We start from the raw sequence: 115,065 nt of genomic DNA on the forward strand, positions 1-115,065 counted from the left end.
CAGCGCGATCTGTCGTGGAACCCCGGGCGTTCACGTTCACGCCCGGGAGGAAACGGCAGCGCGGGAGGCCCGCCAAGGGCCGAGCGGTGCGGTGACAGCAACTTTGGGGGAGCAGCCCAGCCTGGGCGTTTCTGGTTCTCGAGGTATTGCTTGATGACGGACGGCGGTGCTTCGCCGCAGGAGGATGTCGTCCGTGAACGGTCCGCGCCGGTACTGGGGTGTGCAGACCACGTGCATGTGAAGGGCGGGATGACCGCAGGGCCCCGCGAATGTCAGGGTTCGCGGCGTGGTGACGGAGGGTAAACGCTACGATCTTCTCTGTGAAGGTCGTCGTGCGGGTGAAGCTGATGCCGCAGGCCGATCAGGCCGCCGCGCTGTCGGCGACGCTGGGGGCGGTCAACGACGCCGCGAACTGGGTGTCGGCCGTGGCGTTCGAGCACGGTGTGCCGCGTGAGTATGCGCTGCGCACGTTCACCTATGCCGAGTTGAAGCGGCGGGGGTTGGGGGCGCAGGCCGCTCAGCACACCATCAAGAAGGTCCGTGACGCCTACACCACGTTGCGGGCGAACCTGCGTGCCGGCAACCTCGGCAAGAAGGGCTCCAAGCGCCGGACCACAGCCGAGTCCAAGCCGATCAGCTTCCGCCCCGAGGCGGCGCACCCGTTCGACGACCGGTGTCTGAGCTGGCAGTACGACGCTCAGACGGTCAGTATCTGGACCACCGCCGGGCGTATCAAGAACGTCCGCTTCGCCTGTTCCGCCGACGCGCTCAAGACACTGCGCCAGCACCGCAGGGGCGAGTCCGATCTGGTCGAACGCGACGGCGTGTTCTACTTGATCGCCGTGTGCGAGGTGCCCGAAGCGCCGCTCAACGAACTGCCCGGCGGCTGGCTCGGCGTGGACCTGGGCATCGTCAACATCGCCACCGTGGACGGCATGACCCGGTTCACCGGACGCGGCCTGAACCGGCACCGCAAGCGGCAACTCGAGCTTCGCCGCAAACTCCAGGCCAAAGCCACCAAGTCCGCCAGACGACGGCTCAAGCACCGCCGACGCACAGAGTCGCGGCACGCAACGTCAACCACATCATCGCGAAGAAGATCGTGACCGAGGCCGCACGCACCTGTTCCGGTATCGCCCTGGAAGACCTGGGCGCGATCCGGGACAGGGTACGGCTCCGCAAGCCCCAACGGGTCACGTTCCATTCCTGGGCTTTCCACCAGCTCGGGACCTTCCTCGCCTACAAGGCGCGGCGGGCGGGCGTCCCGCTGGTGTATGTCGATCCGGCCTACACCAGCCAGGAATGCGCCGACTGCCATCACATCGACAAGAACAACCGGGTCGACCAGGCCCTGTTCATCTGCCGGAACTGCGGGGTCGTTGCCCACGCCGACCGGAATGCCTCCCGCAACATCGCCGCACGCGGCGAGGCTGCGTGGATCGCGGGGCGTGAGTCACGCGTCCCAGCCACCCCCTAGGTGGTCTGGACGGAGGAGGCCACACCACAGCCAGTGGTGCCCTACCTCCAAACCCGGTCCTTCAGGGCCGGGTCAAGTTGACAGCCTGGCGGTGATGATCGGCGCCAGGCGATCGGCGATGACCGTATGGCCGCTGTCGTTCGGGTGGACATTGTCGGACATGTTCGCGCTCGTCAACCAGCCTTCGGTGGGGACGTAATAGACATTCGCGTCGCCCGCGGAATTGCGAGCGGTGACCGCGGTTCGCGTCTGCGCGGCGTACCGCCTGGTGAAGGTCTCCAGCGCGAAGATCACCGCGGCGGGGTACGCCGCCCTCACCTCCTGCAGCAGGTGGGTGTAGGACGCCTGGAAGGTGGTGGTGCTCACGCCGTGCCCCACGTCGTTGGTGCCCAGGTTGATCACGACCGCGTTGGCCTGGTAGCGGGAGAAGTCCCAGTTGGGGGTGCCGGCGTTGGGATTGAGCTTGGGGAAGCTCGCCTCCAGGCCGACGCAGCCGTCCGCGGTCGCCACCAGGCAGGCGCCGCCTTGGGCGATCTGGGTGTGCCTGACCCCGAGCCGCTCGCCGATGAGCCAGCCATAGGCGGTCAAGGCGTTCTTGGAGGTGGTCGTGCCGACGGTGATGGAATCCCCGACGAACTCGATCAGCTTGGGCGGCGCCGCGGTCGCGTACGTCGTGGCGCCCGGGTCGAGTACGAGGCCCTGGAAGACGGCGTCACCGTGATAGGACCCGGCGACGACCCGATAGGAGACGCGTAAGGTGTGGTTCCCCGTGGCCAGCGGCGTCGGGGTGAGGTTGACCGTGCCACGGACGTTCTGGATGTAGACCCACGCGCCGCCGTCGATGCTGTAGTACAGGTCGATGGTGTTGCGCTGGCTCAGTTTGACCGTCCTGCCGGTGAAGCCGGTGGTCAGATAGGTGCCCGCCCAGAACGGCACGTACGCGGTGGAGACGGAGGTGTCCCATCGCCCGGTGAAGGAGATGTTGGCGTCGGTGGGGGAGCCGTCGCCCCTCGCCGCTTCGGCGCGCGGCGTGATCGCCATGACCAGGGCGACGATGAGCGTGCTCAGCAGCAGCCGGGTCCTCATGAGAGTCCGATCTTGGGTGCGACGATGGGGGCGAGCCGGTTGGCGACCTTGACGTGCCCGGCGTCGTTGGGGTGGCCGTTGCCGTCGGCGTAGTCGACGTTGTCGGTCAGCCAGCCCTCGGTGGAGATGTAGTGGACGTTGGCGTCGCCGGAGCCGTTGAGCGCCGCGACCGCCGCCTTGGTCTCGGCCACGTAGCGCTTCTTGAACGTCTCCATGGCGAACAGCGCGGCGTTCGGATACTTCGCGCGGATGCCGCGCAGGAAGTTGGTGTACGCCGTCTGGAACGTCGCTCCGGTGACGCCGTGCCCGATGTCGTTGGTCCCCAGGTTGATCACTACGGCGCTCGCCTGGTAGCGCGTGAAGTCCCACGGCGTCGTGCCGGTGCTGCCGAGGTCGAAGAACTGGCCGCTCTGGCCGACGCAGCCCGACTGGGCGACCAGGCAGTATCCCGCGCGGGCGATCTGCGTGTGCCGTACGCCGAGACGCTCACCGAGCACCCACCCGTATGCCGTCACGGCGAGCTTCGAGGACAGGGAGCCCGCGGTGATCGAGTCGCCGACGAACTCGACGAGCCTGGTGGACGTCCCGGCGTCCACCGTGCGCGCGCCGGGGTCGAGGAGCAGGCCCTGGAAGACGCAGTCGCCCGACCGGTAGTTCACGCGCAGCGTGTGGGTGCCGGCGGCCAGCGGGGTGGGCGTCAGGTCGACCGTGCCGGAGACGCCGAGGTAGAAGACGTCCGGGCGGCCGTCGATGCTGACGTACATGTTCACCGCGTTACGCTGTTTGAGCTTGACCGTGGTCCCGGTGAACTTGGTGACCAGGTAACCGCCGGTCCACTGGGGGACGTGCGCGCCGTCCCAGCGGCCCACGTAGGTGATGTTGGGGTCCGCGGGGCTTCCATCGCCTGGGGCGGCCGCCGTCGCCGGGTGCGCGGTCGCGGTGAGCGTGACGGCGGCGAGTATCACTGCCACGATCTTCTTCATGCCTTGCCTCCTGGGGGAAGGGCCTGGCAGGGGCGCGGTCTCATGCGCACGACGTAGCTTGTCGTCGCAGAGGAAGAGGGCCTTGGGCGCTTCCGTCAGTGGAGTCGAAGCCAGGAACGATCGTCAATGAGACCGCCTGCGGGGCGCCCCGATGGGACGCCTCCGGGCAGGTCGGCGGCGCGTTCCCGGTGAAAGTTTCAGGCTGCGGCGCCGCGTCAGGAGAAGGGCTGAACGTCCCCGCGGCAGTGCGTGATCTTCGGCGCCGGGGCCATCGGACGGATCAGGTAGGCGTACACCGCGTTGTCGACGCACTTGGACGTCAGCAGAGCCGTGTGGCCCCAGCTGTCGCTGGAGATCAGGCGGCTGCCCGGTAGCAGCCGCGCCACCGTCACGGCGCTGTCGTGGCTGGTGACCGGGTCCCACTTGTTGCCGATCACCAGGACGGGCGCGGCGGTGCGGTGGTCGAACGGGCCCCGGTAGACGTCCTCGTCCTGCGCGGTCCAGGTGTTCCGCGCGCAGCGGGCCGTGATCCAGGCCCCGGCCGCGCCGAAGTACTTGGTGCGGCGGTCGGCGGCGGCCGCGTACGCGGGCCACGCGGCGGCGTCCGCGGCGTGCAGGCCGTCCGTGCACAGCACCGCGGACGCGGCTTCGAGGGGGTTGTCGGCGCCCGGTCCGGGCTGTACCGCGGAGTGACGGCTCAGAAGGTGCCGCACCACGGCGGCGCGGCCCGAGCCTGCCCCGCCGGGCGCGGTGAGCCGCGCCAGGTCCGTCAGCTCGGCGAACAGGCCCCGGTATCCGTCGGGGCGGCGCAGCCACTGACCGGTGTCGGCGATCAGGTTCGCGTACGTGTAGGTGATCGCCCTGACGCCGGGGGCGGCCAGGCGCAGCGGGCGGGCCCGGAGCCGTTCGGCCAGCCGGTCGAAGCGGGCCGGGGTGTTCGCGTCGGCGAAGGAGCAACGGGACCGGCCGGCCCGCTGGCAGCGCTCGAGCAGTTCGCGCAGCGCGCGGTAGCTCGCGGTGGCGGCGCCGATCCGGTCGAAGAGCGGCTCGGCCGCGGTGGCGGGCGTACCGGCCAAGGCCCGCGGGTCGATGACGCCGTCGATCGCTATCGCCCGGACCCGGTCGGGGAACAGGTTCGCGTAGACCAGCCCGAGGTAGGAGCCGTAGGAATCGCCGAGGTATGTCAGCTCGCGGTCGCCCAGGGCGCGCCGCAGGACGTCCATGTCGCGGGCGACCTCCGTGGTGGACATCGCCGACGCGATCCGCCGGCCTGTGGTGGAGCAGGCCCGGCCGAGTGCCTGGGCGGCGCCGATCCACGAGCGCTGTCCGGCCGGCGTGCCGGGGAAGGGGGTGGCGGTGAGCGGCGCCACCGTACGGGTCCGCGCCGTCTTCGTGGCGAAGCAGCGGACCTGAGTGCTGCCGGCGACTCCGCGTGGATCGACTCCGACGATGTCGAACCGGTCGAGAACGGTCTTGCTCACGACCTGCGGCACCTGCTCGGCCAGGTCCCTGGCCGAGTCGCCAGGTCCCCCGGGGTTGACGAAGAGGCTGCCCAGGCGGTGACGGGGGTCTTTCGCCGTGACCCGTAACAGCGCCAGCTTGATCGTCGCGCCGTGCGGATCGTCGTAGTCCAGCGGGAGTTCCGCGGTGGCGCATTGGGCGGTCTTCCGGCACCTCGTCCAGTGCAGGACGGGCGCGGGCACCTGGTCCACCCGGCGGGCCTCGGCGGGACTCGTACGGTCGGCACCGGTCGCGGCGGTGGCCGCGTCTCCTGATCGGCCGGGTGCGCAGGCGAGGCCGGCCGCCGCCACGGACAGGAGGATCGGCGTAACGATGAGGCGGCGGAGGCGGGTCGCGCCGGTGAGGGGTGATGCTGTCGTCATGCCGACCATCGTTCGGCAGCGGCGCCGCCCGGTCACCGGAGTGTGCCAGAGAGTTGGGAGTGGGGCCTGCCCTACCTCCTACCGGTGGTCAGGCGGGTGGTTCGTCGAGGAGCCGGAGGTCCGATGGGGTGATCGTGGCGGTGGTCAGCAGCGCTGTGATCAGGTTGTGGTTGAGCGTGTTGCCCAGCGGTGCCGGGATCTCCTCCTCCAGGAGCCCGGGCACCTCGGAGCTGAGCCGCTTGCGGGTCTGGGAGACGACGTGGGCGGCTCGTTTGCCGGTCCATCCCTCTCCGGGCCTGAGGCGGCTGAGCTCGTCGGCGATCTGGGCCCAGGTCAGGGGCTGCGGCCAGGGTTCAGGCCGCAGGTACCGCTGGCCCAGGCAGACCAGGACCAGGCGTTCGACGGGGCTCAGACGCCACTTGGGCGGGTTGCGGGTGTCGGTCTCATGACGCGTGACCGGGCTCGGTGGCGACATGACGATCCGTACTTCGAGCAGGTGTTCCTGTTCGGGGGCGACGATGAACAGTGGCGTGTGCCCCACCGGCAACGTGGCCCGGTGCCCGGTGAGTACCAACTGTGCTCCTGGCAGGCGGATGGGCAGGTTGCCGAGGTTGTACAGGATCCATCGCTCGTGCTGGTAGGCGATGTATCCGTGCCGGCGGCTGACGTACGGGTCGTTCGGGCCGACGCAGACATGGACATCCGGCTCGCAACGCCCGAACACCACATCGAGTCCGGCGTCCGGCGCCACGCGTATCCCGCCGTTGGTTCCCTGGACATACAGGGTGCCGGGCACCGCTGGAGGAAGCCCGAGGGTGTCGGACCCCTTCGGCAAGATGTCCACCTTGCGCATCGCCGATCCTCTCCACGCGCCTCCGGAGCCACGGTAGTCGCCGACTCTCGGGAGGGGTCCCGGTGGCCTTGACAGAATGATGTTCCGGCGCTTGGCAAGCTTGTGGTAGATCCATTCTGTAGCGTCACAATTACCGCATGCCAAACTTCACGCCGCTCATGCCCGGGGATCCCCAGAAGCTGGCCGGCCTGGAGCTCCTCGGCAAGCTGGGCGAAGGCGGGCAGGGCGTCGTCTACCTCGCCGGGACCCCCATGGGCGCGCGCGTGGCGATCAAGTGGCTGCGCCATGACCAGTCCGACGACGAGGACAGCGTCGAGCGGTTCCTGCGCGAGGCTGAGGTCGCCCGGCGGGTGGCGCCGTTCTGCACCGCCACCATGCTCAGCACGGGCGTCGAGCAGGGCCGGCCGTACATCATGAGCGAATACGTCGAGGGCCGCTCCCTGGAGCGGATCGTCAGGGACGACGGCCCGCTCACCGGCGGCGACCTGGAGCGGCTCGCCATCGGCACCGCCACCGCGCTCGCCGCGATCCACGAGGCCGACGTGGTGCACCGGGATTTCAAGCCCGGCAACGTTATCATGGGCGCCGGCGGGCCGCGCGTGATCGACTTCGGGATCGCGCGCACGCTGAGTCCGACCACGATGACGAGCAGCACGCAGATCGGGACGCCTGCCTACATGTCGCCCGAGCAGATCATGGGGCAGGGGCTCGGACCCGCGACCGACCTGTTCTCCTGGGCGGCCACGATGGTCTTCGCGTCGTGCGGGCGGGCGCCGTTCGGCAACGACGGGACGCACGCCGTGATGAGCAGGGTGCTCAGGAACCCGCCCGATCTGGGCTCGCTCGATGGACGGCTCCGTGACCTGGTAGGGGAGTGCCTCGCCAAGGACCCGGCGCGGCGGCCGACGGCCAAGCAGGTGATCCTGCGCCTGCTGCGGAACGCGGGGCCCGACTCCGACCCCCTCGTGGAGGGGGCCAAGCAGGCCGCTCCGCACGCGGACCGTACCAGGCCGTCGCGCAAGCCGATCCTCATCGGCGCGGGGGCGCTGATCGCGGCGGTCGCCGTGGTGGCCGGAGTGGCCGTCGTGCCCGGGTGGCTGCGGAAGCCCACGGCCCCGCCGCAGCTCGTGGCCACATCGTCGAAGAAGGCGACTCCGGCCCCGGCCGCTCCCGTCAAGACCGCGCTGCCCGGCGGCGCGATCACGCTCTTCGAGCAGCCGTCCGACCCGGTCACGCTGACGGCGTACGAGGTCGATGACCAGAAGAATGATGACGACGTCGACTATGCCCGGCAATCGCTGCGCGGCACGTTCGACAAGTATCCGGGCAACGTGGAGTCGCTGGTCTCCCCTAACGGCCGCTATCTCGCGGGACGACCGTACGGATACACCTCGGACGGCTACGACTCGATCCTGCTCACCGACAGGCCGGCGGGCTCCAGTTTCCGGATCAAGACCGTACGCAAGCCGCTGGACGCCGCGCTCCGTTCCTGGTCGAAGGACGGCTCGAAGATCCTGCTCAACGTCAACAAGAAGATCAAGAACGACTGGGTCACCGTGGGTTTCGCGATCATCGACGTGCCCGAGGGCAAGGTCAAGGTGATCGATGTCGCCGACGACTCGATCCGGGGGAGCGACTTCGGCTGGGACGGCGATGAAGAAGGCGTGGTCATCGTCTACGGCAAGGACGAGGGGTTGCGCTTCTTCGACGCCTCCGGCAGGCCCACGCGGGACCTGCCGGGTGTCGGGCCGCTGGCGTCCGGGACCCGCGACATCTTCTCGCCCTCAGGTAAGACGTTCGTGACCGACTGCCCGGGTGGCGGCAACGGCGACCACTGCCTCTGGGACGCCGCCACCGGCAGGCAGGTCCGCAGGTTCTCCTCCGACTGCGACAAGGTGCTCGGCTGGTACGACGAGTCGCGGCTCTACTGCTGGGAGCAGGACAATGCGGTCAATGACGAGGTCCGCGTCATGGGGTTCGACGGCAAGCTGACGCGCAGGCTGTTGGAGGTGCCGGACAAGCTGGATGTCTCCCCTTATTTCACGGCCACTCCCGCCAGTTCGTGAATCACCGACCTCCGCGCAGGACTCGCATGGTCGCGACGACGTCCGGCTCTTCGTTGAAGTAGTGGAAACCGAAGCGGATCCGGTCGCTCAGGGCGGTGGCTCGCACGCCGTGCTCGCGCAGCCGCAGGGCGACGTGGTCGGCCTTGTCGGTATGGAGTACGACGATGTGGGATCCCGGGCCGTCCGTCACCCTCCGCAGGCCGATCGCCCGCGCTTGGCCGGTCAGCTGCCCCGCGAGTTCGAGGCAGTGCCGTTCGACCTGATCAGCGTCGAGCGAGGTGAGCAGTTCGAGTGCGGCCTTGGCGCCGATCCAGGAGAACCAGGCCGGTGACGCATCGCCTCTCCTGGCATCCTGCGCGAGGTTCGCGGGACCCCCGAAATACTGGTACGGCGGGTTTGTCGACTTCCATCCCGGCACGAGGGGCTTCAGCTCGCTGAGGCGGTCGGGCCTGGTGACGAGCCAGGCGGCGCCTCGCGGGCACAGCAGCCATTTGTATCCGTGCACGGCGAAGTAGTCGGGACGGATCCTGGCCGCGTCGAAACGCAGCACACCCAGTGACTGGGTCAGGTGCGCCGGGGGTGTCGAGCCAGACCGTCGAACGGAGTGCGGGGAAGAGCTCCCGGAACCGGGCCGAGGTGATCGGGCGGGAGATCACCGGCGCGGCACCGCGGCGATGCCTTCGATCTCGACTGTCAGCTCAGGAGCGGCCAGCGCGGCCACCACCGCGAGCGAGTGGGCGGGCCAGTCACCCCCCGGGTACCAACTGGCGAACACGTCCTCTCTGGCGGCACGGTATCCCTCGAGGTGCTCGGTGCCCGAGACCAGTGTCAGCAGCTTCACCAGCTGCTCAGGCCCCGCGTCCATGGACTCCAGCAGCCGCTCGATGTTGGTCAGGGCCTGCCGCGTCTGAGATTCCGCGTCAGGGCCGGACAGAGCGCCGTCTTCCAGCACACCGACCTGGCCGGAGATGAACACCAGCTCGTGGTCAGCCGGTACGGCGGCCAGATGGCTGTACTGGCCGATCGGCGGTGCGAGATCGACCGGGTTCCAGCGGCGGATCATCGGTTACTCCTTCGTACGGATCGCAGGCACACGTTAGGAGACGGCGGCCGATGTCTTCAGCCGTCCGTCGGCGGGATTTCAGATAATCGAAAAATCACTTCATTCTTGTGCGCAAGGCCGAGCTCAAGCCGCACAGTAGCGGTCGCCGGAAGCCGGAAGAAGGTGACTGATGCCCGATACGAACACGCAGACCGTACTGCACACGTTGGAGCGCGGTTTGACGCTGCTCGAAGCCGTGGCCACGGCCGACGGCACGGCGACGGCGAAGGTACTGAGCCGCAAGCTCGACATCAAGATCGGCACGTGCTACCACCTGCTCCGCACACTGCTGGCCACCGGACATGTGGTCCGGCTGCCCGGCGGACGCTATGACGTGGGCCCGCGTGCGGCCTCGTTGAGCCGGCATCTCCAGCAGCGGTCAGGGCCGTCGCCCGAGCTGGCCGCGATCCTCACCAGACTGCACAACAAGACCCAGGAGACGTCCTACCTGTCCGGCTGGTATCACGGCACGCTCACTCTGCAGCACTACCTGTCCGGCCTGCATGCGGTGAGCGTGGGCAATCTCGACGTCGGCTACACCGGCCACATGCACGCGCGCGCCTCCTGCAAAGCCGTGCTCGCCTTCCTGCCCCACGAGCAGGTGGCCGCGATGTTCGAAGGGGTGGAACTCGCGCCGGTCACCTCGCACACGATCACCGAGTACGACAGGTTCGTCGCCGAGCTGGCGCGCGTACGCAAGCAGGGATACGCGCTGGACCTGGAGGAATTCTGTGACGGTGTGTCCTGCGTGGCCGCACCGTTCTTCGACGCTTCCGGCTCACCGTTCGGCGCGTTCACCGTGTCCGTGCCCGCGGACCGGTTCCGTGATCGGCGGCTGTGGTTGACCACGGAAGTACGCGAAGCCGCTTCGATAGCGACCGGTTTGCTGCGCACAGGCCGGTTGACGGTGCCGCAGGCCGCGCGCGCCTGACTTTCGCCGATGCGATGACCCGCTCGGCCCATGAAGGAGGTTGTTATGGCTGACACGTCAGTAGTCGTCCATGTGGTATCCCGCCCCCTGGGCATGCCGACGGGCGACGAGTTCGTGTTCGTGGAGGAACCCGTTCCGCAGCCGTCCCCCGGTACGGCCCTCGTGGAGAACGTCTACCTGTCCGTCGATCCCTACATGCGCGAGCTGATGGACGAGGGCTGGGAGCTCCACAGCCCGCTGGAAGGACGCGCCATCGGGCGGGTCATCGCGTCGCGGGACTCCCGGCTGCTGGTCGGGGACCTGGTCTTTCACCGGAAGGCCTGGCGCACGCATGCCGTGGTCAGTCCCGAGGAGGCACGTGTCCTGCCGGTCACGGAAGGCGTTCCCATCAGCGCCTACCTCGGCATTCTCGGTGGCACCGGACTGAGCGCCTATGTCGCGCTCAGCCAGATCGCGCGGCTGCGGGCGGGGGAGTCGGTGTTCATTTCCGGCGCTGCGGGCGGTGTCGGGACCGCGGCCGGGCAGATCGCCCGCATCCTGGGCGCCAAGCGGATCGTCGGCAGCACCGGCTCGGCGGCCAAGGCGAAGCACCTCACCGAGGAACTCGGATTCGACGCGGCCTTCGACTATCACCAGCGGCCGGTCGCCGAACTGCTCGCCCAGGTGGCTCCCGACGGAGTCGACGTCTGCGTCGAGAACGTCGGCGGCGAACACCTCGAGGCGGCGATCGGCGCCGTGCGCGATCACGGTCGCATCGTCTGGGTCGGCGCGATCTCCCAGTACAACTCCGCCCAGCAGCCACCGGCCGCCCCGCGCAATCTCTACGAGGTGGTGGGCAAGAGCATCCGCCTCGAGGGCTTCCTGGTACGCGAGTACGGTCACCTGCAGGGAGAGCTGGAGGCGCTGCTCGTGCCGCACATCCAGTCAGGGCACCTCGTCGCGGACCAGACGGTGGTCACCGGTTTCGACCAGGTAGTAGAGGCCTTTCTCGGCCTGCTGCACGGACGGAACACCGGCAAGATGATCGTCCAAGTCGCGGATCAGTACTCCACCCACAGGTAGTAAAGGCCGGGGGCGTTCCAGTTGGTCGGGATGACGGTCTCGCAGTAGTAGAAGCGCCAGGTGCCGTTGGTCTGGCCGTAGTAGCCGACCCCGGTGCACTGGTCGGGCCAGCCGTAGGCGCCCTGCTTCACATAGCCGGGTATTTCGGCTTGTGCGGGCGAGCTGAGACTGATGGTGGCGACGAGGGTGGCCGCGGTCATCGTGAGCGCGGCAAGGATGCGCGACTTCATATAGGAAAGTTAACTAAGGATTTGGCGATAGGCAACGGCGTTCGCCATGGCTTTCAGCCGGTGGGCGGGTTGCTGAGAAAGGTCTGCGCCAGGTCGCAGGGGCGGTCGGGTGGAGTGTTCTTGGGGCAGAAGTTGGCGACGATCGACTTGGCCCAGGTCCCGTCCTTGATCATGTCCCTGATCGCGTTGTTGATCTCCGTGGCGTCCGTGGGTGACTTGGCGATCATGCCGATGCCGTACTGCTCGGGCCTGTCCCAGACCTTGGTGTTCACCAGGTACAAGCCGGAATTGGCGGCCTGGTGGCCGTAGAGGATCGCGTTGTCGGTGACGACGGCGTCGGTGTCGCCGGCGAGCAGCCTGTCGACGCACAGGGCGATGCTGGCCTGCGGGTCGAGGGTCATCTTGGGGCTGAACTTCCTGTTGAGCGCGTCGAGATGCTGGTACGGCGTGCTGGCCGGAGACGTGGTGCAGACGTCGCGGGCACGCAGATCCTCGACGGATTTGATCTTGTTCTTGTCGTTCTCCCGGATCAGGATGTCCTGGAAACTGAGCAGGTACGGGATCGAGAAGGTGATCCCCTTGTTGATCCGGCCGTCGGTGATGGAGTAGCTGGCGATGATCAGATTGTCGATGCCCTTGAGCAGGTGGTCGTCCCGGTCCGCCGTCTGCACGGGGTGGAGGTGATTGTTGTCTCGGGTGAACGTGATGCCCAGCTTGCCCATCACGTAGTAGGCGACATCGACGTCGAGGCCCGACCAGGCGTTGGTCTTGAAGTCGTAGAGGCCGATGCCGGGCTGGTCGCCGTGTGAGCCGATGCGCAGGCCGGCGTCCTGGTAGAAGCGGCTGTGCGCGGGCGGCTTGGAGCCGGCGGGGGGCGCCTGCCCGCAGGAGATCAGGACAAGCGCTAACGTGCCGGAGCTGACGATCCACCACCATGGGCGCACGATGGGTCTCCTTGCTGGGCTCAGCGCACCCGGTGCGCTGTGGTGTCCGATGGGTCGAGAGTGAACTTGCAGCTCTTGCCGAACTCTCCTGCCACCACCACGACGACGTGGAGTTGCAGGTCGGATATCGCGCCGAGGTTGCCGACGGGGATGGGCGGGGTGGCGATCTTCGACTGCCCGGCGGACAGCGGGCCGTGGGCGATCTGGTTGCCGTCGCCGATCAGCGTGTACGTGAGCCGGGAGTCGTGGACGCAGGCGTCCGCCAGGGACTCCGAGGCCAGGCCGAGGTGCAGGGCGATCGTCCATTCGCCCTCGTCCGCGGTGTCCGGGGAGCTCGGGGGAGAGACCAGGTCGAGGGGGATCCGCACGCCTTCGCGGCCGGGGGTGAGCTCGTACGGATCCTTGAACCGCAGGACCACGTCCGGGGTGTGCGTGCCGCCGGCGGGGGCCGCTTGGACGACGATGGCTGTGGCCAGGCAGGTGATCACCGCTGTGGCGATGATGGCGAGCGGCAGGGTGATCGACTTGAACCGCGCGGTGGCGGTCCGGTGGCGTTCGACTTCCCGCTCCAGCTCCCCTTCGGCCGGGTCCGCGGCGCCGTTCGCGGGCCTGGTGGCGAGGTCCCGTTCGGCCAGCGTCCGGGCCAGATCGGACTTGGTCTGGGCGAGTTCGGCCCTGGTCCTGGCGAGTTCGTCTCCGTAGTCCGGCGCGAGCCCGAGCCGCACGTCGGCGTTCGCGAGCGGCTCGGCGGCCCCGCCCCCGGCGACGGACACGGGCAGGGGATGGGGCGCGGTCGTCTCCTGGTCCGCAGGTGCGGGGTCCGTCTGGGCGAGGGCCGAGGCCGTCAGCTGCTGCCGGGCCATGTCCACGTAGCCGCTCACGGTCCTCGCCCGCCGGCCGAGGTTCGGCATGTTGCCCTGGTCGGCGTCGCGCCACAGCTCCAGCCACATTTCCAGGGTGCCGTAGCGACCCGCGGCGTAGCCGGTGGGATCCTTCGCCTCCAAGACCTCCAGGAAAATGTCCACGCATACCTCGACACGCGGCTTGGGAGGCATCGCGCCTCGCGGGGACTTCCCGGCGAGCAATTCGCCGATGCGCTGCCCTCCCGCTTTGTCCCGGCGGGCGTCCAGGCGGGCCAGCCGGCTCTCCTCCACGGCCTTCTTGCGTGCCACCTCCTGCCGCAGGCGCTCGGCCACCCCGGCGGGCGGCTGCTCGTTGAGTGCTCTCTCGGCGTCGCGACCTGTGGTGATGCGCAGGCAGAGCAGTCGCTCGACCTGCGCGTGGGAGACCCCGTGGGACTCGACCGCCATCCCGAGTGCCCGGAGCAGGACGATGAACTCCACGGTGGAAGGTCGTGGCTCCCGGTGCGCCCTCGCCACTGCCTGCTGCACCTCCCACCGTCTCCCGGGCTCCCGGGATCGGGGAGACATCGGGAAGAGCTCTCTATAAGAAGGAGGATAACTGGAATTAGTCGGGTAGCACGGGCGAAGCGTGGAGTCGCGGGGAAGCCCGAGAATATCGCCACGGAGCAAGATGCTCCGAACTTCGCGGGCAGGCTCCGAGAATGGGCGAAACTTCCGGAATGTCGATGAAAGCTCCGTACGGACGTCCCGCAATAGGTGGATGAAGGCGTCCAGAAACGGAGGAATCCGTGAGTATCCAGCCGCCGTGCAGGGGTGACGCAGGGGGAACCTCGCACCATACTCGAAAATGCAAGGTCACATAGCGTCGATGATGATGTTGGCGGCCAGGAGCGAAATCAACCCCATGAGCTCGTGACCAGCTGCCCCGAACCCCCACAGAAAGGAAATTTCATGCTACACCCCTGAGCGGGGAGCGCCCAATGGCTGCTGTTGTGCCGCCTGTGTCCCCAGGCTGCCAGCCGAATCGGGCACCCCTCCGCTCAGTGGCCAACCTCCGTCAGATCAAAGCTTCTGGAGGTCGATTCCAATGAAGCACAATGTCAGCGGACAGACCACGGACAATCCACATCCCGCTCATTCGCTCAAATTCCGAAAGATCCTCTGGAGGGCGTACGCCCTTCTCGCGTCCGCCCGGCGTGTGGTGGTGTTCCTCCTGCCGGGTACGCTCACGGCCCTCCTGACGGCCGTGCCCGTCGTCGCCCTGATGGCCGTCGGCTATCAGATCGGCGGGGTACCGGTCATGTGGGGCACGCTCATCGGCACCGTCTTCCCCCTTCTTCGCGGGATCGGGGACTGGCGCCGGGATCGGCGGGCCCGGGATCGGCGGGACGAATCAGCGTGATGAGATCAGCGTGATGAGATCAGCGTGACGAAGTCCGGCCGGCCGTTCCCGAGCGGGGAGCGAGCCGGCCGAACTGTTCGTCGACGAAGGCCAGGACGGCGGGGTCCATCTCACCGTCGGGCACCGGGTCAGGGGAGAACATCCCCCATTCGCGCCCCCGAACCAGCAGCCCATGAGTACGACGGGCATGATGACGTACCTTCGCCGGATTCAGATAGGTGATGGAGTAGCCCATCCGCCGCCCGGCCGAGTGATTGGCCGCCGACCCGTGCACGATCGCCATGTGGTGCAGGGAGAACCGGCCGGCGGCCAGCGTCAGCTCGACCGCCTCGGCCTCGTTCACCTCCCCGGAGATCTCCTCGTACGAGAAGAGCATGTTGGCGCTGCCCGACGGCGAGGCGGCGTGCCGGCGAGGGGGCAGCAGGTGGCTGCCGGGGATCACCCGCATGGCGCCGTTGAGTGACGTGCTCGGGATCAGCGCCACCCAGGCGGTGCAGACGGCGTCGCCCTCGATGTCCCAGTAGTACGAATCCTGGTGCCAGGCCACCTGCTCGGGCCCGCCCGGCTCCTTGATGAACAGCGACGACCCCCAGCACAGGACGTCCGGCCCGAGCACCGCCTCGACGGCGTCCACGATGCGCGGATCCGCGACGACCGGCGCCAACGCCGGCAGCTTCAGATGCGCCTTGTTGCGCAGCACCAACTGCTCCTGGACGCCGTGCCGCCGGCCGAACGCCGCGATCCGCGCGCCCAGCTCCTCGCATTCCCCTACGGTGAGGCCGGGCAGGTCGGTGAGGTAGCCGAGGCTCCGGTACCGGGCGATGTCGGACGGGGAAAGGGCCATGTCAGCGCTCCTCGGCGAAGACCTCGGCGTCGAGGTCGAGCAGGTTCATGAACGCCGGGAAGGAGTCGGCGGTGTCGGCGGCGTCGCCGATCCGGCACGGCCGCCGGCCGGCCAGGCCGAGCAGGACCGTCGCCATCAGGATGCGGTGGTCGCCGTGGTCGGAGAAGTCGGCGTCGCCCTCGTGGGACACCCGGCCGCGGATGTCAAGCCCGTCGACCGCTCCGTCCCGGTCCGTCACCAGCGCCACGGGTATGCCGACCTTGCTGAGTTCGGTGGCCATCGCAGCGATGCGGGGGGATTTGTGGTGCTGGGTGAGCCTGCCTCCCGTGATCCGGATCCGGCCCGGCACGGTCGCCGCGACGGCCGCCACCGTGGGCAGGATGTTGGGGCAGTCGCGCAGGTCGAAGGCCGCGTCGGCGGCCCCGGTCAGATCGCCGCAGTCGATCGTGACGCTCCCGTCCCCGTCGAGCCGGTGGATGCGGGCGCCGAGTTCGGTGAGGATGTCGACGATCGTGCGTTCGCCCTGCGCGCTGTGCGGGTCCAGGTTGGTGACGGTGACGCGGCCCCGCGTCACGGCGGCGGCGCCCATGAGATAGGAGGCCGAGGTGTAGTCGCCGGTCAGCCTCAAGGTCCGCGCCTGGTATCGCTTCCCGCCGGGGACGGTGAGTTCGCGCATGCCGGATGCCTCCTGGACCGGCACGCCGAAGCGGCTCATCATGTCGACCGTCTGCCTGATGTAGGACATCGAGTACAGCGGGCCGCGCAGCCGCAGCCGTAGCGGGTCCGCGGCCAGCGGGGCCGCGATCAGCAGCGCGGTGGCGAACTGCGAGGAGACGGTGGTGGCCAGGTCGTACCGGCCGCCGGGCAGGCGGTCCGACAGCGTCGCGAACGGCGGCCGGCCAGGTGGCCCGGGGAACAGAAAGCCGACGTCCTTGCCGGCCAGGACCTCGAAGAGCGGCCCGAACGGGCGCTCACGCAGCGAGCAGGTGCCGTCGACGATCAGCCGGCCGGGCAGGGCCGATCCGATCACGGCGCAGACCCGCGCGATGAGCGCCGAGCCGCCCGCCCAGACGTAGCCGGGGCCGTGGGCCGTGCGCCACGGGTCCGCGCCCACGATGTCGATCCGGTCACCGCTACGGGTGATCTCGGCGCCGAGGGCCCGGCACGCGTCGGCCATGAGCGCGGTCTCCCGGGAGACGAGCGGGGAATGGATGGAGGTCCGGCCGCCGGCCAGCGTGCCCATGAGGAGGGCGCGCTGAGTTTCGGGTTTGGAGCCGGGCGCACGGAATACTCCCTGTAGCGGCGGTCGCTTGGCAATCGATCGCGGCATTCAAGACCCTCCGGCCATCACAAAGATGATGGATTTCCGAATTGATCGGGGATGGGGGAGCTTGCGACCCTCAGTGTGCGTTCTGTGGTGGTCTCTGTCCATACGCGGGGTTATGTGAAGTCCCGATGTGGACACCGCGTGCCTGAGCTTCGCTATGTGATCTTCATGTTGGGCCGCGCCATGGCCGGAATGCAGGCTCCCGGTTTTTCCCGAAGCGCGGTCGGCCCCCCGAAGATACCGGCATTTTCCCAAACGAGAAAGACTTCGCCGATTAGCGGGGACGCTGACGTATGGTTTCCGGATGATCGGCTTTTAGCGCGCATCGACGTGCCCGCCGAACCGATTTCGACCTCATCTCACCTTCCCTTCCCGCTGGAACTCAGGGAGACGTCATGCGCGCAAGTCCCACCTGTCTCGTGCTCACCATCGCCCTGCTCGCGGCCTCCCTCACCGCCTGTGGCGACAATGACGACTCCATCGTCGGCAAAAAGTCACTCGTTATCGGGATAAAGACGGATTTGCCGGGCTTGGGGTTGCAAACGGCGAACGGATTCACCGGGCTGGACGTCGACATCGCCAGATACGTCGCCCGCCACCTCGGCGTCGCCGACCAGGACGTCACCTTGAAGAAGACCACCTCCGACGTACGCGAGCAGTTCATCGAGCAGGGCCAGGTCGATCTGGTGGTGGCGACCTACTCCATCAGCGACGACCGCAAGCGGAAGGTGTCCTTCGCCGGCCCCTACCTGGTCACCGGCCAGGACATTCTGGTGCTGGCCGGCAACACCGGCATCACCGGCGTGGACAGCCTGCGGGACAAGGTGGTCTGCGGCGCGTCCGGCTCCAACTCGCCCAAGCGGCTCGCCGAGCGGTTCGGCGGCGTCGCGGACGTCGCCAACGCCTGGGGACGCGGTCACCTGAAGATCCTCAACGGCTACGGCGCCTGCCTGCCGTTGCTGCAGAACTCCACGGTCGACGCGATCTCCACCGACGCGACCGTGCTCGCGGGCTTCGCCGCCCAGACGCCTGGCAGGTTCCGGCTGGTGGGCAAGCCGTTCTCGACCGAGAAGTACGGCATCGGCCTGCGGCGGGACGACAAGCGGGGGCGCGACGCCGTCAACGACGCGCTCGCCCAGATGTTCAAGGACGGCAGTTGGAAGCGGTTCATCGACGCCGATCTCGGCGAGTTCGGCACGTACTTCACCGCCCCGCCGGCCCTTGAGCGCTACTGATCTCGCATGCGAGTGCTGCTGGACGAACACGACAGGATCATCGCCGCGTTCCTGCTCACGCTGAAGCTGACGGGGGCGTCCGCGGTCGTCGCGCTCCTGCTCGGCATCGTGCTGGCCGCCGCGCGGATCAGCCCGCTGCCGGTGCTGCGCCGGGCCGGGGCGGTGTACGTCGGGGCGGTGCGCAACGTGCCGCTGACGCTCGTCGTGCTGTTCTGCGGACTCGGCCTCGGCAGCGTACTGGACCTGCGGTTCTCGGCCGACGAGTCGGTGCAGAGCTACTGGCTCACCGTGATCGGGCTGGGCGGCTACACCGCGGCCTTCGTGTGTGAGGTGCTGCGCGCCGGGATGGCCACGGTGCCGGTCGGGCAGGCCGAGGCGGCGCGCGCGCTCGGGCTGACCTTCCCGCAGACCGTGCGCCTGGTGGTGCTGCCGCAGGCGTTCCGCAACGTCGTGGGGCCGCTCGGCGGCCTGCTGATCGCGCTCACCAAGAACACCACCGTGGCCGCCGCGATCGGCGTGCTGGAATCGGCCACGATCATGAAGGAGCTGTTCAACGACCACGGCGACGCGGTGATCCCGATCTTCCTCGCCTTCGCCGCCGCGTTCCTCGCCGTGACCCTGCCGACCGGCCTGCTGTTCAGCCGGCTGGCCGGACGGCTGACCGTGCGGCAACTCGGCGCGGCCGGCGCGCCGATCGCCATGTACGACATGCCCGGGCCGCGTGCGCGGCTGCGCGGCAACGTGCTGAGCGTGGCCTTCACCGTCGTCCTGCTCGGCGCCGGCTGGCTGCTGTGGCGGAGGCTGGCGGACACGGGTCAGTTCGACGCCCGGCTGTGGGAGCCGTTCGGGACGGGCCGGGTGTGGGTCAATCTCATCCTGCCCGGATTGGGCAACACGCTGGTGGCCACGGTGACGGCCGTCGCGCTCGCGTTGCCGTTCGGGGTGCTGTTCGGTGCGGCGCGGCTGTCGGCGTACCGGCTGGTCCGGGTGCCCGCGGCGGCGGTCGTCGAGTTCTTCCGCGCGGTGCCGCTGCTGATACTGATCTTCTTCAGCCAGTTCGCCGGCTACCAGCTCGGCTTCACGGTGTCCGCGTTCGCCGCGCTGACCACCGGGCTCGTCCTCTACAACGGCTCCGTGCTCGCCGAGATCTTCCGCGCCGGCGTCAGGGCGGTGCCGGTCGGCCAGGCCGAGGCCGGGTACGCTCTCGGGCTGTCCACATCCGGGGTGATGCGGCTGATCCTGCTGCCGCAGGCCGTCACGGCGATGATGCCCGCCATCGTCGGCCAGCTGGTGGTGCTGCTCAAGGACACCGCGCTCGGCTTCATCATTTCCTACAACGACCTGCTTTATCAGGGCTTGGACGTGGTGGCGGCGAACTTTCAGAACTTCATCCCCGCGGCCATCGTCGTGGCGCTGATCTACATCGCCGTCAACCTGACCCTCGGCCAGGTGGTGACCTGGCTGGAACGCCGTGGCCGCACCCGTCGCGCCGGCCCGGTCCGCGACGTGGTGACGATCGGTGTCGAGCAACCGCGTTGGGACGCGTCCAGCGCGTGAGCCGGGTATTCCGCCCAGGCGTTCTCGGGTAACGTCGTCGGCGTTCTGGCGCGATTCCCGGCTACCGGTAGGAGCGAACGGTGTCTGACCCCTATTCTCGGACGCCCGATGTCCCGCCGCGGCGGTCCACCCGGTCAGTGCGATGGGCGGCTCTGGCGATGGCCGCCTCATGGATCATCGGTGTCCTGTGGATCGTCATGTACTACCTGGACCCCGCCCTCCCGGTTCTCGGCGACCTCGGGAACTGGAACCTCTTGGCGGGGTTCGGCCTGCTTTTGCTGGGCGCGGTGTTCGGGGTGATCCTGCTGGTGGTATTGGTCGTGTCGGCACCCCGCCGCCCCTGAGGCCGCTCAGCTGTACGGGTCGTGGTCGCGGCGCTCGTAGCCGCGCTGCTCGTATCCGCGCTGCTCGTACTCACGCGGGCGTTCGTACCTGCGCTGCTCGTAGCCGCGCTGCTCATACTCGCGGGGCTGCTCGTATCCGCGGGGCTGCTCGTACGGATACGGCTCAGGATCCGGCATCTCCTCGATGGCCGTGCGACCGATCGAGGTCAGCAACGAGGCGATGGCGATGCCGATGACGAGGTTGATGATGGCGGTGGCGACCTGCTTGATGATGTCGGCGGAGTACATGAACGGCAGGAACGTGATGATGACCGCGAAGAGCCCGGCGATCCAGGCGAAGAACTTGGTCGGCTCCGGCGTCGACAGCATGAGGATGTACAGCAGCAGTGTGGCGACAAGCGCGGCAGCGGCGGCCGTGATCGCGTATCCCGTGGTCCCCGCACTGCCGTACGCGGAGGTCCCGGCGGGGGTGAGCACGTGGATGCCCAGGAGTCGGCCGCTGATCATGACTCCGACCACCACGATCAGCGCCGCCACCACGGCGGCGGCCACGCCACCTCCCCACACTCGCGCCGGATTGACCCTGTAACGGGCCGACCCGGAGTGGCGATCATGGCGGTCATGGGAGGGATATGACATGCGAATCACCTTTGTCGCGAATCGTGATCAAGCGCTTACGGAACCCTACACGCGATGTCAAGAGAGGGATGGCTGATGCGCCTGCTCTGGTTACCGATCCTGCTCGTCCTAGCTGGATGCTCGATCGTGGTGCCCTGGTCGCTGCCCACCGGTTCCCCGGCACCCACGGGTGAGCCCGCGGTCCTGCCCAAGGCCGGTAGCGAGGGGCGGAGCGTGGTGCGCCTCTCGGGACAAGCGCCGACGTGCGGCAGAAAGGTCGAGGAGACGGGCTTCGTCTACGCCCCCCAGCGGGTGGTGACGACGGCGCAGGCGCTGGCCGGCGCCACCCCGTCGTCTCTCGCCGTGACCACCGATGACGGCGAGGTATATCCGGCCCGTGTCGTCGCCTTTGATCCGGATGTCAACGCCGCGGTCCTGTACGTGCCAGATCTGCCCGCGCCTCCGCTCCCCATCGCCGAAGAGCCGACTGGGCCCGCCCAGCTGATCGGCTATCCGAAAGACGCGGAGCATGCGGTCGCACAGCCGATCAAGATCAAACGGACTGTCGAGGCGCACAGTCAGGACCTTTACTACACACATCAGGTCACCCGGACGGTCCTCATGTTGTCCGCCGACAGTAGCGTGGCGGCGATCGGTGGGCCGCTGGTCGTTCCGGGAGGCACGGTCGTCGGGATGGTTTTCGCCAGGGCGACTCAGCAGCCGGCCGACGGGTTCGCACTGGTCGCCGAGGAGCTCCTGCCCATCACCAAGGACGCGCGTGCTGCCACGAAGCGGGTCTCGACCCGGCAGTGCGAGCCGGACCGCCGGAAGCCCGCTTCCGCCTGACGCGCCGGATCCTAGTCACTTGTCCGATACCGGCGGCGACCTGGCGTCCCTAGCGTTCTGCTCGTGAAACTCATGGAAGCCCTGGACTCCGCGGTCGAGCTGACGGCGGTCACGAAGCACTACGCGCACGGTGTCACCGCGCTCGACGACGTGACCGTCGGGTTCGGCAGGGGCACGTTCACCGCCGTGATGGGACCGTCCGGATCGGGCAAGTCCACGTTGTTGCAGTGTGCGGCCGGTCTGGACAAGCCCACGTCGGGCCGGATCACGGTGGACGGCAGGGACCTGACCCAGCTGACGGAGCGGAAGCTGACCTTGCTGCGCCGCGACCGCATCGGATTCGTGTTCCAGTCGTTCAACCTGCTGCCCTCCCTGACCGCGGCGCAGAACGTGGCGCTGCCACTGAAGCTGGCGGGCCGCAGGGTGGACCCGGAGCTGGTACGGCAGAGCCTGGACGCGGTCGGCCTGGCGGAGCGGGCCGGCCACCGTCCCGCCGAACTCTCCGGCGGCCAGCAGCAGCGCGTGGCCATCGCCAGGGCGCTGGCCGCCAGGCCCGCCGTGCTCTTCGCCGACGAGCCGACGGGCGCGCTGGACACCAACACCAGCCGGGACGTGCTGCGGCTGCTGCGTTCGCTGGTGGACCGGCACGCGCAGACGATCGTGATGGTGACCCACGACCCGGCCGCGGCGGCGTACGCCGACCGGGTGCTGTTCCTGGCGGACGGCCGGATCTGCGGTCAGCTGCTCGACCCGACGGCCGAGGCCGTCTCGGGCCGCATGCTGATGCTGGAGGAGTCGTGCTGAGCATCGCGTGGAGCACCCTGCGCACCCGCCTGGTCTCCTTCCTCGGCACCTTCCTCGCGCTCGCGCTCGGCACCGCGCTGATGGCCGCGATGGGCCAGGTGCTGGCCACCACCGTGAACTCTCCCGACCGCGCCCCGCAGCGTTATGCCGCCGCGCCGTACGTGGTCGTGCCCGACGAGCGACTGCACGTGGACACCTGGCAGGGCGGGCAGAGCCAGCCGCTGGCGGAGCGGCACGGCCTGACCGCCGAGGTGGCCAGCCGCTTTCCCGGCGCGGTCGTCGACCGGATCTTCCCCGCCCAGGTCGCGGGCGGCCAGGACGCGGTGGGTCGGCCCTGGTCGGCGTCCCGTACGGCACCGCAGCGGCTGATCGAGGGCCGGGCGCCGAAAACCTCGCGGGAGGTCGCGGTGAGCGCGGAGGCCCGGGTGGGTGACAAGGTGAGCGTGATCACGCGAGAAGGGGCGAAGCCGTACACCGTGGTGGGTGTGACGGACGGGCCGCCCACGGTGTTCTTCACCGACGAGCAGGCCGCCCGGCTGTCTCCGCGCATCGACGCGCTCGCCCTGTGGACGAAACCGAGCGGCGTACCGGTGCTCACCGGGCAGGATCGGGCGCTGGTCGACCCCAACCGCGAGGGCGACGAGCGGGCCCGCAACAACGCCAACACGATCGTCGGCATCGCCGCCGGATTCGCCGTGTTCATCGCCGTCTTCGTGGTGTCGTCGACGTTCGCGTTCGCCGTGGCGCAGCGGCGACGCGAGTTCGCGCTGCTGCGGACCGTCGGCGCGACCCGCCGCCAGGTGCGGCGCATGGTGTACGGCGAGGCGGGGTTCGTCGCCCTGGCCGCCTCGGCGCTGGGCGCGCTGGCCGGGCCCCACGCCGCGGGGCCGATTCTGGATTGGCTGGTCGGCCTCGGGATGGCACCTGCCTGGCTGGTGCCGAGCACGCAGTCCTGGCCGGCGGTCACGGCCTTCGTCACGAGCGTGGTGGTCGCGCTGGCCGGCGTGAGCGTCGCGGCCAGGCGGGCCGGCCGGGTGCACCCGGCGGAGGCCATGCGCGAGGCCGCGTTCGAGCCTCGGGTGATGACCTGGGGCCGGCTGCTCGTCGGTGTGGGGCTGTTCGGCGCCGCGCTGGTCAGCATGGCGGTGAACGCCGTGACCGATCCGGGGGGCGCCGCCAACAACAAGTCGTTCATGCCGGTCCTGATGCTGCTCGTGGCGGGTGTCGGCCTGCTCGCCCCGGCAGTGGTGCGACCGGTCGCCAGGCTGTTCGCCGTACCGCTGAGCCGTCTTCGCGGTGCGGGCGCCACCTTGGTGCCCGCCGCCGCGGCCGCCTCCGTCAGGCAGACCGCGGCGACGGCGGCACCGGTCCTGGTGGCGGTGGGACTGGCCGCCGCGCTGCTCGGCGCGGCCGCGATGACCGACGCGGCGAAGACCGCGACGCAGGCGGCGCCGGTACGGGCCGACTACCTGGTGCTTCCCGAAGGATCGGGGGGACTGGATCGGCAACTCGTCGAGCGCCTGCGGGCCATCTACGGCGTGGAGGTCGCGACCACGGCCCCGACCAGCGTGTACACCCTTGAAGGCAAGACCGCGCTGATCAAGCGGCCCACCGAGGCCGTGGACCCGGCCCGGCTCCGGAGCGCGCTCGATGTCCAGGTGATCAAGGGCTCCCTGGACCGGCTGAACGACGGCACCATCGCGGTCTCGCAGACGTGGGAACTCGAACTCGGCCAGACCGCGAAGCTGTGGCGGGCCGACGGCAGCGAGGTCTCGCTCAAGGTGGTCGCGCTGCTAGCCCCGGACGCGCCGGCCGACTCCTACGTCACCACGGCACACGCCTTCTCCGCGCCGGTGACCACGGCCTACGTGAAGCTGCGGCCGGGCACCTCGGCGCCGGAGGTGGAGTCCGCGCTGCGGCAGGCCACGCGAGGGCACAACGCGCGGGCGCTCACCAAGGAGGCCTGGGTGCGCGAGGCGGGCGACCGGCGCGGCTCGGCCAGCCGGCTCGGGCTCCTGGTGGTGCTCGGCATCATCCTCGCCTACACCGCGATCGCCCTGGTCAACATCCTGCTGATGGCGGCCTCGGATCGGACGGCGGAGCGGGCGGCGCTGCGGCTGCTCGGCGCGACCCGCGGCCAGGTGGTGAGGTACGTCGCGGGCGAGGCGCTCCTGGTCGTGGCCATAGGCGTGGTGCTGGCCGCCGCCGTCGCGGCGATCAGCCTGGCCGGGCTCTGGACCTCGCTGGTGCAGATCGCCGGGCCGATCGCGATCAGCGTGCCCTGGCCGGCGATCGGCGCGGTGACGGCCGGGTGCGTGGTGCTCGCGCTCGTCGCCGCCGTGGCGCCCGCGCTACGCCGCGCCTAGATCCAGCCGGGCCAGCTCCACTACGCCGCGCCTAGGTCCAGCCGGGCCAGCTCCACCCGGGAGGAGACGCCGAGCTTGGGAAAGGCCCGGTAGAGGTGGTAGCTGACGGTCTTGGGGCTGACGAAGAGCCGGGCGCCGATCTCCCGGTTCGTCAGGCCCGTCACGGCCAGCCGGACGATCTGCAGTTCCTGCGGCGACAGGTCGGTCAAGGCGCCGGAGACGGCGGGAGCGGCGACGATCTCTCCGGCGGCGCGGAGCTCGGCTGTGGCCCGCTCGGCCCACGGGGCGGCGCCGAGCCGCTGGAACGTCTCCAGCGCGGCCCGCAGCCGGGTGCGCGCCTCGCGTTTGCGCCGCTCGCGGCGGAGCCACTCGCCGTACACCAGCTCGGTCCTGGCGCGCTCCATCGGCCGGCCGTGCGGCCGCGACGCGGCGGCGAAGAGCTCGTCGCCCGGGTCGACGAGCGCGCGGCAGCGGGCCAGCATCGCGTCGGCCCAGTCGAGCCGCGCGGCTCCCGCCCATTCCGCCAACCGGTCGAGCGGCTCCTTCGCCCGGTCCGGCAGGCCCGCTCGTACGGCCGCCTCGACCTGGTCGGCAGCGAAGTAGACGGCCTGGATCTGGTGGCGCACCGGCCCCGCAAGAGCGGACTCCAGCCGGTCCAGCGCCTGTGTGTGGCGGCCGCGGCTCAGATCGAGCATCGCCTGGGCCCACTCCGACCAGGCCACACCGTTGGCGATGCCGGTCACGGCGAAATGCTCGGCACAGCGCCCGGCCAGCTCCGCGCACCGGGCGTCGTCGCCCTCGACGGCGGCGATCCAGGCCAGCATGCCCTCCAGGTAGCCGGTCCGGTGCGGCTGGCCGAAATCCCTGGCGATCCGCAGCCCTTCGGTGGCATCGGCCTTGGCGTCGGCGAACCGGCCGAGACAGATCGCGGACGCGGCCAGCGTCACGTGCGCGATCGGCAGCCAGCCGGTCATGCCGAGCGCGCCGCACTCCTCGACCAGCGCCGCCGAGATCTCCCGCTGCCACTCGAACTCGCCCACCAGTCCGGCCACGAACGCGCCGTTGACCCGCAGGCCGTAGGAGCCGCGCTCGATACCGCGCGCGTCGAGCGCCAGCGGGCGCATGCCGGGCAGCGCTCTGGCCGGGCCGTGGTTGAGCGATTCGGCGGCCGCCGCGACCGCGTCGACGGCGGTGTTCAGGCCGTCCTCCTCGCGCAGCGGCAGGCGGCGCAGCCGTACGGCGGCCTCCTCGACCCGCTGCGGGTCGCTGAGCTGCCAGGCGTTGCGTCCCGCGTCGACGAGCATGAGACCGGCGGCGACCGGGTCCAGCTCGGCGACCCGGGCCGCCCCGGAGAGCAGGATGTCGTGGGCGGTGTGGACGGAGCCGCGTTCGAAGGCGACTCTGGCGCGGAGCCCGGCGAGCCTGGCGATGGAGCGCGAATCTTCGACGAGGCGGGCGGCCCGTTCCGCGAGCGCCTGGGCTCGCTCGGGCAGCCCCGCGTCCGCGGCGGCCACGGCCGCCTCCGCCAGCCGCCTGGCCAGCGCCTCTCGGTCGGTGGTGAGTTCGGCGGCGCGTTCGAGCGCGGCTGCCGCCGCCGCGTGGCCGTGCCGTGTCCTGGCCCGGTCCGCGGCCCGTTCCAGCGCGACGGCGACCTGCTCGTCGGGTCCCAGCGCGACCGCGGCCAGGTGCCAGGCCCGTCTGTCGTCCCGGTCGTCCAGCACGTCGGCCAGCGCCCGGTGCGCGACCAGCCGCTGGTCGAAGGCGGCCGAGTGGACGGCGGCGGCCCGCATGAGCGGGTGGACGAAGGTGACGCCGCCACCGCTGGGCGCGAGGAAGCCGGCCCGCTCGGCCGTGCCGAGTGACTCGGCGCCGAGCCCGAGCCGCTGGGCCGCGCGCAGCACCGTGCCCAGGTCGCCGGTGTCCTCGACGGCGGCGAGCAGGATCATCAGCTGGGCCCCGGCCGGCAGCTCCGCGATGCGGGTCGCGTACGCCTCCTGGATCCGGCGCGGCAGCGGCATCAGAGTGTACGGGTCGGCGGTGCGCGGCAGCTCGATCAGCGCGAGCGGGTTGCCGCGGCTCTCGGCCAGGATCCGGCTTCTGACGCCCTCCGCCAGATGCGGGTCACGTTCGGTCAGCAGCTCGGCCGCCGACTCGGCGTCGAGCGGGCCCAGCCGACGCTCCGGCAGTCCCGGCGCGCTGAACCCGTCACGTGCGGCGAGGAGCAGTGCGACGCCCTCGGCGTCGAGCCGCCTGGCCGCGAACAGCAGCGCGTCCGCGGAGGCCCGGTCCAGCCAGTGCGCGTCGTCCACCAGGCAGAGCAGCGGGCCGTCCTCGGCGATCTCGGACAGCAGGGACAGCGTCGCGAGCCCGATGAGGAAACGGTCCTCGCCGGCGGCCCTGCCGAGGCCGAGCGCGCCTTTCAGCGCGAGCGCCTGCGGCTCGGGCAGTGCCTCCGCGCGGGCCAGCTCCGGCCGCAGCAACTGGTGCAGCGCCGCGAACGGGAGCTCGGCCTCGGTCTCCACCCCGACGCTGCGGAGCACCCGCAGATCGGTGGCCCGCTCGGCGGTGCTGCGCAGGAGAGCGCTCTTTCCGATGCCCGGGTCGCCGTAGAGCACAAGAGCGCCGCTGCGCCCCGCTCGCGCGCTCGCCAACAGGCCGTCGATGACCTCCTGGTCTCCGCGTCTGCCCTTTATCACCCGAAAAGAGTACGGGTTCCGATCAGCCGGTGAGGTACTTCGTGATTCCCGTGGCCAGAGAGGTGGCGATGCGTTCGCGGAAGGCGGGGTCCGACATCTTGGCGGCGTCGCCGCGGTTGCGCATGTTGCCGCACTCGATGAACACCGCCGGGCGGGTCGACAGGTTCAGTCCGCCCAGGTCGGTGCGGGTCTCCAGCGCGTTCCTGCCCCGGTAGGTGGAGTAGGGGAGGCCGGTGCCGCTCCGGTAGGCGTTCCTGATGATGACCCCGAGCCGCCGGGACGGCTGGATGATCGCGTCGTTGTGCCCCTTCACCAGGCCGGGCAGGATCACGTGGAACCCGTGCCCGCCCGCGGTCGCGCCGTCGCCGTGGATGGACAGGACCGCGTCCGCCTTCGCGTGGTTGCCGATGGCGGCCCGCTCAGTGATGCACGGCCCGACTCCGGTGTCGTTGGGCCGGGTCAGCACCACCTTCGCCCCCATCTTCTCCAGCAGTGGCCTGAGCTTGCGGGCCACGTCCCAGGTGAACGCGTGCTCGGAGTAGCCGGCGTCGGTCTCGGTCCCCGTCGTGTTGCACGGCTTCCGCTGCGTGATGATGTCGACCTGGCGGTTGATCACTTCTGGGTGCGCCGCGTTGCCCCCGTTGTGGCCGGGATCGATCACCACCGTCTTTCCGGCCAGCGCGGGCGTCGGGGTGACCCGTTCGGTGGCCGGGACGGCGAGCCTCGGGGTGGTGGGGTGCGGTGCGGACGGAGTCGCGCCGCCGCACGCGGTGGACAGCGTCACCAGTGCGGCGAGGATCACCGATGCCGCTTCATCGGCGCGCATGATTCGTACCGTACCGGCTGCCCTCGCGGCAGCCGGTCGGGAATCGGCCTGGTGACGTCCTTGATTGTGGAGATCAACGCGGTCAGTTGACGTCCAGTTGCCGGCGGAGCAGGCAGAACTCGTTGCCCTCGGGGTCGGCCAGCACGTGCCAGGACTCCTCACCCGTCTGCCCGACGTCGGCGAACCTGGCGCCGATGGCCAGCAGCCGGTCGAGCTCGGCGGCCTGATCTCGATCAGTGGGGTTCACGTCGATGTGCAGTGGGAGCGGGCCCGTCCTCGGGTTGTCGCTCGGACTGAGGACGATGGTCGGCTGCAGCCCGCCGAACCCCTCCTTCGGACCGATCTCCACGCTGCCCTCTTCACGGTCGAGCACCACGTAGCCGAGCACCTCGCACCAGAACGCGGCGAGGCGCTCCGGGTCGCGGCAGTTGAGGATGAGTTCACTGATGCGGCATGCCATGAGGTCCCTTATACCCAGCGAAGATCACAAGTATTGGTATACTTTGTGATGGTTTGTCACCATGGTTCCTCGGAGTCGCTTTAGCGATGAACGGCCGCGCCAAGCTGCTGGCGATCAACGTGGGCCTGCCACAGGACGTCTCCTGGCATGGCAGGACCGTACACACCGGTGTGTGGAAGCGGCCTGTCACCGGGCCCCGGATGGTACGCCGGCTCAACATCGACGGCGACGGCCAGGGAGACCTCGACGGGCACGGCGGTGAGCAGCGCGCGGTGCTCGTCTACCAGATCGACTCCTACCGCTACTGGCAGGAACAGTTCGGGCGCGACGACTTCACCTTCGGGCAGTTCGGGGAGAACTTCACCGTTGACGGCCTGCCCGACGACGAGGTGTGCGTCGGCGACCGTTACCGGATCGGCGAGGCGGTGTTCGAGGTCACCCAGCCGCGCGTCACCTGCTATCGGGTGGGCCTGCGGATGGGTGAGCCGCGACTGCCCGCCCTCCTCGTCTCCCACCGGCGTCCCGGCTTCTACCTCCGGGTCATCACCGAGGGCCGGGTCGAGGCGGGGCAGGAGATCGTCAAGATCGCCTCCGGGCCGGAAAGCATGACCGTCGCCGAGATCGACGCCCTGCTGTACCTGCCCGGCCACTCCCGCGAGCGAGTGGCCCGTGCGCTGCGCATCCCCGCGCTCAGCCCCGGCTGGCAGGCCTCCTTCCGGGCACTGCTCGACCAGCCCGACGGCGAACCGGCCGGCAACGCGGGGCTGACGCCTGCCTCCGCCGGCGGGCCGCCGCCTGCCTGGGAGGGGTTCCGGCCGCTGCGGGTCGCCCGTATCGACGCGGAGAGCAGGAGCGTGTTCTCCCTGACGCTGGCCGACGTCGACGGCTCGCCGTTGCCGCCGGCGCTGCCCGGCCAGTTCCTCACCGTACGGCTGCGCCCGGACGGCGGCGGCCCGCCGCTCATCCGCAGCTATTCGCTGTCCGGCCCCCCGGACACCGCCGCGTACCGCATCAGCGTCAAGCAGGATCCGCACGGGGTCGCCAGCGGCTATCTCCGCACTCACGTGCGCGTGGGCGACGTCTTCGAATTCGCCGCGCCGCGTGGCGCCTTCACCCTGGACGCCGGCGACGCACCGGTCCTGCTGGTCTCCGCCGGCATCGGCGTCACCCCCGTCCTGGCCATGCTGTACGCGCTGGTCGCCACGCGTTCCCCACGTGAGGTCTGGTGGCTGTACGGAACGCGCGACGGCACCGAGCACCCCTTCGCCCAGGAGACCCGCGACCTGCTGGCCCGGCTCCCCAACGCGCACCGGCACATCTGCTACAGCCGCCCGGGGCCCGGCGACCGCCAGGGCGTCGACTACCAGACCGCGGGCCGGCTCTCCCTCGACCTGCTCAGCGCCGTCGGTGCTCCGCGAGCCGCCCAGGTCTACCTGTGCGGCCCCGCCGCGTTCATGAACGAACTCCCCGCCGCCCTGGCCGCGTCCGGCCTCGCCCCCGCCGGCGTACACACCGAGATCTTCGGTACGGGACCGGCCCTGAACCCCGGCCTGACCAGCGTCCCCGCCCGGCCCGTGCACCCGCCGGCGGGTCCGCCCGGCACGGGCCCGCGGATCTCGTTCGCGCGCAGCGGCCTGACCGTGGACTGGGACCCCGCCTACGCGAGCCTGCTCGAACTCGCGGAGGCCTGCGACGTGCCCACCCGCTGGTCCTGCCGTACGGGCGTCTGCCACAGCTGCGAGAGCGGCCTGCTGTCCGGAAGCGTCGACTACTCACCCGAACCGGTCGACGCGCCGGCCCAGGACAACGTCCTGATCTGCTGCGCCCAGCCCCGGGACGAGCTGGTCCTGGACCTGTGATCAACCGTGCTGGTCGATCGCCAGCTTGGCCCCGCCGAACATGACGTGGCGCGGCATCGGCCGGGCCAGGAACTCGTGGGGGAAGCCGAGCTCGACGGCGCTTGCCTGGTCGAGGGCGGTCAGTTCGTCCTCGGTGAAGCGCACGTCCAGGGCGCCCAGGTTGTCCTCCAACTGCGCCAGGGTTCTCGCCCCGATGATCGGCGCGGTGACCGCCGAGTCGATCAGCGTCCAGGCGAGCGCGACCTGCGCGGGTGTCGTCCCCTTCTGCGAGGCGATGTCCTTCACCACGTCGGCGATGGCGAGAGCGCGCTCGGTCATGGCGCCGTTGGCCACCGCGACGTTCTTACGCGTCCCCTCGGGCGCGGCCGAGGCGCCCGCGTGGTCCAGGTCCGCGGCGGTGTACTTGCCGGTCAGTACGCCGCTGGCCAGCGGCGACCAGGGGATCACGCCGAGCCCCATCTCACTCGCCATCGGGATGAGATCGCGCTCCACGGTCCGCTCGACCAGGCTGTACTCGATCTGCAGCGCGATCAGCGGGGCCCAGCCGCGTAGCTCGGCGATCGCCTGCATCCGCGAGATCTGCCACGCCGGGGTGTCGGAGATGCCGGCGTAGAGCACCTTGCCCGCGCGGACGAGGTCGTCCAGGGCGCGCAGCACCTCCTCGACCGGCGTGGTGCCATCCCAGGCGTGCAGGTAGAGCAGGTCTATGTAGTCGGTGTTCAACCGGCGCAGACTCGTCTCCACCGACTGGACCATGCTCTTGCGGTGGTTGCCGCCGGAGTTCGGGTCGCCGGGGCGGGTGGCCAGGGTGTACTTGGTGGCGAGCACCAGGCGCTCGCGGCGCCCGTGCGCGAACTCGCCGAGCAGCTGTTCGGCCGTGCCGTTGGTGTACTGGTTGGCCGTGTCGAGGAAGTTGCCGCCTCGATCGACGTACGTGTCGAAGATCCGGCGTGCTTCGTCCTTGTCGGCGCCCCAGCCCCAGTCCGACCCGAACGTCATGGTCCCCAACGCCAGCGGGGAGACCCGCAGGCCGGAGCGGCCCAATAGTCGGTAGACGTCGAGAGCGACAGATCCAGCCACGATGGCCTCCAGACAGGTGGCGGCGAGGTATGTCATCGGCGGGCTCGGCCGCCGCCGCGTCCCGAGCCGCTCACCACAGGTTGTCGCGGCCCCGAGCGCCGAACCAGTGAAGGCCCATCCTGGGACTGCCGTTCCCAGGCAGCCCGCCGGTAAGGTCGAGGTGGTGAGCAGCGAAGTGGACGTGACCCATGAGCTGGCGGCGTTCCTGCGGACGCGGCGCGAGCGGCTGACTCCGGAGGAGCTGGCACTCCCGGCGAGCGGACGTACCCGCCGCACCCCGGGCCTTCGCCGGGAAGAGGTCGCGGAGCTGGCCGGAGTCAGCGTCGACTACGTGGTCCGGCTGGAGCAGGGGCGCGGCCTGCACCCCTCACCAGAGGTGCTCGAGGCGCTCGCCCGGGCCCTGCGGCTGACCGACGACGAACGGGCCTATCTGTTCGACCTGGCCCAGCAACGGCCCGTGACCCGGCCCCGCCCGGTCGACCAGGAGCCCGGTCTGCTGGCCCGGCTGGTGCACGACCTGTCGCCGCTGCCGTGCATGCTGCTCAACCACCGCTTCGACATCCTCGCCTGGAACGACGAGATGGCCGGGCTGCTGCTGGACTTCGACGCTCTGCCGGACGAGCAGCGCAACTCGCTCTGGCTCTGCTTCCTGCACCCGGACTTTCGCGACCTCTTCCGCGACCGCGAGGAAGTGCTGCGTGAGGGCATCGCCGACCTGCGCGCGGCCTGGGCCGCGCACTCCAGCGACGCCGCCCTCGACGGCCTGGTCACCGAGCTGACGGCCCGGAGCGAGGACTTCGTTCGTATGTGGGGGATGCGCGACGTCAAAGTTAACGGGCGGGGCCGCAAACGTCTGCGGCACCCCCGGGTGGGGTCGCTCACCATCGAGTTCGAAGTGCTCAATCCCCTGCAGGACCCGGATCATCGGCTCGTCATCTACCGCGCCGCCGACGCCGCCTCGCAGGCCGCCCTGGACGCGATCGCCCGCGAGAGCGCGAACGGGATGCGCACGCTGCGCGCATTGTGACGGGGCCGTCCCGAAACCGGGCCGATGAGCTGTGGGGGGTCGTCACCCACCAGGCCCCGGCTTCAGAGATGGCTTGCTAGCAGCTCCTGGGGAGCGTCACCTTGTTGGGCATGCCGTAGCCGATCTTCTTCTTGCCCTTGGTCTTGGGGTTGACCGTGATGCACTTGTCGAAGATCTTGCCGTTCTCCTGGACGAACTGGAGATTGATGGCGCGCTTCTGGTTGCAGTGATTGTTGAAGTACACCGTGGTGGAGACGTTGCCGTCACCCCAGGAGATATTGATCTTCGATCCATGAGGCGACGAGCACTTGGCGGACTTCTTGTGCACGGCCGTGACCTCCGCGGTGGCGGCGGACGGGGTGCTCAGCAGGGCGGCCGCGGCGGTGGCGGTCACCAGGGCGGGTACGAGCTTCTTGACGTTCAAGCCGATCCCTTTCGTGTCTGACGTGACCGGAGTGAACACTCAGGCCAGCGTGACGAGAGGTACTGACTCTTGTCACGCTAGCTTGTCATTCGTCCTGCTGTGCGTCGTTTGCCCGTCTGCTGCGGGGTTGCGGCGGCTTGGAGGCCTGTGCGACCTGCGCGGATGGATGATGATTTTTTCTGCCACCCAGCCGCCAGGCGGCGGCGCCGAGCAGGAGGGCGAAGCAGGCCGGGCCGATGGTCTGGGGGAGCCGGCCCTGTGTCGCGCCGATCGCGGCGTCGATGAGCTGGACGGCGGCGTTCAGCCCGAGGAGCAGCGCGAGTGGTCGCCAGGCCCGCAGCGCCGTGAAAAGGATCAGGCCACCGAGCAGAACGGCACTGCGGGCCGCCAGGTAGGCGGCGAACACTCGGACCGCCGGCGCGTCTCCGCCGGGCACGAGACCGCCGGGGTCGATGAGTCCGCCGACGGCGAAGTATCCGGACGAGACGACGGTCAGCGCGACCAGGGCGGATGTCAGAACGCGGCTAAGTCTGTCGGGGGCCATATCGTTCGGTAGCCGAATCATATGGGGAAGGTAGCATCGGGGTCATGCCGTCGCAAGAGTCCGTGACCGACAGCCTCACCTTCCTGCTCGGCAAGGTGGGGCAGGTGGCCGCCGGGCGGTTCGCCGAGCAACTTGCTCCCCTGGGGCTGCGGCCGCGCCACTGTGCCGTCCTGGAGTTGCTGGCCGCAGAGCCGCATGGCCAGCTGGCGCTCGCTCGGACGATCGGCGTCACCCCGAGCGTGGTGGTCGACATGCTGGACGAGCTCGAGGCGCTCGGCGCGGTGCGGCGGGTGCGGGACACCGTCGACCGGCGCCGCCAGGTGATCGAGATCACCGACGATGGGCGGGCGCTCAGCCGTTCCGCGGCCCGGATCGCCGGTCAGGTCGACGTCGACGTGCTCGGCGCGCTGGATCCGGCGCGCTTGGGCGAGCTGCGCAAGGCCCTCGCGCGGGTCGCCGCGGCGCACAGGATCCTGCCGGGCGGGTGACGCCGCCGAGGCGGCGGCGATCGGCGAGATCGGCTGCGGGCCGCGTCAGCCGTGCCACCTCTCGCCTTGCCGCAGGCGGTCCAGGCCGAGCCAGAGGGCGTTCATCGCGGCGGTGACGACCTGGTGGCGGGGGACGTCGCGGTGGTCGTACCACCACAGGGCCAGACCTTGGATGGCGGCGCGCCAGGCTTCCCAGGCGAGCTCCAGCTCGACGCCGTCCGCGTCGTACTCGCGGGCGAACATCGGCAGGATCAGCGCCCGGCTCTCCGCCTCCACCTGGCGGCGGAGGGCTTCGATCTCGTCCTGGCCGGTGGTGTCGCGAAAGAGCATCCGCCAGGCGTACGGGTGCTGCTCGATGTAGCCGAGCCAGTCGTCGATGGTGCGTGAGATGCGCTGGTCGGCCGGGCCCGCGCCGGGCAGGTGGCGGTGCCAGATCGCCCGTAGGTCGGCGAAATGCCGCTGCAGCAGATGCCGGTGCAGCTCCAGTTTGCCGGCGAAGTGGTCGTACAGGACCGGCACCGAGATGCCCGAGCGCTTGGCGATCTCCTCGACCGAGGCGCCGTGATAGCCGCGCTCGGCGAACACCTCTGTGGCGGCGCGCTCGATCACCTCGCGCCGGGCCTGGGGTGTCAGCCTCTTCCTGGTCAAGGAGCCTCCCGTTGACAACCTAGTACAGACTAGGTAACCCTTTACCTAGTTTCCACTAGGTAAAGGAATGGGGCTGGTCATGGATCTTCGGCTTCGTGGCAGGAGCGCGCTCGTCACCGGCGGCTCGAAGGGGATCGGCGCGGCGGCCGCCGAGGTGCTGGCCGAGGAGGGCTGTCACCTGCACCTGGCCGCACGGGACAAGGCCGCTCTGGACGAGGTGGCCGAGCGGTTACGGGCGGCGCACGGTGTCGAGGTCACCGTGCATCCGGTCGACCTGCGGCGGCCCGAGGGCGTCACCTCCCTGGCCGAGGCCGTCCCGGACATCGACATCCTGATCAACAACGCGGGGGACATCCCGGCCGGTTCGCTGGACGAGGTGGACGAACGGACCTGGCGGGACGGGTGGGAGCTCAAGGTGTTCGGCTACATCAACCTCACCCGGCTCGTCTACGCCCGGATGAAGGCCCGCGGGCACGGTGTGATCATCAATGACATCGGCGCGGCGGGGGAGCGGGTCGACTCCGCGTACATCGCCGGAAGTGCCGGCAACGCCGCGCTCATGGCGTTCACCCGGGCGCTCGGCGGGCGCAGCCTGCGCGACAACATCCGCGTGGTGGGGATCAACCCGGGGCCGGTCGAGACCGAGCGGATCGCCAAGCTCATCGCCACCAGCGACCGCTTCCGGGAGGCGGCGGCGCGGTTCCCGCTCGGTAGGCCGGCCATGCCGCGGGAGATCGCCGACATGATGGCGTTCCTCGCCTCCGACCGCTCCGCCTACACCAGCGGCGTCATCGTCACCATCGATGGTGGGCTGTGCGCGGGCGGGGCATGATCGGGTGAGCAGTCCCGGCTGTGCGGTGTGGCGCCGCCCTGCGACCGATAGGAGCTCGTCATGAGATTCGCCCAACGCCTGCGCGAACGAGAGCGGCTGGCCGGATTCTGGCAGGTGACCGCCAACCCCATCGCGACCGAGCGCCTCGCCGGGCTCGGCTACGACTACCTGTGCCTGGACCTGCAGCACGGGCTGATCGACTACGCCGGCTACCTGGCCTGCGCCGTCGCCGCCGACGCGGGCGGGAGTGTGATGGTGGCCAGGGTCGCGACGAACGACCTCACCCACATCGGGCGCGCGCTCGACGCGGGGGCGCAGGGGGTGATCGTCCCGCTGGTCGACTCCGCGGAGGAGGCCGCCGCGGCCGTACACGCCTGCCGTTACGCGCCGATCGGCGGGCGTAGCTTCGGGCCGTTCAGGTCGGGTCTGCGCATCGGGCCCGATCCCAGGGAGGCCGACGAGGCGATCGCCTGCATCGTCATGATCGAGACCCTCGGCGGCCTGGAGGCGATCGAGGAGATCTGCCGTACCCCCGGCCTCGACGGCGTCTACGTCGGGCCGGCCGATCTCGCGCTGGCTCTCGGCGCACCACGGCCGGGAGCCGAGGTCGAGGGCTTCACCGAGGCGCTGGACCGGATCACCGCGGCGGCGAAGGCCGCGGGGCTGGCCTGCGGCATCCAGTGCCATTCCGGGTCGGAGGCGGCCACGCGCCTGGCGAGCGGGTTCACCTTCGCCTCCGTCGCCAGTGACCTCACCCTCCTGGAGGAGGCGGCCCGCGCCGCTCTGCGCGCCTGCGGAGCGGAGAGCTAGCAGTTCTTGTCACGCAGCGGCAGGCGCCCGGTGGTCAGGAAGTCGGTGACGGACCGGTCGCCGCAGGCGTTGCCGTTGGCCAGGTAGACGCCGTGGCCGCCGGAGTCGACGCTGACCATGCGGGCCCGCTGCCCGAACGCCTGGCGCATCTTCAGCGCGCCGCTGTACGGCGTCGACGGGTCACGCAGGTTCTGGATGAGCAGCACGTTGGCGGGGCCGTTCGAGCCGACCCGTACGGGCCGCTCGGCGGGCTTGACCGGCCAGTACGCGCACGGCCCCATGTTGACCGGCATGCCCGCGGTCAGCGGGTGGGCGACCCGGTCACGCGCCACCTGCCGCTGGTGCGCGGCGACCGAGTCCGGCCATTCGACGTCGTTGCACATGGTGGCGCCGGCGCTGGCGGCGGTGTTCTGCATGACGGCCGCCGGCGGCGTGTTCGACGGAGGCAGTTCGCCCTTGGTCAGGGCGGCTCGCATGAGCCCGGCCAGCACGGGGAAGTTCGCGTCGGAGTAGAGCGCGTTGAGCATGGTCTCCCGCAGGAGGTTGCCGTTCAGCTCCGCCGGATTGGCTCCCGGCCACGGCAGGGGGTCGCGGTCCAGGTCGGCGGCGAGCTTGAGGAAGCTCTGGCGGACCGCCGCCGCGTCGGTGCCGAGGCCGTACTCGCCGTCACGAGCCGCGGCCCAGGCGGCGAAGTCGGGGAAGCGATCCTCCACGCCGACGGTGTAGTTGGCCAGCCACTGCCGCGCCACCCGGTTCGGATCGGGATCGTCGTTGCTGTCCAGGACGACCCGGTCGGTGCGCTCGGGGAACATGGTGGCGTAGACGGCGCCCGCGTAGGTGCCGTAGGAGACGCCCCAGTAGGAGATCTTCCGCTCGCCCAGCGCCCGGCGGATGCCGTCGATGTCCCGGGCCTCGTTGCGGGTGGTGATGTGCCGGATGAGCGGCCCGCCGTTGCGGGCGCAGGCCTCGGCGATCCTGCGCGACCAGGCGGCGTTCTCCGCGATGCCGCCGTCGGCGTCGGGGTACGGCTTGAGCCTGGTGAGCGAGAGATCACGGGTCTCGAGCCCGCACGAGACCGGCGAGCTCTGGCCCACGCCGCGCGGGTCGAACCCGATGATGTCGTAGCGGTCGAGCACGTCCTGCGGCAGCTTCTTGACCAGGGCGCTGGGCCGGTTCAGGCCGGGGCTGCCCGGCCCGCCGGGGATGAGCAGCAGCACGCCACGGCGTGCGGCGGGCTTGGCGGTCCTGATCCGCGACACGGCCAGCGAGATCGTCGGCCCGCCGGCCGCCTGGTAGTCCAGGGGAACCTGAAGGGTGGCGCATTCCTGCCGCGCGTCGACACCGGGTGCGGCGGGGCAGGCACTCCAGGAGGTGGCCGCCGCCTGTGCGGGGGCGACGAGGCTCGCGGCAAGGACGGCGGTGGCTGCTCCGGTGGCGGACAGTCTGGCAAGGTTTCGCATTGGGGTGGGTCCTGTTCAGTGATCGTTCGGCTTGTGTGATCGACTCTGTCGGGCCGCGGAACTTCGAACCAGAGACCGCGTCACCGACGATCCATGACCTCCTCACAAAACGGACAACCCGGCCATAGGCTTGCTCCTGGTCTGACACGGGGGAGTGAGTTGTCGCAGGTTCCGGTGCCGCGCCTGGCGCGGGGGATCGTCATCGTGGTGCTCGCCGGGTTCACGTCCGTCTATCTGCTGGCGGGCTCGCCGCTCGCGCTCGTGGCGTTCGGGCTGCAGCTCGTCTACGTGCTGCGCCCCCTGCGGCGGTTCAGGGGGCCGTGGCTGCTGGTCGTACAGGCGCTGGTCGGTTACGCGGCCACGCTCGGCTTCGGCACCTCGGTCGGGCTGCTCGGCTTCCTGGGCGGGTCGCTGCTGCTGACCCCGGCCTGGCCGCTGGCCCCGCTGGTGGCGGTCAGCGCCGCCGTCGCCGGTCCGGCGGACCCCGCGATCAGCATGGTGCTGATCGCCCTGGTGATCTACGGTCTCACCCGGCTCACCGATCGGGTGGACGAGATGCACGCCGCCCGGCTGGCGCTGGCGCTGGCGGCGGCGGCCGAGGAGCGGCTGCGCATCGCCACCGGGTTGAGCGAGGGCCTCGGCAGAGGGCTCGCCGCGATCGCGGCCGGCGTCCGGTCGGTCATGGGTCAGCCGGAGCGCGCCGCGGAGGTGCTCGGCGAGGTCGTCGGCACCGCCCGCGGCTCCCTGGCCGCCGCCAGGAACGCCGCCGCGGACTACCGCGCCACGTCACTGGCGCCCGAGATGACGACCGCCCGCGCGATGCTGACGGCAGCGCGGATCAAGACCGAGACGCGGGTCGGTCACTCCGAGCCGCTCGGCCCTGCGGGCGCGCTGCTCGCGGCGGTGCTGCGGGAGGTGGTGACCGAGGCCGTACGGCAGAACACCGCCAGAACGTGCGTGATCGAGACCACCGCGGCCGACGGCACGGTCCGGCTGCGCGTCACCCATGACGGCGCCCGCACCGCCGAGGACGAGAGCCTGGCCGACCTGGCCCCGCAGCTCAGCCAGGCGGGTGGCAGCCTGACCACGGGCCTGTCCGCCGAGGGCTGGTTGACCGTCGACGCCGTGCTGCCCGAGGGGCCGGTGCGGGCCGAGGAGGACCCGGGCGCCTACCGGCTGTCCGTCGCGCTGCTGGCCGCCGTGCTGGTCGGATTCTCGATCAAGGCACTGCTGCTCGTCCCCGCGAGCCTGCTGGTGCCCGCGGCGGCCTGTCTCGCCGTGATCGTCGGCATGCAGCTCCGGTACGTCAACGGGCGGCACATGGCCGCGCTCACGGTGATGGCGCTGCTGTTCTACCTGCCGATTCCGGTGTTCGGCAGGGCCTGGCTGGGCGTGGCCGGGTTCCTGGCCGGCCCGATCCTGCTCGCGTTCCGGTGGCGGGTGGCCTGGCCCCTGGTCGGGTGCGTGACGGCGAGCGTGGCGGCGAGCGCGGTGCTGCTCGGGCTGCCGGTCCCGGTCACGGTCAACTTCGCCGCGAGCACGGTCGTGACCGGGCTGGTCGTGTACGGGCTGCTCAAACTGGCCCAGCTCGTACGGGAGTTGCAGGAGGCCAGGCAGGCGCTGGCCCGCTCCGCCGTGGTCGAGGAGCGCCTGCGCGCCGCCCGTGACCTGCACGATCTGCTGGGGCACAGCCTGGCCGCGATCCTGCTCAAGTGCGAGCTGGCCAGACGCCTGGACCCCGAGCGGGCCCGGGACGAGCTGGCGGACGTGCTGGCCATGGCCGAGAAGGCGGAGGCGGACCTGCGGGTGATCTCCGGCGAACAGCCGGCGATGTCGCTGGCCGCCGAGGCCGCGTCGGCACGGTCGGTGCTGGCCGCCGCGGGCATCCAGGTGGAGCTCGACCTCGCGCACGGGGAGCTGCCCACGGAGGTGGAGAACGTCCTGGGCACGGTGCTCAGGGAAGCGGTGACCAACGTGCTCAGGCACAGCTCGGCCCGGCACTGCGCGATCACGACGGTGGTGGCGGACGGAGTGGTACGGCTCCGCGTACGCAACGACGGCGTGCGTTCGGCGGAGGGGCGGCCTGGTTCGGCCGGGATCGGCAACCTGACCACCCGCCTGGCGGCGCTGGACGGACGGCTCGGCACGGCTCGCGAGGACGGCTGGTTCGAGCTGACGGCCCAGGCGCCCAGCTCCCTTCCTGTAGCTGGGCCGGTCGGTTAGATCCAGCCCGCCTCGGTGGCGATGCGCACGGCGTCCGTACGGTTGCGGGCGTTGAGCTTGGCGACGATGGCGGTCAGGTAGTTGCGCACCGTCCCCGCGCCCAGAAAGAGCTGGGCCGCGATCTCGGCCGCGTCCGCGCCGCCCGCCGCCATGCGCAGCACGTCGGCCTCCCGGGGGGTCAGCGGGTTGTCGGCCAGATCCCAGGCGGTGACCGCCAGCGAGGGATCGAGCACCCGCTTGCCGGCCGCGACCTCGCGGATCGCCGAGACCAGGTCCTCGGGCGGCGCGGTCTTCAGCAGGAACCCGTCCACCTGCGCCCCGAGCGCGCGGCGCAGGTGCCCCGGCTTGCCGTGCCCGGTCAGCATGAGCGTGCGGCACGACGGCAGCTTCACGCGGAGTTCGGCCGCGGCGGCCAGGCCGTCGAGCGTGCCGGGCATGTCGATGTCGAGCACCGCGACATCCGGCCGGTGAACCAGGGCCGAGGGGATGGCGGCGTCGCCCGACTCGACCGCGGCCACGATCTCCAGGTCCGGTTCGAGGCCGAGCAGTGCGACCAAGGCGCCCCTGATGACGTGCTGGTCCTCGGCGAGAAGCACACGAATCACAGTGGTATGTCTATCAGTGTCCGGATCATGATGACGTCATGGTGGATGCGTGATCGGCTCTCTGTTCCGCGCCGACCCTGGTCAGCAGGGTAGAAGCCATGACAGACGTGCTGCGCTTGGACGCGGTGAGCAAGGTGTACGGGAAGGGGCAGGGCGCGGTCGCGGCCCTGCGCGAAGTGTCGGTGGGCATTCCCCGCGGGAGCTTCACCGCGGTCATGGGCCCTTCGGGGTCGGGCAAGAGCACGTTCCTGCACTGCGCGGCGGGGCTGGACGTGCCGTCCTCGGGTTCGGTACGGCTGGGCGGCACCGAACTGGCCGGGATGGACGAGACCGCGCTGACCGTGCTGCGCAGGCAGCGGATCGGCTTCGTGTTCCAGGCGTTCAACCTGGTCTCGGCGCTCACCGTGATCGAGAACATCACGCTGCCGCTGCGGTTGGCGGGGGTGCGGACGGACCGCGCCTGGCTCGACGAGGTTGTGTCCAAGGTGGGTCTGGAGGGGCGGACGGGCCACCGGCCCGCGCAGCTGTCCGGCGGCCAGCAGCAGCGGGTGGCCATCGCCAGGGCGCTGGTCACCCGGCCCGAGGTCGTGTTCGGTGACGAACCGACCGGTGCGCTGGACACGATGACCGCGCGTGACGTGCTGACGTTGCTGCGGGAGATCGTGGACGGGACGGGACAGACGGTGGTGATGGTCACCCACGACCCGGTGGCCGCCTCCTACGCCGACGCGGTGCTGTTCCTGGCCGACGGCAGGATCGTCGACTCCCTGGCGGTCCCCACCGCCGAGCGGGTCGCCGAGCGGATGACCAGGCTGGGAGCGTGGGTGCGTTGATCTCCATGGAGATGATCTCGGTGGCGTTGCGGACGCTTCGGCACCGCAAGGCCGCCTTCGCGGGGGCGTTCGTCGCGCTGTTCTGCGCCGCCGCCCTGGTCTGCGCCTGCGGCATGCTGCTGGACACGGGACTGCGCGGATCCGTCGCCCCCGAGCGCTACGCGGGCGCCCCGGTGATCGTCACCGGGGACCAGTTCGTCCATCAGACGGTCCGCAAGTCGGAGGAGAAGACCAAGACCAAGGCCAAGCAGCTGTCCGAGCAGGCCTGGGTGCCGGCGTCGCTGGCCGACCGGCTGCGCCGGGTCCCCGGCGTCGCGCGGGTGGTGACCGAGGTGAGCTTCCCCGCCTACGTGGCTGGGCGCCGGTTCCAGGGGCATGGCTGGGAGTCGGCGGCGCTCACTCCGTACACGTTGCGTACGGGACGTGCGCCGAAGGCGGAGGGTGAGGTGGTCGTGGAGGCCGCGTCGGGGCTCTCCGTGGGCGCCCGCGTGCCCGTGTGGACGGCGGCCGGCAGCAGGACCTATCAGGTGACCGGTGTCACTGCCCAGGATCTGCCCAGCCAGGACACGCTGTTCTTCGCCACGGCCGAGGCCCGGCGCATGGCGGGCCGGGCGGGGCAGGTCGGCGCGATCGGCGTCTTCCCCGGGGTGGACGTGTCCGGGGTGCTGAAGGGCGCGCTCGCGTACACCGGGGACGAACGCGGTGCCGCGGAGTTCTTGGGCGCCGAGAAGGCGCGGGTGAAGCTGATCAGCCTGGGCGGCGCGCTCGGCGGGACCGCGCTGCTGGTGGCGATCCTCGTGGTGGTCGGCACGTTCGCGCTCTCCATCCAGCAGCGCCAGCGGGAGATCGCCCTGCTCAGGGCCGTCGCGGCCACTCCCCGCCAGGTGCGCGGGATGCTCGGCGGCGAGGCGCTGCTGGTCGGCGTGGTGGCCGGGACCCTCGGCTCGGCGGCCGGCGTCGGCCTGGGATTCTGGTTGCGCTCCAGGTTCGTCGCGCTGGGCGCGATGCCGGAGAACCTGCGGCTGGTGGTCAGCCCGTTCCCCATGCTCGCCGCGCTGGGCGCGGCCGTGCTGGCGGCCTGGGCGGCGGCTCACCTCTCGGCTCGCCGCGCCGTGCGCATCCGCCCGGTGGAGGCACTCGGCGAGGCCGAGCTGCCGGCGGCGCGCGTTCCCGTGGGCCGGCTGGTCGCCGGTCTGCTGTGCGCCGCGGGCGGTGTCGTGCTGACGCTGGTGCTGTCGGCCCTGACCACCGAGGCGGCCTCCAGCCCGCTCACCCTGCTCACCGCGCTGGTCTGGACGGTCGCCGTGTCGCTGCTCGGCCCGGTGATCGCGCGTACGGCGACGGCCCTGCTCGGGGTGCCGCTCCGGGCGGCCAGGACGGCCGGATACCTGGCCGGCGCTGGCCTGCGGGCCACGTCCAAGCGGCTGGCCTCGGTCGTCACGCCGCTCAGCCTGATGGTGGCGATGACCTGCACGATCCTGTTCGTCCAGACCACGATGGGGCACGCGGCCCAGGAACAGGCGACGGCGGGCACCAGGGCGGAGCACGTCCTCGGCCCGCACGTCCCGTCCGGCACGGCGGCGGCCGTGCGCGGGCTCCCGGGGGTGGAGGCGGTCACCGAAGTGCTGCGTACCTCCGTGCGGGTCGGCCTGGACAAGTACGGCGCGCAGGCCGTGACCGCCGACGGGCTCGGCAGGACCATGGACCTGGACGTGGTCGCCGGCTCGCTCGACCGTCTCGATGACGGCTCCGTCGCGGTCAGCCGGACGGCGGCCGAGCGGCTCGGTGTCTCGGCGGGCGCGAAGCTCCGCCTGACGCTGGGTGACGGCACCCCCGCCGAGCTGCGCGTCGTCGCGATCTACTCGCGCGGGCTGGGCTTCGGCGACCTCACGCTCTCCCACACGCTGGTGGCCGGGCACGTGGACGACCCGCTCGGCACCGTGCTGGTCGCGGCTCCCTCCGTGACCCGGGCGGATCTGGAACGGGCCGCGCCGGGGGTCGGCGTGCTGGACCGGGCCCAGGCGGTCGAGGCGGGCGCGGCCAACGCCGAGGTGAACTACGTGGCGATGGGCCTGATCATCGCGTTCACCGCGATCGCCGTGGTCAACACCATCGCCATGTCCACCTCGTCGAGATCGCGGGAGCTCGCCCTGCTGCGCCTGGTCGGCACCACCCGCCGGCAGGTGCTGCGGATGCTGAGCCTGGAGACCCTGGTCGCGGTCGGCATCGCGGTGGCGCTCGGGACGGGGATCGCGCTGGTCACCCTGGCGGCGTTCAGCACGGGCATGACCGGTTCGGTCGTGCCGCACATCCCGCCGCTCACCTACCTCGCGGTGATCGCCGCCGCCGCGGCCCTCGCCCTCCTCGCCACGGCGCTGCCCGCGCGGCTCGTTCTCAGCCGGCGTCCGGTCGAGCTGATCGGCGCACGTGACTAGCGGTGGTCGTACTGTTCTGAGCATGAGCTTCGTCGGCACCCCCCGGCCGCGCCCGCGCTGGTTCCACGCCCGGACGGAGCTGGACGACTTCGCGATCGTCAGCTACCGGGTGGACGCCGACGCGCTGGCCCGGCACCTGCCCCCGGGTTTCGCCCCGATGGAGATGACCTTCGATGATGGTCCCGGAGCCCTGGTGTCCGCGGTCGCGTTCCGGGACCGGGACTTCCACTTCCGGTTCTTCCCGCCGGTGGGGATCGACTGCGGGCAGGTCAACTACCGGGCCTACGTCACCGCGTACGGCAAGCCGGGCGTCTGGTTCTTCGGCACCCGCCTGGACCACCCGGTCGTCGCGATCCCGCAGCATCTGTGGGGGATGCCGTGGAGCCGCGAGCGCATCGCGATCGAGGCGGACTGGGACGCCGAGCCGGCCCGCTGGCGGCTGGCGGCCGGGGACGCCCGCTGCGAAGCGGCCGAGCTCATCCCGGAACCACTCACCCGGCTGGCCGGGTTCAGGGACGAGTCGGACTGGCTGGAACGGCTCACCCATCCCACCCAGGGCTGGTACCGGCGGCGAGACGGGCAGGTGGGGGTGTACAGCATCTGGCACCCGCCGATGCGGCCCCGGTATCTCGTCGCCGCCACCGCGAGTTTTCCGCTCTTCGAACGGCTCGGCCTGATCACGCCGGACATGTCGCCGCACTCGGTGCTGGCCCAGCCGCGGCTGAGCTTCGACATCCACACGCCGCCGCGCCGCTTCCGTCCGGATAAATAGGGATGGCCCCGTCCGCGTGCGGACGGGGCCATCGTCAGGTGCTACCGGACCGGGGCGTAACCGGCGGCCCGGGTGGTGAAGGTGCCCCGGCCCTGGGTCCGGCTACGCAGCCGGGTCGCGTACCCGAACACCTCGGCCAGCGGCACGATCGCGGTGATCACCACCGTGCCGGCCCGCGCGGTCGAGCCCGAGATCCGGCCACGCTGGGCCGCCAGGTCGCCGAGCACCCCACCGGCGGCGTCGTCGGGCACGGTGGCCGTGACCTCGACCACCGGTTCCAGCAACACCATGAGGCTGGCCCGCAGTGCCTCGCGCAGCGCGAGCCGACCGGCCGTACGGAACGCCAGCTCCGAGGAGTCCTTGGGATGGGTGGCTCCGTCGGTCAGGGTGATCCGCAGGCCGGTCACCGGGTGCCCCCCGAGGGGACCGTCGGCCAGGGCGTCACGGCAACCGGCCTCCACCGCCCGGACGTACTCCCGTGGCACCCGGCCGCCGACGACGGTCGAGTGGAACACCGCGCCGTCGGCGGCGTCCAGCGGATCCACGTCGAGGACGACATGGGCGAACTGGCCCGCCCCTCCGTCCTGCTTGACGTGCCGGTACAGCAACCCGGAGACCCCGCGAGCGACCGTCTCCCGATGGGCCACCTGCGGCCGGCCGATGGCGACATCCAGCCCGTGGGCGCGGCGAATCTTCTCCGCCGCGACCTCCAGATGCAGCTCACCCAGGCCCGACAGCACCGTCTGACCGGTCTCGGCGTCGGCGCGGACCACGAGCGAAGGGTCCTCCTCCACCAGCCGGGCCAGCGCCGCCGCCAACCGGTCGACCTCGGTGCTCTTGCGCGCCTCGACCGCCACGGAGACCACCGGATCGGCCACCGTCGGCGGTTCGAGGAGCAGCGGCGCCTCGGGTGCGCACAGGGTGGCGCCGGTGCGGGCCGCCTTCAGCCCGACCACCGCGACGATGTCCCCGGCCGCCGCCCGGTCCACCTCGGTGTGCCGGTCGGCCTGCACCCGCAGGATCCGGCCGATCCGCTCGGTACGCCGCGCGCCGGTGTCCAGCACCGCGTCTCCCTTCCGCATCGTTCCCGAATACACCCGCAGGTACGTCAGCCGCCCGGTGGCGGTCGACTGCACCTTGAACACCAGCGCGGCGACCGGCCCCGCCGGGTCGGCGGCGCGCTCCCGCACCTCGCCGTCGTGGGTGCCGCGTACCGCCGGCACGTCCAGCGGCGAGGGCAGGTAGGACACGGCGGCGTCCAGGAGCGGCTCGATCCCGCGGTTGCGGTACGCCGATCCGCACAGCACCACGACGCCCTCACCGGTACGGGTCAGGTCGCGTAGCGCGGCGGTGAGGGTCCGCGCGGAGATCGCCGACTCCGCGCAGAACTCCTCCAGCGCGATCGGGTGCAGCTCGGCCACCGCCTCCTCAAGCAGCCGGCGGCGCCGCCGCGCCTCTTCCCGCAGGGCGTCCGGCACCGGGCCCTCCTCGACCGTGTCGCCGGACCAGACCCATGAGCGCAGGCGCAGCAGATCCACCACCCCGGTGAACCCGTCCTCCTGCCCGATCGGCAGCTGGACCACCAGCGGGACCACGCGCAGTCGCTCGCGGATCGACTCGACCGCCGCGTCGAGGTCGGCGCCGGCGCGGTCCAGCTTGTTGACGAAGGCGATGCGCGGCACGCCGTACCGGTCGGCCTGCCGCCAGACCGACTCGCTCTGCGGTTCGACCCCCGCGACGCCGTCGAACACCGCGATCGCGCCGTCGAGCACCCGCAGCGAACGTTCCACCTCATCGGAGAAGTCGACGTGGCCCGGGGTGTCGATCAGGTTGATCCGGTGGCCGTCCCAGGAGCAGCTCACGGCCGCGGCGAAGATGGTGATCCCGCGGTCGCGCTCCTGTGAATCGAAGTCGGTGGTGGTCGTCCCGTCGTGTACCTCGCCACGTTTGTACGTGGCGCCGGTGATGTAGAGCATCCGCTCGGTGATGGTGGTCTTGCCGGCATCGACGTGGGCGAGGATGCCCAGGTTACGGACGCTGGTCAGGGAGTCGTGCAGGTTGGTACGCATGGCCTATGGCCCTTCGGGACGCTCCGAACAGGACAGCGCGATTCCCGGACGAACTTGGTTTCGGGCAGGGATCAGGTGTTCGTCAGGGACGTCCAGTGCCGGCCGCGCAGCCGACCCCGGGCCGACGAAGACACCAGGATCACCTCGTACCGTGACGGGGGGATGACCGAAGCGGTGCTGTGTCGCACGGCCGGCTCCCCTCACTCGTCAATGCGCCCGCAGCGGGCGCTGTCCGTGGCGAGTGTACTGAAACCGGCGTACGTGAGGAATCGGTTTTTCTTCCCGAGCTCCTCGGCGTGCCTCGAAAAGGCGTGTCGCTCCCTGGAACCGGCGGACGGGACAGCATCATGGATATCGCTGTTATTACCGCCGAAGAAGGAAAGCGTAGATGCGAAATATCGGCAAAGTCGTCGTCGCGTTGATGGGCGCGGCCGCCCTCACGATGTCCGCCTCGGTGCCTGCCGCGAGCTCCGTCGCGGATTCCTTCTCCACCGGTATGGCCGCCCAGCACAAGGCCTACCGCGCTCATTACGGCGCCGAGCCCCTGGGTCTCGACCCGGAGTTGACGCGGTACGCCACTCGCCGGGCGCAGAGAATGGCCGCCGCCGACGGCTCGCTGAGCCGCTCACATGGCCCTTATGGGGAGAATCTCTTCATGTCATGGCCGAACCAGCCGACGCCTGCCGAGGTGGTCAAGGCATGGATGGATGGGGCCGCCGAATATGACTACGACAATCCCGGATTCAGCAATGCCACGGGCAATTTCACGCAGGTGGTCTGGAAAGGCAGCAGGAAACTCGGCGTCGGCCTGGCCCGCAGCGTCTCCGATCGCTGGTATGTCGTAGCCGTTTACGACCCGCCGGGAAACTACACCGGCCAGTTCGCCCAGAACGTCGGGCGGTACCAGTAGGCCTGTCGCGGATAGCGGGAAATATCGGAAATCTCCGGCGCTGCTGTGCGGCCGGACGCTAGCCTTGGCGCGGCCTTTGGGGATCAGCTGATCGTAGCGGGGTGGACGGTGACGGTTCCTCGGGTGCTGGAGTTCCGGGAACCGGAACGCATCGGTGACTACCGGATCTCGGCCGTGCTCGGAGAGGGCGGCCAGGGCAGGGTGTACCTCGGGGAGGCGCCCGGGCGGGCGCCGGTGGCGATCAAGGTGCTGCACGCCCGGCTGGCGGCCGATCCCGAGATCCGGCGGCGGTTCCTGCGCGAGGCGGAGGTCGCGGCCAGCGTCGCCGCCTTCTGCACGGCCAGGGTCCTCGGCACCGGGATGGCAGGCGAGCGGCCGTACATCGTCAGCGAGTACGTCCCAGGCCCCTCACTCGACGCGCTGGTCAAGACCGACGGGCCGCGTACCGGCAGCGGGCTGGAACGGCTGGCGGTCGCCACGCTGACCGCGCTCGCCTCGATCCACCGGGCCGGGATCGTGCACCGTGACTTCAAACCGGGCAACGTGATCCTCGGGCCGGAAGGGCCGGTGGTGATCGACTTCGGCATCGCCCGTGCCCTCGATCACATGACGAGCAACACCGAGCTGGCCGGCACTCCCGCCTACATGTCGCCGGAGCAGCTCACCGACCAGCCGCTCGCCGCGGCCTCCGACATGTTCTCCTGGGCCGGCACGATGGTCTTCGCCGCGACCGGGCGAATCGCCTTTCCCGGGCAGGCCGTTCCGGCGGTCCTGCACGGCATCCTGTCCGGGCACCCGGACCTCTCCGGCGTACCCGCTCCCCTCCTGCCGATGGTGACCGCCTGCCTGGCCAAGGATCCGGCGGCCCGCCCAGCCGCCGCCAGACTGCTGAGCGATCTCACCGGTGAGGACGTCGGCCCTCCATCCCGGGGGCGGCACTCGGCCACGCTGTCCAACGGCCAGACGATCATCGACCCGGCCGCGCAGGCCGGTCCGCTGGACGGAGCGAGGTTCGGGCCGGGTGGCGGGGAGCCGGACGGGCCGAGGTTCCGGCCGGTCGGTGGGGAGCCGGATCGCCGGCCGACCTCGCCGTCCGGCAGGCCCGTACGACGCAGGTCGTCCCGGGGAGCGCTGGTGGCCGTGCTGGCCGTGGTCGCGGCAGTGGCCGTGACGTCCGCGGTGCTGCTCGTGCCTTCCTGGCTCGACGGCCGGGAACGCGCGAGCGGCCCGGACGCGCCCTTCAACCTCGCGACGTTCCCGCACGTCGATGTCGCCGACCAGTTCGGCAAGGACACCTCCCGGCAGTACGCCACGTTCCAGCCGCACAGTGCCGAGGCCATGCCGGCGATCAGAGCCGGCGGCGGCCAGTTCACCGGGACCGGATCGACACCGTTCTTCGGCCTGGTGGCGGGGGAGAGCGGTCTGCCGGAGTCCGGGGCGGCCGTGAGCGTGCTGACGGCGGGCACGTTCGCGGGCACCGGGCAGCCGGAGGACAGCGTCTTCGTGGGCTGGGTGAAGAACGGCAACAGCTACGTGACCGCCTGGTACAACAACACCCGCAAGGAGTCGGGGCTCGAGGTCCAGATGGACGGCGCCTTCGTCAGCACCCCGGGCGCGGCGCCGCTGACCCTCAAGCGGGGCGACCGCTTCGCCCTGTCGCTGTCCGGCGACCGGATCACCTCCTATGCCGAGAGCGGCGGCACCTGGCGCCGGCTGGGCACCGCGGCCATCGGCGACATGCTCACGACGGCGCGGGCACGGCAGCAGTACCGGTACGGCTTCGGCCTGCGCGGCTCGACCGGCACGATCGGCATCACCAGAACAGAAGGCCGCAGCGCCCAGGACTAGGCGAAAGACACCTAACGGCAAGTGACCGTTGCTCCGCGTGTTCACTTGTGGGGCTGCTGATCGTCGCCGTGGTCATCCCTACGCTCGCCGGTACGTGACAGCCGGGCGGACAGTACGGCGGCGACGATCGGTGCGACGGCGGCGACCAGGGCGATCAAGGCTGTCACGAGCTGGAGATCCATCGGGTGATGCTCCTCTGCGGCGTTCGGATGTACTCCCTTCACAGTTCCGAAATCGCTTCGTGATGAGTCGTAGTACAAACGCCGAAATCCGGGAAAGAGCGCCGATAATCGTCGAGGTTCCCGGCCCAGGAGGATCGGTTGCGTAGCATCCCAGGCAACGGAATGCGAGCCGCCCGATGAATGATCTCCCCCGTTCGGACTCCTTCCCGGAGCAGCTCGGCGCGTTGCGGGAGCTCGTCACGCCGGGGTTGTACCGCGCGGACCTGGAGCACTCCCCGTTGCTCCGGCATCCGGCCGTTCTGTCCCGTGCCGGAAAGGGCGCCTCCCAGCAGGCCCGCGTACGTGTCCTCATCGCGGTGCTCGAAGAAGTGACCGAGCGGCAGTTGCGGGCAAGTGACCAGGTCGCCGCCAGGATGCTCTTCGCCCTGGGGGAGTGGGCGGGGCGGGCGGTGACCGAACGGCATCGCGCGGTCGCCAAGCTCCGCAATCCGCACTGGTCCTGGGAGCGGAACTATCGCAAGGAGCCGCTGACCAGGGATCTCACCATGATCCTCCGAGCCTTGGGCCGCCTCGCCCCCGACGAGGACCAGCCGGCGCCGGTGGCAACGGCCCAACCCGTCACCGAGCTCTCGGACGACCTGGTCCGTACCCTGGGCCGTCGCAGGACCGCGTACCCCCTCGACATGAGCCTTCACGAACTTCGCCGAGCCGCGTTGCTGGTCGAGACCCGGATCGTCCGCTACCACGACCAGCAGGGGCCAGTGCTGACCCTGGACATTGTTGCGGAGGCGCTCGCCCAGGGCCGGTCGGTGCTCCTGCTCGGCGAGCCGGGCGCGGGCAAGAGCGTTGCGCTCTTCGAGCTGGTCCAGCGCGGCCTGACGCTGGGGCTCCACCCTTTCCCGGTGCGGGCACGTGACCACCGCGAGCTGCTGTCCCGAGCGGAGTGGCCGGAGCTGAGCAACCTGCCGGGCGCCGTCTTGTTCCTGGACGGACTGGACGAGGCGGCCGCTGAGCGGGAGCACCTGGCGCGCGGGCTTCGGGAATTGCTCCGGCTCCGTCCCGCTCTGGTGACGTCCAGGCGGCGCGAGTACGAGCACGAGCTGTCGCCGCTCATTCTGGAGACGGAGTTCGACGAGATCTACGTGCTGGCGCCTTGGCGGGTGGAGGTGGAGTTCGACGACTACCTTCGGCGGTTGACCGGTGCCGGGCTGTTGGCGGAATCGTCACTGATGTACGGGACCGTGACAGCCAACGATGATCTGTCGCACCTGGTGACACGTCCGCTCTACGCGCGGATGCTGACCTTCATCGGCGAGCACGCGGCCCGCGACGTAGCCGGCCCGGCAGCGCTGTACGGGGAATACCTCACGAAGCTGGCCCGCGTGGCCGAATCCTCAGCCGGGATCGCCGACAGCGCGCTACAGGTCTGGCGCGCGGCCGCGTGGGCCGTGCACTCCGCCGGCGCGGCCGCCCAGAACGCCATCGCCCTCGGTGACTTTTTGGAGGTGCTGCCCGGTGATCTGGGCGGCCGAACGACGCGTCGCCTGCTCGACCTGATCCTGGAGATCCGTACGGTCCAGGGCATCGAGGTGGGCGAATTCCGGCACTACTCGTTCTTCGAATACCTCGTGGCCCGTCATGTCCGCGACGTACTGGTCGGCCGGCCGGACGCTGAGAGCGTCAACGAGGTCCTGCGTCACGATCTCACCCGGGAGATCCGGCATCATCTGGTCGTCCAGCTCAGGGCGGTGTCTTGTCGTACGCTGCGGGACACCCTCGTCGGCGCCTACCGGGTAGCACGCTCGGGCGCCGTGACCCCCCAGGCCCAGGCCGTGTGCAATCTGTTGATCTATCTCCTCTCGCGGACCATTCCGCAGAGCGTGCCGGTCCTGGAGGAACTGCTGGACGGGGAGGACAACCTGTTCCTGTCGGCCGCGATCCAGTGGGCGCTGTGCCATCGTGGCGCGTCCGGCATGGACGGCAGGTTCTTCGAGCAGCTGGAACGAGATCCCGTCATGCGAGCTCAATGCCGGGGTTACGTGCTTTATTACTACGGCGACATGGACGCAACAATGGGGCCGCCATATACCGATGAATCACCATACCGTCCGTGTGTTGCTACTCTGCGACAGATAATGGGGGTGTTCGAGCGTTCGACGACGATCGAGAAGGTTCCCGGGCCCCGGCGAGCCATAGACCTCTTCACGTTTATGGACATCCTTCTCGTTCGCCGGCTCACTCTGCCACGAGAGGGCTTCGAGGAACTGCGGAGAATTCATGACTCGCTTCGTGATGACGAGGTCGATGCTAAGCTGTGGGCTCGCCTGGCGCAGATGTTGGAAATGCTGCGACCACTATGACGGGATGCGGGCCCGGGGTAGGTGTGATCACCATGAAGAAGCTCTTTGTCTGGGATCTCCACGGCACGCTTGAGCAGGGTAATCATCTGGCCGTGGTAAGCATCTCCAACGAGGTTCTCCGGTGTTTCGGTCACGCTGAACGTTTCACCGACGAAGACGGCATGGCGCTCTACGGAAAGAAGTGGTACGAGTACTTCACGTGGCTGCTGGGTGAAGACGCCTATGAGCAGGCGATGCGACTGCAGGAAGCGTGCTTCGAGCTGTCGGAGATCAATCCGGAAATGCAGTGCGACGGGATCGAGCCGACCCCACACGCGATCGAAGTGCTGTCGGCCATCGATGGCAAGCACCACCAGATCCTCATCTCCAACACCCGCCCGGCCACACTGGAGACCTTCCTCAAGGTGCTGAGTCTGGATGAGTTCTTTCCCAGCGGCCGCGCTTTCGCCGTGGACCAGCACAGCCGAGACGCCCGGCGGACCAAGGCCCAGGTGCTGGCCGAATTCCTGGGCGACGCTCACGACTACGACGACATCGTCATCGTCGGCGACTCGCCCAGCGACATGCGGCTGAAAGAGGTCAGCGGGGGGAGTTGCTACCTGTTCGCCCATCCCGAGTTCGAGTTCCGCGAATGCGAGTCCGACTACCGGATCAGGGATCTGCGCCGACTGCTGCCTGCGGTGTGAGGCCCGTCGATCGCAGTTCCACCGCCCGGAGTCGCTCGGCGAGCTCCGGACGCCACATCGGAGCGTTCCACGCGTAGCTGTAGGCCCATGGCGCGATGCCGTGCAATTCCACCTCGGGCGGTGGGTTCAGTGCCAAAGGTGAGCCTCGCACGATTTCCAACAGGTTGAGGGAACCGTCGACCATTCCGGCGGGTGCCCGATCGCGTTGCCGGAGGAACCAGTCGAGCTGCCGTTCCGCCTGGTCGAGCGACTCTTTCGGCAATCCGAAGATGAGGTTGAGTACGACCGCGATGCCGCTGTCCGCGCAGGCTCGCACCACGTCCTCGATCATGCCGAGATCGGCGACCTTGTCGAAGAGCCGCTGGCTGCGCGGGTGGATGGTCTCCACCCCGAGTTCCAGCGTGGTCAGCCCTGCTCCGGCGAGCCGGGGCGCGTGCGTGACCAGGCTCCGCGTCGCCTTCGTCGTCGCGCTCCACCGGACGTGGGTACCCGCGCGCGCCAGCTCGTCGGCGAGGCTGAGCATCATCGGGACCGTGAACAGCGAGTCCTTGATCGAGAACCGGGTCAAACCGTACTCGCTGACCAGCGCGTTGATCGCCTGGACCGCTCGTGCCGCGTGCAACGGGGTGAGGGCGGGCTCCACGACGGGATAGGTGCAGAACGTGCAGCGCCTGTAGGAGCAACCGCGGGTGAACTGCAGTGGCATGGTGAGCGTGGCCGGATCGTAGACGCGGAGTTGGTCCGCCGCGGCCAGCGGAAGGTAGTCGAACGACCGGCCGGGAACGGGTGCCGGCACGATCGCAGTCGCAGGCCCTCGCCCCAGGCGTAAATCCCTCACCAGGGCGGCGAACTCCTCCTCTGAATGCCCTGGCAGAGCGAAATCGACGAACGCCAGATAGCGCGGATCGGCCGCCATTTCGGCCGAGAGAAGGGTGACGTGACTGCCGCCCAGAACCGTTACGGAACGTGGCCAGTGCCGTTTGACGAGCCGGGCTACGACCAGCGCCAGAAACACCTGGGACGGTCCCATCATCGAGATTCCGACGACCGACGGCGGTGTCGTCGTCGCTCCGAAGATCAGCTCGTCCAGCCATTCGGACCAGGGCATCGCATCGGTTGTGGCGCGGGCGGTCGCGTGGTGCAGGGTGTCGAATGCGAAATGCATTCCGGCCCTGGCGTCGGCGGTGTCGGGAAGGTGCAGAGCCTCCGTGGTGGGCAGCCCGGTGCCCCGAAAGAATCGCTCGGCCGCGGTGGCTAGAAACACCCGGTTCTTTCCGTGATCGCCGAGCACACCCGTCTCAACGGTTTCTGCGGCGCCCTGGAATGACAGCAGATATTCGATGTTCAGGTCGAGGATTTTCACTTTCAGTCCGTGACGGTCGGCCGCGCGCGCCAAGATCATGGGACCGAGAGGCGGATTGGTCTCCGATGGGGAGATGGGAGGAACGATGAGCAGTGCGTCGATAACGGCGTCCGAAACCATCGTCATAATACCTCGGCTATGAGAGAGGCTGCCCTCTCGCCCGCCGGTCAGCGTAACCCGGGTTTTCATTGGCGACTATGGCAAATTGTCCATTCTTTCTCATCATGCTGCCGCGTTGATGCCTTTCTCATGGTCGCGGGCCCGGACTGGAAATTCCCCGACGGCCCTCGCCGCCGCGGTCCGGTACGCGGACGGCGCCCGGGAGGGGCCACAATCGGGGTTGTGCGGTTTCGGGTACTTGGTCCTTTGGAGGCGTGCCGTACCGACGGGAGCCCGATGGCGACCGGCGGGCCACGGCTGCGGGCGCTGCTCGCCCTGCTGCTCCTGGACGCGGGCCGGATCGTCAGCGGCGAACGCCTGCTCGACGGCCTGTACGGCGAGCAGCCCGGCGCCGTGAACGCCCTGCAGTCCCAGGTCTCCCGGTTACGCAGGGGGCTCGGGTCGGACGCGCCCGTGGAGTTCCATCCGGCGGGCTATCGGCTGGCCGTCGATCCGGCCGAGGTCGACGCGCTGGTCTTCGAACGGCTGGCCGCCGAAGGCCGCGCCGCGGGGTCCGCCGAGGAGCGGGCCGCCGTGCTCGGCCGGGCGCTCGGGCTGTGGCGTGGGCCGGCGCTGGCGGACGTACGCGACGCGCCGTTCGCTTCGGCCCAGGTCACGCGGCTGGAGGAGCTCAGGCTCGACGTCACGGAGGAGCGGATCGAGGCGGAACTGGCGCTGGGGCGGCACCGCGAGCTCGTACCCGAGCTGCAGAGCCTGGTCGCGGCCCATCCGGTGCGGGAGCGGCTGCGTGGGCAGCTCATGCGGGCCCTGTACGGGAGCGGGCGCCAGAGTGAGGCGCTGGCCGCGTTCGAGGCGGCCCGGAGCGTGCTGGCCGAGGAGCTCGGGGTGGATCCGTCGCCGGAGCTGGCCGCCGTCCATCTGGCCGTGCTGCGGGGTGAGCTGCCCGTTTCACCGGTGAATTCCGCTTCTCGGGGGGCGCCGTCCCAGTTGACCAGCTTTGTGGGCAGGCAGGAGGATCTCGGGGCGATCGCGGGCCTGCTCGCCGCCGCCCGGCTGGTCACGTTGATCGGTCCCGGTGGCGCGGGTAAGACCCGGCTGGCGATCGAGGCGTCCGTACGGCATCCCGGTGAGGTCGCCTTCGTCGAGCTGGGCGAGCTGGCCGAGGGCGGTGACGTGGCGCGGGCCGTACTGGCCGCGCTCGGCCTGCGCGACGGCCTGCTCTCCGCCCAGGAACAGCGCTCTCCCGGCGAGCGGCTCGTCGTGGCCCTCGCGGACCGTCCGATGCTGATCGTGCTCGACAACTGCGAACACCTCGTCGAGGCCGCCGCTGCCCTCGCCCATCGGCTGCTCAGCGCCTGTCCCGGCCTGCGGGTCCTCGCCACGAGCCGGGAGGCGCTCGGCGTCACGGGCGAGACGCTGTTCCCGGTTACCCCGCTGGCGCTGCCCGCCGAGGGCGCCCCGCCGCTGTCCGCGCCCGCCGTCCGCCTGTTCGCCGACCGTGCCGCCGCCGTGCGGCCCGGCTTCGCCGTCGATGGGGGTAACGCGGGTGACGTGCTGCGGATCTGCCGGGCGCTCGACGGGCTGCCGCTGGCCATCGAGCTGGCCGCCGCCCGGCTCCGCTCGCTGCCGGTGGCCGAGGTCGCCGCGCGGCTGGACGACGCGTTCGGCCTGCTGTCCAGGGGGAGTCGTACGGCCCAGCCGCGGCACCGGACGCTGCGCGCGCTGGTCGAGTGGAGCTGGGAGCTCCTGGACGCACCGGAGCAGCGGCTGGCCAGGAGGCTGAGCGTGTTCGCGGGTGGCGCCACGCTGGAGTCGATCGAGGCCGTGTGCGGGGACGCCGATGCCGTGGGGGTGGTGGCGGGGCTCGTCGACAAGTCGCTGGTCGAGGTGGTCGGCGATCGATATCGGATGCTGCGTACCATTCACGCCTTCTGCGCTGAGCGGCTCGCCGAGGCGGGAGAGACCGAGCGGCTGCGGCAGGCGCACGCCGAGCACTTCCAGGCCCTGATGAGCACGGCCGCGCCGCACCTGCTCCGTGCCGAACAACTCGACTGGCTCGCCCGCCTCGACGCCGAACACGACAACCTGCTCGCCGCCGTCCGCTGGGCCGTAGCGGCCGATCCCGGGCTGGGGTTGCGGCTGGTCGCGGACCTGGTCACGTACTGGTGGCTGCGTGGCCGCCGGGCGGAGGGCGCGGGTCCCGCCCGCTCACTGCTGGCCGTCGTCGGCACCGAGCCGCCCGCCGAGCTGGCGGGCGAGTACGTCCTCTGCGTCCTCGGCGCCATCCCCGGCGGCGGCACCGAGCCACGGCGGCACCTGGCGACGGCCAAACGGCTCATGGCCTCGATGAACCTGGTCGAGCACCGCCCTCAGCTCATCTTCTTCTGGGCCACGTTCGCCGGTCCGTCGGACGCGGACTACCGCGACGCCATGGCCGAACGCCTCCAGACCGGTGCCGACCCCTGGACGGACGGTCTCAGCCACCTCGGCCGCGGCGTGCTCGCGCAGTTGCTGGCGGGTGACGTGGCGACGGGGGAGCGCGAGTTCGAGCTGGCCCTGGCGAGCTTCCGGTCGCTCGGGGAGCGCTGGGGCATGCTGACCACGCTCTCGGAGCTCGCGGAGCTGGTGTGCTGGCGGGGGGACGGCGAACGGTTCGCGGCGCTGGTGGCGGAGGCGTTGCGGCTGGCGGACGAGCTCGGCGCCGTCGAGGACCGGGCCGACCTGCTCTGCCGGCGCGGAGAGGGCACCATCCTGCTGGGCGACCTGGACGCGGCCCGCGCCTCCTATGAGGAGGCTCTGGAGCTGGCCCGCCGGACCGGTGCCCTGGAGGCCACGGGGAGGGCCCGGCACGGGCTCGCGAAGGTCGCCCGGCTGAGCGGGGACGTGGCGGGGGCGCGGCGGGCGTACGAAGAACTGCTGACCGAGCACCGGACCGGCACCGGACGTCCGGGCGAGCGCTGGACCGATACCGGACGTCTGGACGAGCCGTCCGGGGGGTCGTTCGGGGCCGATCTTGGTCATGTGGGGGTGTTGATCGCGCTGGGCTGGATCGCCGTGCAGGAGGGCGAGGCGGTGCGGGCGGCGGAGCTGCAGCGGGAGGCGGTGGACCGGGCGCTCGGCCTGCACAGCCGGCCCCTCGTGGCGCGGGCGGTCGAGGGGCTCGCGGGCGTGGCGGGGCTGACGGGGGATCATGAGCGGGCCGCCGTGCTGCTGGGCGCCGCCCGTACCTGGCGGGGTACGGCGCTCGCGGGTGATCGTGACGTCGCCCGCGTGTCGGCCCTGGCCCGTGAGCGGCTAGGTGACGTGGCCTATGAGAAGGCGTACGGCCGTGGGGACGCGTTCGACCGCGACGGCCTGCTGGCGATCATCAGCCCGGATGGCCCACCCCCGGACTCGCGGGCCGACGCTGGCTAGGGTGGCTGCGATGAGTGGTGAGCGGGTCATAGGCGGGTACGCGCTGCGGCGGGTGCTCGGGCGGGGTGGCATGGGTGAGGTGCACCTCGCCACCACGCCTACCGGTGGCCTGGCCGCGGTCAAGGTGATCCATCCTGAGCTGGCTCGCGATCCCGCGTTCCGGCGGCGGTTCGAACGCGAGGTGGCCGCGGCTCGCCGGGTGGCCAGGTTCTGCACGGCTCCGGTGCTGGACGCCGGGCTCGACGGAGATGTCGCCTATCTCGTCACCGAATACGTTAAAGGGCCAGATCTGGCGCAGGCCGTCCGGGAGCAGGGGCCGCTGTCCGGCTCCGACCTGGAGGCGCTGGCGGTGGGCATCGCGACCGCCCTCGGCGCCATCCATGGGGCGGGGGTCGTCCACCGGGACCTCAAGCCGTCGAACGTGCTGCTGTCGCCGCTCGGTCCGCGCGTCATCGACTTCGGCATAGCGCAGCTCGTCGATGCCGACAGCCTGGCCAGCCAGGCGATCCTGGGGACACCCGCGTTCATGGCGCCTGAGCAGGTACGCGGGGAGCCGCTCGGGCCGGCGGCCGACGTGTACGCGTGGGGTGGGGTGATCGCTTTCGCGGGGACCGGGCGGTTGCCGTTCGGGGGCGGGGCTCCGGCTGAGGTGCTGTATCGGATCGTCAACGAGGGGCCGCGGCTGGACGGTCTTGATGAGGGTCTGCGGGATGTGGTGGAGCGGGCGCTGGCCAGGGAGCCGCGGCTTCGTCCTACGGCTCAGCAACTGCTGGCGTCCCTGATGGGAGGCACGCATCTCACCCCGGCCACCGCCACTCAGGTGGTGGAACGCACCTGGACCGGGCCGCGTGGCTTGGCGGGACCGGTTGATGGCGCGTCTGTGCGGAGTGCTCATGGTGTCAGCGCTTCCGTTCAGGGGGCGCCATCTGTGAGCGGAACCGCACGGATCGCTCCTGGTGCGAGCGTGTCCGGTTATGTCCGGGATGTGGCTGTACCGAGCGCACCTGGCCGGAATGCGGTGTCAGACGGAGGGCCCCCGCATGGCAAGCGGGCCCGTGGTGGGGTGGCGCGGCGCCGGTGGCCGTGGGTGGCAGGGGTTGTCGCCGTTCTGGCCGCTGTGGTGGTGGGGGTCGTGGTGGTGCCTCGGGTGTGGGAGGGGCGGCCGTACACGGCGGGGTTCGGCGACTCCTGGGCTACCGGGGCGTCCGACGGCGGGGACGCGCGGGTTGCCGGGAGCGTCTACGTGCTGACCGCCAAGTCGGGGTGGCGCCTGTGGAAGTCGGCGCCCGCTCGGGAGCCGGACGGCGGCGTGGTGGTGAGCGCGCAGGCGCGGCGCGAACAGGGGTCCGGCGAGTACGGCGTGTGGTGCCACGGCTCGGCGAGCTCGGGGGACCGCTACGAGTTCGGGGTGAGCGGCTCGGGGCAGGTTGCGATCGTCAAGCGCCGTACCGGGCAGAAGGGCACGCCGCTGTACGGTCCGGCGGCGGCCAAGGTGGCGACCGGGAGCAACCGGATCGTCGCCGAGTGCGCCGCCGGCGGTGGCGGCGGCAAGGTGGCGTTGCGGATGTGGGTGAACGAGAGGCTCGTCGCCGAGGTGTCCGATGCGAGCGATCCGTTGGGGTCCGGTGAGGCCGGGGTTTTTGCGGCGCCGGACGCCAAGGAGGCGCTGCGCGTACGCTTCGAGTCGTTCGCCATCGACCGCACGAAGGACTAAGCCCCTCAAATGCCGAAATTCCCGGCGCCGCCCGACAAGGAGGGACACGGTCCTATCCGGTTCCGGGTCCTGGGGCCGCTCCGGGTCGAGAACGGCCCTCAGCCTGGGGCACCGTCTGGGCCGCAGCCGCAGCCGCAGCTGCAGCCGGGGCCGGCGAAGCATCGGGCGGTGTTGGCCGCGTTGCTGGTCTCCGCCGGGAGGGTGGTGCCGATTGAGCGGCTGATGGCCGTGGTGTGGGACGACCGGCCGCCGGCCTCCGCGGAGTCGGTGCTCAGGGTGTACATCAGCGCCCTGCGCAAGATCGTCGACGGCATCACCACCATGCCCGGCGGTTACCTGATCGAGGTCGAGACGGATGAGGTCGACTGCCACCGGTTCGAGCGGCTCGTCGGCGAGGCGCGGCGGGCCAGGGAGGCGGGCCGGGCGGAGGCGGCCGTCGAGGGGTTCCGGGCGGCGCTGGCGCTGTGGCGAGGGGACGCCCTGGCCGATATCGAGTCCTCTTACCTACGCAGGACGCGGGCCGTACCCCTGGAAGAGCTCCGCCTGACCGCGCTCGAAGAACGTGTGGAGCTGGACCTGCTACTGGGCAGAGGCGGCGAGGTGGTCGGCGAGCTGCGGGCGCTCGTCGGGGCGTACCCGCTGCGGGAACGCGCGTGGGCGCTGCTGCTCGACGCGCTGCGCCAGGCCGGACGGCGAGCGGAGGCACTGACGGCGTACCAGGAGGCCCGCCGTGTGCTGGTGGATGAGCTCGGCTTGGAACCGGGCGCCGAACTGACCGAGGCGCACCGGCGAGTGCTGTCGAGCGAGGAACCGCAGAACGCAGCCGCAGGTACAGGGCCGCAGAACGCAGGTGCAGGGACCGGGCCGCGGAGCTCAACCGCAGGTACGGGGCCGCAGAGGGCGCCCGCCGGCGACGGTCCGCGGAACGCGAGCGCGGGCGAGGGGCCGTGGAGTACGGCCCATGAGCCCCAGAGCGCTGTCGTCGGCGAGGGGCCGCTGAACACGCCGACCGGCGAAGGACCGCACCATAGGTCGACAGTCGAGGGGCTACAGAGTGGGACCATAAATGAGGCGCCGCCGGATATTTCGGATTTCACGGGGCGGGTGGCCGTCCTCGACTGGATCGCCGCCGGAGTGCCCGAGCAGGGGACCGCCCCCGTACACCTGGTCGTGCACGGCCCCCCGGGATGCGGCAAGTCCGCCGTCGCCGTGCGCGCCGCCACCACGATCGACCTCCCCGGCGGCCGCCTCTACGCGTCGCTGCGCGACCGGCAGCCCGGCGCCGTGCTGGAAGACCTGCTCCGATCTCTGGGCTGCCCCGACGGAGCTGTGCCCGCCGCCTTGGACGAGCGTGTACGCCTTTATCGCGGCATGACGGCCCGAAGCAGCCTCCTCGTAGTGCTCGACGACGCCACGGACGAGGCCCAGGTACGCCCACTGCTCCCCACCGGTCCGGGCAGCCTGACGCTGGTGACCAGCCGTTCCCCGCTCGCGGGGTTGGAGGCGGCCAGGGCGTACGAGCTGGGTGTCTTCGAACCCGGCGAGGCCGTGGCCATGCTCGCCGAGGTGGTGGGCCGTGAACGGGTCGCCGCCGAGCCGGCGGCCGCCGAGCGCATCGTACGGCTCTGTGGCGGTCTGCCCCTGGCCCTGCGCATCGCCGGATCCCGTCTGGCGCGGAAACCGGGCTGGACCCTCGAACACCTGGCCGGACGGCTGGGTGACGAGCGGCGACGACTGGACGAGTTGAGCGCGGGCGACCTGGCCGTTCGTGGCAGCCTGGCGCTCGGTTACCAGGGGCTGACCGACTCCGAGCGGCGGCTGCTGCGCAGGCTGGGCGCCCTGTCCGCGCCCGACTTCGCGTCCTGGGCGCTCGGCGCTGATCTGGAGCCGCTGGCCGAGGCGGGCCTGCTCCAGTCGCGCGGCCTGGACGAGGCGGGCGGCGAGCGGTACGGCTGGCACGACCTGACCCGCCTGTACGCCGCCGAACGCCTGGCCACCGAGGACGGAGGCCCGGCAGCGGTGCTGGCCGAGATCGCGGCCGAGATCCTCGACCGGACCAGGCAGGCGAGGACGGCCCTGCTTCCCGCCGAACCCGGCTCAGGCCGCACCCTGGCCCGCACAGCGGAATCCGGTTCGGTGTGGGCGGGTGAACAGAGCCTCGGATGGGCGGGAGGGCCGAGTCTGGGGTGGACGGGTGGGTGGGCGCTGGAGACGGGGCGGTTGCGGGCGGACGCTCGGTGGTTGAGTGCCGAGCGACGGTTCCTCGTGGCGACCGTAGGGGACTTCCATCGGGCCGGGCTGCACGAGGCGGCCTGGCGGTTGGCCTTCTATCTGACTCCGCTGTTCGAGCTGGGCGCGCATCACGACGACTGGCACGTCACCGCCGCCACCGGCCTCGACTCGGCGCGGGCGGCGGGGCATCGGGAGGGTGAGGCGCTGCTGTTGCGCGGACTGGCCGATCTCCATCGGGCGGAAGGCCGTCCCGAGTCCGCCGCGGCCGCGCTGAGGGCCGCTCAGCCGCTGGTCGAGGGGCTGGAGCTGGCCCGGATCATGCTGCGGCTCGGTCTGGTCGAGCGGCGGCCGGCCGAGGCGGAACGCGCGCTGGCCAGGTGCCTCCAGGTGTTCGAGGAGGCCGGTGATCGGCGTGGCACGGCCGACGCGCTCCGGGCGCTGGGCGTCGTACGCGGCGATGTGGGGCCCGTCGAACGGAGCCTGGACGCGTACGGCGACCTGGGCGACCCGCGCGGAGAGGCGGAAGCCCTGCTCGACCTGGCCAGGTTGCACCTCGGCGCCCACCGCTACGCCCGGGCGCGCGACTGCGCCGAGCGGCGGATAAGGATCAACCGGCGCCTCGGTGACCGGCTGCCGGAGGCGGCGGGTCTGCTCGTGCTGGCCGACATCGCAGCCGCCGAGGGCGATCCTGAGGGGGCGGCCAGGCTGGCCGGGGAGGCCGAGGCGACGTTCACGGCTCACGGCGACCGGAGAAACGCGGCAAAAGCCCTGATTATCCGGATAAAAGCGCACCTCGACCTTGATGAGATTGATGCTGCTGTTGATGGGCTTGCGCGTGTTATGGGAGAGTCTGACAGCTTCGGTGAGCCCCGGAGCGCCGAGGTCGAGCTTCTGTCGCAAGAGCTGCGCAGACGCCGCGGCCTGCGGATTCAGTCGCGACCTGCGGGTCCGTGATCTGCGGATTCAGCCACGACCTGCGGAATTTAGTCGCGGTCCGCAGGACTATGCGGATACTGAAGGTCGCCCGGCTACCGTCGGCCCACAAGTTCCACCCCTACCGGCAAAGGTGATCAGAACATGCGGAAGACGATCGCGCTGGCCGTCGCGGCCGTCGCGTTGACCGGCTGCGGGATGCTCCCTGGCCAGCAGGGCGGCAGCGGCGAGGAACAGACGGGCCAGACCAGCGAGGCCGCGCCGACGACCGTACGGCCCACCGAGCCCAAAGCATCCCCCGAACAGCAAGAGACCAAGGCGATCGCCAGCCGGGAGGCCAAGGTCGGGTCGGGCGGTCAGTACGGCAAGGCCCGCGTCGACATCACCGCGCTCAAGCGGCAGGGCAGGACGATCAGCCTCAACTGGACCGTCACCGCCACCGACGGCAAGGTCAACCTGCACAACGGCATGGGCAGCGGCACGCTCGACTTCACGGTGTCGGCCGTCTCCCTGATCGACCCGGTCAACGCCAAGCGCTACCGCGTCGCCCGCAACGGCACCGGCGAGGACGCCAAGTGCGTCTGCTCGGGCACCCAGGGGCAGTTCCTGGAGCCCGGCGACGCCTCCACGCTCTACGCGGTCTTCGCCGCCCCGCCGCCGGACGTCACGAAGATCAATGTTGAGATGCCGATGATGGGCGTGTTCACCGATGTTCCGATCTCTTAGCGTCGCGCTGGCCCTCGTCCTGTCCCCGAGCGTCCTGTCCCCGAGCGTCCTGTCCCCGACCCCGGCTCCGCCCGCCGACGCCACCGGCCCGGTGGAAGACCTGGTGCTCCCCGTCGAGGACATCATCGGCGAGGTCGAGTCGCTCGACGGCACCGAGAGCGAGACCAAGCTCGGCAAGCAGGTCACGGTGGCGCTCACCAGTGATGTGCTGTTCGCGGTGGACAAGTGGGTGCTCACCGCCGAGGCGAGAAAGCGGCTCCAGGAGGTGGCGCGCAAGATCGACGCGGAGGGCGCCGGGGGTGTCGTGAAGGTCGAGGGGCACACCGACGACCAGGGCACCGACGCCTACAACGTCACGCTGTCCCAGCGCCGGGCGCAGGCCGTACAGCGGGCCATGCGCGGCCTGCTGACCGGCGGCGACGCGGACCTCCAGGCGAAGGGGTACGGCGAGAGCCGCCCGAAGGTGCCCAACATCGTCGACGGCAAGCCCGTCGCCGCTAACCGGGCGAAGAACCGCCGGGTGGAGCTGGTCTTCACCGTCAAGCAATGATTTCCGGGTCAAGGTCAAGCAGTGAGCTCGGCCAGCCCGTCGCCCATCGGGGTTCGGCTGTAGAGCACCGACCGGCCGCTGCGCGTACGCGAGACCAGGCCCGCCCTACGCAGCACGGCCAGATGGCCGCCCACGCCCCCGAGCGTCATCGAGAGCTGGGCGACGAGCTGGCTGGTGCTGGCCGGGCTGTCGAGCGCGGCCAGCACGGCCGCCCGGCCCCGCCCGAGCAGCGCGACCAGGCCGTCGGCGGTGGGCGAGTCCCGCTCCCAGAGCGCGGCGACCCCGTGCGCGGGATAGGTCAGGCCGTACGCGCGCGGCGGATCGAGGTAGACGTACGTGGCGCCGAACGCGTTCGGCATCAGCGCCACGCCCACGCCACCGAGCCGGTGTGAGGCCCCGCCGACCTTGCCGAGCAGGATGCGCTCCTCCTTCAACGCCATGTCGATGCCGAGGTGACTGAACACCTCTGTCCAGCCGTACACCGCGAGCCGGCCCGCCCGCCGTACGATGTCGCGCTCCAGCAGGGCGCGCAGCCGGGGCCAGTCAGGGGCGAGCAACTCGTTCCAGAACGCTTCGAGCGCGCCGGCGACCCGCACAGGAGCGTCGGGAACGTCCAGCGCCGGATCGACCGGCCGGCCCCGATAGCTGAGCCGCAGGTCAGCGGCGACCCGGCCGGCCGGCGTACCCCGGACCGCGGCCAGCTCCCGCTCGAAGGTGACGTCCACGCTCTCGGGTGGCACACAGTAGAAGTCGGGCGCGTAGTCGGTCACCCGATGCAGCCGGATCAGGGCCCGCAGCACCGGGCTGCCCGCCAGCAGCCGCTCGTATCGGTCGCGCACGCGGGCCGTCCAGATGGGCAGGCCGGGCGGTACGCTCTGGCCGCTCAGCACGTTGAGCGCGCCGACGACCTGGCTCATCGGCGACAGGCCGAACCTGACCTTCGCCAGATCCTCGGGCGTGCAATCGAGATGAGCCATCCGTTTCGCCTCCCGAGGAAAGAGACAAAAGAATAGCGAAGGTCAATCGCCCTGCAGCGTGCCCAGAGTGACGGTGACCGTCTTGGTCGAGTCGTCCTCCTTGACGATCTTCACCTTGGCCTGCTGCCCCGGTATGAGCGCGGACAGCGCCTCGGCGAGTATGGGCAGCGTCGCCGTGTCCTTGCCGTTGATGGCGATGATCACGTCCCCGGTCTGGATCCCGGCCTTCTCGGCCGCGCCGCCCTTGTCGACCTTGGCCACGGCGACCCCGGCCGGCTGGCCGTTGTCGGTGATGATCGTGCTGCCCCTGATGCCGAGCGCGGCCCGGTGGCTGTTGATGACCTTGCCGTGGCGGACGATCTGCGCGGCGATGTCCGTCGCGGTGTTGCTCGAGATCGCGAACCCGATGCCCGGCGCGGCCCCGCCGCCGAGGTCCGGGTCCGTCGCCGCGAGCGTCGGGATGCCGATGACCTGCCCGGACATGTCGACCAGGCCGCCACCGCTGTTGCCGGGGTTGATCGCCGCCGACGTCTGGATCGCGCCGCTGATCGTCGCGCCCGGCGAGTCGGGTTCCTGCGGCTCGCTCACGGTACGGCCCAGCGCCGAGATGATGCCGTCGGTGACGCTGCCCGACAGCCCCAGCGGGTTGCCCATGGCGAGGACGAACTGCCCGACCCGCAGCTTCGACGAGTCGCCGAAGCTGGCCGGTGTCAGCCCCTTCGTGTCGTCCACCTTGATGATCGCCAGGTCACCGCCGCTGAAGCTCTTGACGAGCCGGGCCTTGCGCGAGGCGCTGCCGGTGGCCAGTCGCACGTCCATCCGGGTGGCGTCCCCCACGACGTGCGCGTTGGTGAGGATGTGGCCCGCCGAGTCGTACACGACGCCCGAGCCGAGCCCCGTCTTGGTGGTGATCTGCACGATCGACGGCAGCACCCGCTGGATGACGCCCTCGTAGGACTGCTCCAGCGGCGGCCCGGACACCTGGACGGTGGGCGAGGGGGTGGGCGTCGCCGACGGGGTCGTGACAGTGGCGGTGGGCACCGGAGCCGAGCACGCGACCAGCAGCATGGCGGCGGTGATTCCCACGGCGACCTTGCTCATGCAGAGCTAGTGCCCCGCTCGGCGAGGCTCATGCAGAGGCGTTGCCCCGCTCAGCCGGAAAGCCGGGAAAGATATGCCTCGCGGACGTTTCGCCTGCTCAGCTTGCCCGTGGGCGTACGCGGCAGCGTGTCGCGGAACTCGATGACCCGCGGGTGCTTGAGCTTGGCGAGCCGCGGCGCGCAGTGCCGCATGAGCTCGGCGGTGAGCCCGCCGGTCTCGGCTCCCGCGGTGGGCTGGACGAGTGCGACGACCCGCTGGCCCCACTCGGGGTCGGGCACGCCGATCACCGCGACGTCGGCCACGGAGGGGTGTTCGAGCAGTACCGCCTCGATCTCGGCGGGATAGATGTTGACGCCGCCCGAGATGATCAGGTCGGTCCTGCGGTCGAGGAGGAACAGGTAGCCCTCGTCGTCCAGGTAGCCGATGTCACCGGGCGTGTAGGCGGGCCCGCGCATGGCGGCCGCCGTCTTGCCGGGGTCGCCGTGGTACTCGAAGCGGTTGACGCCGCCGATGTAGACCAGCCCCGGTTCGCCGGGCGCGACCTCCTCGCCGCCGTCGCCGACGATCGTGAACGTCATGCCGTCGAGCGCCCTGCCGACCGTGCCCGGCCGGGCCAGCCACTCCGCCGACGACACCATGGTGGCCACGGCCGCCTCGGTGGAGCCGTAGTACTCCCACAGCACGGGCCCGAGCCAGTCGATCATGGCCTGCTTGGTCGCGGGCGGGCACGGCGCCGCGCCATGGTAGAGGTGCGTGAGCGACGACAGGTCGTACGTCTCCCGGTCCGGCACCGCCAGCAGCCGGTGGAACATCGTGGGCACCATGAACGCGTTCGTCACCCGATGCCGCTCGACCAGCCGCAGGGTCTCGGCCGCGTCGAACCGCTCCGGCGCCACGATCGAGTGGCCGAGCTGCAACGCCATCATCGCCTGCCCGTACGGCGCCGAGTGGTAGAGCTGCGAGCACACCAGGTGCACACCCCCGGCCGGCAGCCGGAAGTGCGTCCAGCTCTTGCGCATGAGGATCGGATACAGCCCCTCGGGCGTCAGATCGAGCAGCCGCCTGCGCACGCCCTTCGGCCGCCCCGTGGTGCCGGAGGTGTAGAGCATCATCGACCCGGCCCGCCGGTGCTCCGGCGCGCTGTCCGGCTGATCGGCCACCAGTTCGCCGACGGTGAGCGCGCTGGGGGAGAGCACCGCCTTCGCGCCGCAGTCGGCCACGATGTAGGCGATCTCCTCGTCGGTGAAGTGCCAGTTGACCGGTACGTGGTAGGCGCCGATCTGGTACGTCGCGAGCATCATGGTCAGGGCGTCGAGCCCGTTCCTGAGCACGGTCACCACCGAGTCGCCCCGCGCCACCCCGCGCGCGGCCAGGCCGTGGGATGCCTGGTTGGCGAGGGAGAGCAGCTCGCCGTAGGTCGCGCCGTCCGGGCCCAGCAGGGCGGGACGTCCGGCGTCGGCGGCGGCGATCTCGTAGAAACCCCTCATGCCCGTGACCATACAGAACTAGATTCTGCACGGGGAATAGCGGAATTATCCCGCTGCTTCGTGACGTAACCTGAAAGCCATGGCGGACGTCGGTGACCAGATACCATCCTCGGACTCTCCCACCACCCCGTTCAGGAAGATCGTCCTGCCCACGGACGAGACGGTCACGGTTCCCCGCCCGCCGGACCCGTTAGCGCCGCTCCCGCCTCTGCCTCCGCCGCCCCCGCCGCTCAAGGGTGGGCTGCTCGCCCGGATCGGCGACGTCCCGATCAAGGTCGTCTACCTGATCGGCGCCATCATCGTGACCGTGCTGGCCGTCATGCTGGTGTTCGTGATCTTCTCCGGCGACGTGCCGAAGGACGCGCAGCGGACCCCGCGACAGGTCGCCCCGATCTCGCCGGCGCCGGGGGCCTCCGGCTCGCCCAAACCGTCGGCGACCGCGGTTCCGGCGGTGCCGAAGAACCTCGCCTACCCCCAGCAGGCCGGGACGGCGACCGTCACGATCGGCACGATCTCCGACCTGGCGACCGGGATCAGCTACCCGCGCCTGGGGCTGCCGTGGACGGCCAAGTCGTTCGCGCCGTTCGCCATCGCCCAGCGCGTCGGCAAGGTGGCCGTCCCGCACACGGTCATCGCCTCGGCGATGCTCCCCGGCGCCACCCCGAAGACCAAGCCGGCCAAGACCGCCGACTACCGCGACCTCGCCGTCAGGGCCGTCAACTGGTCGCTGCGCACGCAGTATCCGGCCGGTGCCACGCTCGCCTGGACCGGATCGCAGAAGGTGCCGGTGGGCAAGGGCTGGATGCTTGGCTACAAGGTCACCTACACGGTCTCCGGCAAGCAGAAGACGTCGCAGGCCATCGTGTCGATCCACGAGGTGGCGAAGACCAAGCCGGCGATGCTGTTCGCATCGATCCCCCAGAGCGGCAAGTCGCACTACCGTGACCTGAACACGATCGTGCAGGGCGTACGGACCCTCTAGTTCAGAAGCATGCTCTAGAATATGGTTCTGGCATGTATCGGGCCTGGCTGGAGGATGTGCGATGGCGATCGGGTTGAGCGAGGAACACGAGGCGCTCCACGAGTCGGTGAGCGGCTGGGCGGACCGTAACATCCCCGCCGAGCTGCTGCGATCCGGCTCGGACGGGCGTCCCGCCTTCTGGCAGGGACTCGCCGAGCAGGGGCTGCTCGGCCTGCACCTGCCCGAGTGGGCCGGCGGCTCAGGTTACGGGCTGCTGGAGACCGCGGTCGCCGTCGAGGCGCTGGCCGAGCGGATGACACCGGGGCCGTACGTGCCGACCGTGCTGGCCAGTGCGGTGATCAACGCCTCCAAGCGGCCCGAGCACCTGGAGTCGTTCGCCGACGGCTCGCTCACCGCCGCGGTCGCGCTGACCGGCACGCTGACCGGGACCCTCACCGAGGACGGCGGGCTGATCGTCTCCGGTACGGCCGAGCCCGTGCTCGGCGCCTCGCTGGCCGACGCGCTGGTGCTGCCGGTCGCCACGGCCGAGGGTGAGGAATGGGTCATCATCGACGCCTCGTCCGCCACCGTCACGGAGATCAAGTCCCTCGACCTGACCAGACCGGTGGCCAAGGTGGAGCTGTCGGAGGTGCTGGTGCCCGACTTGGGCATCCTGGGCGGCGTCCAGAGCACCGACGTGCGCAACCTCGCCGCGATCCTGCTCGGCGCCGAGGCCGCGGGCCTGGCCTCCTGGTGCGTGACGGCCGCCGCCGACTACGCGAAGGTCCGCGTCCAGTTCGGCCGCCCGATCGGCCAGTTCCAGGGCATCAAGCACAAGCTGTCCCGCATGCTCGTGGCGCTGGAGCAGGCGCGCGCCACCGTCTGGGACGCCACCCGCGCCGATGGCAAGGAGCTGGACTACGCCGCCGCGATCGCCGCGGTGATGGCGCCCGATGCGGCCGTACAGTGTGCCAAGGACGCGATCCAGACCTTCGGCGGCATCGGCTACACCTATGAGCACGACGTGCACCTCTACTACCGCCGCGCGCTCACGCTCCGCGCGGTGCTCGGCTCGTCGGCCGAGTGGGCGGCCACCGTCACCGCGCTCGCCCTGCAGGGCGTTACCCGCGAGATGGAGATCGACCTCCCCGAGGACGCCGAGGAGCTGCGCGAGTCGATCCGCGCGGAGGTCGCGGCGCTGAAGGAGCTGGAGGGCAAGGAGCAGAAGCGGGCGCTGGCCGCGGGCGGCCTGGTCATGCCGCACCTGCCGAAGCCGTGGGGCCGCGGCGCCAAGCCGCTGGAGCAGGTGCTGATCGCGCAGGAGCTCAAGGCCGCGCGGGTGAAGCTGCCCGCGATGATCATCGGTGCCTGGGTGGTGCCGTCCATCGTCTCGTACGGTACGCCCGAGCAGCAGGAACGCTTCCTGCTCAAGACGCTCAGCGGCGGGATGATCTGGTGCCAGCTCTTCTCCGAGCCTGGGGCCGGGTCCGACCTGGCCTCGCTGCAGATGAAGGCGGAGCAGGTCGAGGGGGGCTGGAAGCTCAACGGCCAGAAGGTCTGGACCTCGGTCGCGCACGTCGCCGAGTGGGGCATCTGCATCGCCCGCAACTCCTCCGAGGGCTCCAAGCACGAGGGCATCACCTACTTCCTCGTCGACATGAAGGCGCCGGGGGTCACGGTCCGGCCGCTGACCGAGATGACCGGCGAGAACCTGTTCAACGAGGTCTTCCTTGACGACGTGTTCGTGCCCGACGACCTGGTCGTGGGCGAGGTCGGACAGGGCTGGAAGGTCGCCCGCAACACGCTGTCGAACGAGCGGGTCTCGCTCTCGTCCGGCTCGGGCGGCACCGGGGCGTCCGTGCCGGACCTGCTCGGGCTGGTGGGGCGGCTCGGGCGGGAGCTGTCGCCGGTCGAGGCGTACCAGGTCGCGCAGGTGATCTGCGAGGGACACTCCATCAACGCGCTGTCGCTGCGGGTGACGCTCAAGCAGCTGGCGGGGGGCGAGCCCGGCGCGGACGCCTCGGTACGCAAGCTGCTGTCCACCGCGCACGCCCAGCACGTCTCGGAGTCCGCGGTGGACCTGCTGGGGTCCGCGGCCGTGGTGGCCGCCGACATGACGCTCGGCGACGCCGGCTACTGGAACCGCGCGGTGCTCGCCACCCGGGCGATGACCATCTACGGCGGCACCACCGAGGTGCAGCTGAACATCATCGGAGAGCGCATGCTCGGCCTGCCCAGGGACCCTGAGCCGGGTAAATGACGGCGGGGGCCGGGCTCGTGGAGGAGCCCGGCCCTCCACGGGGATCGGGTCTCAGGACGGGTTGACCGGCTGGAGCGGGCTCGGTGTGCCGTCGCTCCACGGTCTCGGGATGCCGATCTTGATCTCACCCAGGCAGGCGGCCGGGCCGTTCAGCGTACGGATGACGAGCTCGCTCCCGCCGCCCTTGACCGCGGCGAACGTCCAGCCGAAGCCCTTCTCCGCCGGGGTGTCGGCCTCTGCGGTGCCGAGCCGTACCGACAACCGGGTGGCGGCCTGGTTGAGGTAGCCGACCTGGACCGTCCACTCACCCTCGGGCAGCCGCGCCGACAGCGGGAAGCGGACCTCGCGCGCGCCGACCGGCGTGCAGCCGGTGGCCCGCGCCGGGATCGTCAGGCCGTCGATGCTCACCGGGCGCAGCCGGCCCTCCTGGTCGAAGATCAGCGGGTTGCGTATCGGGCCGCTGAGCCGCCTGGTCCAGGTCACCGGGTGTGACGCGATCGGGCCGAGCACCTTCGAGGCCAGCGCGTAGTCGTAGAAGAAGATCGGATAGACGACCTTGGCGGGCACGTGCGTGTCGAGCACGACCGCGTTGTCCGGGACACGCTTGAGCGCCAGCCTGCCGGTCTCGACGTAGCTCTTGACGTGCGCGCCGAGCGGCAGGCGGGTGTACGCGGTGACCGACCAGACCGAGCCGAGCGCGAACGCGGCGGTCAGCGGCAGCCAGGCGAACCTCAGGCGCGGCCAGGCACGCAGCCAGGGGCGTTCCTCACCGGCGAGCGGGATGAACGCCAGCCCGATGGCGATCGCCACGACCGTGGCCGTGGAGGAGACGTAGCGGAGCTCGGCGCCGCTCAGGTCCGGGCCGAGCTGCTGGATCCGGCCGATCATGACGGGCACCACGTCGGCGAGCGTGAAGTAGGCCAGCAGCACCAGCCACGCCAGCCAGGCCCGCCGCCTGAAGAACACGGAGACCGCCAGCACGACCACCGCGACGCCGAGCCCGGCCCAGACCGCCGTGGGCGGCGTCGCCGCGGTCGCGTAGTCCTCGCCGATCGGCAGCCACCGCCAGGGTCCGCCCAGCGACGTCGGCACCAGCGAGCTGGACAGCAGCGTCCAGGCGAACCGCGCCGCCAGCCCCGCGTCGGGCAGGCTCGGCTGGATCGTGTCGTTGGTGAGCTGCACGGAGGTCAGGAGCTGACGGAAGAACACGCCCGCGTAGACGGCGAGCACGCCCGCGTAGAGCAGCCAGGCCCGCCACTGCCCCCGCCAGCCGAGCCAGCCCACGCTCAGCGCGAGGGCCAGCACCAGGATGAACGGCGCCTTGACGAAGAACGCCATCGCGAACACCGTCCAGCCCGCCGCGGCCAGCGCGTGCCTGAACCGGCCCGTCCTGGTGTAGAGGACGTGCGAGCTGAGCGCCATCGGCAGCGCGATCTGGAACGGCAGCGTCTCGATCACCACCGCCCACCACGACAGCGACGAGATCGTCATCGGGGTCAGCAGGTAGAACGCCAGCGGCACCAGGATGGCCGGGCGCGCCCCGAACAGCAGCCGCAGCAGCCGGAGCAGGGCCAGGCTCGCCGCGCCCAGCAGGCTGATCGTCACGACGTGCGCGAGGACGTCGTTGTAGACGCCCAACCGGCCCATCGCCCACTGGATCGCGAACGGGCCGGGCACCAGGTGGCCGTAGTCGACCCGCATGAGGTAGTCCCACGTCAGGTCGTGCTCCAGGCCGCGGGCGATGAAGGTGAAGTCGTCCTGGCGGAAGTACGTACGCCTGACCAGGCCGAACTTCCACACGAGCTGCACGACGATCATCACCAGCGCGGCGGCCATCACGGTATCGCCGCCGCGTAGCCAATGACGGCCGCCCACGGTCGTCTCCCTCGTCGCCACCCCGCCCCCCACAGCCGGAAGCGTAACCATTGGTGGGATTTATGCGGAATGGTCGTTGTGTGGTTGTGATGTCATAGCGGGATGCCGCACACGACCCGAGCAGGACCGCTGTCGGCCGTGCTCGGTCTCGCCCTCGGCTGCCTCGCCCTCGGACCCGCTCTGGGCTGGGGTTTCGTCCTCGTGCAGGACATGGTCTTCGTGCCGGACCCGGCCTTCTCGCGGTTCACGTTCGGGCTGGCCGGCGGGGCGCCGCGGGTGGTGCCCAGTGACGCCGTGGTCACCGCGCTGGCCTCCGTGTTCCCGGCCGAGCTGGTGCAGAAGGCGATCCTGCTGGGGATCTTCGTGCTGGGCTGCTCGGGGGCCGCGCTGCTCGTGCCCGCGGGCTTCCTCGGGGCCCGGTTGGTGGCCGGGGCGTACTACGTGTGGAACCCGTACGTGGCCGAGCGGCTGCTGATGGGGCAGTGGGCGCTGCTGCTGGGGTACGCGGGCCTGCCGTGGGTGGTGCGCGCGGTCCGCGCGGGGCGCGGGCTGCTGCCCGCCGTGCTGCCCGCCGCCGTCGGGGGCTTCGCGGCCATGACCGTCACCGCCCTCACGGCGCTGCCTGTTGCGGGCCGGCGCGGTGTCCGGGTGGGAGTGGTGCTGCTGGCCGTCAGCCTGCCGTGGCTGCTGCTCGCGCTCCTGCGGCCGGGTGGGCTGAGCGGGGATCCGGTGGGCGTGGACGCGTTCGCGGCCAGGGCGGACGGGCCGTTCGGGGCGGTGGGCAGCCTGCTGTCGCTGGGCGGGATCTGGAACGCCCATGCCGTTCCGGCCGGGTACGAGACGGCGGCGGGCTCGGTGGCGCGGCTGGCGCTGGCCGTGGCGGGGATCGTGGGATTCGTCCTGATGAAGGACCGGCCGAGGGGGCTGGGGGTGGCGGCGGCCATCGGGTTCGGGATCGCCTGCCTGGGAGTGACCGAGCCGGGGCGCGTGGCGTTCAGGTGGCTGGTGGAGGTGTGGGGCGGGTTCGCGGTGTTCAGGGACGCGCAGCAGTTCGTCGCGCCACTCGCCCTGCTGGCCGCGCTCGGGCTGGGCGCCCTGACGGAGAAGGCGCTGACGGAGAAGGCGCCGACGGAGAAGGTGCTGACGGAGAAGGCTGGGCGGTGGGCCGGGCTGATGGCGCTGGTGCCCCTGGCCGTGCTGCCGACCATGGCCTGGGGCGGAGCGGGGGCGCTGCGGGCGGTGAGCTACCCGGAGAGCTGGAGCCAGGCCCGCGAGGTGATCCGGCGGGATCCGCGGCCGGGGGACGTGCTGGTGCTGCCGTTCGAGTCCTACCGGAGGTTCCCGTGGAACGGGGACCGGGCGGTGCTCGACCCGGCGCAGCGCTACTTCGCCGTGCCGGGGCGGAACGTGGTCGCAGGCGACTCCGTACGCGTCGGGAACATGGTCGTCGGAGCCGAGGACACGAGGGCCCGCGAGGTAGAACGCGTACTAGAAGCACCCTCGCCAGACCTGGCCGCAGCGGGCTTCCGGTACGTTGTGATCGACGCGGGCACCCCGGCCGAGCGGCAGCGGTTCGAGGGCTGGCTCAGCGGAGCGAGCCTGCTTGTGGCCATAGATGACTTGAGACTGTACCGACTCGACGGATAATTTGTACGGTTTTGATAAGACCAAGTCCGTTGATCAGCGGATTTATTAAGATTTCGTAGAGCTACTTCCGAGTAGCAAGAATTGGTTCTAGGTTTGTGAGGCCCGTTCATTTGCCGCTCGAGGAGGAACCCCCCGTGATCAAGATCCTCTTAGCAGCGATCATCGGTGTCGCCGTCGCCGCGCTGGTCGCGACGGTTACCACCGTCTCCTTCACCGGGGCCACCGCGACGCCCGTCAACAAGCCGCTCTACAACTACGGCGACCGGTAGTCCGAGCCGTTATGCCGCCCTCCCCCCTTGGGGACGAGAGGACGAGCCGACCACCACTGCTCGAGATCGTCGTTCCCGCCTTCAACGAGGAGCGGCGACTTCCTGGGGGGCTCCTGCAGCTGTGCGCGAAGCTTGCCCGCATGCCGTTCCCGACCGCCGTCATCGTGGTCGACAACAACAGCACGGACAGCACCGGCGAGATCGTCAGGACCTGGCCGCGGGGGCCGGTTCCGGTCCGGCTCGTCGAGTGCGCGACTCCCGGTAAGGGTGCCGCCGTCCGTGCGGGGTTGCTCGACACCCGTGCCCCCTTCGTGGGCTTCTGCGATGCCGACATGGCCACCGACCTGAACGCCATCGACGTCGCGTTCGGGCTGCTGCTCTCCGGTGAGCGCGTGGTCGTGGGCTCGCGGGCGCACGCCTTCTCCGACGTCGAGAACCGGCACAGCCGGGTCCGCGAGCTGGGCGCCGTCGGCTTCCGCGCGCTGGCCAGGGTGCTGGTACGCGGGGTGAGCGACACCCAGTGCGGCTTCAAGTTCTTCGACGGCGCGCTCGTCCGCGAGGCCGTCGCCGGGCTGCGTACCTTCGGCTTCGCCTTCGACGTCGAGCTGCTGGCCCGCTGTGTCGCGCTCGGCTCGACCGTGCTGGAGATCCCCGTCAACTGGCGGGACATGCCCGGCTCGCGCTTCTCCCCGGCCAGGCACAGCGCCGGCATCCTGCTGGAGCTGGGCCGGATCTGGCTCAGGCTGCGCGCCGCCCCGAGCCCCGGCGTCAGCCCGAGGTGGGAGCAGCCGCTCGACCCCGTCGGATCTCCGTGAACGTCGCCGTCGTCAACTGGCGTGATCCGTGGCACCCGGCCGCCGGTGGCGCGGAGACGTATGCCTGGGAGATGGCCCGCCGCTTCGCACGCGCCGGCGACCAGGTGTGCTTCGTCACGGCGCGGGCGCCGGGTCAGCGCCGGAAGGAGACCATCGAGGGGGTACGGCTGGCTCGCATGGGCGGGCCGTTCACCGTCTATCCCCTCGTGCTGGTCTGGCTGGTGCTCCGCCGCGGTCTGTTCGACGCGGTGCTCGACTGCCAGAACGGCATCCCGTTCTTCACCCCGCTGGTGCTGTCTCGCCGTACCAAGATCATGTGCGTGGTGCACCATGTGCACGACCGGCAGTTCGACGTGCATCTGCCCCGGTGGCTGGCGGTGTTCGGGCGGTTCCTGGAGGGGCCGGTGTCGCGGTGGACGTACCAGGGGCACGAGAGCGTGGCCGTGTCGCCCTCGACCGTGAGCGCCATGCGCGAGCGGCTCGGCTGGACCGGGCCCATCCACATCGTGCCCAACGGGGTGAACGTCTCCACCAGCGGCGACTTCCCCCGCAGCCGGACGCCGCGGCTGGTCTGCGTCGGCAGGCTGGTCGCGCACAAGCGCGTCGACCTGCTGCTCGACGCGGTGAGCCAGCTCAGGAAGCAGTGGCCGGAGCTCACCGTGGACGTGATCGGCCGGGGCCCGGAGGAGGCGCGGCTGCGCGCCCGGCTCCCGGAGGGCGTCACCATGCACGGCTACCTGCCCGAGGCGGAGAAGGAGCGGCTGATCGCCGCCGCCTGGCTCCAGGTCAACGCCTCGCAGGGCGAGGGCTGGGGGCTGTGCGTGCTGGAGGCCGCCGCGCTCGGCGTGCCGACCGTCGCGTTCGACGTGGACGGGCTCAGAGACGCGGTACGGCACGGCGAGACGGGCTGGCTGGTCCCCGAGGGCCTCGGCAGCACTGGCCTGGCCAAGGGCATCGCCGTGGCCCTCGACGAACTAAACGACACCTATAGCGCGAAATGTCGGGAATGGGCGGGGAAGTTTTGCTGGGACCGGAGCGCGGAACGGCTGGCCGCGCTGGTGCGTGGCCGGGCGGCGGGACCTGGCTGGGAGGAGCCGTGATCGACCGGGTCCGGCACAGGCTCTGGCTGGCGCTGTGCTGCCTGGGCTTCGCCGTGCTGACGTTCACCACCAAGCCGGGCAACGTCATCTCCGACACCAAGCTCGACCTGGCGCTCAACCCGATCGGCTGGCTGGAGCGCGCCGCCCACCTCTGGGACCTCCAGCACTTCGGCCAGCTGCAGAACCAGGTGGCCGGCTACCTGTTCCCGATGGGCCCGTTCTTCGCGCTCGGCGACCTGGCCCACCTGGCGCCCTGGGTGACCCAGCGGCTCTGGCTGACGGTGCTGCTGTGCGTGGCGTTCCTCGGCGTGGAGCGGCTGGGCAGGCAGCTCGGCATCGGCACGCCGGGCACCCGGATCGCCGGCGCGCTGGCGTACGCGCTGGCGCCGCGCACCCTGTCGATCATCGGCGAGATCTCGATCGAGTGGCTGCCCGCCGCGATGCTGCCGTGGATCCTTATCCCGCTGCTCACCGCCACGGAGACGGGCCAGCGGGCCAGGGCGGCGGTCAGATCCGGGCTCGCCGTAGCGCTCTGCGGCGGCGTGAACGCGGTCGCGGTGCTGGCCGTCCTCATCGCCCCGGTGCTCTACATCCTGACCCGGCCGAACCCGGTGCCCCGCTGGCGGATGCTCGGCTGGTGGAGCGGCGCGGTCGCCGTGGCCACCCTGTTCTGGTGGCTGCCGCTGCTGCTCGTGGGCCGCTACGCGTTCTCCTTCCTGCCCTACACCGAGACGGCCTCGACGACCACGCAGGTCACGTCGCTGACGAACGTGCTGCGGGGCGCCTCCGACTGGGTGCGCTACCTGACCGTCGGCGGCGTCGTCGACCAGCCCGCCGGCTACGCGATCGCCACCTCGGCCGTGCTGGTCGTGATCACCGGCCTGCTGGCCGCGCTCGGCCTGGCCGGCCTGGCCCGGCGCGACCTGCCCGCGAAGGGCTTCCTGCTCGTGCTGTTCGTCGTGGGCGTGGCCGCGCTGGTCGCCGGGCACATGAGCGCGCTGGAGCCGGTCGTCGCCGAGCCCGTACGGTGGCTGCTGGACGGGCCGCTCGCGCCGCTGCGCAACCTGCGGAAGTTCGACCCGCTGGTCCGGCTGCCGCTGGCGTTCGGGCTGGCGCACCTGCTGGCCGGGGCCCGGTTGCGGGTGCGCTCGGTGGCCCTGGTGGCCCTGGCCGGGCTCGTGCTGCCCGTCTTCAACCAGGGACTGGGCGCCCCCGGCGACTTCAAGGAGGTGCCGCTCTACTGGCGGCAGGCGGCGGCCTGGGTGAACGAGAACGCCGGGGACGACGGCGTGCTGGTCGTGCCCGGCGCCAAGTTCGGCGAATACCTCTGGGGCCGGCCGATGGACGACCCCATGCAGCCGCTGTTCACCGCCCGCTGGACCACCCGGCAGGTCGCGGCCGCCGGCTCCGTGGGCCTGACCAGGCTGCTCGACGCCATCGACCAGCGGCTCACGGCCGGGTACGGCTCGCCGGGGCTGACCGACGTGCTGCGCAGGATGGGCGTGCGCTACCTGGTCGTCAGGAACGACCTGATGCGGGCGAATCTCCAGGGCGCCTGGCCGTCCCGGATCTACCAGGCGCTGCGCGAGTCGCCGGGCATCACGAAGGTGCGCTCGTTCGGCGGGGAGGTCGGCGACACCGTCACCGACGACGTGATCGAGTCGGTGGACTGGCCGTTCCCCGCGCTGGAGATCTACGAGGTGTCGGGCAGTTCCGACCTGCTCAGCGTGCAGTCGGCGGGCGATGCCGTACAGGTGCGCGGTGGGCCGGACTCCCTGCTCACGATGGGCGACCTCGGGCTGCTCGGCGACAGTCCCGTGCTGGTGAACGACGACGCGGGCAAGCGCGAGACGCCGGCCGTGGTGAGCGACGCGCTGCGGCTGCGTGAGCGGCAGTTCGGTGAGATCCGGTCGAACTGGACGCCCACGCTCACGGCCGACCGGCGCGACGACTTCTCCGGGGTCAAGACGCTCGACCTGCTCGAAGACGGCTGGCTGCGCGACACCGCCACCGCCGAGTACGACGGCATCTCCAGCATCACCGCCTCCTCCTCGGTGGCCGACGCCGACGCGGTGCCCGGCCTCAGCGCCACCGGGCGCAGCCCGTGGGCCGCCATGGACGGCGACTACGAGACCGGCTGGGAGAGCGGCGGCTGGCACCGGCCCCAGGGCGAGTGGCTGCGTGTGGACCTGCCCAGGCGGCGGGTGATCCCCTCGTTCCAGGCGACGTTCACCAACAACGTGCTGCTCGGGCAGTCGGTCAAGCGCGTGGCCGTGGAGACCGAGGGCGGCCGGATCGAGCAGGACGTCCAGCGGACCAACAGCCCGCAGAAGCTGCGCGTCCCGCCCGGCGCGACGAGCTGGCTGCGCGTCCGGATCCTGGCCACGTACAACGCCAACTGGAGCTTCGTGCAGCGGGTGGGCATCACCGAGCTCACCATCCCCGGCGTCCTGCCCGGGCGGACGATCCGGCTGCCCGGCGAGGGCGGCGACGCCTTCGTGATGGACCGGGGGCTCGACTCCCGCCCCTGGTGCATGCGGAACCAGAGCCGCTGGATCTGCAACCCGCTGCTGGCCAGGCCGGGCGAGGAAGGCGCCGGATTCGACCGGACTTTTACCGTTAAGCAGGGACAGAAGGCCGCAGTACGCGGCTCCGCCGTCCTGCGGGACGCGAAGCTCGTCGACCGCTTCACCCGGTTCGGCGATGGACTGACCACGGTGACCGGCTCGTCGCAGGCGAGCAAGGACGCGGTCTCCGCGCCGAGGTCGGCGTTCGACGCCGACGCGGCCACCACCTGGCTCCCGGCCGCCGGCGACCCCGAGCCCACGCTCACGCTCGGCTGGAAGGCCAGGCGCGTGCTCTCCCGGATCCAGATCGCCCGCCCCGGCGGCGACAAGCAGCCGCTCGACGTGGTCCTGACCGGCGACAAGGGCGTCGTGCGCAGCGGCCGGGTGGACGCCAACGGCTACCTGAGCTTCAAGGCGCTCGCCACGACCCGGCTCAAGCTGCGCTTCTATGCCGCCTCCAGGCGGCTGCAGGTCACCGAGCTGGTGATCCCCGGCGTCCAGCCGGCCGGCAGGCCGGAGGGCGTGCCGTTCCGGCTGGCCTGCGGACAGGGACCGAATCTGCAGGTCAACGGTGTGACCGTGGCGACCAAGGTGACCGGCACCTTCGCCGACCTGCTCGAACAGCGGCCGGTGAGGTTCACCGGCTGCTCGAAGGCCGCCCTCACGACCGGCGACAACCGGGTCAGGGCCGCCGGCTGGGACCCGTTCGCGGTGGAGAACCTGGTGATCGGCGCGCTCCCCGCCGAGCCGCCGGCCGTGGAGGGCGCGGCGGTCGCGGGCTCGTGGACGTCGTCGGCGCGCGAGGCGAAGGTGACCGCGCCGAAGGACGCCTTCCTCGTCGTCAACGAGAACTACAACGCGGGCTGGCGCGCCGAGCTCGACGGCAAGGAGCTGCGGCCGGTCCGGATCGACGGCTGGAAGCAGGCGTGGGAGCTGCCCGCCGGCACGTCGGGGACCGTCCGCATGGAGTACGTGCCCGACCGGCCCTACTGGCTAGCGCTCGCCGTGGGGCTGGCCGGGATCGCCCTGCTCACCCTGCTCGCCCTGGTGCTGCGCGGGCCGCGTCCCGAACACGTCAGGGCGACCGCCTTCGCCGGTGAGTCGCGGCTGTCCCGCTGGCGGGTCCCGTACGTGATCGTGCTGGGGCTGGCCTTCGGCGGCTGGGTGGCGGACTGGCCGGGCATGCTCGCGGTCCTGGCCGCAGTCGTGGCGGTGCTGCAGCTGCGGGCCCGGCGGCCGGCGGTCGTGCACTGGGGAGCGGGCTGGCTGTTCGGCGCGGCTACGGTGGCGCTGGCGGCGGCCATGGCGCTGCGGGACCGCGGAGTGGACGTCGGGCCGTTGATGGATCAGGTGCCGCAGCTCGTGGCCTGCGCGGCCATGGGCGTGCTCTTCGGGCAGCTCGTCACTGAGCAGGAGCCACCGGCTCCCGAGCCGGAGCCGACGAAGGCGGAGCAGCCGCTGGCCGACGCCCGGCTAGCCTGAGCGCGTTCTCCTCGACGAGGTGATAGCTGGCGGCGCTGATCAGGAGTGAGGCGATGAACGTCAGGATCGCGACCTTCACGAAGTCGCCGGTGAACGGCTGGTCGCCGGTGATCTTGTAGTAGAGGGTGATCACCGGCGCGTGCCACAGGAAGAAGCTGTACGAGATACGGCCCAGGTAGGCCGTGACCGGGTTGCCCAGCACGCGGTGCCGCAGCGAGTCGTGCCTTGCGGCGAGCGCGAACGGCGCGATCACCAGGACGGCCACCGACGTCTCCAGGATCATCCGCCAGAGCGACTGCGACAGCGTGGGCAGCGTGAGCGTACGCGGGCCGGCCAGTTCGGTGCTCAGCACCGCGTACAGCAGCAGCGCCAGCACCAGGAGCTGCGGCGCCAGCGCGTCGACCACCTTGCTCTCCTTGATCCACACCGACAGCACGGCCATGGCCATGCCGGCGGCGAAGTAGATCAGGTGATGCGGCAGCCAGAGCGCCAGCTGCGGCTGGTCGTAGCCGTGCGAGACGACCACGCTGGTCAGCGAGACCACCGGCAGCACGGCGATGCCCGCGAGCAGCCTGACCGGCCGGTTGCCGCCGCGCGCCCAGCCGTGCAGGGCCCAGGCGAGCACCGGCAGCAGCAGGTAGAACGCCATCTCGATCGGCATCGTCCACATCTGGTAGAGGCCGTCGGGGGCGCGGTTCTGCTCGGTGTAGTTCTGCAGCAGCAACAGCCACTTGGCCCAGCCGGTCCAGTCGAGCGAACTCCACGCCCACAGGGCCAGCGCCGTGACCAGCCAGTAGGCGGGCAGGACGCGGACCACCCGGCGCCAGAGGTAGCGCCCCGGCCTCGGACGTGGCGTGTCCTCGATGACCGCGCGGGCCCACGGGCGGTAGAGCAGCAGGCCCGACAGCAGGAAGAAGATGGGCACGGCGATGCCCAGCCGGGTGGTCATCCAGGCGAACATGCCCTCGCGGTAGATGATCCCGGTGTTGCCACCGACGTGCAGCACCCAGACGCCGAGCGCGGCCAGCGCGCGGATGCCGTCCAGCGCGGCGTCCCTGCCCGTCAGCGGGTCCTTCGCAGGAGTTCGTACGGCACTCATGGGCGTTTCCTGAGCACGAGGACCAGGTTCCACGTCGCGAACTCCCTGACGATCGGCACCTTCAGCATCGGCCGCCACCACCAGGGCAGGTAGCGGGGCAGCACGTCGACCAGGTCGGCGTCGGTACGGGTCCGCGCCCAGCGCAGCCCGTCGGCCACCGACACCGGATAGAGGCTCTCGCCAAAACGGTTCTTGGGCGGCTTGCCGTGCTTGTCCTCATATTTCCGGGCGGCCCGGTCACCTCCCAGGTAGTGCCAGGGCGAGGTCTCGTGACCGCCCCACGGGGAGAGCCAGTTCGTGTACGCGAGGAAGATCAGGCCGCCGGGCCGCGTGACGCGCGTCATCTCGGCCGCCATGCGCCACGGGTCTGGAACGTGTTCCAGCACGTTGGACGAGAAGCACACGTCGAAGGAGTCGTCGGCGAGCGGCAGGTCCAGCGCGCTGCCGAGCACACCGCCGCCGGGCGTGCCCTGCCCGGCCAGCTCACCGGCGTCGACGTCCACGCACAGGCAGCGGGCGCCGTCACGCCTGAAGGCGTCGGCGAAGTAGCCCGGCCCGCCCCCCACGTCGAGCACGGTCTTGTCGGCCAGCGGGACGTAGTGCCGGAGTTGCGCGGTGGTGTCGGCGGCCAGTGTGGCGTAGTAGGCGCTCGGCGTGGTCTGCTCGGACCGGAACGCGCGGAAGAGCCGGATGGATCTGGCCAGATCGGCGCGCATGCTCGCGGCTCCCGGGGGGTCGACGGGCTACCACAATAGAACGAAGCTCTGTCCGAGGCGAGACCGATGAGGGGGCGGCGCGGTAACATCCCGCTCTGACCGGCTTCATCGTAGAACCTGTTCCGATTCGTTATGCGAAGGTAGCTGCAGCGATCTGTCATCGAATGCTACTTTCCAGTAGCGATCATGTTGCGGGTATGTCACACCCGCGGCTGATGTCCGGGGGGACAAGTAACCGGTTCTCGTATCCCTCGACCGCCAGGAGGATCCAGAATGCGACGCACACCTGTACTCGTTCTCGTTGCCGTCGGGGCATTTCTGGTGGTACTCGCGGGCATGGTCCGCTTCTGGGCGGCGGACAAGATCATCGCCGCTCCCGCGGCCCAGTACAGCGTCACCAAGCTGCAGGCTCCGGGCGCCCAGTACTTCTCCATCGCCGACGGCAAGGTGCTGACCGCGGACCTCAGCATGCTCGTCACGACCCGTGGCGACGTCAAGGAGGCCACGGACAACCGGGTGGTCTGGGACCAGTTCACCGTGGTGGACGACGTCACCAACAGCAAGCCGCAGATCAGCCTGTCGGAGCGGCGCAGCGCCTTCGACCGGCGCACCGGGGTGGGCGTCAACTGCTGCGGGGTCAGCGTCGACAAGGAGCCGGTGAAGCTGGAGGGGCAGATCTACCTGTTCCCGTTCGGCACCGAGAAGAAGACGTACCAGGTCTTCAACCAGACGGCCAAGAAGGCGTTCGACACCACCTTCGTCGGTGAGGACACCGTCAACGGGCTGCCGGTCTACAAGTTCCAGCAGGTCGTCCCGCCCACGAAGGTCGCCACGCTGACCGCCCCCGGCTCGATGTTCGGCGTGACCCAGTCGGGCGACATCCAGCTCGACCGCTGGTACGAGGGCACCGACACCTACTGGGTCGAGCCCAACAGCGGCGCCCCGGTCAAGCAGGAAGTGCGGCGCAACGAGACGCTCAAGACCCAGGACGGCGTCGAGCGCGCCAAGGCCCTGGTCGCCACCGCCTCGTTCACCCCGCAGACCATCACCGAGATGGTGCGTACCGCGACCGACGCCAAGAACCAGATCACGCTGCTGAAGACCACGATCCCGATCATCCTGGTGGTGCTCGGGGTGGTCGCGCTGGCCCTCGCGGTCATCCTCGGCCGCCGGCGCCGCGAGAGCGAGTAGCCCACTTACTCCTGACAGAGGGCGCCCCTGATCAACGGGGGCGCCCTCGTTCGTTTGTACGACCGACGAAAAGTTCTAGTACTAGAACACGTTGCAGTTTCTTCGCCACCGGTCGTATTGTCGGGCCCATGCGGACACGTGTGACGGACATGTTCGGAATCGAGCTCCCGATCTTCGCCTTCAGCCACTGCCGGGACGTGGTCGCCGCGGTCAGCAAGGCCGGCGGCATGGGCGTACTGGGAGCCCTCTACTTCACCCCCGAAGAGCTCGAGATGGAGCTCAAATGGATCGATGACCACGTCGACGGCCACCCGTACGGCGTCGACGTGGTCATGCCCGCCTCCTACGAGGGCGCCGACTTCGCGCCCGAGGAGCTGGTGGGCCGCCTGCAGACGATGATTCCCGAAGGTCACCGGAAGTTCGTCGAGGATCTCCTGGCCGGACACGGCGTTCCCGCCCTGTCGTCGGACGCCGACGCGGGCAAGGTCCTGCTCGGCTGGACGGACGCCACCGCCCGTCCGCAGGTGGAGGTGGCGCTGCGGCACCCGATCGCCCTGCTGGCCAACGCGCTGGGCCCGCCGCCCGCGGACGTGGTGGAGCTGGCCCACTCGCACGGCGTCAAGGTCGCCGCCCTCGCCTCCACCCCGCGCCACGCGCTCAAGCAGGTCGAGGTCGGCGTGGACGTCGTGGTGGCGCAGGGTACGGAGGCCGGCGGGCACACCGGCGAGATCTCCACCATGGTGCTGATCCCTCAGGTGGTGGACGCGGTGGACGTGCCCGTCCTGGCGGCGGGCGGCATCGGCAACGGCCGCCAGATGGCCGCCGGCATGGCCCTGGGCGCCGAGGGCGTCTGGACCGGCTCGCTCTGGCTCACGGTGGAGGAGGCCGACACCCCCGAGATGGCCAAGCAGCGCATCCTGGCGGCCACCTCACGCGACACCGTCCGCTCCCGCAGCTGGACGGGCAAGCCGGCCAGGCTGCTCAAGAACGAGTGGACGGACGCCTGGGAGTCGCAGGAGTCGCCGGGGACGCTGCCGATGCCGCTGCAGTTCATGCTGGTGTCGGACGCGCTGCGACGCATCGGCCGCTCGGACGCCGCCGAACTGGCCACCTTCCCGGCCGGCCAGATCATCGGCATCACCAACCAGGTCCGGTCCACACGCGACGTCATGTACGCGCTGATGGAGGAGTACGCGGAGGCCATGGAACGCCTCGGCCGCATCACCGGCGACTGATGATCGTGCGCGAGGTAGCGGGCGCGGTCCCGCTACCTCGCACGCCCTCTTGCTCAGTGCCCCTTGTAGACGGCGGGTCGCTTCTCCTTGAAGGCGCGGGCGCCCTCGCGGGCGTCCTGGGAGCCGATCACCGGCCAGCCGATCTCGTCCGACACCTTGAGCGCCTCCGGCTCCGACAGATCGAGGGTCTCCCGGTACGTACGCAGGATCGCCTGTACGGCGAGCGGGCCCGAGGCGGCGATGTCGTCCGCGATCTCCCGTGCCACCGTCAACGCCTGACCATCCGGTACGACCCGATTGACCAGCCCCATGGACAGCGCCTCCGCCGCGGTGATGGCGCGGCCGGTGAGCAGCAGGTCCATGGCGTGGCAGTAGGCGATCTGCCGGGGCAGGCGGATCGCGCTGCCGCCCATGGGGAACAACGCCCGCTTCGCCTCGAACAGCCCGAGCGTCGACGACTCCGCCACCACCCGCAGATCGGTGCCGACCAGCAGCTCGGTGCCGCCCGCCACCGCGTAGCCCTCGACCGCCGACACGATCGGCTTGGTCGGCAGGTCCTCGCGCAGCAGGCCCTTCCAGTGGAAGTTGGGAATCTGGGCGGCGCGGGCCTGCACCTCGGCGTCCGTCGAGGGCTGTCCCATGGCCTTGAGGTCGGCGCCGGCGCAGAAGGTGCCCGCCGCGCCCGTGAGGATGGCGGCCCTGACCTCCGGCTCGGCCGACACGTACGCCCAGGCCGAGGCCAGGCCGATCAGCATGTCGGAGGAGAGTGCGTTGCGGGCCTCCGGCCGGTTCATGGTGACGATCACGACGTGGCCGTCGCGTTCGACCTGGCAGTGGGGGGTGCTGATCGGCAGGAGCTCCACGGACGCCTCCAGGTAACGAATCAAGCGCTTGTTAGGCAGCGATCCTACCGCGTGGAGAGCGGGCGGACGAAGATGACGGCAGGACCTCGATCAAGCGCTTGCTACAGCTTGGACGCCGGGATACGCTGCCCAGGCAAAACGAGAACAAGTTCTTGTTTATCGGGGCCTCGGACCACCTGAAGAGGAGTTTCGATGGGCACGCTCGGTTTCTGGCGGCTGGCGCAGGCGGATCCGGACTGGATCGCGTCCGTCGATCCCGACGGTACGGAACACCGTGCCGGCGACCTGCTGGCCCGGTCGAACCGGCTGGTGCACGGCCTGCGCGAGCTCGGGCTGAAGCCGGGAGACGGCATCTGCGGCCTCGTGCCGAACGGTGTGGACGGGCTCGTCCTCTACCTGGCCGCGTTACAGGCCGGCTGGTACTACACACCGATCAACTGGCACCTGACCGGACCCGAGATCGCCTACATCGTGGCCGACAGCGAGGCCCAGGCGTTCTTCGTGGACGCCAGGTACGCGGTCGAGGGAGTCAGGGCCGCCGAGGCCATCGCGGCCGAGCGGCGCTTCGCCGTACAGGATGCCGATATCCCGGGGTTCCGGCCGATCAGTGAGCTGACCGCCGGGCAGCCGGACACCGCGCCTCCCGACCGTACGGCCGGGCTGACCATGCACTACACCTCGGGTACGACCGGCAAGCCCAAGGGCGTCCGGCGGCCGCTGAACGGGCTCGACCCGGACGACGCCGCCGAGATGCTGTCGTTCCTGCCGGGCCTGTTCGGCATCACCCGGGGCCGGCCGAACGCGCACCTGATCACCTCGCCGAACTACCACACCGCCGTCACGCAGTTCGGCGGTACGGCCCTGCACATGGGCCACACGCTCGTCTACATGGACAAGTGGGACGCCGAGGAGATGCTCCGCCTCTGCGAGAAGTACCAGGTCACCAACTCGCACATGGTGCCCACGCACTTCAAGCGCCTCCTCGCACTGCCCGAGGAGACCCGCCACAAGTACGACCTGTCCTCGCTCAAGTGGATGATCCACGCGGCCGCCCCCTGTCCGGTGCCGGTGAAATGGGCGATGTTCGAGTGGTGGGGCGACTGCGTCTACGAGTACTACGCGGCCACCGAGGGCGGCGGCACCCTGGCCACGCCGGAGGGCTGGAAGGCGCACCCGGGCACGGTCGGCTCGGCCTGGCCGATCAGCGAGCTGCTCATCGTGGACGACGCGGGCGAACCCGTGCCGACCCGAACCCCCGGGACGATCTACATGAAGATGCTCGGCACCGGGTTCGAGTACAAGGGCGACCCCGAAAAGACCGCCGCGAACCGGCTCAAGGAGTACTTCACGGTCGGCGACATCGGCTACCTGGACGAGGACGGTTTCCTCTACCTGTGCGACCGCAAGGCCGACATGATCATCTCGGGCGGCGCGAACATCTACCCCGCCGAGATCGAGAACGAGATCATGATCCACCCCAAGGTCGCGGACGTGGCGGTGTTCGGCATCCCGGACGACGACTGGGGCGAGCAGATCAAGGCCATCGTCGAGCCCGCGCCGGGTTCGGCGCCCGGCCCCGAGCTCGCGGCCGAGATCCTCGCCTCGCTGGAAGGCCGCCTGGCCCGGATGAAGTGGCCCAGGTCGATCGACTTCATCGAGGAGATGCCCCGCGAGCCCAACGGCAAGCTGCTCAAACGCAAACTCCGCGCACCCTACTGGGAGGGACACGACCGTGCCATCTGAACCGCTGGTGGCGGAGCACATACTGGAGTTCCCCGGCGGATACATGCGCACGACCGGGCCGGTGATCGGGCGGTTCCTGACCGAGCTGCGCGCCGGCCGGATCGTCGGCGTGCGGACCCCCGAGGGCAAGGTGCTGGTGCCGCCGCTGGAGTACGACCCCGCGAGCGGCGAGGCGGTCACGGACGAGTTCGTCGAGGTCGGGCCCGCCGGGACGGTGACCGCGTGGGCATGGGTGGACGAGCCGCGCGACAGCCACCCGCTCGACCGGCCGTTCGCCTGGGCGATGATCAAGCTCGACGGCGCGGACACCGCGCTGGTGCACGCGGTCGACGCGGGCAACGCCAAGGCGGTGCAGATCGGCACCCGCGTGTGGCCCGTCTGGCGGACCGAGCGCACCGGTCACATCAGCGACATCTCCTACTTCGCGCCGGAAGTCACGAAGATCGTGTCCAATGTGCGGGCCGACTACCGGCTGCAGGTCGGCGGCGGGCTGCTGACCTTCCTGGAAGGCGTCGAGCGCGGCGTGTTCCTCGGCGGCCGGTGTCCGACCTGCGACAAGGTGTACGTCCCGTACCGCGTCTTCTGTCCCCAATGCGGCGGCCCGATCGGCGACCAGCTCGAACTACCCGACACCGGCACGATCACCACGTACGCCATCAACAACCTGCCCGACCCGCGCGCCCCCGAAGTGCCCTTCGTGTCGGCGTACATCCTGCTCGACGGGGCGGACATCCCTATGATCGCGCTCGTCGGCGGCGTCCCGGCGCACGAGGTGCGGCAGGGCATGCGGGTCAAGGCCGAATGGGTGCCCGAGGACGAACGGACGAAGTCGATGGCCAACGTCCGATGGTTCGCCCCCACCGGCGAGCCGGATGTGGAGCTCTGATGCGTGAAGTAGCCGTTGTCGCGTTCGCCCAGACCCGCCATACCGACCATGACGGCGGCCTGAGCGAACCCGAGCTCATCCTGCCCGTCATCAACGAGGTCAAGGAGCTGACCGGGCTGAAGAGGTTCGGCTTCACCTGCTCCGGTAGCTGCGACTACCTCGCGGGCGCGCCGTTCTCGTTCGTCTCCGCGCTCGACGCGCTCGGCGCCTGGCCGCCGATCTCCGAGAGCCACGTGGAGATGGACGCCGCCTGGGCGCTGTACGAGGCATGGGTACGCCTCCAGCACGGCGACGTCGACTCCGCCCTGGTGTACGGCTTCGGCAAGTCGTCACTCGGCGACCTGCGCACGATCATGACGCTCCAGCTGGATCCCTACTACCTGGCACCGCTCGGCCTCGACCAGCTCTCCTTCGCCGCCCTGCAGGCCAGCGCCGCCGGCGCCGACCGGAAAGAGCTCGACGAGATCGTCCGGCGCAGCCGGGCCGACGGCCGGGCCAACCCGTACGCGTTCGACCTGCCCGAGGACGTCACCGACGAGTACGCGGTCGAGCCGATCAGGAAGTCGGACGTCGCCCCCATCACGGACGGCGCGGCGGCGATCGTCCTGGCGGCCGGGGACCTGGCCAGGGAGCTGTGCGCCAAACCCGCCTACATCAGGGGCATCGCGCACCGTATAGAGCCGCATTACCTGGGTATGCGGGACCTGGCCCGGTCGGCCTCCGCGGCCGATGCCGCTCGTGCCGCGGGGGTCGGCAAGGGTCCCGTCGAGGTGGCCGAGCTGCACACCCAGTTCGCCCACGAGGAGCCGATCCTGCGCCGGGCGCTGGAGCTCCCCGACGGCACGGTGATCAACCCGTCCGGCGGCCCGCTGGCCGCCAACCCGGTCATGGCCACCGGCCTCATCCGCATCGGCGAGGCGGCCCGGCGCATCCACGACGGCACGGCCGCCCGCACGGTCGGCCACGCCGCCGGCGGCCCCTGCCTGCAGCACAACCTCGTGACCGTCCTGGAGGCATGAGAAATGGGCAACAGGTGTGCCGTGATAGGCGTCGGCCAGACGTACTACACGACCAAGCGCAGGGACGTGTCGATCGCCGGACTGGTCCGCGAGGCGGCCGTCAGGGCGCTGGACGACGCCGGACTGACGTTCAAGGACATCGACGCGGTCGTCATCGGCAAGGCGCCCGACCTGTTCGAGGGCGTGATGATGCCCGAGGCGTACCTGGCCGACGCGCTCGGCGCGGCCGGGAAGCCGATGATGCGCGTGCACACCGCGGGCAGCGTCGGCGGCTCCACGGCCCTGGTCGGCGCGAGCCTCGTCCAGGGCGGCGTGCACGACCGGGTGCTGGTCGTGGCGTTCGAGAAGCAGTCGGAGTCCAACGCCACCTGGGCGCTCTCCACCCACCTGCCGTTCAGCGCGTCGCTGGTGGTCGGGGCCGGCGGCTACTTCGCGCCGCACATCAGGGAGTACATCCGCAGAACCGGCGCGCCCGAGCACATCGGCACGCTGGTCGCGGTCAAGGACCGGCTGAACGCCCTCAAGAACCCCTACGCCCACCTGAAGATCCCCGGCATCGACCGGCGGATGGTCGAGTCGACGCCGATGCTGTGGGAGCCGATCCGCTACCTGGACACCTGCCCGTCCAGCGACGGCGCCTGCGCCATGGTCCTGTCGTCGGAGTCGGCGGTCACCGGCACCCCCGCCTGGCTGCACGGTACGGCCATGAGGTCCGAGCCGATCTTCCGCGCCGGGCGCGACACGGTCAGCCCGCAAGCGGGCAAGGACTGCGCCGCCGACGTCTACCGGCAGGCGGGCATCACCGACCCGCGCCGCCAGATCGACGTGGCCGAGGTGTACGTGCCGTTCTCCTGGTACGAGCCGATGTGGCTGGAGAACCTCGGCTTCGCGGCCGAAGGCGAGGGCTGGAAGCTCACCGAATCGGGAGCCACCGCCCTCGACGGCGACATCCCGTGGAACGCCTCCGGCGGGGTGCTGTCCAGCAACCCCATCGGGGCGTCGGGACTGATCAGGTTCGCCGAGGCCGCGCTCCAGGTACGCGGCATGGCGGGGGAGCACCAGGTGGACAGCGCCAGGCTGGCGCTCGGCCACGCGTATGGCGGGGGAGCCCAGTTCTTCGCGATGTGGATCGTCGGACGGGAGAAGCCCTGATGGAGTTCAACCACGCTGACCTGTTCGAGGGCATCGCGGACGCGATCGGCGACCGGGTGGCCGTCGTCTGCGACACCGAGCGCCGCACCTACGCCGAACTGGACGCCGAGGCCAACCGCATCGCCCACTACCTGCTGGAGCTCGGCATCCAGCCTGGCCAGCACGTCGGGCTGCACCTGTACAACAGCATCGAGTACATCGCCGGGATGCTCGCCGCGCTGAAGATCCGCGCGGTGCCGATCAACGTCAACTACCGCTACGTCGAGTCCGAGCTGCTCTACCTCTACCGGGACTCCGACATCCGGGCGCTGATCTACGACGTGGAGTTCGACGCGCGGGTCGCGGCGGTCGCGGGCGAGGCGCCCCTGCTGAAGCACCTGATCTCGGTCGGCGGTCAGTCGTCCGTCGCGAGCGCCGTGCCGTACACCGAGGCCATGAAGCGCGGCGCGCCCTCGCGCGGCTTCGAGCCGCGCTCCGGGCAGGACGTCTACATCATCTACACCGGCGGTACGACCGGCATGCCCAAGGGCGCGATGTGGCACGTCGAGGACCTGTTCATGGCCTTCGGCGGCGGCAACCCGTACGGCGAGCCGCTCGCGACGCCGCAGGCGGTGGTCGACCAGGCGGCCGAGAAGGAGCCCATGGTCATGATGGCGGCCGCGCCGCTGATGCACGGGGCCGCGCAGATGGGCACGTTCATCAGCTGGTGGATGGGCTCGACCGTGGTCTACGTGCGCCGGTTCGACGCCGACACGGTGTGGCGGTCGGTCGGGCGCGAACGCGTGGCCACGATCAGCATCACCGGCGACGCCATGGCCAGGCCCATGGCGGAGGCGATGGAGAGCGGCGACTACGACGTGTCCTCGCTCATCGTGATCAGCTCGACCGGCGCCATCCTCACCGGATCCGTGCGCGACCGGCTCCAGCGGGCCCTGCCGAACATCATGATCCTGGACAACTTCGGCTCCACGGAGTCCGGCTTCACCGCCTCGGGCGTGGCGGGCTCCTCGCCCGAGAAGGGGCTGCGCTACCAGCCGAACGCCACAGCCGGACTCGCCGTGCTCGACGAGAAGCTGCGGCCCGTCGAGCCGGGCTCGGGCGAGCTGGGCACGGTGGCCAAGTCGGGGCGGGTCGCCTTCGGCTACTACAACGACCCGGAGAAGACCGCCCGTACGGTCGTCACCGACGCCGAGGGCACCCGGTGGCTGCTGACCGGCGACCTGGCCAGCGTCGACGCCGACGGCACCGTGAACGTGTTCGGGCGCGGGTCGCAGTGCATCAACACCGGTGGCGAGAAGGTGTTCCCCGAAGAGGTGGAGGCGGTGCTCAAGGGGCACGAGGCGGTCTTCGACGCGGTGGTGACCGGGGTCCCGGACGAGCGGTGGGGCAACCGGGTGGCGGCCGTGATCGAGGCGCGCGAGGGGGCCGGGGTGACGGCGGACGAACTGGACGCGCACTGCCGGCAGCACTTGTCGGGGTACAAGGTGCCTCGTACGTACGTGTTCGTCGACGAGATGGTCCGCTCACCGGCGGGCAAAGCCGACTACCGGTGGGCCCGCACACAGGCGGAATCCGCCGGCGCGTGACCTTTGAGCTCAGCGGCTCGTGTCGCGGGCGTGGAGTGCTGGGTCAGCGGCTCGTGTAGTGGCGTAGGTCGGCTTCGACCTGGGCCGCTTCGTCGGCGTGGCCTGCCCGCTTCAGCAGCTCCAGCCGGCCGCGCAGTACGTCGCCCAGCATGGCGCCCAGATCCCCGTCGTGCAGGGCCCCGTCGCCGGTGCTGTCGCGGGTCAGCAGCAGCCCGCGTAACAATTGGTCGGCCGTGCGCAGCGCGTCCTCCGCCGCCTCGTGGTGGCCCAGCTCCGTTCGGCAGAAGCCGAGCCGGGCGTGGGCCACGGCGCTGAGCAGATCGTCCTCGATCACCTGGGTACCCCGATGCAGCACGACGCTGGCCTCCAGCCCCCGCCCCGCCGCGATCAGCGCGTCCCCGAGCATGAGCATCCCCTTGCCCAGCCGACCCATCAGAACCGGGTCGCCGGCCGCGGAACGCTCCAGCGCCGCCACCGCCTCACCCAACGGCCGCACCGAGTCGGCGTGCCTGTCCTGCAGGGCGAGGGCGGCACCCAGCGACAGCCCGGCCAAGGCCCGCCCGGTATGCACCCCGGCCGCATCGCCCCCCTCGGCCAGCAGTTCGTCGTAGACGGCGACGGCCTCCCTGGCCCTGGCCTCCGCCTCGGGCCCGTCGTCCAGCTTGAGCAGGGGCAGCAGCTCGGCGCTCCGCGTGAGCGAGTCGGCGAGCACGGTCCGATAGGTCAGGTCGTCCCGCCCTGCCTGGCGATGGCGATGAGCTCCTCGACCAGCGGGTGGGCCTGTTCGAGCTGGCCGAGCAGCAGATGGCACCGGACGAGCCGCTGCCGGGCGAGGGCTTGGTCGACGGCGTGCGCCGGGCCGGCCGCGTAGCCTTCGACGGCGATCCTGGCGTAGCCGATGGCCTCGTCCGTCCTGCCGTCCGCCAGCAGACCGTCCACCAGCGCCGTCGCCGCCTCGGCCGCCGGCAGCAGCACCATCCCCCGCAGCCGAGCGGCCCTCGCCTGGACCGGCGGCAACGCGACCCGCGTCCCGGCTGGACCGGTCAAGGCCCGCTCCTGCACGGTCATGGCTCGGTCCTGCTCGGCCTGTGACCAGGCGATGGCCTCCAGCGCGTCGCGCGGCCGATCGAGCGCCGCCAAGGTCGCGCCCAGCACCGCGTACGTCATGGCCGCGACGACCGGCTCGTCCAGCTCGTCACAGAGATCGGCGGCCCGCTCGACCTGAGCCAGAGCCTCAACGGCCCGATCCCGCCCGAGCAACGCACCGGCGTGGACACACAGGGACCGCACCAGCATGCCGCGTCCTTCGTCCTCGACGGCGTCGCCCAGCAGGTCGATGGCCTGCTCGACGGCAGCCGTCCCGGGCCGCCCCAACTCGTACTCCAGATCTCCCAGCACCCCCAGCGCGAGCCCGAGCCGACCCCGATACCGATCGGGATGGACCGCGGCCAACCCCTGGAACACCCGAACACCCAACTCCGCCCCCGCGACGGCCACCTCGCTGTCACCCTCCGCCATCGCTCCACGGACGAGGCACTCACCCAGAGCCTCGTACGCCACACCTGGCGCCCACTCCAGCTCACCGGCGGCCATCTCAAGCGCCTCGACAGCGGAGACCAGATACGGCACAGCCTCCTGTTCGTACGGAGTAGCGGCGGCGAAGATCTCGGCCGCCTCCGCCGCAGCCGCTTGGGCCTCGCTCACCCTGCCCGCCGCCACCAGCCACACCGCCGCCTCGGCCAGCGCACCGGCCAGGGCGATCCGGTCGTCACCGGCACGCAGGTGCTCGACCCGGAGCTCGGCCAGCGTCGCCTCCAAACCGCAAGCCCCCGCAGACCGCTCCAGGCGGCGGGACCCCTCCCGCCGCAACCCCAGCGCGGCCACGGCAGCCGCTGTCTCCGGGTCCCCGTGCAGCGACCGGAGCACGGCATCAAGCCGGTCACCGAGAAGAGACTGGACACCGAGCCGCGAGGACGGCTCCGCCAGTAGCTCGCCGAGCCGGCCGGTGACCAGCGACCGCAGCGCCGACCGTACGGCAGGCCGCTCGCTCGACAGCCGTAAGACGTCGAGCATCCGCACCAGGTGCCCGGCCGTCCTGGCGGGATGGTCGTACACGGCCAGCACCAGCGCGGCGAGGCCCTCGGTCTCGTCCAGGAACTGCTCAGCCACGACCTCCGGCCCCAAAGGCGCCAGCCCAGCCTCGGAGGTGCCTGGGAAAAGCCTGGTCAACCAGTCGCCCAGGGCCAGTCGGCGGTCGTGTGCCTCAGGGACCGCGGACAGCAGTTCGCGCAGCTCCTCGCGGTCAGGCGTGGTGAGCGTGACCAGGGCCACCGCCTGCCGGGCCGTCGCGGCGTCCACCGGCTCGTGCCCGTCCGGCCATACCGTCATCCACTGTTCCAGCTCGTACATCAGAAACCGGCTGAGCAACTCCCCATCCGCCGCGACGTCGTCCCCACGCAGCCGCATCAAGGCGGCCAGCTGTAAGCGCAGCGGATCGTCATACCCCGGATCGCCGACATCGGGCAGAACGGCCCGGGGCGGTGCGAACGCCCGCATGGCCGCCGCCGCGTGCGCGACCCGCTCGGCGGCCGTCAGTGGACGGCGGCCGAGTTGAACGGTGATGGTGTTCAGCCCCTCCGGCAAGGGGCCTCGCCACCACTCGCCGTCGGTGGATTCGCGGGTGAGCAGCAGGATCCTGACCCGGGGACGGTCCTGCCGGCCGGACAGGTGCCGGACGAGCTCGCCGATGGCCGCCGCCGACGGCTCCGGGTGGTCGAGAGCGAGGAGCGTGGGGCGGAGTACGTCGAGGCCGGTGGCGCGGTGCGGGTCGGGCAGGAAACCGGCGTCCCATCCGGCTTCGGTGAGCTCGGTGCAGAGTTCGCCGGCCAGCCGGGTCTTGCCCGTGCCGCCCGCGCCCGTCAGCACCGCGATCGACAGAGGGCTCGGGTCGTCGGCCCAGGTTCGCAGGGCCGCCCGTTCCTCGTCGCGGCCCAGGAAGGGGACGACCGCGTGGTTCGGCGTCAGCAGCGGCCAGTCGGGGCAGTCGGGCGGCAGCGGTTCGCGGGCGGGCAGCAGCAGGCTCGACAGGGGGAGCAGGCCGTCGTGACCTGCGTGAACCTCGACGACGCGCTCGGCCCCGAGGCAGTGCGGTGGCCTGTCCATGGGGTCCGCCTAGTCGCTACGTCCCGATGTGTCGTCCTCGACGAGGGTGCCACCACTATCGCATCAGGGATCGCCCCCGGGCAGGAGATTGCCCCGCTTGCTAGGCCTTCTCGCCCGTGAGCAGGGCCGCCAGGCCGAGGTAGACGAGGCCGCTGCCGATGTCGAGGCGGCGCCGCGCCCGCGTGGAGCGGCGGACCCGGCCGGCCAGGGCCGAGGAGAGCAGGGCGTACGTGCCGTCGGTGGTCATGCCGAGCGCCATCCACAGCAGTCCGAGCACCAGGATCTGCGGCGCGATCGGACCCGCCGCCGGGTCCGTGAACTGCGGCAGGAACGCCAGGAAGAAGATGGCCGTCTTGGGGTTGAGCACGTTGACCACGAACCCCTCCCAGAACATCCGCCGCCTGGAGTGCACCTCCACCTCGGCGACCTCCTCGGCGGGAGCCCGGGTCATCAGCTTGCGCACCCCGAGCCAGACCAGGTAGGCGACGCCTCCGTACTTGATCACGGTGAACGCCGTGGCCGAGGCGGCCACCAGCGCGCTGATGCCCAGCGCCGCGGCGACCACGTGCACCACCGAGCCCGTGTGGACGCCGAGCACCGAGACCAGGCCGGCCGACCTGCCTTGCGCGACGCTCCTGGTGACGATGAACAGAACCGCGGGACCCGGCACCAGAAGGAGGGCGAGAGTGGCCGCGCAGAAGAGAGCGAGCGTCGCGAAATCCGGCATGTCGCTCATAGTAGGCGTACGACCCTCAGCGCGGTCAAAAGGTTTCCTAGACGCTCTCCAGCAGAGCGGACAGCAGCGCCTCGGTGGCCGGCGGGTGGGGCGGGTCGCCGTAGACCGCCGCGTACACATGCCTGGTCGACCCCGGGATCGCGGCCACCTCCACGTCCGGGTGCCGGTGCGCGGAGAGCGCCAGCCCGGGCAGCACGGTCAGCCCCATGCCCGCCGCCACCAGCGCCTGCACGGCCACGATGTCGTCGCTGGTGAAGGAGATGCGCGGCTCGAACCCGGCCTTGGCGCAGAGGTCGAGCAGATGGCTACGGCACCGGTCACAACCGGCGATCCAGGAATCACCGGCATGTGATCCCAGCTCCCCGGAAACGGTGGAAGACACCAGATAACTGGGGTCGTCGAGCAGGTGGATCATCTGGATCCCCGGGTCCTCGGGCGCGGTGTCGTCGTAACGGAATATCACCGCCACCTCCACCCGACCCGCCCGCAGCAGCCGGAGCGCCTCCGGCGGCTCGGTCTCCGTGAGCTGCAGCCGCAGCCCGGGATGCGACGTCTCCAGCTGGATGGCCGCCTTGGGGATGAACGTGCCCAGCGCGGACGGGAACGCCGCCAGCCGGGCCCGCCCCGAACGGAGCCCCACGTGCGCGGCGAGCTCGTCGGAGGTGGCGTCGAGGCGCCCGATGATGTCGGCCGCCCGCGAGGCGAGCAGCTTGCCGGCCTCCGTCAGCCGGATGCCGCGCCCCACGCGCTGCACGAGCTTGGCCCCGGTCTCGGCTTCGAGACGCGCCAGGTGGTGGCTGACCGACGGCTGCGAGTAGTGCAGCTCCTTGGCGGCGGCGGTGAGCGAGCCCTTGCGTGCGACGGCGACGAGCACGCGGAGCCGTACGACATCGAGCATTCATCAAGCATATCTATTGATGAGCCAGAAAACTTCTGTTGGACCTATGGATCTGGACGTAGCACCGTAGAAGGGGAGAGCGACTTTCGAGGAGGCGACATGGAAACGGTCCTGATCCGGCCAGGGCTCGACGCCCTCGTGTCGGACATCGGCGACATCACCGCCCGGGGTCTCGCCCCACGGGAGACCGCGTTCGCGGTGGCGGATCTGCTCCGGCCCCGGCTGTCCGGGCTCGACCTGCTGACGTCGGCGGAACGAGAGGGATCGCCCGATACGTACGTGTCCCAGGCGCTGTACGCGAGCGACGACTTCTCCGTCGTGGCGGTCGTGTGGCGGCCGGGCCAGTTCACGGTGATTCACGACCATGTGTCGTGGTGCGCGTTCGGGGTGATCAGCGGGATCGAGCACGAGACGCTCTACCGGGACATGGGGGATCACCTGCTGGAGATCGGGCGGGCCGCCAACCTGCCGGGCGAGGCGAGCGGGTTCGCGCCGCCCGGCGACATCCACAAGGTGATCAACGTGAGTGACGAGGTCGGGGTGTCGCTGCACGTGTACGGTGCCGACGTGAGCCGGCTCGGCAGCAGCGTGCGCCGGGTCTACGACCTGCCCGTCAGGTAGCCCTCCAGGCGATCCGCCAGCTCCTTCGGCCGGGCCAGCATGGGGGCGTGGCTGCCGTCCATCTCGTCGGGCGTGATGCCGAGCCGTGCCCGGACCACCTCGCGCATGAAATCGGGCTCGTGCCAGCGGTCGTCGCGGCAGAGCAGGAACCTCGTCGGCACGTCCGGCCACCTGTCCAGCGGCCACGGCTCCCGCATGGCCTTGTCGGTGTGCTCCCTGGACCGGGTCATCGCCTCGGCGGCGAGCTCGGCGGGCACGTCGTGCATGAACTGCCCGATCGGGTCGTCTATGTCGCGCTTGCCGAAGCCGGTGTTCGCCCACCAGTCGGCCGGACGCTCGCCGGGAGCCGGGATCATGGCGGTCAGCATTACCAGCAGGTCGGCCTTGACGCGGTCGCAGACGAGCGGGCCGATGAAGCCGCCCCAGGAATGGGCCACCACGACCAGGTCGCGGCGGTCGCCGATGGCCTCGACCACGGTCTCGGCGTACTCGCGCAGTCCCGCGGACTCGTCCTCCACAGGCAGGTCGACGGCCACCACGTCATGGCCCCTGCCACGCAGCTCGGCGTCGAGCAGGTGCCAGTCCCAGGCGCTGCCACCACCACCGTGGATCAGTACAAAGGTCGTCATGTCTGTATGGACCAATCGGCGACGGAGAACTCATCGATGAGTTTCCCGCACCCGGGAAGTCTGTATCCATGTACGCCATCAAGGAGAAGCGATCATGGAACCGATCACCGAACTGGACGCCAGATACAGCGCCGAGGGCGCCACCGCGACCGGGTGGGCCGAGGCACGCGAAACGCTGGAGCGGGCCGAGACGTTCTGGCTCGCCACCGTCCGCCCCGACGGCAGCCCGCACGTCACGACCCTGCTGGCCGTCTGGCACGACGGCGCGCTCTGCTTCTGCACCGGCGCGGGCGAGCAGAAGGCCCGCAACCTGGAGTCCAACCAGCGCTGCACGCTCACGACCGGCGCGAACTCTCTGGGGGAGGGCCTGGACGTGGTCGTGGAGGGGGTCGCGGAGCGGGTCACCGACTCCGGCCGGCTCAAGCGGCTCGCCGACGCCTACGAGCTCAAGTACGGCAGCGAATGGCGCTTCGAGGTGGGCGACGACGCCTTCCTGAACTCGCGCGGCGACCGGGTGCTGGTCTTCGCGGTGGCCCCGGCCAAGGCGTTCGGCTTCCGCAAGGGCCACTTCAGCCAGACCCGCTGGCGCTTCCAGCAGCACTGATCCTGCCGGCCCGCCCCACGGCTAGGCTGAGCCGTATGCCCGCACAGCGCCCCAGGCGGGCGGACGCGCGCCGCAACCACGACGCGGTGCTGGCCGCGGCCAGGAAACTGTTCGCCGAGCGCGGCGTGGACGCGCCGCTCGACGACGTCGCCCGCCTCGCCGGGGTCGGCAACGCCACCATGTACCGGCACTTTCCCACCCGCCAGGACCTGATCATCGCCGTGTACGCCGACGAGGTGACAGAGCTGTGCGAGGGGGGCGAGGCCCTGCTGGCAGCCGATTCGCCGGCCGACGCGCTGCACGAGTGGCTGGGCGCCTTCGTCGAGCACGTCGCGGGCAAGCGCGACCTGGCGCTGGCCCTCCCGAAAGACGGCTCCGCGCTGTTCGGCGAGTGGCACGAGAAGATGCTGGCCACCGCGTCGGCCCTGCTCATCAGGGCGCAGGACGCGGGCGAGGTCCGCGCCGACCTGACCGTCCGCGAGCTGATGACCCTCGCCAACGCGATCGCCCTGACCGGCACGGGCCAGTCCGCCCGGCTCCTCGACCTGCTCAGGTACGGAACGGTCGGCGAGCGCTGAACGGGCCGTAGCGGGAAAAACTGTACACTTGTTGAGATCTTCCAAATGCTCCTTTACTCTCGGCCAGAGGCGCGCGTCAGCCGCTGGAAACGGGAGGCACGGAAATGCTGAAAGTGATCGGCGCGGGATTCCCGCGTACCGGAACCAGCTCGATGAAGGCCGCGCTGGAGCGGCTCGGATTCGGCCCCTGCTATCACATGTACGAGGTCCTGACCCATCCCGAACACGTCGACCGGTGGGCGGCCGTCGCCGCCGGCGAGTCGGCGGACTGGGACCAGGTGTTCGAGGGCTACCAGTCGGCGCAGGACTGGCCGGCCAGTGGCTTCTGGCGCGAGCAGGCGGCGGCCTACCCCGACGCCAAGGTCATCCTGACCGTCCGCGACCCCCAGCGCTGGTACGTCAGCATGCAGAACCTCCTCGCCAACGGCCCCCGCCGGCTCCAGACCATGGACCCGTCGCAGCTGCCACCGGTCGCGGCCACGATCTTCGCCTCGATGCGGAGGATGGGCCCGGTGATGAGCAGGATCGGGCAGGACACCTTCGGCAAGGACTGGACCTTCGAAGGAGGCCTGCCCCCAGAGGAGATCGCCATCGAGGCCTACCACCGCCATGTGGCCACCGTCCAGGCGAGCCTGCCCGCCAGCCGGCTGCTGGTGTTCGACGTACGCGAGGGGTGGGCGCCGCTCTGCGAGTTCCTGGACGTCGAGGTCCCCGCCGATGAGCCGTTCCCGCATCTCAACGACTCCGAGTCGATGCAGCGCATGCTTGACGGGCTGATGGCCGGCGAAGGCGTCAACTCCCCCTTCGGCCAGAGCCACTAGGTCGATCGCCACCTCCCGCCTGGCCTCCCGCGCCCAGTACCATCGGAGGCCAGCAGGAGGTGGAGCTCGATGGCAACCGGTAAGACCGCCCCTGACCAGGTGTGCGAGCCCGAAAGCAAGGGCCGGCGCACCCGCCGCCGGATCCTGGAGGCCGCCCGCCGCAGTTTCGGCGAGCTCGGCTACGAACGCGCCACCATCCGCGCGATCGCGGCGGAGGCCGACGTCGACAAGTCCTCGGTCATCCAGTACTTCGGCACCAAGCAGCAACTGTTCCGCGAGTCCCTCGACTTCGGCATCGACATCGACTCGCTGACCACCGACGACCCGGGCCGCTCCGCCGAGAACTACCTGCGCGCCATGCTCGAACGCTGGGCCGCCGCCCCCGAAAGCCCGATGGCCGTACTCCTGCGCACCAGCATGACCAGCCAGGAAGCCGCCCAGATGCTGCGCGAGCACGTGACCTCGGCGGTGATCGACCGGATCGTGCCCGGGATCCACGGGCCCGACGCGCGCCTGCGGGCCGCGCTGACGGGCGCGGTGATGTTCGGCATCACCGTCCACCGCCACCTGATCCGGATGCCCGACCTGGCCGAGGCGGACCTCGACGACGTCCTCCGCCTGGCCGTACCCCTTATCCGCTCACTCCTCGACGCCGACACCGACTGACCCGGGAACACCAGCCAGGTGCGGCAGATCGGGCCGGTGCCGGCGGACCTGGTCGCCCATCGGGCCGTGCTCCCACAGCGGGTCGACGACGCCAAGGGGAATGCCCAGTTTCGCCAGCCCGGTGACCGGATCGACCGGCAGCCGATCCAGATGGGATATCAACCAGCCAGGGGCGTCGGGAGAAACCTCGTATTCACCCCAGCCGACGACGCCGACGCATTTCCTGGTTCCGGTCCGAATATGGGTTCCGTCGGCCCTGATGACCGTGCGAGGGCTCGGTACCCGGCTGTCCACGACATCGATGCCCTCAATGTGCCGCCAGGCCAGACGCACGCGTGATCCGTACGCGTCCTCCATCTCCACACCTTGAGCCGAGAAGCGTACGACCGTGTCAGCGGCCAGCTGCCGGTCCTTGGCCAACCGGACGCCCGTGGCGATCACCGCCATCGTCGCGACCAAGAACACCAGGGCGATTTGCGGCCCCGGGAGGGATTTGGCAACCAGGCATATAGGCATTAACAGGGCGAAAGGGCTGAGCAAACGAGCCATGGCCGAGAGAGAGAATCTGCGCACCATGCGAAACTCATCCATAACCCAAAACTGCGCCTATGTGACATAGGTGTCAATGCGCCCGCTGTCAGGGCAATCTATTCAGAGGTGAAGTGCACGCCGGCGAACTGCCCGCGCCAGGCGGTGACCTCGGCGGCGACGCTCTCCCCGTCCAGGGCGCGGGCGATGAAGGAGGCCAGCGCGGGCATGTCGGCCTCGCCCATGCCCAGCCGGACGATCTCCGGAGTGCCGAGGCGCAGCCCGTTCGCGTCCCCGGCGACGGGCGCGGCGGGCAGGCCGATGCCGCAGGCGAGCAGGTTGCCGGCGCGCAGCAGGCGGGCGGCGTGCTGCCCGCCCCCGTACGGGTGCGCGAGCACGGCGAACTGGTGCGAGCCGGTGGCGCCCCGGTCGGCGGCGAACACCGGCACGTCCAGCGCCCGCAGCTCGGCCGCCAGCCGGGTGGCGGCCGCGACCATCGCCTGGGCGTACGCCGTCCCGGCGACCTTCCAGTCGAGCATCGTGACGGCGAGCGCGGCGACCCGGCCGGGGTCGAAGTTCGCGGTCAGGCCGGGGTAGGCGATGGCACCGAGCCGCTGCGCCAGCTCGGCGTCGTTGGTGACGATCAGGCCGCCGGGCGGGCCGCCGAGGCTCTTGTACGTGCTCATCGTGATCAGATGCGCACCTTCATCAAGAGGGTTCGGCCACACGCGCCCGGCGAGCATGCCGCACATGTGGGCGGCGTCGCAGAGCACCCGCGCCCCGACCGAGTCCGCGATCTCGCGGATGGCGGCGATCGGGTGCGGGAACAGGTTGAGGCTCCCGCCGATGGTGATCAACGGAGGGCGGAGCCGTTCGGCCAGCTCGGCCAGGGCCGGGAGGTCCACGGTGTAGCCGTCCCCGGCGACCGGCGCGGGGACCGTGGTGAGCCCGTACAGGCCCGCGGCTCCTTCGGCATGGTGGGTGACGTGGCCGCCGATGCTCGCGGGCGGGGCGATGATCGTGTCGCCGGGGCGGCAGGTGGCCATGAACGCGTAGAGGTTGGCCAGGGCGCCGGACCCGACCCGTACCTCGGCGAAGCCCGCGCCGAAGACCTGCGCGGCCAGCTCCGCGGCGATGATCTCGATCCGCTCGATGGCCTCCAGGCCCATCTCGTACTTCTCGCCCGCGTACCCGAGCGAGGCGCGCGTGCCGAGGCCGGCCGACAGCAGCGCCTCGGCCTGGGGGTTCATGACATTGGTCGCGGGATTGAGGTTGACGCACTCGACGTTGTGGATGCGGTCGTTCCACCGCACCAGCCGGTCGATCTCGCCGAGCGTCTCGGTGGCGGTCTGACCGGCCAGGGCTTCGACTGTCTCCTGGACCAGGCGCTCGGTAGGCGCCGGAACCCACGGGCGCGGACGCGTCACGCCGGCACCCCCATGACCGCCCGGAGCACGCGCATCACGTTGCCGCCGAGCACCTTCCTGATGTCGCTCTCGCCGAACCCGCGTCTGACCATCACCTCAGTGATTTTAGGGAGGTCGGCGGGCCGTTCGATCTCGGCCGGGGTGAATCCGCCCTCGAAGCCCGGCACCAACTGCCAGCCGTCGAACGCCTTCTGGAAGTAGTCCTCGATGAAGTCGGGCCCGATGCCGACATGGTCGATCCCGGCGACCGCGACCATGTGCTCGATGTGGTCGACGACCCGCTCCGCGCTGGGGTTCTCCGAGTCGATGAACATCGGGATCGCGGCCGCCACGCTGATGACCCCGCCCAGCTCGGCGATGCCCTTCATCTGCTCGTCACCGAGGTTGCGATGGATGTCGGTGATCGCCAGGCAGGCCGAGTGGGTGGCGAGGAACGGCCGGGTGGCCAGCTTCAGCACGTCCTCGACGCCACCCAGCCCGAGGTGGCTGATGTCGAAGACGACGCCCAGGCGCTCCATCTCCTGGAACACCTCGATGCCCTGGGGCGTCAGGCGGCTGCGCGAGGTGTCGTCGAACCCGCTGCCGTCGGCGAGGAACGTGCGGCCGTAGTGCGCCATCGACACGACGCGGACGCCGACGCGCTCCATGGTCCGGATGAGGCGGGGATCCTGACCGATCGCGTGCGCGCCCTCCAGAGCGATGATCATGGCGATCTTGCCGGCGGCGAGGGCCGCGTCGACGTCCGCCGCGGTCAGGCAGATCGCGACGTCGTCCGCGTTCTCCACCGCCAGCTCGTGCATCCGCTCGATCAGCAGCAGCGTGCGCCGCAGGGCGCCCTCGCTCTGGAACTGCTCCTCGATGCAGATCGGCAGCACCTGTACGTTCACCCCGCCGGCGCGGAGCTGGGGCAGCCAGTACTCGGCGAAGTGCTGCCGCCGGTAGCGCTGGTCGTAGTGGTCGACCAGGAGGATCAGGTCGTTGTGCGTGTCGACGACGGTGGCGTTCTGGTGCAGGGCGCGCGCGTCCATGCGGGAGGCCTCCTCGGGTGACGGCTGGTTCGCGACCGAGACTAGGAAGGGCCGCGCCCCACTCGACATATGCAGGTGTCGCAGATCGGCGCCCGGATTTCCGACCAGCGTCCCGTCCGTGGAGCGGCGCGGCGGCGGCACAATGGCGCGACGTCGTCTCACGGAAGGCCGGGCCGAGGTGCCGAACCGACAGTTGCCGCGATGGTCCCAGCTCCGGCCCCTCCTGCGGCGCAGGCCGTTCGTCGCCGACCCTGTCGCGCGCCGGCTGGGCCGCGCCCACACCATCGCCGACCTACGGGCGCTGGCGCGCCGCCGGGTGCCGCGCTCGGTCTTCGACTACGTCGACGGCGCGGCCGAGAGCGAGATCAGTATCGGCCGGGCGCGGGAGGCCTACCGGGACGTCGAGTTCCACCCGCGCGTACTGCGCGACGTCAGCTCGGTGGACCCGTCGGTCGACGTCCTCGGCAGGCGGAGCGCCCTGCCCCTCATCCTCGCGCCGACCGGTTTCACCCGGTTGATGCACCACGAGGGCGAGACGGCCGTGGCGCGGGCCGCGGCGGCGGCGGGCATCCCGTACGCGCTGTCGACCATGGGCACCACCTCCGTCGAGAGCCTCGTGAAAGCCGTGCCCGGCGGCCGCGTCTGGTTCCAGCTCTACCTCTGGCGCGACCGCGAGGCCGGCAAACGGCTCATCGGGCAGGCGCTCGCGGCGGGCGTCGAAGCGCTGATCCTCACCGTGGACACGCCGGTCGGCGGCGCCCGGATGCGAGACGTGCGTAACGGGCTGACGATCCCGCCCACGCTGTCGCTCCGCACGCTCACCGGCATGGCGCTGCACCCGGGGTGGTGGGCCAACCTGCTGACGACCGGGCCGCTGGAGTTCGCCTCGATGACGTCCTGGAACGGGACGGTCGAGGAGCTCGTGCGGCAGATGTTCGACCCTGGGGTGGGGCCGGACGACCTGGCGTGGCTGCGGGACGAGTGGCCGGGCAAGCTGATCGTTAAAGGCGTGCAGAGCGTCGCGGACGCCGAGCTCGTCGTCGAGGCGGGCGCCGACGCCGTCGTCGTGTCCAACCACGGCGGCCGCCAGCTCGACCGGGCGCCCACCCCGCTCGACCTCCTGCGGCCGGTCGTGGACGCCGTCGGCGACCGTGCCGAGGTGATCATCGACACGGGCATCTCGACCGGCGCCGACCTCGTCGCCGCCCGGGCGCTGGGCGCGTCGGCCGGCATGGTGGGCCGCGCCTACCTGTACGGGCTGATGGCCGGCGGCGAACGAGGCGTGCGCAGGACCCTCGACATCCTGGGCCAGGAGGCCACCCGTACGCTGCGCCTCCTCGGCGTGCCCCGCATGCGGGACCTGACCACCGAACACCTTTCCCTGAGAACGAGGAGAACGCATGAGTGAGGTGCCGGCGCGTCCGTCGCGCCCGGATCCGGAGCACGTGGCGGCGACGGGTCGCAGGGGGATGATCTCGACTTCTCACCCGGCCGCGACGCGGGCGGGACTGGCCGCCCTCAGAGCGGGTGGCAGCGCGGTGGACGCCTATCTCGCCGCGGCGGCCGTGCAGACCGTGGTCGAGCCCACGATGACCACGCTGGCCGGTGGCCTGGTCGTCACCGTGTACGACCCCGCGACCGGCCAGAGCCGCGCGATGGCGGGTGTCGGCGCCCCACCGGCGGCCGAGGACGGTGATCTGGATGAGGCGGCCCGTTCGTCCGGTCGGACGGTGGTGACTCCTGGTTGGGTGCGTGGCGCGCATGCTGCTTGGCAGGAGTGGGGTCGGCTGGCCTGGTCGGAGCTGTTCACCGATGCGTTGCGGGCGGCTCGTGAGGGCTTTGTGGTTGATCAGTTGTTGTACGGCTGGGCGTTTGAGTACCGCACGGTCGCGGGTCGCTTCAAGGCGGGCCGGGAGGTGTGGTTCCCGGACGGCCGGATGTTCGGGGTGGGGGAGGTGCTGCGTCAGCCGGCGTTGGCACGCACGATCGAGCAGCTGGCCGAGCAGGGCCCGGGCTACTTCTACGAGGGTGATTTCGCCCGCCGCTATGTGGAGACCGCTCGCGCCGCGGGCGGCCGGATCACCCTCGACGACATGGCCGCCTGTTCGGCCATCGACCTCCCCCTGACCTCGCTGCCGGTGGCCGGCGGCTACGAACTGCACACCATCGGACCGCTCCACGCCCTCATGCTGAGCCTCGCCCACCTGGCGGGGCCGGACGACCGGCTCTACCGGATGATGCGCATCGTCGAGGAGTCCTGGCAGTACGGCCTGACCTCGATCCCGAGGGACCTGAACGAGGCGGCCGACGCGGTCTCTCCGGAGGCGGCGGAGAAGCTGCTCAGGCAGGTCATGGAGGGCCCACCGCGCCCGTTCGACGCCATGAACATGGGCACCAACGCCATCGTCGTGGCCGACGAGTCCGGCATGATCGCATACGGCACCCACTCCGCGAGCTCCACCGCCTTCGGCGTCGGCCTGATGGCCGAGGGCGTGATCGTGCCGCGCCCCATCACCCTGTACGCCACCCCCATGGTCCCCATCCCCGCAGGCTGGGCCACTTCCCTGCTGGCGCTGCGTGATGGCCGCCCGGTCTTCGCGGCCGCTTCACCGAGCATCTCGGCTCTGCAGAACGTCTTCCAGAACAGCGTGAACGTCCTTCAGCGCGGCATGAGCCCGGCGGAGTCCGTGCATCAGCCGATGTTCGGCGCGTCGCACTACCCGAGTCGACGTCCCATGGTCGAGGCGACCATCGGTGAGGAGGCGATCGCCGAAGTCGAGCGCAGAGGACTGGGCGTCACCCGGGTCTCCCCGTGGGAACCCGAGATGGGCAGCTGCCAGGCCATCGCCTTCACCGCCGACGGCCTCCTGCACGGCGTCGCCGACCCCCGCAGACTCGGCCGCGCGGCCGGTCACTGACGTCATGCGACAGGTGCAGAGTGCGCGGGCCAGGGATTACTACGCCTGTCGTTAGGACCGGCGCGCCCCCTGTAGAAGGCTGATGAGCGTGATCAGGAGAACGCATGAGTGAGGTGCCCGCGCGTCCGTCGCGCCCGGATCCGGAGCACGTGGCGGCGACGGGTCGCAGGGGGATGATCTCGACCTCTCACCCGGCCGCGACGCGGGCGGGAGTGGCGGCTTTGGAAGCCGGTGGCAGCGCGGTGGACGCCTATCTCGCCGCGGCGGCCGTGCAGACCGTGGTCGAGCCCACGATGACCACGCTGGCCGGCACGATGTTGATCTCCGTGTACGACCCCGCCACCGGTCAGAGCCGGTTCCTCAGCCACCTGGGCTCGCCGCCGGCGGCCGAGGACGGCGATCTGGATGAGGCGGCCCGTTCGTCCGGTCGGACGGTGGTGACTCCTGGCTGGGTGCGTGGCGCGCATGCAGCTTGGCAGAAGTGGGGTCGGCTGGCCTGGTCGGAGCTGTTCACTGACGCGTTGCGGGCGGCTCGTGAGGGCTTTGTAGTCGATCAGTTGCTGTGGGGCTGGGCGTTTGAGTACCGCACGGTCGCGGGCCGTTTTCAGGCGGGCCGGGAGGTGTGGTTCCCAGATGGGCGGATGTTCGGGGTGGGGGAGGTGCTGCGTCAGCCGGCGTTGGCGCGCACGATCGAGCAGCTGGCAGAGCAGGGGCCGGGCTACTTCTATGAGGGTGATTTCGCCCGCCGCTATGTGGAGACCGCTCGTGCCGCGGGTGGCCGGATCACCCTCGACGACATGGCCGCCGCCCACGTCCTGGACACACCTCTGGCCCCGCTGCCGGTGGCCGGCGGCTACGAGCTGCACACCAGCGGCTCCCTCTACGCGCTGATGCTGAGCCTCGCCCACCTGGCGGGGCCGGACGACCGGCTCTACCGGATGATGCGCATCGTCGAGGAGTCCTGGCACCACGGCCTGACCTGGAACGCCAGTGGCTTCCGCTTCGCCGCGTCCGGCGAGATGGCCGACCGCGTCTCGCCCGAGGCGGCGGAGAAGCTGATCGGCCAGGTGATCGACGGCCCGCCGCGTCCGTTCGACGCCATGAACATGGGCACCAACGCCATCGTCGCGGCCGACGAGTCCGGCATGATCGCTCACGGCACCCATTCGGCCACTTCCACCCCGTTCGGCGTCGGCTTGATGGTGGACGGGGTGATCGTGCCGCGCCCGATCTTCCTGTGCGCCGACCCGGTCGTGCCGATTCCCGTCGGCTGGTCCACCTCCCTGCTGGCGCTGCGTGATGGCCGCCCGGTCTTCGCGGCCGCTTCGCCGAGCATCTCGGCCTTGCAGAACGTCTTCCAGAACAGCGTGAACGTGCTTCAGCGCGGGATGAGCCCGGCGGAGTCCGTGCATCAGCCGATGTTCGGCGCGTCTCACTACCCGAGCCGGCGTCCCATGGTCGAGGCGACCATCGGTGAGGAGGTGATCGCCGAGGTCGAGCGCAGAGGACTGGGCGTCACCCGGGTCTCTCCGTGGGAGCCCGAGATGGGCAGCTGCCAGGCCATCGCCTTCACCGCCGACGGCCTCCTGCACGGCGTCGCCGACCCCCGCAGGCTCGGCCGCGCGGCCGGCCACTAGACCAGCACACTCTCGAGAGGAACCGACTCAGTGACCACACACACCAGCGGGCCCGCGACGGACCGGGTGCGGGTCCGCCGCCGCGCCGAGCGAGCATCCTACGACCAGGACCTGGTGCGGGAGATCCTCGACGAGGCGCTGCTGTGCCGCGTCGCGTTCGTCGACGACGGCCGGCCGTACGTGCTGCCGACGCTGCACACCCGCCAGGGCGACACGCTCTACTTCCACGGCTCCCAGCAGAACCGCATGCTCGACCGGATGCTGGGCGAGCCCATCTGCGTGGAGGCGACCGTCGTCGACTCGCTCGTGCTGGGCCGGTCGGTGTTCCAGAACTCGATGAACTACCGCTCGGTCGTCGTCCTCGGCACCGGGCACGAGATCGTCGACCGGGACGCCAAGCTGGCGGCGATGCTGGCCCTCGTGGACCGCCTCATGCCGGGCCGGGGACCGGAGCTGCGCCCGCTCACCGAGGCGGAGCTGGGCAGCACCCGGATCATCGCCGTCCCCCTGGACGAGTGCTCGGCGAAGGTCCGCACCGGGCCGCCCGTGGACCGGGAGGCCGACTACGACCTGCCGGTATGGGCGGGAGAGCTGCCGCTGCGGATCGTCCCCGGCACGCCCGTCCCGGAACCACATCTCACCCCCGGCATCGAGCCGCGGGACAACCTCGTGTCATGGGGAAGCGGACGCTCCGGCGTCTGAGGAAAGGACGGCCAATGCACCAGTACGGGGTCTTCGACTTCGGCCTCACCGAGGAGCAGGAGGCGCGGGCGGCCCGCCTGCACCGCGACAGCGTGATCATCGACCTGCTCTTCCAGGGGCCGTGCTCGCCCGACGTGTGGACCGACGAACTCGTCGCCGAGGTGGACGCGCTCGGCTCCGACGACCTGTTCACCGTGGCGTTCTTCCTCAAGGAACGGGCGATCGCCGGGCGCTTCCCCGCGTACAAGGAGCTGTTCGACGCCTCGGGCGTGACCACGGCGGCGACCGGCGGCTACGTCCTCAAGGACAAGGCGGCCGTGCTCGACGCCGCGCACCTGCTGGCCAGGGAGCTGGCGGCGTTCCCCTGGCTGCGCCGGGCCCACAGGGCGGACGACATCCGCGCCGCCCACGAGGCCGGCGAGCAGGCCGTCTGGGGGCTGGTGCAGACGAACATGCTGAGCCCGGGGAACCTGGACCTCATCGACGCGGCGCACGCGCTCGGGGTGCTCAACACCCTCGACTGCGCCTACAACACGATGAACCACATCGGCGCCGGTTGCACCGAGCGCTACGACCCGGGGCTGAGCCACTTCGGGCTGGAGTTCGTACGGCGGTGCAACGACGTCGGCGTCATCGTCGACACCGCGCACTCGGGCCGGCAGACCACGCTCGACGCCTGCGCCGCGTCCACCCGCCCGGTGATCGCCACGCACACGTCCGCGGCGGCGGTGTTCGGGCACGACCGCGCCAAGAGCGACGAGGAGCTGCGCGCCATCGCCGGCACGGGCGGCGTCATCGGCGTCTACGTGGTGCCGTTCTTCCTGGCGCCGCCCGACGCGGTGAACCCCACGATCGAGCTGTTCCTCGACCACGTCGACTACCTCAGCGACCTGGTCGGATGGGAGCACGTGGCGATCGGCACGGACTGGCCGTTGGCGCTGCCGTACCATGTGCAGGAGGCGACCTTCGCCGGCAAGCTGGGCGAGTTCGGGTTCCGGCCGGAGCACGGGATCGACAACGTGACACGCACCCTGGACGGCTTCCGCGACTACCGCGACATGATCAACATCACCCGCGGGCTCGTCGCCAGAGGCTACGCGGACAAGACCGTCCAGGGCATACTCGGCGAGAACTTCCTGCGCGTCTTCGAGGAGGTCAACGGCTAGGGGTCCACCCGGCCCCGCAGCATGACGTGCCCGGCGTCGGTCCAGGCCTCGAACGCGGGACCGAAGGGGCTGTGATGGCGCAGCACCGAGCCGGGGCCGACCTCGCCGTCCGCGAGTGCGACGACGAGCCGGGCACAGGTGCCCGTCCCGCACGGGCCCTGGTTGAGTATCGCGTTCCCCCAGATGACGGCCGATCGCGTCGCGCAGCCCGCCACCGGCTCGGTCAGCAGAAGCATGTCCGGTGGCTCGGCCCCTTTTCTGGACACGGCGGCGGCTATCTCCCCCAGCAACTCGTCGCCGCGCCTGGCCAGCCGCCCGGTCGCGGACAGGTCGAGCCCGGCGTCGGCGGCGGCGACGACGGCGAACGTGTTGCCGGCGACCGGCACGGTCCTGACCGCCAGCGGCAGGCCGTCGACCGTGACGGTATGGGCGGCGGGCGGCCCGGGGACGGGCGGCATCCGCAGGGTCACCGACCCCGACCCGCCGTCCGTCCCGTGGATCGGCCCGCTGGTGGTGTCGAACACCACGCTGGAGCCCGCGCCGGCCGACCGGGTCGCGCAGGCGAACATCGTGGCCTCGCCGCAGCCGCCGAGAGGCCCGTCGGCGGCGACGAACAGCAGCCCGTCGTCGGCGCCCGGCCGTGGCGGACGCGTCACCACGGCGACGATCGCCCCCGGATCGCCGTCCATGCGCTTGAAGAACTCGGCGCGCACCCATTCGAGCGCCCCGGCGAGTCCTTGACGGACACCGGCCATCGAATCCGCGCCGTGGACGATGGACGACGCGTCGAAACAGGCGACCGGCTGCCCGGAAGTCGAACCGCTCGCCAGGAACACCGGCTCAGAAGTACGTTTCACAGCGCTCATCGTGACCTCGGCCAGGCCGCCACATCGATCGACGGGAGCCGAGAATCGGCCGCCTCGCTTGCGACGTTCTGCTGATGCCGGGCACCGTGCCGGCCACGTAACGTGCCGGAAATGACCAAGCAGATGGCCAGGCATCGTCTGGCACTCATCGGTGGCGGGAACATGGGCTCCGCCCTCGTCGGCGGATTGCTCGCCGCCGGGTGGAAGCCCGCGGACATCGCCGTGGTGGAGCGGCTGCCCGGCCGGGCGGCGCAACTCGGCGGCCTGTTCCCCGGCGTCACGGTGTCCGGGGAGATGGTCCGGGCCGACGGCGTCGTGATCGCGGTCAAGCCTTACGACGTGGCCGCGGCCGCGAACCTCGTCGCCGCGGCCGGCGCGACACGCGTGCTGTCCATCGCGGCCGGGATCTCGCTGGCCACGTTGAGCACCGGTTTCGGGGACGGCGTCGCGGTCGTGCGCGGCATGCCCAACACGGCGGCGCTCGTCGGCAAGGGCGCGGCCGCCATCGCCGCCGGTCCGTCGTCCACCGAGGCCGACCTCGTCTGGGCCGAAGAGATCCTCGGCGCCGTGGGCACCGTGACACGGGTGACGGAGGCGCAGCTCGACGCGGTCACCGTGCTGTCCGGAAGCGGCCCGGCGTACCTGTCGCTGGTGACCGAGGCGCTGATCGACGCCGGCGTGCTCGCCGGGCTCCCGCGCGGGGTGAGTGAGGCCATGGTGGGCCAGGTGTTCATCGGGTACGCGGCGCTGTTCGTCGAGAGCGGGCGCGATCCGGTGGCGCTGCGCGCGGAGGTCACCTCGCCCGGCGGGGTCACCGCGGCCGCGCTGCGCGTGCTCGAGGGGCACGGCCTGCGCTCGGCCTTCCTGGAGGCGGTGATGGCGGGCACCGAGCGCAGCCGCGAGCTGGGTCAGACAGGTGTCGAAGTACGCGGCGCGTGACTTCACACCGCAACGGAAGCGCCGCCCGCGAACACCGACATATCGTCCCGTCCTATGAACGAGTTTCTGGATCCGGCGGTGTACCAGGGCGCGGAGAACCTGCTCGCGCATCGCAGGCCGGCGCTGGTGCGTGGCGGCAAGGTGACGCCCCGGTGGATCGACGGCGGCGCCCGCTTCTGGTACCGCGCCGACGCGCCCGAGGGCCACTGGTTCGCGCTCGTCGATCCGGCGAAGGGCACCCGCGAGCCGGCGTTCGACCACGAGCGGCTCGCCGCGGCGCTCGGGGCGGCCGCGGAGGTGCCGGTCCGGACGCTGCCGTTCGAGACCATCGAGTTGACCGGGTCGGAGGTGGAGTTCGAGGCCTTCGACGGGCGTTGGCGATGCTCGCTCGACTCGTACCTGTGTGAGCGGGTCGACCGGCCCGAGCGGCCGGGTCCGCTCGACGTGCGCTCGCCCGACGGGAAGTGGGTGGTCACCCGCCGCGGGTACGACCTCTGGCTCCGCTCGTCCGAGACGGGCGAGGAGCGGCCGCTCACCACCGACGGCCGCGCCGACCGCACCTACGGCGCCCAGCCCGACAGCCTGAGCTACGGCGTGCTGATGCGCAAACTCGGGCTGCCGTCGCTGCCGCCGCTCGTGGCGTGGTCGCCGGACTCCCGCCGGCTCGTCACCCACCGGCTCGACCAGAGCGGCGTGCCGCTGTCCCATCTGGTGGAGTCCGCGCCCGCGGGCGGCGGCCGGCCGGTGCTGCACTCCTACCACTACGCCATGCCCGGCGAGGAGGTGGTGCCGCGCGCCGAGCTCATCGTGTTCGACGTGTCCGGCGGCCCCGCCGTCGAGGCGAAGGCGGAGCCGCTCCTGATGTCCCTGCTCTCGCCCCTGCTGTTCAACCAGGTGTGGTGGGCACCCGACGGCGGCGCCGTCTACTACCTCGAACAGCCCCGCGACCTGAAGACCCTGCGGCTCAACCGCCTCGACCCGCGCACCGGCGAGGTGCGCCCGCTCGTCGAGGAGCACGGCGAGCCCCGCGTCGCGCTCGGCCAGGGGATGGGCCAGACCATCCTGCACCTGCTCGCCACCGGCCGGGAGGTGCTGTGGTACTCCCAGCGCGACGGCTGGGGCCACCTCTACCTGTACGACACCGAGCACGGCGAGACGGTGTGCCAGGTGACCTCGGGGGAGTGGGCGGTCCAGCGGATCCTGCACGTCGACGAGGACGAGCGCGTCGTCTACTTCCTCGCCTCCGGCCTGGTCGAGGCCGACCCCTACCGCCGCCAGGTGTGCCGGGCCCGCCTGGACGGGACCGGCTTCGAACGCCTGACGGACGACGACCTCGACCACGAGGTCACACTGCCGCGGAGCGGGACGTACTTCGTCGACTCCGCGTCGGCGAAGGCCACGCCCCCGGTGACCACCGTCCGGGCCTGGGACGGGAGCGTGCTCGTCGAGCTGGAGCGGGCCGACGTCACCGCGCTCCTGGAGGCGAGATGGACGGCGCCCGAGCAGTTCGCGGCCAAGGCCGCCGACGGGGAGACCGACATCTACGGAGTCCTCCACCTGCCGCGCGGGTTCGACCCGGCCAAGCGCTATCCCGTGATCGACAGCCCGTACCCCGGCCCGCACCACGGCCGCCTGCACCCGTCCTTCGAGGGCTTCCCGCACGTCGACCGCGAGGCGGAGGCCATCGCCGCGCTCGGCTTCGTGGTCGTCACCCTGGACGGACGCGGCACACCGGGCCGCAGCCGGGCCTTCCACGACCACTCCTACGGCCGCTACGACACCGCGGGATCCCTGGAGGACCACGTCGCCGCGCTGCGGCAGCTGGCCGCGTCGCGGCCGTGGATGGACCTGGACCGGGTCGGCGTCTACGGCGGCTCCGGCGGCGGCTACGCGACGGTCCGCGCGATGTGCCTCTACCCCGGCTTCTACAAGGTCGGCGTGGCCGCCTGCGGCAACCACGACCAGCGCTTCTACCAGCTCGCCTGGGGCGAGACCTACGACGGCCCCTACGACGCCGAACGGTACGCCCGCTCCTCCAACGTGGAGATCGCCGACCGGCTCGAAGGCAAGCTGCTGCTGATCCATGGGGAGATGGACGACAACGTCCACCCGCACCTGACCATGCGCCTCGTCGACCGGCTGATCGCCGCCGACAAGGACTTCGACCTGCTCATCGTGCCGGGTGCCGAGCACCTGTTCGTCGGCTACGAGTCATACGTCATACGGCGCAGATGGGACTTCCTGGTCCGCCACCTGATGGGCGTGGAACCTCCCCCTGGCTACAAGATTGCTCCGATTCCACCAGATCCAGCTATTTTGAGCGGACTTGGGTGATATGCGGAATGTAGGCTGACACGCGTGACCACTGAGTTGCAGCGCCTCATCGACGGCCTGGGCCGGCGGTTACAGCGCAACATCACGGTCGACGACTGGCGGCTGCGCCAGCTGGCCTTCTCCTCCCACGAGTTCGGCGGGGTCGACCGGCTCCGCGAGCTGTCGATTCTCAAGCGGGAGGTGCCCAGCGGCGCCGCCGACTGGACGTTCGGCGCGGGCGCGAAGACGGCCGACGGACCGTTCCGCCCGCCCATCGCGCCGGAGATCGGCGCCACCATGCAGCGGCTGTGCGTGCCGATCCGGCAGGAGGGCGTCCTGCTGGGGTTCGTCTGGATCCTCGAAGGCGACGACCCGCTCACCGATCCGGAGACCGAGGCCGTGCTCGCCGCGCTGGACACGATCGCGATCGCCATCCAGCGTGACCAGCTCGCCCATGAGCTGCACAAGAGCCGGTCCAGGGGGCTCCTGAGGGATCTCGTGGCGACCGACGACCCCCGCGCCCGCGAGCACGCCGCGGCCGAACTCATCGACGCCGACCTGTTCGTCGCCAGCGAGCCCGTCGTCGCCGTGGTCGTCACGCTCCACCCGGGTGAGCCGGCGCTGCTCGACGGCGAGCGCAACGTCCTGGACGGGTGGCTCGAACGCATCGGCGCGCGGCTGCTGGACCGGCGGCACGTCAGCCTGATCCGCCGCGACCACGGGCTCATGCTCGTCTCGGACAAGGACCCGCTGGTCAGCGGGGCCGCCAAGCAGAGCCTGCTGGCCGAGCTCGTCGGCAACCTCAGCCGCGACCTGACCGGCGTCGAGCCGGTCGTCGGCATC

Annotated in this window: 97 protein-coding genes (1 of these 97 only partly in view); 57 read left to right on the plus strand and 40 right to left on the minus strand. The window is 70.6% G+C overall.

What is annotated here, in order from left to right; translation table 11 throughout:
• Positions 1–320: 320 nt before the first annotated feature.
• Both KME78_RS68220 and KME78_RS68225 read left to right on the plus strand, forming a co-directional pair.
• On the plus strand, positions 321–1,106 hold the full coding sequence (locus KME78_RS68220; protein WP_372455068.1) for a hypothetical protein: 786 nt from the start codon (positions 321–323) through the stop codon (positions 1,104–1,106).
• A complete protein-coding gene (locus KME78_RS68225; RefSeq protein WP_372455069.1) occupies positions 1,103–1,477 on the plus strand; it encodes an RNA-guided endonuclease InsQ/TnpB family protein in 375 nt (124 codons plus the stop codon). The genes KME78_RS68220 and KME78_RS68225 overlap by 4 nt, the downstream gene beginning before the upstream one ends.
• Before the next feature lie 72 nt (positions 1,478–1,549).
• Here KME78_RS68225 and KME78_RS42970 read toward each other — a convergent pair whose 3' ends face one another.
• From KME78_RS42970 to KME78_RS42985, 4 genes are all read right to left on the minus strand, one after another.
• Positions 1,550–2,563 carry an SGNH/GDSL hydrolase family protein gene (locus KME78_RS42970; RefSeq protein ID WP_219535310.1) on the minus strand — a complete coding sequence of 338 codons (1,014 nt, stop codon included), beginning with the start codon at positions 2,561–2,563 and terminating at the stop codon, positions 1,550–1,552.
• Positions 2,560–3,546: an SGNH/GDSL hydrolase family protein gene (locus tag KME78_RS42975; protein WP_219535312.1), complete on the minus strand. Its 987-nt coding sequence runs from the start codon at positions 3,544–3,546 to the stop codon at positions 2,560–2,562. Before KME78_RS42975 ends, KME78_RS42970 begins: the two co-directional genes overlap by 4 nt.
• 215 nt (positions 3,547–3,761) lie before the next feature.
• A complete protein-coding gene (locus KME78_RS42980; protein ID WP_219535314.1) occupies positions 3,762–5,429 on the minus strand; it encodes an alpha/beta hydrolase in 1,668 nt (555 codons plus the stop codon).
• A gap of 88 nt (positions 5,430–5,517) precedes the next feature.
• Complete coding sequence (locus tag KME78_RS42985; protein WP_219535316.1) at positions 5,518–6,282, minus strand: FHA domain-containing protein; 765 nt, start codon at positions 6,280–6,282, stop codon at positions 5,518–5,520.
• 137 nt (positions 6,283–6,419) lie between these two features.
• Between KME78_RS42985 and KME78_RS42990 the strand changes: the two genes are divergently transcribed.
• The gene (locus KME78_RS42990; protein ID WP_219535317.1) at positions 6,420–8,348 is read left to right on the plus strand and encodes a serine/threonine-protein kinase; all 1,929 of its coding nucleotides are present in this window, start codon (positions 6,420–6,422) and stop codon (positions 8,346–8,348) included.
• Position 8,349: 1 nt separating this feature from the next.
• On the opposite strand, the gene KME78_RS42995 is transcribed toward KME78_RS42990, so the two are convergent.
• Together KME78_RS42995 and KME78_RS43000 are read right to left on the minus strand one after the other, a co-directional pair.
• Complete coding sequence (locus KME78_RS42995) at positions 8,350–8,916, minus strand: aminotransferase class V-fold PLP-dependent enzyme (protein ID WP_308127355.1); 567 nt, start codon at positions 8,914–8,916, stop codon at positions 8,350–8,352.
• A gap of 84 nt (positions 8,917–9,000) precedes the next feature.
• Positions 9,001–9,411, minus strand: a complete 411-nt coding sequence (locus KME78_RS43000) for a RidA family protein (RefSeq protein WP_219535320.1) — start codon at positions 9,409–9,411, stop codon at positions 9,001–9,003.
• Between the two features lie 169 nt (positions 9,412–9,580).
• Between KME78_RS43000 and KME78_RS43005 the strand changes: the two genes are divergently transcribed.
• Entirely contained in the window at positions 9,581–10,381 is an 801-nt protein-coding gene (locus tag KME78_RS43005; protein WP_219535321.1) for an IclR family transcriptional regulator, read from the plus strand.
• A 45-nt stretch (positions 10,382–10,426) separates the two neighbouring features.
• Complete coding sequence (locus KME78_RS43010) at positions 10,427–11,443, plus strand: NADP-dependent oxidoreductase (protein WP_246653191.1); 1,017 nt, start codon at positions 10,427–10,429, stop codon at positions 11,441–11,443.
• On the opposite strand, the gene KME78_RS43015 is transcribed toward KME78_RS43010, so the two are convergent.
• From KME78_RS43015 to KME78_RS67535, 3 genes are read right to left on the minus strand one after another with little or no spacing between them, the layout of a single operon-like run.
• A complete protein-coding gene (locus KME78_RS43015) occupies positions 11,422–11,673 on the minus strand; it encodes a hypothetical protein (RefSeq protein ID WP_219535324.1) in 252 nt (83 codons plus the stop codon). The two genes, KME78_RS43010 and KME78_RS43015, sit on opposite strands and share 22 nt — an antisense overlap.
• Positions 11,674–11,726: 53 nt before the next feature.
• Positions 11,727–12,617 carry a transporter substrate-binding domain-containing protein gene (locus KME78_RS43020; RefSeq protein WP_219535326.1) on the minus strand — a complete coding sequence of 297 codons (891 nt, stop codon included), beginning with the start codon at positions 12,615–12,617 and terminating at the stop codon, positions 11,727–11,729.
• Positions 12,618–12,637: 20 nt separating this feature from the next.
• On the minus strand, positions 12,638–13,960 hold the full coding sequence (locus tag KME78_RS67535; protein ID WP_219535328.1) for a hypothetical protein: 1,323 nt from the start codon (positions 13,958–13,960) through the stop codon (positions 12,638–12,640).
• Positions 13,961–14,567: 607 nt separating this feature from the next.
• On the opposite strand from KME78_RS67535, the gene KME78_RS43030 reads away from it, so the two are divergent.
• A complete protein-coding gene (locus tag KME78_RS43030; RefSeq protein ID WP_219535329.1) occupies positions 14,568–14,882 on the plus strand; it encodes a hypothetical protein in 315 nt (104 codons plus the stop codon).
• A gap of 19 nt (positions 14,883–14,901) precedes the next feature.
• Here KME78_RS43030 and KME78_RS43035 read toward each other — a convergent pair whose 3' ends face one another.
• Positions 14,902–15,726, minus strand: coding sequence for a phytanoyl-CoA dioxygenase family protein (locus KME78_RS43035; RefSeq protein ID WP_219535331.1), 825 nt, complete (start codon positions 15,724–15,726; stop codon positions 14,902–14,904).
• 1 nt (position 15,727) lies between these two features.
• Positions 15,728–17,056, minus strand: coding sequence for a 3-phosphoshikimate 1-carboxyvinyltransferase (locus KME78_RS43040; RefSeq protein ID WP_219535333.1), 1,329 nt, complete (start codon positions 17,054–17,056; stop codon positions 15,728–15,730).
• Positions 17,057–17,448: 392 nt separating this feature from the next.
• Here KME78_RS43040 and KME78_RS43045 point away from each other — a divergent pair, with 392 nt between their 5' ends.
• The 3 genes from KME78_RS43045 (at position 17,449) to KME78_RS43060 (ending at position 20,189) form a co-directional block, all read left to right on the plus strand.
• Positions 17,449–18,288 carry a glutamate ABC transporter substrate-binding protein gene (locus KME78_RS43045; protein ID WP_219535335.1) on the plus strand — a complete coding sequence of 280 codons (840 nt, stop codon included), beginning with the start codon at positions 17,449–17,451 and terminating at the stop codon, positions 18,286–18,288.
• Between the two features lie 6 nt (positions 18,289–18,294).
• A complete protein-coding gene (locus KME78_RS67540) occupies positions 18,295–19,845 on the plus strand; it encodes an amino acid ABC transporter permease (protein ID WP_308127348.1) in 1,551 nt (516 codons plus the stop codon).
• A gap of 80 nt (positions 19,846–19,925) precedes the next feature.
• Entirely contained in the window at positions 19,926–20,189 is a 264-nt protein-coding gene (locus tag KME78_RS43060) for a cell division protein CrgA (protein ID WP_219535337.1), read from the plus strand.
• Between the two features lie 6 nt (positions 20,190–20,195).
• Here the strand turns inward: KME78_RS43060 and KME78_RS43065 are convergent, their stop codons facing one another.
• The gene (locus tag KME78_RS43065; RefSeq protein ID WP_246653193.1) at positions 20,196–20,828 is read right to left on the minus strand and encodes a DUF6069 family protein; all 633 of its coding nucleotides are present in this window, start codon (positions 20,826–20,828) and stop codon (positions 20,196–20,198) included.
• Positions 20,829–20,882: 54 nt separating this feature from the next.
• Between KME78_RS43065 and KME78_RS43070 the strand changes: the two genes are divergently transcribed.
• The 3 genes from KME78_RS43070 (at position 20,883) to KME78_RS43080 (ending at position 24,823) form a co-directional block, all read left to right on the plus strand.
• A complete protein-coding gene (locus KME78_RS43070; RefSeq protein ID WP_219535340.1) occupies positions 20,883–21,653 on the plus strand; it encodes a S1 family peptidase in 771 nt (256 codons plus the stop codon).
• Positions 21,654–21,725: 72 nt separating this feature from the next.
• Entirely contained in the window at positions 21,726–22,457 is a 732-nt protein-coding gene (locus KME78_RS43075; protein WP_219535639.1) for an ABC transporter ATP-binding protein, read from the plus strand.
• Complete coding sequence (locus KME78_RS43080) at positions 22,451–24,823, plus strand: FtsX-like permease family protein (protein WP_219535342.1); 2,373 nt, start codon at positions 22,451–22,453, stop codon at positions 24,821–24,823. The genes KME78_RS43075 and KME78_RS43080 overlap by 7 nt, the downstream gene beginning before the upstream one ends.
• A 20-nt stretch (positions 24,824–24,843) precedes the next feature.
• Here the strand turns inward: KME78_RS43080 and KME78_RS67545 are convergent, their stop codons facing one another.
• From KME78_RS67545 to KME78_RS43095, 3 genes are all read right to left on the minus strand, one after another.
• A complete protein-coding gene (locus KME78_RS67545; protein WP_219535344.1) occupies positions 24,844–27,519 on the minus strand; it encodes a helix-turn-helix transcriptional regulator in 2,676 nt (891 codons plus the stop codon).
• Between the two features lie 22 nt (positions 27,520–27,541).
• On the minus strand, positions 27,542–28,345 hold the full coding sequence (locus KME78_RS43090) for an N-acetylmuramoyl-L-alanine amidase (protein WP_219535346.1): 804 nt from the start codon (positions 28,343–28,345) through the stop codon (positions 27,542–27,544).
• An 82-nt stretch (positions 28,346–28,427) separates the two neighbouring features.
• Complete coding sequence (locus KME78_RS43095) at positions 28,428–28,805, minus strand: VOC family protein (RefSeq protein WP_219535348.1); 378 nt, start codon at positions 28,803–28,805, stop codon at positions 28,428–28,430.
• Positions 28,806–28,891: 86 nt separating this feature from the next.
• Here KME78_RS43095 and KME78_RS43100 point away from each other — a divergent pair, with 86 nt between their 5' ends.
• Positions 28,892–30,664: an MOSC and FAD-binding oxidoreductase domain-containing protein gene (locus tag KME78_RS43100; RefSeq protein ID WP_219535350.1), complete on the plus strand. Its 1,773-nt coding sequence runs from the start codon at positions 28,892–28,894 to the stop codon at positions 30,662–30,664.
• Here KME78_RS43100 and KME78_RS43105 read toward each other — a convergent pair whose 3' ends face one another.
• Complete coding sequence (locus KME78_RS43105; protein ID WP_308127349.1) at positions 30,665–31,744, minus strand: aldo/keto reductase; 1,080 nt, start codon at positions 31,742–31,744, stop codon at positions 30,665–30,667. It abuts the gene before it with no gap.
• Positions 31,745–31,907: 163 nt separating this feature from the next.
• On the opposite strand from KME78_RS43105, the gene KME78_RS43110 reads away from it, so the two are divergent.
• Positions 31,908–32,771, plus strand: a complete 864-nt coding sequence (locus KME78_RS43110) for a helix-turn-helix transcriptional regulator (RefSeq protein WP_308127350.1) — start codon at positions 31,908–31,910, stop codon at positions 32,769–32,771.
• Between the two features lie 76 nt (positions 32,772–32,847).
• Here KME78_RS43110 and KME78_RS43115 read toward each other — a convergent pair whose 3' ends face one another.
• Positions 32,848–33,195, minus strand: a complete 348-nt coding sequence (locus tag KME78_RS43115; RefSeq protein ID WP_219535356.1) for a hypothetical protein — start codon at positions 33,193–33,195, stop codon at positions 32,848–32,850.
• A gap of 85 nt (positions 33,196–33,280) precedes the next feature.
• Complete coding sequence (locus KME78_RS43120; RefSeq protein ID WP_219535358.1) at positions 33,281–33,760, minus strand: hypothetical protein; 480 nt, start codon at positions 33,758–33,760, stop codon at positions 33,281–33,283.
• 23 nt (positions 33,761–33,783) lie between these two features.
• On the opposite strand from KME78_RS43120, the gene KME78_RS43125 reads away from it, so the two are divergent.
• On the plus strand, positions 33,784–34,227 hold the full coding sequence (locus tag KME78_RS43125) for a MarR family winged helix-turn-helix transcriptional regulator (RefSeq protein WP_219535360.1): 444 nt from the start codon (positions 33,784–33,786) through the stop codon (positions 34,225–34,227).
• Between the two features lie 45 nt (positions 34,228–34,272).
• Here KME78_RS43125 and KME78_RS43130 read toward each other — a convergent pair whose 3' ends face one another.
• Complete coding sequence (locus KME78_RS43130) at positions 34,273–34,875, minus strand: TetR/AcrR family transcriptional regulator (protein ID WP_219535362.1); 603 nt, start codon at positions 34,873–34,875, stop codon at positions 34,273–34,275.
• A 79-nt stretch (positions 34,876–34,954) separates the two neighbouring features.
• Between KME78_RS43130 and KME78_RS43135 the strand changes: the two genes are divergently transcribed.
• Positions 34,955–35,707, plus strand: coding sequence for an SDR family oxidoreductase (locus KME78_RS43135; RefSeq protein WP_219535364.1), 753 nt, complete (start codon positions 34,955–34,957; stop codon positions 35,705–35,707).
• Positions 35,708–35,767: 60 nt separating this feature from the next.
• The gene (locus tag KME78_RS43140) at positions 35,768–36,517 is read left to right on the plus strand and encodes an HpcH/HpaI aldolase family protein (RefSeq protein ID WP_219535365.1); all 750 of its coding nucleotides are present in this window, start codon (positions 35,768–35,770) and stop codon (positions 36,515–36,517) included.
• On the opposite strand, the gene KME78_RS43145 is transcribed toward KME78_RS43140, so the two are convergent.
• On the minus strand, positions 36,514–37,977 hold the full coding sequence (locus KME78_RS43145) for an alpha/beta hydrolase (protein ID WP_219535367.1): 1,464 nt from the start codon (positions 37,975–37,977) through the stop codon (positions 36,514–36,516). The two genes, KME78_RS43140 and KME78_RS43145, sit on opposite strands and share 4 nt — an antisense overlap.
• Positions 37,978–38,136: 159 nt before the next feature.
• Here KME78_RS43145 and KME78_RS43150 point away from each other — a divergent pair, with 159 nt between their 5' ends.
• A complete protein-coding gene (locus KME78_RS43150; protein ID WP_219535369.1) occupies positions 38,137–40,200 on the plus strand; it encodes a histidine kinase in 2,064 nt (687 codons plus the stop codon).
• Here KME78_RS43150 and KME78_RS43155 read toward each other — a convergent pair.
• Complete coding sequence (locus tag KME78_RS43155) at positions 40,197–40,805, minus strand: response regulator transcription factor (RefSeq protein ID WP_219535371.1); 609 nt, start codon at positions 40,803–40,805, stop codon at positions 40,197–40,199. The genes KME78_RS43150 and KME78_RS43155 overlap by 4 nt on opposite strands.
• A 98-nt stretch (positions 40,806–40,903) precedes the next feature.
• Here KME78_RS43155 and KME78_RS43160 point away from each other — a divergent pair, with 98 nt between their 5' ends.
• Genes KME78_RS43160 through KME78_RS43170 form a run of 3 tightly spaced genes read left to right on the plus strand, consistent with a single transcriptional unit; the run spans position 40,904 to position 44,845 of the window.
• Positions 40,904–41,638, plus strand: a complete 735-nt coding sequence (locus tag KME78_RS43160; protein ID WP_214633622.1) for an ABC transporter ATP-binding protein — start codon at positions 40,904–40,906, stop codon at positions 41,636–41,638.
• Positions 41,626–44,073 (plus strand): ABC transporter permease, encoded by a 2,448-nt coding sequence (locus KME78_RS43165; protein WP_308127351.1) that lies wholly within the window; start codon positions 41,626–41,628, stop codon positions 44,071–44,073. Before KME78_RS43160 ends, KME78_RS43165 begins: the two co-directional genes overlap by 13 nt.
• 22 nt (positions 44,074–44,095) lie before the next feature.
• Positions 44,096–44,845, plus strand: coding sequence for a DUF2071 domain-containing protein (locus KME78_RS43170; RefSeq protein ID WP_219535373.1), 750 nt, complete (start codon positions 44,096–44,098; stop codon positions 44,843–44,845).
• Between the two features lie 41 nt (positions 44,846–44,886).
• Here the strand turns inward: KME78_RS43170 and fusA are convergent, their stop codons facing one another.
• Positions 44,887–46,914 (minus strand): elongation factor G, encoded by a 2,028-nt coding sequence (gene fusA / locus KME78_RS43175; RefSeq protein ID WP_219535375.1) that lies wholly within the window; start codon positions 46,912–46,914, stop codon positions 44,887–44,889.
• 388 nt (positions 46,915–47,302) lie between these two features.
• Here fusA and KME78_RS43180 point away from each other — a divergent pair, with 388 nt between their 5' ends.
• The gene (locus tag KME78_RS43180) at positions 47,303–47,824 is read left to right on the plus strand and encodes a CAP family protein (RefSeq protein WP_219535377.1); all 522 of its coding nucleotides are present in this window, start codon (positions 47,303–47,305) and stop codon (positions 47,822–47,824) included.
• 108 nt (positions 47,825–47,932) lie between these two features.
• Positions 47,933–49,672 carry a serine/threonine-protein kinase gene (locus tag KME78_RS43185; protein WP_219535379.1) on the plus strand — a complete coding sequence of 580 codons (1,740 nt, stop codon included), beginning with the start codon at positions 47,933–47,935 and terminating at the stop codon, positions 49,670–49,672.
• Positions 49,673–49,713: 41 nt separating this feature from the next.
• Here the strand turns inward: KME78_RS43185 and KME78_RS43190 are convergent, their stop codons facing one another.
• Positions 49,714–49,854, minus strand: coding sequence for a hypothetical protein (locus KME78_RS43190; RefSeq protein WP_219535381.1), 141 nt, complete (start codon positions 49,852–49,854; stop codon positions 49,714–49,716).
• Between the two features lie 176 nt (positions 49,855–50,030).
• On the opposite strand from KME78_RS43190, the gene KME78_RS43195 reads away from it, so the two are divergent.
• Positions 50,031–52,214, plus strand: coding sequence for an NACHT domain-containing protein (locus KME78_RS43195; RefSeq protein ID WP_219535383.1), 2,184 nt, complete (start codon positions 50,031–50,033; stop codon positions 52,212–52,214).
• Positions 52,215–52,246: 32 nt separating this feature from the next.
• Positions 52,247–52,900, plus strand: a complete 654-nt coding sequence (locus KME78_RS43200) for an HAD family hydrolase (protein WP_246653211.1) — start codon at positions 52,247–52,249, stop codon at positions 52,898–52,900.
• On the opposite strand, the gene KME78_RS43205 is transcribed toward KME78_RS43200, so the two are convergent.
• Positions 52,866–54,389 carry a B12-binding domain-containing radical SAM protein gene (locus KME78_RS43205; RefSeq protein ID WP_219535387.1) on the minus strand — a complete coding sequence of 508 codons (1,524 nt, stop codon included), beginning with the start codon at positions 54,387–54,389 and terminating at the stop codon, positions 52,866–52,868. The two genes, KME78_RS43200 and KME78_RS43205, sit on opposite strands and share 35 nt — an antisense overlap.
• A gap of 270 nt (positions 54,390–54,659) precedes the next feature.
• Between KME78_RS43205 and KME78_RS43210 the strand changes: the two genes are divergently transcribed.
• From KME78_RS43210 to KME78_RS43230, 5 genes are all read left to right on the plus strand, one after another.
• Entirely contained in the window at positions 54,660–57,797 is a 3,138-nt protein-coding gene (locus tag KME78_RS43210; protein ID WP_246653194.1) for an AfsR/SARP family transcriptional regulator, read from the plus strand.
• 10 nt (positions 57,798–57,807) lie between these two features.
• Positions 57,808–59,511: a serine/threonine-protein kinase gene (locus KME78_RS43215; RefSeq protein WP_219535391.1), complete on the plus strand. Its 1,704-nt coding sequence runs from the start codon at positions 57,808–57,810 to the stop codon at positions 59,509–59,511.
• 9 nt (positions 59,512–59,520) lie between these two features.
• Positions 59,521–62,697: an AfsR/SARP family transcriptional regulator gene (locus KME78_RS43220; RefSeq protein WP_219535393.1), complete on the plus strand. Its 3,177-nt coding sequence runs from the start codon at positions 59,521–59,523 to the stop codon at positions 62,695–62,697.
• Positions 62,698–62,820: 123 nt separating this feature from the next.
• Positions 62,821–63,402 (plus strand): hypothetical protein, encoded by a 582-nt coding sequence (locus tag KME78_RS43225; RefSeq protein WP_219535394.1) that lies wholly within the window; start codon positions 62,821–62,823, stop codon positions 63,400–63,402.
• Positions 63,386–63,952 (plus strand): OmpA family protein, encoded by a 567-nt coding sequence (locus KME78_RS43230; RefSeq protein WP_219535396.1) that lies wholly within the window; start codon positions 63,386–63,388, stop codon positions 63,950–63,952. The genes KME78_RS43225 and KME78_RS43230 overlap by 17 nt, the downstream gene beginning before the upstream one ends.
• 14 nt (positions 63,953–63,966) lie before the next feature.
• On the opposite strand, the gene KME78_RS43235 is transcribed toward KME78_RS43230, so the two are convergent.
• From KME78_RS43235 to KME78_RS43245, 3 genes are read right to left on the minus strand one after another with little or no spacing between them, the layout of a single operon-like run.
• On the minus strand, positions 63,967–64,929 hold the full coding sequence (locus KME78_RS43235; RefSeq protein WP_219535398.1) for an ArsR/SmtB family transcription factor: 963 nt from the start codon (positions 64,927–64,929) through the stop codon (positions 63,967–63,969).
• A gap of 42 nt (positions 64,930–64,971) precedes the next feature.
• Entirely contained in the window at positions 64,972–66,030 is a 1,059-nt protein-coding gene (locus tag KME78_RS43240; protein WP_219535400.1) for a S1C family serine protease, read from the minus strand.
• A gap of 50 nt (positions 66,031–66,080) precedes the next feature.
• Positions 66,081–67,517 (minus strand): AMP-binding protein, encoded by a 1,437-nt coding sequence (locus tag KME78_RS43245; protein WP_219535402.1) that lies wholly within the window; start codon positions 67,515–67,517, stop codon positions 66,081–66,083.
• A gap of 79 nt (positions 67,518–67,596) precedes the next feature.
• Here KME78_RS43245 and KME78_RS43250 point away from each other — a divergent pair, with 79 nt between their 5' ends.
• Together KME78_RS43250 and KME78_RS43255 are read left to right on the plus strand one after the other, a co-directional pair.
• Positions 67,597–68,499, plus strand: coding sequence for a hypothetical protein (locus KME78_RS43250; RefSeq protein WP_219535404.1), 903 nt, complete (start codon positions 67,597–67,599; stop codon positions 68,497–68,499).
• A 61-nt stretch (positions 68,500–68,560) separates the two neighbouring features.
• The gene (locus tag KME78_RS43255; RefSeq protein WP_219535406.1) at positions 68,561–70,738 is read left to right on the plus strand and encodes an acyl-CoA dehydrogenase family protein; all 2,178 of its coding nucleotides are present in this window, start codon (positions 68,561–68,563) and stop codon (positions 70,736–70,738) included.
• Positions 70,739–70,789: 51 nt separating this feature from the next.
• Here KME78_RS43255 and KME78_RS43260 read toward each other — a convergent pair whose 3' ends face one another.
• The gene (locus KME78_RS43260; RefSeq protein WP_219535408.1) at positions 70,790–72,613 is read right to left on the minus strand and encodes a hypothetical protein; all 1,824 of its coding nucleotides are present in this window, start codon (positions 72,611–72,613) and stop codon (positions 70,790–70,792) included.
• Between the two features lie 102 nt (positions 72,614–72,715).
• Here KME78_RS43260 and KME78_RS43265 point away from each other — a divergent pair, with 102 nt between their 5' ends.
• The 5 genes from KME78_RS43265 to KME78_RS43280 all read left to right on the plus strand — a co-directional run bounded on the left by KME78_RS43265 (position 72,716) and on the right by KME78_RS43280 (position 80,493).
• Complete coding sequence (locus tag KME78_RS43265) at positions 72,716–74,260, plus strand: MmpA family trehalose lipid delivery protein (protein ID WP_219535410.1); 1,545 nt, start codon at positions 72,716–72,718, stop codon at positions 74,258–74,260.
• Positions 74,261–74,394: 134 nt separating this feature from the next.
• Entirely contained in the window at positions 74,395–74,529 is a 135-nt protein-coding gene (locus KME78_RS66645; protein ID WP_281429040.1) for a hypothetical protein, read from the plus strand.
• Positions 74,530–74,540: 11 nt separating this feature from the next.
• On the plus strand, positions 74,541–75,344 hold the full coding sequence (locus tag KME78_RS43270; protein WP_219535412.1) for a glycosyltransferase: 804 nt from the start codon (positions 74,541–74,543) through the stop codon (positions 75,342–75,344).
• On the plus strand, positions 75,341–76,444 hold the full coding sequence (locus KME78_RS43275; protein WP_219535414.1) for a glycosyltransferase family 4 protein: 1,104 nt from the start codon (positions 75,341–75,343) through the stop codon (positions 76,442–76,444). The genes KME78_RS43270 and KME78_RS43275 overlap by 4 nt, the downstream gene beginning before the upstream one ends.
• Complete coding sequence (locus KME78_RS43280; protein ID WP_219535416.1) at positions 76,441–80,493, plus strand: alpha-(1->3)-arabinofuranosyltransferase domain-containing protein; 4,053 nt, start codon at positions 76,441–76,443, stop codon at positions 80,491–80,493. The genes KME78_RS43275 and KME78_RS43280 overlap by 4 nt, the downstream gene beginning before the upstream one ends.
• Here KME78_RS43280 and KME78_RS43285 read toward each other — a convergent pair.
• A complete protein-coding gene (locus KME78_RS43285) occupies positions 80,414–81,592 on the minus strand; it encodes an acyltransferase family protein (RefSeq protein WP_219535418.1) in 1,179 nt (392 codons plus the stop codon). The genes KME78_RS43280 and KME78_RS43285 overlap by 80 nt on opposite strands.
• The gene (locus tag KME78_RS43290) at positions 81,589–82,308 is read right to left on the minus strand and encodes a class I SAM-dependent methyltransferase (protein WP_219535420.1); all 720 of its coding nucleotides are present in this window, start codon (positions 82,306–82,308) and stop codon (positions 81,589–81,591) included. Before KME78_RS43290 ends, KME78_RS43285 begins: the two co-directional genes overlap by 4 nt.
• Before the next feature lie 273 nt (positions 82,309–82,581).
• Between KME78_RS43290 and pgfA the strand changes: the two genes are divergently transcribed.
• Together pgfA and KME78_RS43300 are read left to right on the plus strand one after the other, a co-directional pair.
• Positions 82,582–83,499 (plus strand): cell envelope lipid trafficking protein PgfA, encoded by a 918-nt coding sequence (gene pgfA / locus KME78_RS43295; protein WP_219535422.1) that lies wholly within the window; start codon positions 82,582–82,584, stop codon positions 83,497–83,499.
• 128 nt (positions 83,500–83,627) lie between these two features.
• Positions 83,628–84,734 carry an NAD(P)H-dependent flavin oxidoreductase gene (locus KME78_RS43300; protein ID WP_219535424.1) on the plus strand — a complete coding sequence of 369 codons (1,107 nt, stop codon included), beginning with the start codon at positions 83,628–83,630 and terminating at the stop codon, positions 84,732–84,734.
• Between the two features lie 53 nt (positions 84,735–84,787).
• Here KME78_RS43300 and KME78_RS43305 read toward each other — a convergent pair whose 3' ends face one another.
• On the minus strand, positions 84,788–85,597 hold the full coding sequence (locus tag KME78_RS43305; RefSeq protein ID WP_219535425.1) for a crotonase/enoyl-CoA hydratase family protein: 810 nt from the start codon (positions 85,595–85,597) through the stop codon (positions 84,788–84,790).
• Positions 85,598–85,789: 192 nt separating this feature from the next.
• Between KME78_RS43305 and KME78_RS43310 the strand changes: the two genes are divergently transcribed.
• Genes KME78_RS43310 through KME78_RS43330 form a run of 5 tightly spaced genes read left to right on the plus strand, consistent with a single transcriptional unit; the run spans position 85,790 to position 91,983 of the window.
• Positions 85,790–87,340, plus strand: a complete 1,551-nt coding sequence (locus KME78_RS43310) for an acyl-CoA synthetase (RefSeq protein WP_219535427.1) — start codon at positions 85,790–85,792, stop codon at positions 87,338–87,340.
• A complete protein-coding gene (locus KME78_RS43315; RefSeq protein ID WP_372455071.1) occupies positions 87,330–88,226 on the plus strand; it encodes a Zn-ribbon domain-containing OB-fold protein in 897 nt (298 codons plus the stop codon). The genes KME78_RS43310 and KME78_RS43315 overlap by 11 nt, the downstream gene beginning before the upstream one ends.
• Complete coding sequence (locus tag KME78_RS43320) at positions 88,226–89,245, plus strand: thiolase family protein (protein WP_219535429.1); 1,020 nt, start codon at positions 88,226–88,228, stop codon at positions 89,243–89,245. The genes KME78_RS43315 and KME78_RS43320 overlap by 1 nt, the downstream gene beginning before the upstream one ends.
• A gap of 3 nt (positions 89,246–89,248) precedes the next feature.
• Positions 89,249–90,397, plus strand: a complete 1,149-nt coding sequence (locus tag KME78_RS43325; RefSeq protein WP_219535431.1) for a thiolase family protein — start codon at positions 89,249–89,251, stop codon at positions 90,395–90,397.
• The gene (locus KME78_RS43330; RefSeq protein ID WP_219535433.1) at positions 90,397–91,983 is read left to right on the plus strand and encodes an acyl-CoA synthetase; all 1,587 of its coding nucleotides are present in this window, start codon (positions 90,397–90,399) and stop codon (positions 91,981–91,983) included. Before KME78_RS43325 ends, KME78_RS43330 begins: the two co-directional genes overlap by 1 nt.
• A 43-nt stretch (positions 91,984–92,026) precedes the next feature.
• On the opposite strand, the gene KME78_RS43335 is transcribed toward KME78_RS43330, so the two are convergent.
• The 4 genes from KME78_RS43335 to KME78_RS43350 form a co-directional block, all read right to left on the minus strand.
• A complete protein-coding gene (locus KME78_RS43335; protein ID WP_219535435.1) occupies positions 92,027–92,695 on the minus strand; it encodes a hypothetical protein in 669 nt (222 codons plus the stop codon).
• Between the two features lie 11 nt (positions 92,696–92,706).
• A complete protein-coding gene (locus KME78_RS43340) occupies positions 92,707–95,145 on the minus strand; it encodes a P-loop NTPase family protein (RefSeq protein ID WP_219535437.1) in 2,439 nt (812 codons plus the stop codon).
• 100 nt (positions 95,146–95,245) lie between these two features.
• On the minus strand, positions 95,246–95,872 hold the full coding sequence (locus tag KME78_RS43345; RefSeq protein ID WP_219535439.1) for a LysE family translocator: 627 nt from the start codon (positions 95,870–95,872) through the stop codon (positions 95,246–95,248).
• A 46-nt stretch (positions 95,873–95,918) separates the two neighbouring features.
• The gene (locus tag KME78_RS43350) at positions 95,919–96,779 is read right to left on the minus strand and encodes a LysR family transcriptional regulator (protein WP_219535441.1); all 861 of its coding nucleotides are present in this window, start codon (positions 96,777–96,779) and stop codon (positions 95,919–95,921) included.
• Between the two features lie 99 nt (positions 96,780–96,878).
• Between KME78_RS43350 and KME78_RS43355 the strand changes: the two genes are divergently transcribed.
• Entirely contained in the window at positions 96,879–97,400 is a 522-nt protein-coding gene (locus KME78_RS43355) for a cysteine dioxygenase family protein (RefSeq protein ID WP_219535443.1), read from the plus strand.
• Here KME78_RS43355 and KME78_RS43360 read toward each other — a convergent pair.
• Positions 97,379–98,029, minus strand: coding sequence for an alpha/beta fold hydrolase (locus KME78_RS43360; protein WP_219535445.1), 651 nt, complete (start codon positions 98,027–98,029; stop codon positions 97,379–97,381). The two genes, KME78_RS43355 and KME78_RS43360, sit on opposite strands and share 22 nt — an antisense overlap.
• Positions 98,030–98,123: 94 nt before the next feature.
• Between KME78_RS43360 and KME78_RS43365 the strand changes: the two genes are divergently transcribed.
• The 4 genes from KME78_RS43365 to KME78_RS43380 all read left to right on the plus strand — a co-directional run bounded on the left by KME78_RS43365 (position 98,124) and on the right by KME78_RS43380 (position 100,698).
• Positions 98,124–98,633 (plus strand): pyridoxamine 5'-phosphate oxidase family protein, encoded by a 510-nt coding sequence (locus KME78_RS43365; protein ID WP_219535447.1) that lies wholly within the window; start codon positions 98,124–98,126, stop codon positions 98,631–98,633.
• A gap of 35 nt (positions 98,634–98,668) precedes the next feature.
• Entirely contained in the window at positions 98,669–99,211 is a 543-nt protein-coding gene (locus KME78_RS43370) for a TetR/AcrR family transcriptional regulator (protein ID WP_219535449.1), read from the plus strand.
• 104 nt (positions 99,212–99,315) lie between these two features.
• Complete coding sequence (locus KME78_RS43375; protein WP_246653196.1) at positions 99,316–100,032, plus strand: sulfotransferase family protein; 717 nt, start codon at positions 99,316–99,318, stop codon at positions 100,030–100,032.
• A 69-nt stretch (positions 100,033–100,101) separates the two neighbouring features.
• Positions 100,102–100,698, plus strand: a complete 597-nt coding sequence (locus KME78_RS43380) for a TetR/AcrR family transcriptional regulator (protein ID WP_219535451.1) — start codon at positions 100,102–100,104, stop codon at positions 100,696–100,698.
• On the opposite strand, the gene KME78_RS43385 is transcribed toward KME78_RS43380, so the two are convergent.
• The 3 genes from KME78_RS43385 to KME78_RS43395 are packed head-to-tail and all read right to left on the minus strand — an operon-like array spanning position 100,672 to position 103,681.
• Positions 100,672–101,289: a hypothetical protein gene (locus KME78_RS43385; RefSeq protein WP_219535453.1), complete on the minus strand. Its 618-nt coding sequence runs from the start codon at positions 101,287–101,289 to the stop codon at positions 100,672–100,674. The genes KME78_RS43380 and KME78_RS43385 overlap by 27 nt on opposite strands.
• A gap of 56 nt (positions 101,290–101,345) precedes the next feature.
• Entirely contained in the window at positions 101,346–102,653 is a 1,308-nt protein-coding gene (glyA, locus tag KME78_RS43390) for a serine hydroxymethyltransferase (RefSeq protein WP_219535454.1), read from the minus strand.
• On the minus strand, positions 102,650–103,681 hold the full coding sequence (locus KME78_RS43395; protein WP_219535456.1) for a dipeptidase: 1,032 nt from the start codon (positions 103,679–103,681) through the stop codon (positions 102,650–102,652). Before KME78_RS43395 ends, glyA begins: the two co-directional genes overlap by 4 nt.
• Positions 103,682–103,823: 142 nt before the next feature.
• On the opposite strand from KME78_RS43395, the gene KME78_RS43400 reads away from it, so the two are divergent.
• The 5 genes from KME78_RS43400 (at position 103,824) to KME78_RS43420 (ending at position 110,104) form a co-directional block, all read left to right on the plus strand.
• Positions 103,824–105,089: an alpha-hydroxy acid oxidase gene (locus tag KME78_RS43400; protein ID WP_219535458.1), complete on the plus strand. Its 1,266-nt coding sequence runs from the start codon at positions 103,824–103,826 to the stop codon at positions 105,087–105,089.
• Positions 105,082–106,599, plus strand: coding sequence for a gamma-glutamyltransferase (locus KME78_RS43405; RefSeq protein ID WP_219535460.1), 1,518 nt, complete (start codon positions 105,082–105,084; stop codon positions 106,597–106,599). Before KME78_RS43400 ends, KME78_RS43405 begins: the two co-directional genes overlap by 8 nt.
• Positions 106,600–106,703: 104 nt before the next feature.
• Positions 106,704–108,236, plus strand: a complete 1,533-nt coding sequence (locus KME78_RS43410) for a gamma-glutamyltransferase (protein WP_219535462.1) — start codon at positions 106,704–106,706, stop codon at positions 108,234–108,236.
• Positions 108,237–108,266: 30 nt separating this feature from the next.
• On the plus strand, positions 108,267–108,938 hold the full coding sequence (locus KME78_RS43415; protein ID WP_219535464.1) for a pyridoxamine 5'-phosphate oxidase family protein: 672 nt from the start codon (positions 108,267–108,269) through the stop codon (positions 108,936–108,938).
• A gap of 14 nt (positions 108,939–108,952) precedes the next feature.
• Positions 108,953–110,104, plus strand: coding sequence for a dipeptidase (locus KME78_RS43420; protein WP_219535466.1), 1,152 nt, complete (start codon positions 108,953–108,955; stop codon positions 110,102–110,104).
• On the opposite strand, the gene KME78_RS43425 is transcribed toward KME78_RS43420, so the two are convergent.
• The gene (locus KME78_RS43425) at positions 110,101–110,961 is read right to left on the minus strand and encodes a proline racemase family protein (RefSeq protein ID WP_219535468.1); all 861 of its coding nucleotides are present in this window, start codon (positions 110,959–110,961) and stop codon (positions 110,101–110,103) included. The genes KME78_RS43420 and KME78_RS43425 overlap by 4 nt on opposite strands.
• Positions 110,962–111,081: 120 nt before the next feature.
• On the opposite strand from KME78_RS43425, the gene proC reads away from it, so the two are divergent.
• The 3 genes in view from proC to KME78_RS43440 are tightly spaced (at most 54 nt apart) and all read left to right on the plus strand, a layout consistent with a single transcriptional unit that may run on beyond the window.
• Positions 111,082–111,909: a pyrroline-5-carboxylate reductase gene (gene proC, locus KME78_RS43430; protein WP_246653197.1), complete on the plus strand. Its 828-nt coding sequence runs from the start codon at positions 111,082–111,084 to the stop codon at positions 111,907–111,909.
• Between the two features lie 54 nt (positions 111,910–111,963).
• Positions 111,964–114,243, plus strand: coding sequence for a S9 family peptidase (locus KME78_RS43435; RefSeq protein WP_219535470.1), 2,280 nt, complete (start codon positions 111,964–111,966; stop codon positions 114,241–114,243).
• Positions 114,244–114,267: 24 nt separating this feature from the next.
• Positions 114,268–115,065: the 5' portion of a PucR family transcriptional regulator gene (locus KME78_RS43440; protein ID WP_219535472.1), read on the plus strand. Its footprint extends 429 nt past the window's final position; the window shows 798 of its 1,227 coding nt (coding positions 1–798); it begins with the start codon at positions 114,268–114,270; its stop codon lies off the right edge, out of view.

Origin of the sequence: Nonomuraea guangzhouensis (genome assembly GCF_019396345.1) — a bacterium.
Taxonomy (GTDB): Bacteria; Actinomycetota; Actinomycetes; order Streptosporangiales; family Streptosporangiaceae; genus Nonomuraea; species Nonomuraea guangzhouensis.

Coding starts and splice junctions, on each gene's coding strand:
- KME78_RS42970 (WP_219535310.1), bottom strand. CDS start 2,563: ATGAGGACCCGGCTGCTGCTGAGCACGCTCATCGTCGCCCTGGTCATG.
- KME78_RS42975 (WP_219535312.1), bottom strand. CDS start 3,546: ATGAAGAAGATCGTGGCAGTGATACTCGCCGCCGTCACGCTCACCGCG.
- KME78_RS42980 (WP_219535314.1), bottom strand. CDS start 5,429: ATGACGACAGCATCACCCCTCACCGGCGCGACCCGCCTCCGCCGCCTC.
- KME78_RS42985 (WP_219535316.1), bottom strand. CDS start 6,282: ATGCGCAAGGTGGACATCTTGCCGAAGGGGTCCGACACCCTCGGGCTT.
- KME78_RS42990 (WP_219535317.1), top strand. CDS start 6,420: ATGCCAAACTTCACGCCGCTCATGCCCGGGGATCCCCAGAAGCTGGCC.
- KME78_RS43000 (WP_219535320.1), bottom strand. CDS start 9,411: ATGATCCGCCGCTGGAACCCGGTCGATCTCGCACCGCCGATCGGCCAG.
- KME78_RS43005 (WP_219535321.1), top strand. CDS start 9,581: ATGCCCGATACGAACACGCAGACCGTACTGCACACGTTGGAGCGCGGT.
- KME78_RS43010 (WP_246653191.1), top strand. CDS start 10,427: ATGGCTGACACGTCAGTAGTCGTCCATGTGGTATCCCGCCCCCTGGGC.
- KME78_RS43015 (WP_219535324.1), bottom strand. CDS start 11,673: ATGAAGTCGCGCATCCTTGCCGCGCTCACGATGACCGCGGCCACCCTC.
- KME78_RS43030 (WP_219535329.1), top strand. CDS start 14,568: ATGAAGCACAATGTCAGCGGACAGACCACGGACAATCCACATCCCGCT.
- KME78_RS43035 (WP_219535331.1), bottom strand. CDS start 15,726: ATGGCCCTTTCCCCGTCCGACATCGCCCGGTACCGGAGCCTCGGCTAC.
- KME78_RS43040 (WP_219535333.1), bottom strand. CDS start 17,056: ATGCCGCGATCGATTGCCAAGCGACCGCCGCTACAGGGAGTATTCCGT.
- KME78_RS43045 (WP_219535335.1), top strand. CDS start 17,449: ATGCGCGCAAGTCCCACCTGTCTCGTGCTCACCATCGCCCTGCTCGCG.
- KME78_RS67540 (WP_308127348.1), top strand. CDS start 18,295: ATGCGAGTGCTGCTGGACGAACACGACAGGATCATCGCCGCGTTCCTG.
- KME78_RS43065 (WP_246653193.1), bottom strand. CDS start 20,828: ATGTCATATCCCTCCCATGACCGCCATGATCGCCACTCCGGGTCGGCC.
- KME78_RS43070 (WP_219535340.1), top strand. CDS start 20,883: ATGTCAAGAGAGGGATGGCTGATGCGCCTGCTCTGGTTACCGATCCTG.
- KME78_RS43075 (WP_219535639.1), top strand. CDS start 21,726: ATGGAAGCCCTGGACTCCGCGGTCGAGCTGACGGCGGTCACGAAGCAC.
- KME78_RS43090 (WP_219535346.1), bottom strand. CDS start 28,345: ATGCGCGCCGATGAAGCGGCATCGGTGATCCTCGCCGCACTGGTGACG.
- KME78_RS43095 (WP_219535348.1), bottom strand. CDS start 28,805: ATGGCATGCCGCATCAGTGAACTCATCCTCAACTGCCGCGACCCGGAG.
- KME78_RS43100 (WP_219535350.1), top strand. CDS start 28,892: ATGAACGGCCGCGCCAAGCTGCTGGCGATCAACGTGGGCCTGCCACAG.
- KME78_RS43120 (WP_219535358.1), bottom strand. CDS start 33,760: ATGATTCGGCTACCGAACGATATGGCCCCCGACAGACTTAGCCGCGTT.
- KME78_RS43125 (WP_219535360.1), top strand. CDS start 33,784: ATGCCGTCGCAAGAGTCCGTGACCGACAGCCTCACCTTCCTGCTCGGC.
- KME78_RS43135 (WP_219535364.1), top strand. CDS start 34,955: ATGGATCTTCGGCTTCGTGGCAGGAGCGCGCTCGTCACCGGCGGCTCG.
- KME78_RS43140 (WP_219535365.1), top strand. CDS start 35,768: ATGAGATTCGCCCAACGCCTGCGCGAACGAGAGCGGCTGGCCGGATTC.
- KME78_RS43145 (WP_219535367.1), bottom strand. CDS start 37,977: ATGCGAAACCTTGCCAGACTGTCCGCCACCGGAGCAGCCACCGCCGTC.
- KME78_RS43160 (WP_214633622.1), top strand. CDS start 40,904: ATGACAGACGTGCTGCGCTTGGACGCGGTGAGCAAGGTGTACGGGAAG.
- KME78_RS43170 (WP_219535373.1), top strand. CDS start 44,096: ATGAGCTTCGTCGGCACCCCCCGGCCGCGCCCGCGCTGGTTCCACGCC.
- fusA (WP_219535375.1), bottom strand. CDS start 46,914: ATGCGTACCAACCTGCACGACTCCCTGACCAGCGTCCGTAACCTGGGC.
- KME78_RS43180 (WP_219535377.1), top strand. CDS start 47,303: ATGCGAAATATCGGCAAAGTCGTCGTCGCGTTGATGGGCGCGGCCGCC.
- KME78_RS43190 (WP_219535381.1), bottom strand. CDS start 49,854: ATGGATCTCCAGCTCGTGACAGCCTTGATCGCCCTGGTCGCCGCCGTC.
- KME78_RS43195 (WP_219535383.1), top strand. CDS start 50,031: ATGAATGATCTCCCCCGTTCGGACTCCTTCCCGGAGCAGCTCGGCGCG.
- KME78_RS43200 (WP_246653211.1), top strand. CDS start 52,247: ATGAAGAAGCTCTTTGTCTGGGATCTCCACGGCACGCTTGAGCAGGGT.
- KME78_RS43205 (WP_219535387.1), bottom strand. CDS start 54,389: ATGACGATGGTTTCGGACGCCGTTATCGACGCACTGCTCATCGTTCCT.
- KME78_RS43210 (WP_246653194.1), top strand. CDS start 54,660: ATGGCGACCGGCGGGCCACGGCTGCGGGCGCTGCTCGCCCTGCTGCTC.
- KME78_RS43215 (WP_219535391.1), top strand. CDS start 57,808: ATGAGTGGTGAGCGGGTCATAGGCGGGTACGCGCTGCGGCGGGTGCTC.
- KME78_RS43220 (WP_219535393.1), top strand. CDS start 59,521: ATGCCGAAATTCCCGGCGCCGCCCGACAAGGAGGGACACGGTCCTATC.
- KME78_RS43225 (WP_219535394.1), top strand. CDS start 62,821: ATGCGGAAGACGATCGCGCTGGCCGTCGCGGCCGTCGCGTTGACCGGC.
- KME78_RS43230 (WP_219535396.1), top strand. CDS start 63,386: ATGTTCCGATCTCTTAGCGTCGCGCTGGCCCTCGTCCTGTCCCCGAGC.
- KME78_RS43235 (WP_219535398.1), bottom strand. CDS start 64,929: ATGGCTCATCTCGATTGCACGCCCGAGGATCTGGCGAAGGTCAGGTTC.
- KME78_RS43240 (WP_219535400.1), bottom strand. CDS start 66,030: ATGAGCAAGGTCGCCGTGGGAATCACCGCCGCCATGCTGCTGGTCGCG.
- KME78_RS43245 (WP_219535402.1), bottom strand. CDS start 67,517: ATGAGGGGTTTCTACGAGATCGCCGCCGCCGACGCCGGACGTCCCGCC.
- KME78_RS43250 (WP_219535404.1), top strand. CDS start 67,597: ATGGCGGACGTCGGTGACCAGATACCATCCTCGGACTCTCCCACCACC.
- KME78_RS43255 (WP_219535406.1), top strand. CDS start 68,561: ATGGCGATCGGGTTGAGCGAGGAACACGAGGCGCTCCACGAGTCGGTG.
- KME78_RS43265 (WP_219535410.1), top strand. CDS start 72,716: ATGCCGCACACGACCCGAGCAGGACCGCTGTCGGCCGTGCTCGGTCTC.
- KME78_RS43270 (WP_219535412.1), top strand. CDS start 74,541: ATGCCGCCCTCCCCCCTTGGGGACGAGAGGACGAGCCGACCACCACTG.
- KME78_RS43285 (WP_219535418.1), bottom strand. CDS start 81,592: ATGAGTGCCGTACGAACTCCTGCGAAGGACCCGCTGACGGGCAGGGAC.
- KME78_RS43290 (WP_219535420.1), bottom strand. CDS start 82,308: ATGCGCGCCGATCTGGCCAGATCCATCCGGCTCTTCCGCGCGTTCCGG.
- pgfA (WP_219535422.1), top strand. CDS start 82,582: ATGCGACGCACACCTGTACTCGTTCTCGTTGCCGTCGGGGCATTTCTG.
- KME78_RS43300 (WP_219535424.1), top strand. CDS start 83,628: ATGCGGACACGTGTGACGGACATGTTCGGAATCGAGCTCCCGATCTTC.
- KME78_RS43310 (WP_219535427.1), top strand. CDS start 85,790: ATGGGCACGCTCGGTTTCTGGCGGCTGGCGCAGGCGGATCCGGACTGG.
- KME78_RS43320 (WP_219535429.1), top strand. CDS start 88,226: ATGCGTGAAGTAGCCGTTGTCGCGTTCGCCCAGACCCGCCATACCGAC.
- KME78_RS43325 (WP_219535431.1), top strand. CDS start 89,249: ATGGGCAACAGGTGTGCCGTGATAGGCGTCGGCCAGACGTACTACACG.
- KME78_RS43330 (WP_219535433.1), top strand. CDS start 90,397: ATGGAGTTCAACCACGCTGACCTGTTCGAGGGCATCGCGGACGCGATC.
- KME78_RS43340 (WP_219535437.1), bottom strand. CDS start 95,145: ATGGACAGGCCACCGCACTGCCTCGGGGCCGAGCGCGTCGTCGAGGTT.
- KME78_RS43345 (WP_219535439.1), bottom strand. CDS start 95,872: ATGCCGGATTTCGCGACGCTCGCTCTCTTCTGCGCGGCCACTCTCGCC.
- KME78_RS43350 (WP_219535441.1), bottom strand. CDS start 96,779: ATGCTCGATGTCGTACGGCTCCGCGTGCTCGTCGCCGTCGCACGCAAG.
- KME78_RS43355 (WP_219535443.1), top strand. CDS start 96,879: ATGGAAACGGTCCTGATCCGGCCAGGGCTCGACGCCCTCGTGTCGGAC.
- KME78_RS43360 (WP_219535445.1), bottom strand. CDS start 98,029: ATGACGACCTTTGTACTGATCCACGGTGGTGGTGGCAGCGCCTGGGAC.
- KME78_RS43365 (WP_219535447.1), top strand. CDS start 98,124: ATGGAACCGATCACCGAACTGGACGCCAGATACAGCGCCGAGGGCGCC.
- KME78_RS43370 (WP_219535449.1), top strand. CDS start 98,669: ATGCCCGCACAGCGCCCCAGGCGGGCGGACGCGCGCCGCAACCACGAC.
- KME78_RS43375 (WP_246653196.1), top strand. CDS start 99,316: ATGCTGAAAGTGATCGGCGCGGGATTCCCGCGTACCGGAACCAGCTCG.
- KME78_RS43380 (WP_219535451.1), top strand. CDS start 100,102: ATGGCAACCGGTAAGACCGCCCCTGACCAGGTGTGCGAGCCCGAAAGC.
- KME78_RS43385 (WP_219535453.1), bottom strand. CDS start 101,289: ATGGATGAGTTTCGCATGGTGCGCAGATTCTCTCTCTCGGCCATGGCT.
- KME78_RS43395 (WP_219535456.1), bottom strand. CDS start 103,681: ATGGACGCGCGCGCCCTGCACCAGAACGCCACCGTCGTCGACACGCAC.
- KME78_RS43400 (WP_219535458.1), top strand. CDS start 103,824: ATGGCGCGACGTCGTCTCACGGAAGGCCGGGCCGAGGTGCCGAACCGA.
- KME78_RS43405 (WP_219535460.1), top strand. CDS start 105,082: ATGAGTGAGGTGCCGGCGCGTCCGTCGCGCCCGGATCCGGAGCACGTG.
- KME78_RS43410 (WP_219535462.1), top strand. CDS start 106,704: ATGAGTGAGGTGCCCGCGCGTCCGTCGCGCCCGGATCCGGAGCACGTG.
- KME78_RS43420 (WP_219535466.1), top strand. CDS start 108,953: ATGCACCAGTACGGGGTCTTCGACTTCGGCCTCACCGAGGAGCAGGAG.
- proC (WP_246653197.1), top strand. CDS start 111,082: ATGACCAAGCAGATGGCCAGGCATCGTCTGGCACTCATCGGTGGCGGG.
- KME78_RS43435 (WP_219535470.1), top strand. CDS start 111,964: ATGAACGAGTTTCTGGATCCGGCGGTGTACCAGGGCGCGGAGAACCTG.